The organism is Kitasatospora sp. NPDC033851 (assembly GCF_055576085.1).
This window is the reverse complement of the sequence record NZ_JBVIRL010000005.1, coordinates 56,047-170,388: the sequence shown is the minus strand read 5'-3', so window position 1 is coordinate 170,388 and position 114,342 is coordinate 56,047. Positions and strand designations below refer to the sequence as shown.

General features: G+C 74.2%; 99 protein-coding genes and 2 pseudogenes (2 of these 101 cut by a window edge). 45 read left to right on the top strand and 56 right to left on the bottom strand.

Annotated features, from left to right (window positions below; genetic code table 11):
• The 4 genes in view from hppD to fahA are tightly spaced (at most 42 nt apart) and all read left to right on the top strand, a layout consistent with a single transcriptional unit that may run on beyond the window.
• Positions 1-1,037, top strand: the 3' portion of a protein-coding gene (gene hppD, locus ACZ51D_RS12480; RefSeq protein WP_360490287.1) for a 4-hydroxyphenylpyruvate dioxygenase. Its footprint begins 178 nt before the window's first position; only the last 1,037 of its 1,215 coding nucleotides appear in the window; the start codon falls outside the window, past its left edge; the stop codon is at positions 1,035-1,037.
• 42 nt (positions 1,038-1,079) lie between these two features.
• Entirely contained in the window at positions 1,080-2,282 is a 1,203-nt protein-coding gene (locus tag ACZ51D_RS12475; RefSeq protein ID WP_360490289.1) for a homogentisate 1,2-dioxygenase, read from the top strand.
• Positions 2,279-3,232 (top strand): hypothetical protein, encoded by a 954-nt coding sequence (locus tag ACZ51D_RS12470; protein WP_465620761.1) that lies wholly within the window; start codon positions 2,279-2,281, stop codon positions 3,230-3,232. Before ACZ51D_RS12475 ends, ACZ51D_RS12470 begins: the two co-directional genes overlap by 4 nt.
• Positions 3,229-4,449 carry a fumarylacetoacetase gene (gene fahA, locus ACZ51D_RS12465; protein ID WP_465620763.1) on the top strand — a complete coding sequence of 407 codons (1,221 nt, stop codon included), beginning with the start codon at positions 3,229-3,231 and terminating at the stop codon, positions 4,447-4,449. The genes ACZ51D_RS12470 and fahA overlap by 4 nt, the downstream gene beginning before the upstream one ends.
• A gap of 160 nt (positions 4,450-4,609) precedes the next feature.
• On the opposite strand, the pseudogene ACZ51D_RS12460 reads toward fahA, so the two are convergent.
• Positions 4,610-4,936, bottom strand: a pseudogene (locus ACZ51D_RS12460) (SDR family NAD(P)-dependent oxidoreductase); the annotation flags it as partial.
• Between the two features lie 30 nt (positions 4,937-4,966).
• On the opposite strand from ACZ51D_RS12460, the gene ACZ51D_RS12455 reads away from it, so the two are divergent.
• From ACZ51D_RS12455 to ACZ51D_RS12445, 3 genes are all read left to right on the top strand, one after another.
• The gene (locus ACZ51D_RS12455; protein ID WP_465662185.1) at positions 4,967-5,437 is read left to right on the top strand and encodes a TetR family transcriptional regulator C-terminal domain-containing protein; all 471 of its coding nucleotides are present in this window, start codon (positions 4,967-4,969) and stop codon (positions 5,435-5,437) included.
• 193 nt (positions 5,438-5,630) lie between these two features.
• On the top strand, positions 5,631-6,710 hold the full coding sequence (locus tag ACZ51D_RS12450) for an enoyl-CoA hydratase/isomerase family protein (protein ID WP_465620767.1): 1,080 nt from the start codon (positions 5,631-5,633) through the stop codon (positions 6,708-6,710).
• Between the two features lie 133 nt (positions 6,711-6,843).
• On the top strand, positions 6,844-7,635 hold the full coding sequence (locus ACZ51D_RS12445) for an enoyl-CoA hydratase (protein ID WP_465662183.1): 792 nt from the start codon (positions 6,844-6,846) through the stop codon (positions 7,633-7,635).
• Between the two features lie 124 nt (positions 7,636-7,759).
• Here the strand turns inward: ACZ51D_RS12445 and ACZ51D_RS12440 are convergent, their stop codons facing one another.
• Positions 7,760-9,631 carry an NAD-binding protein gene (locus ACZ51D_RS12440; protein ID WP_465662181.1) on the bottom strand — a complete coding sequence of 624 codons (1,872 nt, stop codon included), beginning with the start codon at positions 9,629-9,631 and terminating at the stop codon, positions 7,760-7,762.
• A 237-nt stretch (positions 9,632-9,868) separates the two neighbouring features.
• On the opposite strand from ACZ51D_RS12440, the gene ACZ51D_RS12435 reads away from it, so the two are divergent.
• Positions 9,869-10,468 carry an HdeD family acid-resistance protein gene (locus ACZ51D_RS12435; protein WP_360490301.1) on the top strand — a complete coding sequence of 200 codons (600 nt, stop codon included), beginning with the start codon at positions 9,869-9,871 and terminating at the stop codon, positions 10,466-10,468.
• Positions 10,469-10,626: 158 nt separating this feature from the next.
• Here the strand turns inward: ACZ51D_RS12435 and ACZ51D_RS12430 are convergent, their stop codons facing one another.
• Positions 10,627-11,265, bottom strand: a complete 639-nt coding sequence (locus tag ACZ51D_RS12430) for a DUF6461 domain-containing protein (RefSeq protein WP_465620772.1) — start codon at positions 11,263-11,265, stop codon at positions 10,627-10,629.
• A gap of 79 nt (positions 11,266-11,344) precedes the next feature.
• Entirely contained in the window at positions 11,345-12,820 is a 1,476-nt protein-coding gene (locus ACZ51D_RS12425) for a CoA transferase (RefSeq protein WP_465620774.1), read from the bottom strand.
• 161 nt (positions 12,821-12,981) lie between these two features.
• Between ACZ51D_RS12425 and ACZ51D_RS12420 the strand changes: the two genes are divergently transcribed.
• Positions 12,982-13,668, top strand: a complete 687-nt coding sequence (locus tag ACZ51D_RS12420) for an N-acyl homoserine lactonase family protein (RefSeq protein WP_360490727.1) — start codon at positions 12,982-12,984, stop codon at positions 13,666-13,668.
• A 92-nt stretch (positions 13,669-13,760) separates the two neighbouring features.
• On the opposite strand, the gene ACZ51D_RS12415 is transcribed toward ACZ51D_RS12420, so the two are convergent.
• Entirely contained in the window at positions 13,761-14,948 is a 1,188-nt protein-coding gene (locus ACZ51D_RS12415; protein WP_465620895.1) for a cytochrome P450, read from the bottom strand.
• 477 nt (positions 14,949-15,425) lie between these two features.
• Here ACZ51D_RS12415 and ACZ51D_RS12410 point away from each other — a divergent pair, with 477 nt between their 5' ends.
• Positions 15,426-16,334 carry a hypothetical protein gene (locus ACZ51D_RS12410; RefSeq protein ID WP_465662179.1) on the top strand — a complete coding sequence of 303 codons (909 nt, stop codon included), beginning with the start codon at positions 15,426-15,428 and terminating at the stop codon, positions 16,332-16,334.
• Positions 16,335-16,613: 279 nt separating this feature from the next.
• On the opposite strand, the gene ACZ51D_RS12405 is transcribed toward ACZ51D_RS12410, so the two are convergent.
• Positions 16,614-16,922 carry a zf-HC2 domain-containing protein gene (locus ACZ51D_RS12405; RefSeq protein ID WP_465620778.1) on the bottom strand — a complete coding sequence of 103 codons (309 nt, stop codon included), beginning with the start codon at positions 16,920-16,922 and terminating at the stop codon, positions 16,614-16,616.
• A 55-nt stretch (positions 16,923-16,977) separates the two neighbouring features.
• Here ACZ51D_RS12405 and ACZ51D_RS12400 point away from each other — a divergent pair, with 55 nt between their 5' ends.
• The 4 genes from ACZ51D_RS12400 to ACZ51D_RS12385 all read left to right on the top strand — a co-directional run bounded on the left by ACZ51D_RS12400 (position 16,978) and on the right by ACZ51D_RS12385 (position 21,761).
• Complete coding sequence (locus ACZ51D_RS12400) at positions 16,978-17,541, top strand: sigma-70 family RNA polymerase sigma factor (protein ID WP_465620779.1); 564 nt, start codon at positions 16,978-16,980, stop codon at positions 17,539-17,541.
• Between the two features lie 231 nt (positions 17,542-17,772).
• Entirely contained in the window at positions 17,773-19,149 is a 1,377-nt protein-coding gene (locus ACZ51D_RS12395) for an MFS transporter (protein ID WP_465662178.1), read from the top strand.
• A gap of 33 nt (positions 19,150-19,182) precedes the next feature.
• A complete protein-coding gene (locus ACZ51D_RS12390; RefSeq protein WP_465662176.1) occupies positions 19,183-20,574 on the top strand; it encodes a cytochrome P450 family protein in 1,392 nt (463 codons plus the stop codon).
• Between the two features lie 116 nt (positions 20,575-20,690).
• Positions 20,691-21,761, top strand: coding sequence for an L-tyrosine/L-tryptophan isonitrile synthase family protein (locus ACZ51D_RS12385; RefSeq protein ID WP_465662350.1), 1,071 nt, complete (start codon positions 20,691-20,693; stop codon positions 21,759-21,761).
• A gap of 8 nt (positions 21,762-21,769) precedes the next feature.
• On the opposite strand, the gene ACZ51D_RS12380 is transcribed toward ACZ51D_RS12385, so the two are convergent.
• The 3 genes from ACZ51D_RS12380 to ACZ51D_RS12370 form a co-directional block, all read right to left on the bottom strand.
• Positions 21,770-22,570 carry an ABC transporter ATP-binding protein gene (locus ACZ51D_RS12380; protein WP_465620785.1) on the bottom strand — a complete coding sequence of 267 codons (801 nt, stop codon included), beginning with the start codon at positions 22,568-22,570 and terminating at the stop codon, positions 21,770-21,772.
• A complete protein-coding gene (locus ACZ51D_RS12375) occupies positions 22,567-23,601 on the bottom strand; it encodes a FecCD family ABC transporter permease (RefSeq protein ID WP_465662348.1) in 1,035 nt (344 codons plus the stop codon). The genes ACZ51D_RS12380 and ACZ51D_RS12375 overlap by 4 nt, the downstream gene beginning before the upstream one ends.
• A gap of 87 nt (positions 23,602-23,688) precedes the next feature.
• On the bottom strand, positions 23,689-24,771 hold the full coding sequence (locus ACZ51D_RS12370; RefSeq protein ID WP_465662175.1) for an ABC transporter substrate-binding protein: 1,083 nt from the start codon (positions 24,769-24,771) through the stop codon (positions 23,689-23,691).
• Positions 24,772-24,994: 223 nt separating this feature from the next.
• Between ACZ51D_RS12370 and ACZ51D_RS12365 the strand changes: the two genes are divergently transcribed.
• Together ACZ51D_RS12365 and ACZ51D_RS12360 are read left to right on the top strand one after the other, a co-directional pair.
• Positions 24,995-25,888, top strand: a complete 894-nt coding sequence (locus ACZ51D_RS12365; RefSeq protein WP_465662173.1) for a helical backbone metal receptor — start codon at positions 24,995-24,997, stop codon at positions 25,886-25,888.
• A 55-nt stretch (positions 25,889-25,943) separates the two neighbouring features.
• Positions 25,944-26,993: a transglycosylase SLT domain-containing protein gene (locus ACZ51D_RS12360; RefSeq protein ID WP_465620790.1), complete on the top strand. Its 1,050-nt coding sequence runs from the start codon at positions 25,944-25,946 to the stop codon at positions 26,991-26,993.
• Between the two features lie 78 nt (positions 26,994-27,071).
• Here the strand turns inward: ACZ51D_RS12360 and ACZ51D_RS12355 are convergent, their stop codons facing one another.
• The 3 genes from ACZ51D_RS12355 to ACZ51D_RS12345 form a co-directional block, all read right to left on the bottom strand.
• Entirely contained in the window at positions 27,072-29,318 is a 2,247-nt protein-coding gene (locus tag ACZ51D_RS12355) for a hypothetical protein (RefSeq protein ID WP_465662172.1), read from the bottom strand.
• 206 nt (positions 29,319-29,524) lie between these two features.
• Positions 29,525-31,111: a lipase maturation factor family protein gene (locus ACZ51D_RS12350; protein ID WP_465620899.1), complete on the bottom strand. Its 1,587-nt coding sequence runs from the start codon at positions 31,109-31,111 to the stop codon at positions 29,525-29,527.
• Positions 31,112-31,626: 515 nt separating this feature from the next.
• Positions 31,627-32,703: a GAF domain-containing protein gene (locus tag ACZ51D_RS12345; RefSeq protein WP_360490331.1), complete on the bottom strand. Its 1,077-nt coding sequence runs from the start codon at positions 32,701-32,703 to the stop codon at positions 31,627-31,629.
• Positions 32,704-33,126: 423 nt separating this feature from the next.
• Here ACZ51D_RS12345 and ACZ51D_RS12340 point away from each other — a divergent pair, with 423 nt between their 5' ends.
• The 5 genes from ACZ51D_RS12340 (at position 33,127) to ACZ51D_RS12320 (ending at position 38,450) form a co-directional block, all read left to right on the top strand.
• A complete protein-coding gene (locus tag ACZ51D_RS12340; protein WP_396287660.1) occupies positions 33,127-34,395 on the top strand; it encodes an acyl-CoA dehydrogenase family protein in 1,269 nt (422 codons plus the stop codon).
• Between the two features lie 502 nt (positions 34,396-34,897).
• The gene (locus tag ACZ51D_RS12335) at positions 34,898-37,000 is read left to right on the top strand and encodes a sensor histidine kinase (protein ID WP_465662170.1); all 2,103 of its coding nucleotides are present in this window, start codon (positions 34,898-34,900) and stop codon (positions 36,998-37,000) included.
• Positions 37,000-37,431: a roadblock/LC7 domain-containing protein gene (locus ACZ51D_RS12330; protein ID WP_360490335.1), complete on the top strand. Its 432-nt coding sequence runs from the start codon at positions 37,000-37,002 to the stop codon at positions 37,429-37,431. Before ACZ51D_RS12335 ends, ACZ51D_RS12330 begins: the two co-directional genes overlap by 1 nt.
• Entirely contained in the window at positions 37,428-37,811 is a 384-nt protein-coding gene (locus ACZ51D_RS12325) for a DUF742 domain-containing protein (protein WP_350629240.1), read from the top strand. The genes ACZ51D_RS12330 and ACZ51D_RS12325 overlap by 4 nt, the downstream gene beginning before the upstream one ends.
• Before the next feature lie 63 nt (positions 37,812-37,874).
• Positions 37,875-38,450 carry a GTP-binding protein gene (locus tag ACZ51D_RS12320; RefSeq protein WP_360490337.1) on the top strand — a complete coding sequence of 192 codons (576 nt, stop codon included), beginning with the start codon at positions 37,875-37,877 and terminating at the stop codon, positions 38,448-38,450.
• Between the two features lie 137 nt (positions 38,451-38,587).
• Here the strand turns inward: ACZ51D_RS12320 and ACZ51D_RS12315 are convergent, their stop codons facing one another.
• From ACZ51D_RS12315 to ACZ51D_RS12250, 14 genes and pseudogenes are all read right to left on the bottom strand, one after another.
• The gene (locus ACZ51D_RS12315) at positions 38,588-39,040 is read right to left on the bottom strand and encodes a MarR family winged helix-turn-helix transcriptional regulator (protein WP_360490339.1); all 453 of its coding nucleotides are present in this window, start codon (positions 39,038-39,040) and stop codon (positions 38,588-38,590) included.
• A gap of 103 nt (positions 39,041-39,143) precedes the next feature.
• The gene (locus tag ACZ51D_RS12310) at positions 39,144-41,072 is read right to left on the bottom strand and encodes a hypothetical protein (protein ID WP_465662168.1); all 1,929 of its coding nucleotides are present in this window, start codon (positions 41,070-41,072) and stop codon (positions 39,144-39,146) included.
• Positions 41,069-44,764, bottom strand: a complete 3,696-nt coding sequence (locus ACZ51D_RS12305) for a DUF5682 family protein (protein WP_465662167.1) — start codon at positions 44,762-44,764, stop codon at positions 41,069-41,071. The genes ACZ51D_RS12310 and ACZ51D_RS12305 overlap by 4 nt, the downstream gene beginning before the upstream one ends.
• A 4-nt stretch (positions 44,765-44,768) precedes the next feature.
• Complete coding sequence (locus ACZ51D_RS12300) at positions 44,769-45,917, bottom strand: ATP-binding protein (RefSeq protein WP_465620801.1); 1,149 nt, start codon at positions 45,915-45,917, stop codon at positions 44,769-44,771.
• Positions 45,914-51,064, bottom strand: a complete 5,151-nt coding sequence (locus ACZ51D_RS12295; protein WP_465662165.1) for a hypothetical protein — start codon at positions 51,062-51,064, stop codon at positions 45,914-45,916. The genes ACZ51D_RS12300 and ACZ51D_RS12295 overlap by 4 nt, the downstream gene beginning before the upstream one ends.
• On the bottom strand, positions 51,061-51,918 hold the full coding sequence (locus ACZ51D_RS12290) for a DUF4132 domain-containing protein (protein WP_465662163.1): 858 nt from the start codon (positions 51,916-51,918) through the stop codon (positions 51,061-51,063). Before ACZ51D_RS12290 ends, ACZ51D_RS12295 begins: the two co-directional genes overlap by 4 nt.
• Before the next feature lie 293 nt (positions 51,919-52,211).
• Entirely contained in the window at positions 52,212-52,985 is a 774-nt protein-coding gene (locus ACZ51D_RS12285) for an AMP-binding protein (protein ID WP_465662162.1), read from the bottom strand.
• A 59-nt stretch (positions 52,986-53,044) separates the two neighbouring features.
• A complete protein-coding gene (locus tag ACZ51D_RS12280) occupies positions 53,045-53,278 on the bottom strand; it encodes a phosphopantetheine-binding protein (RefSeq protein ID WP_465620821.1) in 234 nt (77 codons plus the stop codon).
• Between the two features lie 128 nt (positions 53,279-53,406).
• A pseudogene (locus tag ACZ51D_RS12275) lies at positions 53,407-54,024 on the bottom strand (isochorismatase family protein); the annotation flags it as partial.
• A 41-nt stretch (positions 54,025-54,065) separates the two neighbouring features.
• Positions 54,066-55,724, bottom strand: coding sequence for a (2,3-dihydroxybenzoyl)adenylate synthase (locus ACZ51D_RS12270; RefSeq protein WP_465662160.1), 1,659 nt, complete (start codon positions 55,722-55,724; stop codon positions 54,066-54,068).
• Entirely contained in the window at positions 55,721-56,932 is a 1,212-nt protein-coding gene (gene dhbC / locus ACZ51D_RS12265; RefSeq protein WP_465662158.1) for an isochorismate synthase DhbC, read from the bottom strand. The genes ACZ51D_RS12270 and dhbC overlap by 4 nt, the downstream gene beginning before the upstream one ends.
• Positions 56,933-57,127: 195 nt before the next feature.
• Positions 57,128-57,910, bottom strand: a complete 783-nt coding sequence (locus tag ACZ51D_RS12260) for a 2,3-dihydro-2,3-dihydroxybenzoate dehydrogenase (protein ID WP_465662156.1) — start codon at positions 57,908-57,910, stop codon at positions 57,128-57,130.
• A gap of 194 nt (positions 57,911-58,104) precedes the next feature.
• A complete protein-coding gene (locus ACZ51D_RS12255; RefSeq protein ID WP_465662154.1) occupies positions 58,105-58,632 on the bottom strand; it encodes a GNAT family N-acetyltransferase in 528 nt (175 codons plus the stop codon).
• A gap of 19 nt (positions 58,633-58,651) precedes the next feature.
• On the bottom strand, positions 58,652-59,803 hold the full coding sequence (locus ACZ51D_RS12250; RefSeq protein WP_465662152.1) for a CapA family protein: 1,152 nt from the start codon (positions 59,801-59,803) through the stop codon (positions 58,652-58,654).
• 244 nt (positions 59,804-60,047) lie between these two features.
• On the opposite strand from ACZ51D_RS12250, the gene ACZ51D_RS12245 reads away from it, so the two are divergent.
• From ACZ51D_RS12245 to ACZ51D_RS12230, 4 genes are all read left to right on the top strand, one after another.
• Entirely contained in the window at positions 60,048-60,533 is a 486-nt protein-coding gene (locus tag ACZ51D_RS12245; protein ID WP_465662150.1) for a dsRBD fold-containing protein, read from the top strand.
• Positions 60,534-60,712: 179 nt separating this feature from the next.
• Entirely contained in the window at positions 60,713-61,972 is a 1,260-nt protein-coding gene (locus ACZ51D_RS12240; RefSeq protein WP_465662148.1) for a M48 family metalloprotease, read from the top strand.
• Positions 61,973-62,002: 30 nt separating this feature from the next.
• Complete coding sequence (locus ACZ51D_RS12235) at positions 62,003-62,425, top strand: MarR family winged helix-turn-helix transcriptional regulator (protein WP_030238344.1); 423 nt, start codon at positions 62,003-62,005, stop codon at positions 62,423-62,425.
• Positions 62,426-62,630: 205 nt separating this feature from the next.
• Positions 62,631-63,902, top strand: a complete 1,272-nt coding sequence (locus ACZ51D_RS12230; RefSeq protein ID WP_465620837.1) for a PP2C family protein-serine/threonine phosphatase — start codon at positions 62,631-62,633, stop codon at positions 63,900-63,902.
• A 75-nt stretch (positions 63,903-63,977) separates the two neighbouring features.
• Here ACZ51D_RS12230 and ACZ51D_RS12225 read toward each other — a convergent pair whose 3' ends face one another.
• Positions 63,978-65,393: an ABC transporter substrate-binding protein gene (locus ACZ51D_RS12225; protein WP_465662146.1), complete on the bottom strand. Its 1,416-nt coding sequence runs from the start codon at positions 65,391-65,393 to the stop codon at positions 63,978-63,980.
• Positions 65,384-65,962: an MTB12 C-terminal domain-containing protein gene (locus tag ACZ51D_RS12220; RefSeq protein WP_465620841.1), complete on the bottom strand. Its 579-nt coding sequence runs from the start codon at positions 65,960-65,962 to the stop codon at positions 65,384-65,386. Before ACZ51D_RS12220 ends, ACZ51D_RS12225 begins: the two co-directional genes overlap by 10 nt.
• A 105-nt stretch (positions 65,963-66,067) precedes the next feature.
• Between ACZ51D_RS12220 and ACZ51D_RS12215 the strand changes: the two genes are divergently transcribed.
• The 6 genes from ACZ51D_RS12215 to ACZ51D_RS12190 all read left to right on the top strand — a co-directional run bounded on the left by ACZ51D_RS12215 (position 66,068) and on the right by ACZ51D_RS12190 (position 72,190).
• Positions 66,068-66,772 (top strand): hypothetical protein, encoded by a 705-nt coding sequence (locus tag ACZ51D_RS12215; RefSeq protein WP_465620843.1) that lies wholly within the window; start codon positions 66,068-66,070, stop codon positions 66,770-66,772.
• A 6-nt stretch (positions 66,773-66,778) separates the two neighbouring features.
• Positions 66,779-68,746, top strand: a complete 1,968-nt coding sequence (locus ACZ51D_RS12210; RefSeq protein ID WP_465662144.1) for a branched-chain amino acid ABC transporter permease — start codon at positions 66,779-66,781, stop codon at positions 68,744-68,746.
• A gap of 311 nt (positions 68,747-69,057) precedes the next feature.
• Complete coding sequence (locus tag ACZ51D_RS12205) at positions 69,058-69,843, top strand: ABC transporter ATP-binding protein (protein WP_465620846.1); 786 nt, start codon at positions 69,058-69,060, stop codon at positions 69,841-69,843.
• Entirely contained in the window at positions 69,843-70,520 is a 678-nt protein-coding gene (locus tag ACZ51D_RS12200; RefSeq protein ID WP_465620848.1) for an ABC transporter ATP-binding protein, read from the top strand. The genes ACZ51D_RS12205 and ACZ51D_RS12200 overlap by 1 nt, the downstream gene beginning before the upstream one ends.
• A 311-nt stretch (positions 70,521-70,831) precedes the next feature.
• Entirely contained in the window at positions 70,832-71,290 is a 459-nt protein-coding gene (locus ACZ51D_RS12195) for a hypothetical protein (RefSeq protein WP_465662142.1), read from the top strand.
• Between the two features lie 363 nt (positions 71,291-71,653).
• Positions 71,654-72,190, top strand: a complete 537-nt coding sequence (locus ACZ51D_RS12190) for an SCO4402 family protein (RefSeq protein ID WP_465662140.1) — start codon at positions 71,654-71,656, stop codon at positions 72,188-72,190.
• Positions 72,191-72,239: 49 nt separating this feature from the next.
• Here ACZ51D_RS12190 and ACZ51D_RS12185 read toward each other — a convergent pair whose 3' ends face one another.
• Positions 72,240-73,016, bottom strand: coding sequence for a GNAT family N-acetyltransferase (locus ACZ51D_RS12185; RefSeq protein WP_465620854.1), 777 nt, complete (start codon positions 73,014-73,016; stop codon positions 72,240-72,242).
• 4 nt (positions 73,017-73,020) lie between these two features.
• Positions 73,021-73,467, bottom strand: coding sequence for a MerR family transcriptional regulator (locus ACZ51D_RS12180; protein WP_465620856.1), 447 nt, complete (start codon positions 73,465-73,467; stop codon positions 73,021-73,023).
• 121 nt (positions 73,468-73,588) lie between these two features.
• On the opposite strand from ACZ51D_RS12180, the gene ACZ51D_RS12175 reads away from it, so the two are divergent.
• Positions 73,589-74,431 (top strand): imine reductase family protein, encoded by an 843-nt coding sequence (locus ACZ51D_RS12175; protein WP_465662137.1) that lies wholly within the window; start codon positions 73,589-73,591, stop codon positions 74,429-74,431.
• A 114-nt stretch (positions 74,432-74,545) separates the two neighbouring features.
• Here the strand turns inward: ACZ51D_RS12175 and ACZ51D_RS12170 are convergent, their stop codons facing one another.
• Both ACZ51D_RS12170 and ACZ51D_RS12165 read right to left on the bottom strand, forming a co-directional pair.
• The gene (locus ACZ51D_RS12170) at positions 74,546-75,337 is read right to left on the bottom strand and encodes an SDR family NAD(P)-dependent oxidoreductase (protein WP_360490379.1); all 792 of its coding nucleotides are present in this window, start codon (positions 75,335-75,337) and stop codon (positions 74,546-74,548) included.
• Positions 75,338-75,668: 331 nt separating this feature from the next.
• On the bottom strand, positions 75,669-76,595 hold the full coding sequence (locus ACZ51D_RS12165) for an NADP-dependent oxidoreductase (RefSeq protein WP_465662135.1): 927 nt from the start codon (positions 76,593-76,595) through the stop codon (positions 75,669-75,671).
• Between the two features lie 148 nt (positions 76,596-76,743).
• Between ACZ51D_RS12165 and ACZ51D_RS12160 the strand changes: the two genes are divergently transcribed.
• A complete protein-coding gene (locus ACZ51D_RS12160; RefSeq protein WP_465662133.1) occupies positions 76,744-78,258 on the top strand; it encodes a helix-turn-helix transcriptional regulator in 1,515 nt (504 codons plus the stop codon).
• Between the two features lie 122 nt (positions 78,259-78,380).
• Positions 78,381-78,827: a protein-tyrosine phosphatase family protein gene (locus ACZ51D_RS12155; RefSeq protein WP_465662131.1), complete on the top strand. Its 447-nt coding sequence runs from the start codon at positions 78,381-78,383 to the stop codon at positions 78,825-78,827.
• Positions 78,828-79,060: 233 nt separating this feature from the next.
• On the opposite strand, the gene ACZ51D_RS12150 is transcribed toward ACZ51D_RS12155, so the two are convergent.
• The 10 genes from ACZ51D_RS12150 to ACZ51D_RS12105 form a co-directional block, all read right to left on the bottom strand.
• Entirely contained in the window at positions 79,061-79,432 is a 372-nt protein-coding gene (locus tag ACZ51D_RS12150) for a hypothetical protein (RefSeq protein WP_465620868.1), read from the bottom strand.
• A gap of 15 nt (positions 79,433-79,447) precedes the next feature.
• Positions 79,448-80,437, bottom strand: a complete 990-nt coding sequence (locus ACZ51D_RS12145; RefSeq protein ID WP_465620903.1) for an urease accessory protein UreD — start codon at positions 80,435-80,437, stop codon at positions 79,448-79,450.
• A 62-nt stretch (positions 80,438-80,499) separates the two neighbouring features.
• On the bottom strand, positions 80,500-81,120 hold the full coding sequence (gene ureG, locus ACZ51D_RS12140; protein WP_360490389.1) for an urease accessory protein UreG: 621 nt from the start codon (positions 81,118-81,120) through the stop codon (positions 80,500-80,502).
• Between the two features lie 42 nt (positions 81,121-81,162).
• On the bottom strand, positions 81,163-81,867 hold the full coding sequence (locus ACZ51D_RS12135; protein ID WP_465662129.1) for an urease accessory protein UreF: 705 nt from the start codon (positions 81,865-81,867) through the stop codon (positions 81,163-81,165).
• 68 nt (positions 81,868-81,935) lie between these two features.
• Positions 81,936-83,660, bottom strand: a complete 1,725-nt coding sequence (gene ureC, locus ACZ51D_RS12130; protein ID WP_360490393.1) for an urease subunit alpha — start codon at positions 83,658-83,660, stop codon at positions 81,936-81,938.
• On the bottom strand, positions 83,660-84,097 hold the full coding sequence (locus ACZ51D_RS12125; protein WP_360490395.1) for an urease subunit beta: 438 nt from the start codon (positions 84,095-84,097) through the stop codon (positions 83,660-83,662). The genes ureC and ACZ51D_RS12125 overlap by 1 nt, the downstream gene beginning before the upstream one ends.
• A gap of 23 nt (positions 84,098-84,120) precedes the next feature.
• Complete coding sequence (locus ACZ51D_RS12120; protein WP_465662127.1) at positions 84,121-85,047, bottom strand: sirohydrochlorin chelatase; 927 nt, start codon at positions 85,045-85,047, stop codon at positions 84,121-84,123.
• Between the two features lie 3 nt (positions 85,048-85,050).
• Positions 85,051-85,356 carry an urease subunit gamma gene (locus ACZ51D_RS12115; RefSeq protein WP_360490399.1) on the bottom strand — a complete coding sequence of 102 codons (306 nt, stop codon included), beginning with the start codon at positions 85,354-85,356 and terminating at the stop codon, positions 85,051-85,053.
• Between the two features lie 56 nt (positions 85,357-85,412).
• Positions 85,413-86,384 carry an urea transporter gene (locus ACZ51D_RS12110; protein ID WP_465620875.1) on the bottom strand — a complete coding sequence of 324 codons (972 nt, stop codon included), beginning with the start codon at positions 86,382-86,384 and terminating at the stop codon, positions 85,413-85,415.
• A gap of 210 nt (positions 86,385-86,594) precedes the next feature.
• Positions 86,595-87,338, bottom strand: coding sequence for a dienelactone hydrolase family protein (locus ACZ51D_RS12105; protein ID WP_465662125.1), 744 nt, complete (start codon positions 87,336-87,338; stop codon positions 86,595-86,597).
• A 148-nt stretch (positions 87,339-87,486) separates the two neighbouring features.
• On the opposite strand from ACZ51D_RS12105, the gene ACZ51D_RS12100 reads away from it, so the two are divergent.
• Positions 87,487-89,664: a HEAT repeat domain-containing protein gene (locus ACZ51D_RS12100; protein ID WP_465662123.1), complete on the top strand. Its 2,178-nt coding sequence runs from the start codon at positions 87,487-87,489 to the stop codon at positions 89,662-89,664.
• Positions 89,665-89,829: 165 nt separating this feature from the next.
• Here the strand turns inward: ACZ51D_RS12100 and ACZ51D_RS12095 are convergent, their stop codons facing one another.
• Positions 89,830-90,588 (bottom strand): alpha/beta fold hydrolase, encoded by a 759-nt coding sequence (locus tag ACZ51D_RS12095; RefSeq protein WP_465621956.1) that lies wholly within the window; start codon positions 90,586-90,588, stop codon positions 89,830-89,832.
• Between the two features lie 275 nt (positions 90,589-90,863).
• Between ACZ51D_RS12095 and ACZ51D_RS12090 the strand changes: the two genes are divergently transcribed.
• Together ACZ51D_RS12090 and ACZ51D_RS12085 are read left to right on the top strand one after the other, a co-directional pair.
• Complete coding sequence (locus ACZ51D_RS12090; RefSeq protein ID WP_465621958.1) at positions 90,864-91,397, top strand: SigE family RNA polymerase sigma factor; 534 nt, start codon at positions 90,864-90,866, stop codon at positions 91,395-91,397.
• On the top strand, positions 91,394-92,344 hold the full coding sequence (locus tag ACZ51D_RS12085) for a hypothetical protein (protein WP_465662121.1): 951 nt from the start codon (positions 91,394-91,396) through the stop codon (positions 92,342-92,344). Before ACZ51D_RS12090 ends, ACZ51D_RS12085 begins: the two co-directional genes overlap by 4 nt.
• A gap of 58 nt (positions 92,345-92,402) precedes the next feature.
• Here ACZ51D_RS12085 and ACZ51D_RS12080 read toward each other — a convergent pair whose 3' ends face one another.
• A complete protein-coding gene (locus tag ACZ51D_RS12080; RefSeq protein ID WP_465662119.1) occupies positions 92,403-93,617 on the bottom strand; it encodes a glycosyltransferase in 1,215 nt (404 codons plus the stop codon).
• 202 nt (positions 93,618-93,819) lie between these two features.
• On the opposite strand from ACZ51D_RS12080, the gene ACZ51D_RS12075 reads away from it, so the two are divergent.
• On the top strand, positions 93,820-94,623 hold the full coding sequence (locus ACZ51D_RS12075; RefSeq protein ID WP_465662117.1) for a DUF4037 domain-containing protein: 804 nt from the start codon (positions 93,820-93,822) through the stop codon (positions 94,621-94,623).
• Positions 94,624-94,821: 198 nt separating this feature from the next.
• Here the strand turns inward: ACZ51D_RS12075 and ACZ51D_RS12070 are convergent, their stop codons facing one another.
• Positions 94,822-96,561: a 2-isopropylmalate synthase gene (locus ACZ51D_RS12070; RefSeq protein ID WP_465662115.1), complete on the bottom strand. Its 1,740-nt coding sequence runs from the start codon at positions 96,559-96,561 to the stop codon at positions 94,822-94,824.
• Positions 96,562-96,741: 180 nt separating this feature from the next.
• On the opposite strand from ACZ51D_RS12070, the gene ACZ51D_RS12065 reads away from it, so the two are divergent.
• From ACZ51D_RS12065 to ACZ51D_RS12040, 6 genes are all read left to right on the top strand, one after another.
• Positions 96,742-97,425: a FadR/GntR family transcriptional regulator gene (locus tag ACZ51D_RS12065; RefSeq protein ID WP_465662113.1), complete on the top strand. Its 684-nt coding sequence runs from the start codon at positions 96,742-96,744 to the stop codon at positions 97,423-97,425.
• A 546-nt stretch (positions 97,426-97,971) separates the two neighbouring features.
• On the top strand, positions 97,972-100,911 hold the full coding sequence (locus ACZ51D_RS12060; RefSeq protein ID WP_465662346.1) for a sensor histidine kinase: 2,940 nt from the start codon (positions 97,972-97,974) through the stop codon (positions 100,909-100,911).
• The gene (locus tag ACZ51D_RS12055) at positions 100,911-101,366 is read left to right on the top strand and encodes a roadblock/LC7 domain-containing protein (RefSeq protein ID WP_360490420.1); all 456 of its coding nucleotides are present in this window, start codon (positions 100,911-100,913) and stop codon (positions 101,364-101,366) included. Before ACZ51D_RS12060 ends, ACZ51D_RS12055 begins: the two co-directional genes overlap by 1 nt.
• A 5-nt stretch (positions 101,367-101,371) precedes the next feature.
• Complete coding sequence (locus tag ACZ51D_RS12050; protein WP_465621970.1) at positions 101,372-101,842, top strand: DUF742 domain-containing protein; 471 nt, start codon at positions 101,372-101,374, stop codon at positions 101,840-101,842.
• A gap of 2 nt (positions 101,843-101,844) precedes the next feature.
• Positions 101,845-102,492 (top strand): GTP-binding protein, encoded by a 648-nt coding sequence (locus ACZ51D_RS12045; RefSeq protein WP_465662111.1) that lies wholly within the window; start codon positions 101,845-101,847, stop codon positions 102,490-102,492.
• 138 nt (positions 102,493-102,630) lie between these two features.
• Positions 102,631-103,848, top strand: a complete 1,218-nt coding sequence (locus ACZ51D_RS12040; RefSeq protein WP_465662109.1) for an FAD-dependent monooxygenase — start codon at positions 102,631-102,633, stop codon at positions 103,846-103,848.
• Between the two features lie 58 nt (positions 103,849-103,906).
• On the opposite strand, the gene ACZ51D_RS12035 is transcribed toward ACZ51D_RS12040, so the two are convergent.
• The 7 genes from ACZ51D_RS12035 to ACZ51D_RS12005 form a co-directional block, all read right to left on the bottom strand.
• Positions 103,907-104,509 (bottom strand): DUF4328 domain-containing protein, encoded by a 603-nt coding sequence (locus ACZ51D_RS12035; protein WP_465662107.1) that lies wholly within the window; start codon positions 104,507-104,509, stop codon positions 103,907-103,909.
• Positions 104,510-104,619: 110 nt separating this feature from the next.
• Positions 104,620-105,834 (bottom strand): transferase, encoded by a 1,215-nt coding sequence (locus tag ACZ51D_RS12030; RefSeq protein ID WP_465662105.1) that lies wholly within the window; start codon positions 105,832-105,834, stop codon positions 104,620-104,622.
• 270 nt (positions 105,835-106,104) lie between these two features.
• The gene (locus ACZ51D_RS12025; RefSeq protein WP_465662103.1) at positions 106,105-106,956 is read right to left on the bottom strand and encodes a serine hydrolase; all 852 of its coding nucleotides are present in this window, start codon (positions 106,954-106,956) and stop codon (positions 106,105-106,107) included.
• Positions 106,957-107,081: 125 nt separating this feature from the next.
• Positions 107,082-107,888 (bottom strand): hypothetical protein, encoded by an 807-nt coding sequence (locus tag ACZ51D_RS12020; RefSeq protein WP_465621981.1) that lies wholly within the window; start codon positions 107,886-107,888, stop codon positions 107,082-107,084.
• 114 nt (positions 107,889-108,002) lie between these two features.
• Entirely contained in the window at positions 108,003-108,509 is a 507-nt protein-coding gene (locus ACZ51D_RS12015) for a SigE family RNA polymerase sigma factor (RefSeq protein ID WP_360490434.1), read from the bottom strand.
• A gap of 276 nt (positions 108,510-108,785) precedes the next feature.
• Entirely contained in the window at positions 108,786-109,193 is a 408-nt protein-coding gene (locus ACZ51D_RS12010) for a VOC family protein (protein ID WP_360490436.1), read from the bottom strand.
• Between the two features lie 110 nt (positions 109,194-109,303).
• Entirely contained in the window at positions 109,304-110,110 is an 807-nt protein-coding gene (locus ACZ51D_RS12005) for a flavodoxin family protein (RefSeq protein ID WP_465621983.1), read from the bottom strand.
• A gap of 139 nt (positions 110,111-110,249) precedes the next feature.
• On the opposite strand from ACZ51D_RS12005, the gene ACZ51D_RS12000 reads away from it, so the two are divergent.
• Positions 110,250-111,155: a LysR family transcriptional regulator gene (locus ACZ51D_RS12000; protein WP_465621985.1), complete on the top strand. Its 906-nt coding sequence runs from the start codon at positions 110,250-110,252 to the stop codon at positions 111,153-111,155.
• Positions 111,156-111,227: 72 nt separating this feature from the next.
• On the opposite strand, the gene ACZ51D_RS11995 is transcribed toward ACZ51D_RS12000, so the two are convergent.
• From ACZ51D_RS11995 to ACZ51D_RS11980, 4 genes are all read right to left on the bottom strand, one after another.
• Positions 111,228-111,773, bottom strand: coding sequence for a hypothetical protein (locus ACZ51D_RS11995; RefSeq protein WP_465662101.1), 546 nt, complete (start codon positions 111,771-111,773; stop codon positions 111,228-111,230).
• A 78-nt stretch (positions 111,774-111,851) separates the two neighbouring features.
• Positions 111,852-112,235, bottom strand: coding sequence for a hypothetical protein (locus tag ACZ51D_RS11990; RefSeq protein ID WP_465621988.1), 384 nt, complete (start codon positions 112,233-112,235; stop codon positions 111,852-111,854).
• A gap of 333 nt (positions 112,236-112,568) precedes the next feature.
• Complete coding sequence (locus tag ACZ51D_RS11985; protein WP_465662099.1) at positions 112,569-114,131, bottom strand: hypothetical protein; 1,563 nt, start codon at positions 114,129-114,131, stop codon at positions 112,569-112,571.
• 78 nt (positions 114,132-114,209) lie between these two features.
• On the bottom strand, positions 114,210-114,342 hold the end of the coding sequence (locus ACZ51D_RS11980) for a leucyl/phenylalanyl-tRNA--protein transferase (protein WP_465621992.1). Its footprint extends 731 nt past the window's final position; 133 of the gene's 864 nt are visible here — the last part of the coding sequence; its start codon lies beyond the right edge, outside the window — the gene reads right to left on this strand; the stop codon is at positions 114,210-114,212.

Genomic DNA, 114,342 nt, shown 5'->3' with positions numbered 1-114,342 from the left:
AGTTCTACCAGGTCGTGTTCGGCATGGAGCTGGTCGCCTACTCCGGCCCGGAGACCGGCCGCCGCGACCGCAAGGCGTACGTACTGCGCTCCGGCTCGTGCCGCTTCGTGATCAAGGGCGGTGTCCAGCCGGGCAGCCCGCTGCTGGACCACCACCGCCGCCACGGCGACGGCGTCGTCGACCTCGCCCTGGAGGTCCCGGACGTCGACAAGTGCATCGAGCACGCCCGCGCGTCCGGTGCCACCGTCCTCGAGGAGCCGAACGACGTCTCGGACGAGAACGGCACCGTGCGCCGCGCGGCCATCGCCACCTACGGCGAGACCCGCCACACCCTGATCGACCGCTCCCGCTACCACGGCCCGTACCTGCCGGGCTACGTCGTCGCGGAGAGCAAGGTGAAGCACCCGGAGGGCTCGCCCAAGCGCCTCTTCCAGGCCCTCGACCACGCCGTCGGCAACGTCGAGCTGGGCCGGATGGACGAGTGGGTGTCGTTCTACAACCGCGTCATGGGCTTCGTGAACATGGCCGAGTTCGTCGGCGACGACATCGCCACCGAGTACTCCGCGCTGATGTCCAAGGTCGTCGCCAGCGGCAACCACCGGGTGAAGTTCCCGCTGAACGAGCCGGCCATCGCCAAGAAGAAGTCCCAGATCGACGAGTACCTCGAGTTCTACACCGGCCCCGGCTGCCAGCACATGGCGCTCGCCACCAACGACATCCTCACCACCGTGGACGTGCTGCGGGCGCGCGGCGTGGAGTTCCTCAACACGCCGGACGCCTACTACGACGACCCGGAGCTGCGCGAGCGGATCGGCAAGGTCCGCGTGCCGATCGAGGAGCTGAAGAAGCGCGGCATCCTGGTCGACCGCGACGAGGACGGCTACCTGCTGCAGATCTTCACCAAGCCGATCGGCGACCGCCCGACCGTCTTCTACGAGTTCATCGAGCGGCACGGTTCGCTGGGCTTCGGCAAGGGCAACTTCAAGGCGCTCTTCGAGTCCATCGAGCGCGAGCAGGACCGCCGCGGCAACCTGTGAGCGTCGGAGAGCTCTGACGACCGGTCGAGGAGGACCACGGAGATGGCGTACTACCGGCAGCTTGGCAGCATCCCGCCCAAGCGGCACACCCAGCACCGCACCCCCGAAGGGGGGCTCTACTACGAGGAGTTGATGGGCGAGGAGGGGTTCTCCTCGGACTCCTCGCTGCTCTACCACCGGGGCATCCCCTCGGCGGTGGTCAACGCGGTGCCCTGGGAGCTGCCGGACCAGTCCACGGTGCCCAACCACCCGCTGCTCCCCCGCCACCTCAAGCTGCACGAGCTGTTCGCGGGCCAGGAGTGGAAGTCCGCGGACGTCGTCGGCAGCCGTCGGCTGGTCCTCGGCAACGGCGACGTGCGGATCTCGTACGTCGCCGCCGGGGCCCCCAGCGAGCTGTACCGCAACGGGCTCGGCGACGAGTGCGTGTACGTGGAGTCCGGCTCCGGCACGGTCGAGACGGTGTTCGGCTCGATCGAGGTCGGCCAGGGCGACTACGTGATCATCCCGCGCGCCACCACCCACCGCTGGGTGCCGGCCGGCGACGAGCCGCTGCGCGCGTACTGCATCGAGGCGAACAGCCACATCACCCCGGTCAAGCGGTACCTGTCCAAGTACGGGCAGCTGCTCGAGCACGCGCCGTACTGCGAGCGGGACTTCCGCGGGCCGGTCGGCCCGCTGCTGGCGGACGCCCCCGGGGACGTCGACGTACTGGTCAAGCACCGTGGGCCGAACGGGATTTCGGGCACCCGCTACACCGTGCCGCACCACCCCTTCGACGTGGTCGGCTGGGACGGCTGCCTGTACCCGTACGCCTTCAACATCAGCGACTTCGAGCCGATCACCGGGCGGATCCACCAGCCGCCGCCGGCTCACCAGGTGTTCGAGGGCAACAACTTCGTGATCTGCAACTTCGTCCCGCGCAAGGTGGACTACCACCCGCTGTCGATCCCGGTGCCCTACTACCACGCCAACGTGGACAGCGACGAGGTCATGTTCTACTGCGGGGGCGACTACGCGGCCCGCAAGGGCTCGGGCATCGGCCAGGGCTCGATCTCGCTGCACCCCGGCGGGCACACCCACGGGCCGCAGCCGGGCGCCTACGAGCGCAGCATCGGCGCGGAGTTCTTCGACGAGCTCGCGGTCATGGTGGACACCTTCCGCCCGCTGGAGCTCGGCGAGGGCGGCCGGGCCGGCGAGGACCCCAACTACGCCTGGACCTGGTCCGGTCGGGGGCCCGGTCGATGAGCGCGCTGCCTTCGGGGGGCGTCATCCCCGAGCTGTTCCACGGACTCTTCGACGACGCGGCGGTGTTTCCCCCGGGGAACCTGCCGCTCGTCGAGGCGGTGCCCGCGCATCGCGCCCACCGCGCGGCCTGGTACGCCGAGGCGGTCGGCCCGCTCCTCTGCGGGGCGGGCCGGCTGGGCGAGTTGGCCGAGGCGGTGGCGTCCGACCCGGCGGGGGCGTCAGACGCAGCGGTGGCGTCCGACTCGGCCGGGGCTTCCGACACGGCGAGGGCGGGCGGCTCGGCAAGGGCGGGCGGCGCGCCGCTCAGGGTCGGGCTGGTGCTGCCGGGGGGCAGCGCGGAGCTCGCCCAGGCGCTCGCCGCCGCCGCGCCGTTCGAACTGGCCGGCGTCGAACTGGCCACCCGGGACGCCGCCGAGGCGGTCGCCGAGTTGGACCGGCTGCTACCGCCGCACGTCCCGGCCGCCGTCGAGCTGCCGCGCGAACTCCTGCACGGGGACGAGCTGGACGCCGTCCTGGACGTGCTGGTCGACAGCCCGTACCGGGCGAAGTTCCGCACCGGCGGACTGGTCGCCGAAGCGTTCCCGGACGAGGCGGAGCTGGCCGCCTTCCTCACCGGCTGCGCGCGGCGCGGACTGCCGTACAAGTGCACCGCCGGGCTGCACAACGCCGTCCGGCACACCGACCCGGAGACCGGCTTCGAGCACCACGGCTTTCTGAACGTCCTGCTGGCCGCGCAGGAGACCGACCGGGCCGCGGCCGCGGCGGTGCTGGCGGAGCGCGACGGCGAGGTCCTGGCCAAGGCGGTACGTGCACTGACGGATCGTCAGGTTACGGTGATCCGCAACTCGTTCACCGCGTTCGGCACCTGCAGCATCGCCGAACCCCTGGGCGACCTGGCCGCGCTCGGCCTGCTGTCGTCGCCCATTCCACCGCACCAGGAGGACCGTTGACCACCCCCCGCAGCTGGCTCGCCGGCGCCCAGGACTCGCCGTTCGGCCTGCACAACCTGCCGTACGGCGTCTTCACCGCCGCCGACCAGCCCGGCCGGCGCCGGATCGGCGTGCGCGTCGGGGACTTCGTGCTGGACGCCGGGGCGGCCGCCCGCGCCGCCGGTGCGCCGTCCGTGCTGCTGGACGCCGACTCGCTCAACCCGCTGATGGCGGCCGGGCGTCCGGTCTGGACCCGGGTGCGGGCGGACCTCACCACGTGGCTCACGGACGAGTCCTTCCGCGAGGCGCTGTCGCCGTCGCTGCTGCCGGTCGACGAGGTCGAGCTGCACCTGCCGTTCGAGGTCGCCGACTACGTCGACTTCTACGCCTCCGAACACCACGCCACCAACCTGGGCCGGATCTTCCGCCCGGGTTCGGAGCCGCTCACGCCGAACTGGAAGCACCTGCCGATCGGTTACCACGGGCGGGCGGGCACGGTCGTCGTCTCCGGCACGCCGGTAGTGCGGCCGCACGGGCAGCGCAAGGCGCCCGCCGACCCCGCGCCGAGCTTCGGGCCGACGCGCCGGCTGGACATCGAGGCCGAGGTCGGCTTTGTCGTCGGCACGCCGTCAGAGCTCGGCAAGCCGGTCGTGCTGGACGACTTCCGCGAGCACGTGTTCGGCGTCTGCCTGCTCAACGACTGGTCGGCGCGCGACATCCAGGCCTGGGAGTACGTGCCGCTCGGCCCGTTCCTCGGCAAGTCCTTCGCCACCTCGATCTCGCCGTGGATCGTCCCGCTGGACGCACTGCAGCACGCCCGGGTCACGCCGCCGGAGCGCGACGTCGAGCCGCTGGCGTACCTGGACGACCGGGGCGGCGAGCCGTGGGGCCTGGACCTGGCGATGGAGGTCCGGCTGAACGGGCACCTGGTCTCCCGCCCGCCGTTCGCCACCATGTACTGGACGGCGCAGCAGCAGCTCACCCACATGACCGTCAACGGCGCCTCGCTGCGCACCGGCGACCTGTTCGCCTCAGGGACGGTCAGCGGGCCGGAGGCGGACACCCGGGGCGCGCTGATCGAGCTGACCTGGAACGGCGAGGAGCCGCTGAAGCTCCCGGACGGCACGACCCGGACGTTCCTGGAGGACGGCGACGAGGTCACCATCACCGCCACCGCGCCCGGCCCGCACGGGATCGCGGTCGGGTTCGGCGAGGTGACCGGGCGGGTGCGGGGGTAGCGGCGGGCGCCCTCCCCGGCAGGGATCGGGCGACAGATGACACGTAACGGATGACAGACAACGGATGACAGCTGACAGATTTCATCATCTGTCAGCTGTCATCCGTTTCCGGACCCGCTTCCGTCCCCGCGCCCGCTTCCGTCCTCGCGCCCGCTTCCGCCTACAGTCCCGCGCCGCCGGTGGCGTCGATGACCCGGCCGGTCACCCAGCGCGCGCCGTCGGAAGCGAGGAAGGCGACGATGTCCGCGATGTCCTCCGGCTGCCCGACCCTGCCGAGCGCGGCCACCGAGGCCGCATGGGCCTCCGCCTCCGCGTTGCCGCGCAGCCAGCCGGCGTTGAGGTCGGTGTCCACGATGCCGGGCGCGACCGAGTTCACGGTGACCCCGCGCGGGCCGAGCTGCTTGGCGAGGTTGAGGGTGAAGGTGTCCAGGGCCCCCTTGGTCGCGCCGTAGGCGATGATCTCCGGCATCGCCAGCCGGGCGGCGCCGCCGTCGCCGACCTGACCACGGCCATGGGCATGCGCCCCGGCAGCCTGTACGCCGCGTTCGGCGACAAGCGCTCGCTGTTCGAGGAGGTGGTCCAGCAGCACGGCCACTCCCCCGTCGGCGAGTTCGCGGCCGTCGCACTGGAGGAGGAACCCACCGCCTACGGCGCCTTCGCCCGCATCCTGCGCGAGGCCGCCGCCATCTACCCCGACCCGTCCCACCCGGCAGGCTGTCTGGTGATCTCCGCCGCCACCAACGTCTCCGCGCAGGACGCCGGGATCCAGGACCGCCTGCGCGACCTGCCCAACGAGAACACGCGGGTCTTCGAGGCACGGCTGTGCCGGGCCCGGGAGGACGGCGAACTGCCGCCCGAGGCCGACCCGAAGGAACTGGCCGGCTACCTCGCCACCGTCATCCAGGGCATGTCGCAGCAGGCCCGGGACGGCGCCACCGCCGCCGAGCTGGCCCGCACCGCCGAACTCGCCCTGCGCGCCTGGCCGTGAGGGGACCGGCCCCGCACTCCCGGTCCAGTCCGGCCCAGTCCGGCCCAGTCCGGCTCAGACCAACTCGGCCCGGCCCGGTGATCACAACTCCGCACCGCCCCCGGTACGGTGGACGGCGAAGCGAACAGCGGAAGGCGGCACCCGTCGCGGGACGGCGGACGTCGACATCACCGAAGGGACGGGAGCGAGCCCGATGAGCACAGCGGTGGCGGAGGTCCAGACGTTCCTGGACAGCAGGGTCGGACGGATCGTGCTGAACCGGCCGCGGGCGCTCAACTCGCTGACCCACGACATGATCACCGCCCTTCGGGCAACGCTCGACGAGTGGGCCGCGGACGACCGGGTGCGCACCGTCGTGCTGACCGGCGCGGGCGAACGCGGCCTCTGCGCGGGCGCCGACATCCGCGCCATGCACGACGACGCGAAGACGGGCGGCGCCGGCACCCGGGCGTTCTTCCGCGACGAGTACCGGCTGAACGCGCTCATCGCCCGGTACCCGAAGCCGTTCGTCGCGGTGATGGACGGCATCACGATGGGCGGTGGCGTCGGCCTGTCCGCCCACGGCGCGATCCGGATCGTCACCGAGCGCTCCACGGTCGCGATGCCCGAGACTCGGATCGGACTCGTGCCGGACGTCGGCGGCAGCCGCCTGCTCGCCCACGCCCCGGGCGAGTTGGGCATCCACCTCGGGCTCACCTCGGCCTCGATGGGCCCGGGCGACGCGCTGCTGTGCGGGTTCGCGGACCACTACGTGCCCTCGGCGCGGATCCCGGAACTGCTCGACGCCCTCACCCGCGGCACCGACCCGGCCACCGTGCCCGACCCCACGACCGCCGACGTCAACGCCGTCGTCGCCGCGCACGCCGAGCCCGCGCCGCCCGCCGCCCTGGCCGGGCAGCGCGCCTGGATCGACGCCTGCTACGCGGCCGACACCGCCGAGGAGATCGTCGAACTCCTGCTGAACTCCGGCGAGCCGCAGGCGAAGGAGGCCGCCGAGCTGGTTGTGGCGAACTCCCCCACCGCCGTCAAGGCCACCCTGGCCGCGCTGCGCAGCGCCCGTACGCTCCCGTCCCTGGAAGCCGTGCTCGACCAGGAGTACCGCGCCTCCTGCGCCGCGCTGGACGGCCACGACCTGGTCGAAGGCATCCGCGCCCAGGTGATCGACAAGGACCGCAACCCCCGCTGGGAGCCCGCCACCCTGGCCGGGGTGACGGAGGTGGACGTCGCCCGCTTCCTCGCCCCGCGCGAGGGCGACGAGCTGGGCCTGGCCTGATCTCCGCGTCCGCACCGCCCGTGACCGGCGTCTCGCATGTCAAGACTGGCGCGAAACAGGGCGCGTCGTAGATCGTTGGGTGGTCAGGGCGCGCCCGCGCGGCGCCGAGCAGCGGACATGGGAGTCGACGGCGATGACCGAGACCGAGACCGAGACCTACGAGACGATCCTGGTCGAGCGCAAGGGCCGGGTGGGGCTGATCACGCTCAACCGGCCCAAGGCGCTCAACGCGCTGAACACCCAGCTGATGAACGAGGTGGTCGCGGCTGCCACCGCCTTCGACCGGGACCCGGAGATCGGCTGCCTGGTGATCACCGGTTCGGAGAAGGCCTTCGCGGCCGGCGCCGACATCAAGGAGATGCAGGGCAACGCCTTCCCGGACGTCTACCTGGACGACTGGCTGGGCCCGTGGGACCGGCTCGGCGCGCTGCGCAAGCCGGTGGTGGCGGCGGTGGCCGGGTTCGCGCTGGGCGGCGGCTGCGAGCTGGCGATGATGTGCGACATCCTGCTGGCGGCAGACACCGCGAAGTTCGGGCAGCCGGAGATCAAGCTCGGCGTCCTGCCCGGCATCGGCGGCTCGCAGCGGCTGACCCGGGCGGTCGGCAAGGCGAAGGCGATGGAGCTGTGCCTGACCGGCCGGATGATGGGCGCCGAGGAGGCCGAGCGAGCCGGCCTGGTCTCCCGCATCGTCCCCGCCGACCAGCTGATGGCCGAGGCCCTGGCCACCGCCGAGACCGTCGCGGCGATGTCCACCCCGGCGGCCATCATGCTCAAGGAGAGCGTCAACCGCTCCTTCGAGACCACCCTCGCCGAGGGCGTCCGCTTCGAACGCCGCCTCTTCCACGCGGTCTTCGCCACGGCGGACCAGAAGGAGGGCATGGCGGCCTTCGCCGAGAAGCGCCCGCCGTCCTTCATCAACCGCTGACGGGCGACGCCTGACGGACGGCGGACGACGGACGACGTTTGGCAGCTGACAGCTGACAGATTTCAGATGATGAAATCTGTCAGCTGAAATCTGTCGGCTGTCGGCTGTCACCTGTTGGCCGTGCTCACTCCTCCGCCCCTGCCTCCGCTTCTGCCTCCAGTTCCTCCTCCAGCGCCACCGTGTTCAGCCGGGCGAGCCCGCTGCGGGTGGCGGCGACCACGATCCGGTCGCCCGGGGAGAGCCGCCGGGTGCGGTCGGGTAGGCCCCACTGCAGCTGCGAGCCGCGGGCGAAGCGGACGGCGATCACCCGGACCCCGCCCTCGTCCTCCAGGTCGTGCCGGTTCAGGCCGATCAGCCCGCTGCCGTCCTCCACCGTCAGCTCGGCGATCAGCAGCACGTGCCGGAACACGGACAGCGTCCCGCGCACCTCGCGCCCCATCAGCGCCGCCGCGAAGGCGGGCGCGGCCAGGTAGGAGACCGACCGCGAGGCCGCGTTGTCCAGCGTCTTGTAGAAGTGCCCGGCGAAGTTGTCGTCGAACAGCCGCACCACCACCCGGACTTCGGGATTGCCGTGCCGGGCCTCCAGGGCCGCCTCCAGGTTGGTGGCGTCGTCGCCGCTGACCGCGACCAGCGCCCGGCTGTGTTTCAGCCGGGCCCGGCGCAGTTGCTCCTCGAACGGGCCGTCGCCCATCACGACCGGGATCCCGAGGGCCCGGACGGCGGCGACGCCGCGCGCCTGCGGGTCCCGTTCCATGCAGACCACCGGCACGCCCAGGTCGTGCAGCTGGGTCGCGACCCGGGTGCCGACGTTGCCGAGCCCGACGACGATCACGTGGTCCCGGGTGCCCGCCCCCGGGTTGCGTGGCTGGCCGCGCCGTCCGGATCCCAGCACCTCGACCGCGATGGCGGTGGCGACCGGCGCGAAGGTGATCCCGCAGATGGTGATCACCACCTGCGCGGACCGCTGCCAGAACCCGCCGGTGCCCGTCCCGGCGGCGATGTCGGCGAGCTGGTCGGGCTGAGCGGCGCCGGCCAGGTCGAGCAGCGAGATGTAGACGGTCCAGCCGAAGTCCCGGTTGAGGTACCAGAGCACGCCGAAGGACATCAGCACCGCGGCGAGGGCGGTGAGCAGCACCAGCCGCATCCGGGCGCTGGTGAAGAAGCGCATGGTGTCGAGCAGCCGCCAGCGCAACCGCCGCCGCCAGCCGATCGGCTCCCGGGGCTCGATCGGCAGTACCTGCAGTGCGGCGCTGCCGCCCGGCTCCTCCTCCTGTCCGGGACCAGCCGCAGGTCCGGGATCGGCTGCGGGTGCCGGTTCGCGCCGTACGCCGCCGGGGCGGATCGGCCCGTCGTCGCCGAACTCGCGGGCGAGCCGGACGAATTCGGCCGAATCGCCCTGCTGCTCGGGCAGCAGCCGGATCTTGCCGAGGTCCTGCCGGTCGATCTGGTCGGCGACCACGCAGACCCGGTCGGAGGTGATGGCATCGTCGAAGGCGATGTGCAGGTAACGTCCGTCGATCTCGACCGAGTTGGGCCGCCCGAGCGCGGCGGCGGCGAAGGCCGGGGCGGCGGTGGCCGATCCGGAGAGCGCGGTGCCGTTCTTGAGCAGCCGTTCGATGTTCTCGCCGAGCCGTTGGTTGAACATCCGGAACACGATGCGGATGTCCGGGTTGTGGTTCTGGGCGCTGAGCGCGGCGTGGATGTTCTCCTGGTCGCTTCCCTCGACCAGGGCGAGCCCACGGGCGGTGCCGATGGACACCGCGCGCAGGGCCTCGTCGGTGATGCCGGCGTACTCCACGACCGCGGCGACACCGTCGAGTTGCTCGATCTGCGGCGCGTGGTCACGGGTCCGGTCGGCGACCAGGACGACGACCGGGACCTCGTAGTGCTCGACGAGTTCCAGGATCAGTCGGTGTGCCAGCGCGTTGCCCCCGCAGACGATGTAGTGCTGGCTGATCGGCTCGACCGGAGGGGTCCCCCACCCTTCAGAAGTCATACCGCCAGATGGTATCGACAGCGAGTGTCCGGAGGATGTCGTTCCGGTGATCGGGGCGGATCCTCCGAACGGCCGTATCCGGCGCGCGGACCGGTGGCGGCGCGGAAAGGCTGGGGTTCGTCTTCTGCCCGTCAACCCGCCCAGTCCGCAAGCCCGCAAGCCCGCAAGCCCGCAAGCCCGCCCAGTCTGCCCGACCCACTCAGCCCGCAGACCATTCAGCCCGAGGAGTACGCCACCGTGGTCTCTCCGATCATCACCCCCGACGGTTCCCCGGTCCAGGGTCCGCTCGGCATGCTCGCCAAGGCCGCCTGGCAGATCCTGCTGGCCGCCGGACTCGTCTCGCTCGCCCTCGGGATCGTGGTCTTCGCCTGGCCCCAGGAGACACTGCTGGTGGTGGGCGTGCTGTTCGGTCTCTACCTGCTGGTGATCGGCGTCGTGCAGCTGGTCGCCGCGTTCGGCACCCACGCCACCACCGCGCTGCGGGTGCTGGCCTTCATCAGCGGCGCGATCTGCGTGCTGCTGGGACTGCTCTGCTTCCGCAGCGCGGTGCAGTCGCTGCTGCTGCTCGCGCTCTGGATCGGAATCGGCTGGCTCTTCCGCGGCATCACCCAGCTGGCCGCCGCGATCTCCGACCCGCTGATGCCGGCCCGCAGCTGGCAGGCCTTCGCGGGCGTGGCCAACACGCTGGCCGGCGTGCTGCTGATGGTCTGGCCGGTCGGGTCGATCACCGCGCTGGCCGTGCTGGCCGGCTGCTGGCTGGTGATCCTGGGCGTGGTCGAGATCGTGACGGCGATCCAGGTGCGCAGCCGCGCCAAGCAGCTCCCGTCCGGGGTCTGAGCAACGCAGCTCCGACCGGCGAACCCTTGCGCAGCTGGTCCCTGACCGGCTTGTCCCCGGCCGGCGAAGCCCTTGAGCAGCTGGTCCCTGACCAGCCGCTCTCCAGCAAGCGGCCCCGGAGGCCGCCGCCTCCGGCCGGAGCCGTCCCCCCGCCCCCGTTACGGGCGAGGGGCGTAGCCGAGCCGGAAGGTGGCGGCCTCCAGCCGTTCCGGGGTGAGCCGGACATCGGTCAGCCGCTCGGCCAGCGCGAACGCGGCCTCGGTGTGCAGCTCGTACCGCTCGCCGTCGAGCTGGAAGCCGCAGGCGGCCATCAGCTCGACGGTGCCCGGGGCGTCGGCGTCCGAGCCGTCCCGCTGGTCGGCGAAGAGCGGCTCGAACCGGAGCCGGCAGCCGCTCTGCTCCCACCAGTTGAAGTGGTCCTCCGCCATGGCGCCCCGGTAGTGCGAGACCAGCCGGGTGCCGTCGGTGAGGGCGGGGATGACCTCGTGCAGGCTGCCGAGGTAGCCGTACGGCTCCACCGCTAGGGCCCAGCCGTCCAGTTCGGTGACGGCGACGAGCAGCCGGTCGTCGTCCTCGCCGAGGAGGGCCTTGGCCTCCTCGTCCTCGCCGTCGTCGAAGGTCTCCCAGGCCTCGACCACCGTGTCCAGCCCGGTGACCTCGCGGCCGGGCACGGCGTCGAAGCGGCGCAGCAGTTCGTCGGCGGCGATCCCCTGGACGTGAGTGAGGCAGTAGGCCTTGCCCAGGACGGGGTAGCGCTGGTCGAACCAGGTGTAGTCGGTGGCGTGTGCGGCGGTCATGCGCAGATGCTGTCAGACGGCTCTGACAGCGACCCCGCCACCCCGGCTGAGAGCCGGCCCTGGGCAGTGCCGCCCCGGCTCAGAGCCAGGCCGGTGCGTCCGTCCCCCAACGCCCGGGCGGGCGCGACCAGTCGGCGGGCGCACCCTCGTAGCCGATCGGCGGCAGGGCGTGGCGCAGCCGCCCGTACGCGGAGTCCGTCTCGGCGAGCCACCGGGACGGGTCGTACGGCTCGGCGGTCCCACCCGGTACGGCGGCCTCCCGTTCGATGCCGTGCAGCAGCCAGGCGGCGGTGCCGGCCAGGGAGAAGCGCAGGTGGCGGCCGCCGGGGCGGCGGGTGCGCTGCTCGGTGAGGGCGCGCAGGACGGCGGCGGCGACGAGGTAGCCGGTGCCGTGGTCGAGGGCTTGGGCGGGCAGGACGCCGGGGTGGCCGTCGGGGGCGGCCTCGTGGGCGGCGATGCCGACGCCGGCCTGGACCAGGCTGTCGAAGCCGCGCCGCCCGGCCCACGGGCCGGTCCAGCCCCAGGCGCAGAGCTGGGCGACGATCAGGTCGGGGCGGCGGGCGAACAGCGCGTCGGGGGCAAGACCGTGGGCGTCCAGGGCGCCGGGGCGGTAGCCGGTGACGACGACGTCGGCGGTGGCGAGCAGTTCCTCGAAGACGGCCCGGTCGGTGGGCTCGGCGAGATCGAGGCGGGCCGAGCGCTTGCCGAAGCCGGTGTCGGCGTGGGCGTCCTCGGCCTCGGGCAGCCGGGGCGAGTCGATGCGCAGGACGTCGGCGCCGAGCAGGGCGAGGGTGCGGGTGGCGACCGGTCCGGCGATCACCCGGGTGAGGTCGAGGACCCGGACCCCGGCGGCGGGCCGGTCGACCGGGGCGTCGCCGAGCGCGCGGGCGGGCGCACCGCCGGCACCGGCGGTGGCGGTGGCACCGACTTCCCGGTACTCCACCAGGGGGTGCACGGCCGAACTCACCGGCGCGACGGCCACCGCGAGCGCCCCCGCCGCGTACGCGCGCTCCTGGACCTGCTCGGCCGGCAGTTTGCCGAGCACCTCCGCGAGCTGCTCGGGCCCGGCGTCCACGGCGAGGCCGAGGGCGGCCAGCAGCCGGGTGCGGTGGTGCGGGTAGTTGGCGTGGGTGCGCACCCAGCCGTCGGCGGTGCGCCAGAAGCCGGAGTGCGGGGCGAAGCTGACGGGCGTCCGGCCGTCGATCGTCAGGTGCCGCTCGCTGACGAAGGCGGTGGCGACCGCGCCCTGGTCCACCCGGACGGCGGGGACCGGACCGCCGCTGCGGAGGGCGGCGAGCTCGGCGGCGGCGAGCGAGCAGACGGCCACGGTGGCCCGGGCCAGGCGCCGCACCGGCAGGCCGGAGGGCAGGACGTCGTCCGGGCCGTGGAAGCGCACCCGCGCCGGCAGGTCGGCCGGTCCGCCGAGGGCCGTCCAGGCGTCGACGGTGGGACGGTCGGCGGGCTCACCCCCGGCGTTCACCGCGTTCACGGCCTTCACGCCCTTCACGGCGTTCACGGAACGGACAGGTCCTGCGGGCAGCGGACGATCAGTCATGCCCGGCATTGTGCTCCCTTTCCCGGGTGCCCGCCGTGACGCCCGCCACCAGCACCCGGCAGCGCCGCGGAGGCCGGGTAGGGTGCGAACCGGGGGCCGCGGCGGCCACCCGTACGGGGGCAGAGCGACGCACCACGACACGGGGGGATGAAGTGAATGTGATCCGCCGCCTCGAACTGGGGTATTTCGTCCGGCCGGCCTCCGAGGTGGGCGGCCCGGAGCCACGGGTGGAGCCGGTGCTCGCGTACCTGGTCCGGCGCCCGGAGGGGCTGCTGCTGTTCGACACCGGGATCGGCGGCGGCGCGCCGGAGACCGAGGCGCACTACCGCCCGGTCCGCCGTCCGCTGCCGGAGGCGCTCGCCACGGCCGGGGTCTCCGTCGCCGACATCGACCTGGTGGTCAACTGCCACCTGCACTTCGACCACTGCGGCGGCAACCCGCTGCTCGCCGGCACGACCGTCCTGGTCCAGGCGAGTGAGCTGGCCACCGCCCGGCGCGGCGACTACACCATCGACGCGCTGGTCGACTTCCCCGGCGTCGAGTACCGCGAGCTCGACGGCGAGGCGGAGGTCTGGCCCGGCGTCCGGGTGCTGCCCACCCCCGGCCACACCGAGGGCCACCAGTCGCTGCTGGTCGAGCGCCCGGGCGGCGGCCCGGTCCTGCTCGCCGGGCAGGCGTACGACTTCGCCACCGAGTACGGTCAGGCGCTGCTCGCCCGGCGGGCGGCGCGCGAGGGCGTGGCGGCGCCGCTGCCCGGCTACCGCGCCTGGCTCGACCGCGTGGCGGAGTACGGGCCGCGCCGGGTGCTGTTCGCGCACGACCACGCGGTGTGGGAGCCGGGCGAGTAGCCGTACCCGATGCCTCGGCACCCGGGATGTCGAACCCCGCGGACCGCTCAGAAGGTGATCAGAAGACGGTCAGAAGACGGTCAGAAGTCGGTTCAGAAGGCGAAGCCCAGCGAGCGGACCCGGTGGTCGAAACTGGACGGGACGAGCTCCGGCTCGCCGACCGAGCGCGCCTCGGGCAGGCGGGTGAACAGCTCCCGGAACAGTGCCGTCATCTCCTGCCGGGCCAGGTGCGCGCCAAGGCAGTAGTGCGGGCCGCCGCCGCCGTAGCCGAGGTGGGGGTTGGGCGTGCGGGTGATGTCGAAGGCGTCCGGGTCGGGGAAGACCGCGTCGTCGCGGTTGGCCGAACCGTAGAACAGGGCGACCTTCTCGCCCGCGCGCAGCAGGGGACCGCCGGGGCCGCCGAGCTCGTGGTCGACGGCGACGGTCCGGTTGAACTGGATGATCGGTGTGGCGTGGCGGACCATCTCGTCCACCGCGCCGCCGAGCCGCCCGTCCAGGTCGGAGAGGAGCAGGGCCCGCTGCTCGGGGTGGACGGTCAGCAGGTGCAGGCCGTGGGCGAGCGCGTTGCGGGTGGTCTCGACCCCGGCGACCAGCAGCAGGGTGAAGAAGGCGCCGAGCTCGCGGCCGGTGAGCCGGCGGCCGTCCACGTCGGCGGTGACCAGCGCGGAGATCAGGTCCTCGGCCGGTCGGCGCCGCCGCTCCCGGCCGATCCCGGCCACGATGCCCTGCATGCGGGCGAGCGCCCGCAGCCCGCGCCCGGGCGCCCGCAGCCGGTGGCGCAGCGAACGGGCCACGCCGATGTCCGCGGAGGTGCGGTTGACCAGGTCGAGGATGGCGCGGCGCGGCTGCTCGGGGATGCCCATCATGGTGCAGATCACCCGGAACGGGAGTTCGGCGGCGACCGCGGTCACGAAGTCCTCCGGCCGGTCCCGCTCGACCCGGTCGACCAGGGCAGCACTGATGCGCCGGACGTCCTCCTCGACCCGGCCGAGCAGCCGCGGCGTGAACGCCCGCGAGACGATCCGGCGCAGCTGGGCGTGGCGGGGGTCGTCCAGGTTGACCATCGAGTCGCCGAACAGCAGCCGCACCCAGCGGGCGGGGGCGGGGGTGGTGACGCCGGGGCCACTGAGGAAGACGGCGGGGGTGCGGCTGGCCTCGACCACGTCGGCGTGGCGGACCAGGGCGTGGAAGCCCTTGCCGGTGGCGCGGTCGCCGAAGAACACCGGGCCGGGGCGGCGGCGCAGCTCGGCGAAGGCGGCGGCGCGGGCGGGGGCGGGCAGCCGCCAGAAGCGGGGGTCCGCGAGGTCGGCGAGGTCGGCGGTTCCGGCTGCTTCGGGGGTCCCGGCTGCGTCGGGCGTACCGCTCGCGTCGGGGGTCCTGGCTTCCTCGGTGGGCGCGCCCGAGTCGGCGGGCTTGGCAAAGTCGGCAAAGGACTCCGCGGGTTCCCTCGCGGCTCCCGTCGGGGCTTCGGCTGGGGCTTCCGTCGGGGTCGTCGGGGTCTCCAAGGCCGGACCTCCCTGCTCTGGACGTCGTCGCTCCGACACCTACGGAACGCACCGGCTCGTGCACATCTAGTGAGCAAGCGGTGAGTTCTTGTCAAACCGCACCGATGGTCGTACGAGCGGCTGTTCGGGTCGGCGCGCCGGGGAGGACGGCGGCCGAGCGGGCCGCCGGGCGGGCGGCCGCGCATGGTCTCACGGGCCGGAACCGGCCATGACCGGAGGGTGCGGTACGGACCGGGCGGGGTGGGTGCGACGATGAGTGCCATCGTGATGACCGACCGGATCCGCCTGCTGCGCGCCGCGGTCTTCGCCGCGCTGTGCGTGGCGATGGCCGCCACCGCGCACGTCGCCATGGCCGGATCCGGGGTCTCCCCGACGGTGCTGGCCGGCGCGTTCGGGGCGGTCCTGGGGCTGACCTGGCTGCTCGCCGGCAAGCGGCGCGGGCTCGGTGCGATCAGCGTCTGGATGATCGCCGCGCAGACCGCACTGCACCAGCTGTTCGAACAGGCCGGGGCGCTCGGCCGAGGGGGCGGCGGCCTCGGCCGCCTCGCCACCACGGACTGGGCCGCCCTGCTGCTCTGCAACCCGGACCGCGCGCCCGGCGGTCTCTCGCCGGTCGAGCTGGCCCGGATGGCGGGCATCGACCCGGACGTGCCGCCGACCGCCGGCAGCCTGCGCCCGATGGCCGGAATGCACCACGGTGCCGCGGGGGCAGGGGCCTCCGCCGACGGGACGGCCATGGGCATGGGCCTGCCCGGGATGGCGGGGATGCCCGGCATGTCCCACCCGATGCCCGGAGGCATGTCCGACCCGACGACGGGCGGCCTGACGCACGACATGGCGGGCGGCATGTCCCACGGCATGTCCCACGGCATGTCGCTGGGGATGGCCGCCGCCCACGTGCTGGCCGCGCTGGCCTGCGCGCTACTGCTCTGGCGTGGTGACGCGGCACTGGTGCGGCTCTTCGACCTGCTCGGCGCGTTCGGCGCCGTCGTCGCGGGCGCCTTGCTGCTCCCACTGCTGGCGCTCTTCGCGCGCCCCTTCGACTACCGGGCCCCGGCGCCGCCCAGGCCCGCCGACGACCGAGCCCGGCCGCCCCGGTCGGTGCTGCTCACGCATGCCGTGGTCCGGCGCGGGCCGCCGGCGTTCGCCCTCGCCTGCTGACGCGCCCGCCGCCGCAGTCCCCCGGCCGCCTCCGGCCCCCGGAACCCCGCGACGGGCAGGTCGCCCTGCCGCACGGCCGTGCCTTCCACCGCCGTACCGCCAGGGCGCGGGCCCGCGTCCACCGCCGCGCATCCCGGCTCTCCGGGAGGCACGGCATGCCGCGCGGCCGCCCACGGACGCCGACGGTGCCGCCCTGAGCGGCACCGTTCCCAGCCTTCCCCTCGGGACCTTTCCATGCCTGACTACGACGGCGCACCGGCCCCGGCCGGCGCCACCGTCCTACCGCTCCGTGGCCTGTGGGCCTTCCGGAGCGCGACCGCCCGGCCCCTCGGCCGGCCCGATCTCCGTCAGCCCGATCTCCTTCAGTCCGGCGTCCTTCAGCCCGGCGAGCAGGCGGGCCGACCACTCCGGCGGCGGCCCGTCGGCGGCGCCCGCCCGGACGTGGCCGCGCAGCAGCTCCGCCCGGTCCAGCCACTCCCGGCAGCCGGTGCAGCGCGCAACGTGCTTGTCGAGCCGTGCCTGCGCCAGACCGCTCGGTTCGCCGTCGAGCCGGGCGGACAGAGCGGTACGGAACTGCGCGCATCTCATATGCCCATCGTCCCGCACGACCACCGAGGCGGGACCGGCCGGGTCGGAGGCCGCCGTGGATGACGAGCAGCTCACCGCACTCGCACTGACCGCCCGCTCCGGCCGGGCGGCAGACGTCGAGGCCTTCGTCCGCGCGACCCAGCGCGACGTCTGGCGCTTCGTCGCCCACCTGACCGACGTGCAGTCCGCCGACGACCTCGCACAGGAGACCTTCTTGCGCGCACTACGCAGCCTGCCCGCGTTCGCGGGGCGCTCCTCGGCCCGCACCTGGCTGCTCTCGATCGCCCGGCGCACGGTGATCGACCGCTACCGGATGGCCGCCGCCCGGCCACGCCTCGCGGCACTGCCGGACTGGCAGGAGGCGGCGGAGCGACAGAGCGGCGTGCCGGGGGCCGGATTCGAGGACGGCATCGCACTCGACGACCTGCTCGACCGGGTGCCCGCCCAGCGGCGGGAGGCCTTCGTCCTGACCCAGGTCGTCGGGCTGAGCTACGCCGAGGCGGCCGAGGTCGCCGGCTGCCCCGTCGGCACCGTCCGCTCCCGGGTCGCCCGGGCACGGGAGGAACTGATCGCGCGCCTGCGGGCGGCCGAGGCCGTGGAGCTCGTGGCCGCCTGCTGAGCGGCGACGGCGAAACAGCCGACAGATGACAGATGACAGATGACAGATTTCGAAATCTGTCGGCTGTCGGCTGTCGGCTGTCGGCTGAAATCTGTCACTCGTTCGCTGAACACCGCCACCGAAAAATTCCCCCAAGCGTTCGGAACCGGAGCCGTCGCGCCCCCGACTGCTGTACCGGACCCCGCCGCCGGGGCGGTGTCCGGTACGGCAGAACGGGAACGGAGGGACTCCATGGCAGCGCAACAGCCGACGGCCGCCGACTCACTGACGGGCAGTCAGCCACAACCTGTCGACCGCTGGAGCCTGGTCGTGGCCGCGGGCCTGCTCTCGTTCGTCGCGATGCTCGACATGAACGTGGTCAACCTCGCGCTCACCGACATCTCGGCCGGCCTGCACGTCTCCCCCGGGGTCGCCCAGTGGGCCGTTCTCGGCTACCAACTCCCGCTCGTCGCACTCCTCCTGCCCGCCGGACGGTGGCTGGACCAGGTCGGCACCCGGTCCGCGCTGCTGCTCGCGGTCGGCTGCTTCGCCGGTTGCAGCGTGCTGGCGGCCGCGGCCCCGTGGGCGGGCTGGCTGATCGCGGCCCGGCTGCTGCAGGGCGCCTTCGGGGCCGTCCTCTTCGTCCTGATGCCGGTGCTCGCCGCGACGTCCGTCCGATCCGAGTTGCGCGGGCGGGCGATGAGCGTGCCCGCGACCCTCGGACCGCTCGGCGCCGTGACCGGTCCGGTCGTCGGCGGCCTGCTGCTGGACCACCTCGGCTGGCGGGCGATCTTCCTGGTCAAGCTGCCGGTCTGCCTGGCCGCCGTGCTGATCGTGCGGCGGCACGCCCCGCGGCGCGGCGGGCTGCGCCTGCCCGACCGGGGCTCACTCGGCGACGCCGCCCTGATCGGTGGTGCCATGGCCGCCGTCCTGCTCGGGCTCACCCTGGCCCCGGAGGCGCCGCAGTGGCTCCTGCTGGCGCTGCCCGCCGCGCCGCTGGTGCTGCTGTGGCTGCGCCGCCCCGGCGGCCGGCCGGTGGCCGAGGTACTGCGGGCCGCCGGGACCGCCGGGGTCAACGCCTCGGTGCTGGCGCTCGCCGCCGGCTTCGCGGCCTGCCACTACCTGCTCGCCCAGCACCTGCGCGGCCCTCGGGGCGAGAGCGCCACGGCCACCGCGCTGACCATGCTGGCGTTCCCGCTCGGCATGGTGCTGGCCGGGCGGGTCGGCGGCCGACTGGCCGACCGTTGGGGCGCCCGACCGACCGCGCTCACCGGCGCCGCCGTCACCACTCTCGGCCTGGCCCTGCTCGTCCCGCTGGACGCCGGCTGGTCCGCCCTCGACATCGCCGCCCGGCTCGCCCTCGCCGGTGCCGGGATGGGCCTCAACGGCGGCCCCACCCAGGCCCTGGTGATGACCGCCTCCCCGCCCGGAAGGCTCGCCACCGCCGGGTCCGCCGTCCAACTCGCCCGCAGCCTCGGCTTCGCCCTCGGACCGGCCCTCGCCACCGCCGCCGCGTCGGCCGGGAGCCGCGACACCACCGGGACCCGCGCCGGGATCGCCCTGGCCGCCGCGGTCGCGGCGACCGCCGTCGCCCTGCTCGCCCTGCACCGCCGCCGCCCCACGACCTGACAGTCCGCGCACCGTACCGAAGGACCACCCCAGATGACCGACACGATCCCCGACACCGCCCCCGACCCGATACCCGGCCCCGCCCCCGACCCGATCGCCGACCCTGTCCCCGGCTCGGCCGCGACCGACGACACCCCGCGTTGCCCGTACGGGCACGACCGGCTTCCCTCCCCCGTCCCGCTGTACGGTCCGGCGTACAAGAGCGACCCGTACCCGCTGTACCGGCGGATGCGCGAGGCCGGGCCGGTGCACCGGGTGGAGTTCCCGAGCGGCATCCACGCCTGGCTGGTCACCGGCTACCAGGCCGCCCACGCGGCCCTCAACGACCCGCGCCTCGGCAAGAACCACGCGCTGGGCAACGACGATTGGCGCCGACTCGCGTCGATCATGCCCGAGCCGCAGCACTCGCAGCTCCAGGTCCACCTGCTCCACCAGGACCCGCCCAAGCACACCTCGATGCGCCGGCTCGTCCTGGACGCCTTCGCGCCGCGCCGGGTGGAGTCCCTGCGCCCCCGGCTGCAGGAGCTGGCCGACGCCCTGGTGGACGAGCTGCCCGAGGCCGGCGGCGCCGACCTGGTGGCCGGTTTCGCGGCCCACTACCCCTTCCGGGTGCTCGCCGAAGTCATCGGCCTCCCAGCCGAGTTGGCGGACCGCTTCGACCGTGACTGGGGCAAGGTGGTCCAGCCCGTCGGCCCGCAGGACCCCGGCCGCCCGGCGTACGAGGCGCGGCTGCGCGGCCTGCAGCGGTACATCGCCGACGTGGTCGCCCGCAAGCGCGCCGACTGCCGGGAGCCCGGCTGGACGGAGTCCGAGGACCTGCTCGGCCGGCTCGTCGCCGCCCACGACGCGGGCGAGTTGAGCCGCGAGGAGCTGGACTCCATGGTGTTCCAACTGCTGGTCGCCGGGCAGGAGCCGGTCACCAACCAGATCACCACCATGCTGATCACCCTGCTGCGCCACCCCGAGCAGCTCGACCGGTTGCGCGACGGCATCGACGAGCCCGGCCTGCTCGACCGTGCGGTGGAGGAACTGCTCCGCCACGACGCCGCGTTCGAGCTCACCACCTGGCGGTTCTTCGCCGAGGACAGCGACCTGTTCGGCACCACCGTGCCGGCCGGCGACTCGGTGATCGTCTCGCTCTGCGCCGCCAACCGCGACGAATCCCGGTTCCCCGAGGCCGACCGCCTCGACCTCGACCGCTCCCCCAACGCCCACCTCGCCTTCGGCCACGGCATCCACTACTGCCCCGGCGCCGCCCTGGCCCGGGCCGAACTCCGGATCGCCATCGGCACCCTGCTCACCCGCCTGCCCGGGCTGCGCCCGGCGAAGGCCCCCGGGGACGACCTGGCCGACCTCACCTGGATCCCCGCCGTCCTGGCCCGCGGGGTCAACCGCCTCCCCGTCGCCTACGACCGGCGCCGCTGACCGCCGCTGACCCGGGGCCCCCGCATCCGATACCCGGCTCCGCCTGCCCGAGCCCGCCCCACACCACCATCCGTGGAGGACCCACCATGCCGCCCGCCGGCACCGCCACCACTCCGATGCCCGTCACCGACACCAGCACCAACACCGTCACCGGCACCGGCACCGGATCAGGACCCACGGCCGAGGCCGAGCGCCTCGCCGCCCGCATCCTCGATCTCCTGCTGCCGCACCGCCGCGCCGCCGACCCGGAGTTCGACGCCCGACCGGGGCACTTCCCGCTGCAGCTCGCGCAGTTGGCGGACTTCATCGCCGCCGGCGAACCGATCGTGTTCACCCTGCCCGGGTTCCCCTGCAAGTCGCCGAACCCGGCGAAGGTGCTCGGCCACCTGCCCGACGAGGGCGAACGACTGTCGCTGACCTTCCTCGACCGGCTCTGCGCCGAGATCGGCCGCCTCCACGAGCCCGGCGCCCGGATGCTGATCTGCTCCGACGGGCACATATTCGGCGACCTGATCAACGTCCCGGACGACCACATCGACGCCTATTCCGACGAGTTGACCGCCATGATCGCCCGCGAGGGTCTCGGCCACCTCGCCACCTTCGACCTGCGGGCCGTCCTCGGCGACCTCCCGTACGACGAGAAGAGAGCCCGGGTGCACGAGCGCTACGCCCCCACCGTCGAGGAGTTGCGCGAGCAGGTGCTGGCCGAGGAGGAGACCCTTCGGCTCTACCGCGGCATCACCCGCTTCCTCACCGAGGACTCCATCGGCTTCACCGGCACCCGCTCGGCCCTGCAGCGGGAGTGCCGCCGCCGCGCCTACGGGGTGATCCAGCGCAGCCGTGCCTGGGGCGAGTTGATCGCCGAGCAGCACCCCCGGGCCGTCCGGCTCTCCATCCACCCGCAGCCGGCCGGCGTCTCCAAGTTCGGCATCCGGCTGCTGGCAGCGGCCGACGTCTGGACCACGCCCTGGCATTCCTCGGCACTCCACCGAGCGGACGGTGGATGGGAGTTGCTACGCAGCGAGGAGGCCGCACGGCTCGGCCGGCTGGTGCTGCGCGACGGCCGACCGAGCCACTACGAGGGCCACGTCGAAGGCCATGTCGAGGGCCATGGCCAGAGCGACGACCGGGGCCACGACCCGGGCCACGACCCGGGCCACGGCCAGAGCCACGACGCGAGCCGCTGAAAGGCGGACTACGTCCCGATCACGGAGGCCACCGCACCGGCCGGGGTGCGGTGGTCGAAGGCGATCAGCGGGTCGCCGGTGAGCGGGTGCTCGATCACCGCCGCCCGTACCCCGAAGACCTCCGCCAGCAGCTCGGGGGTCAGTACCTCGCGCGGCGCCCCCGAGGCCACCAGGGCGCCGCGGTGCAGGACGTGCAGCCGGTCGCAGACCGAGGCGGCGGCGTTGAGGTCGTGCAGGGCGACCAGCGTGGTGCGGCGCTGCTCGCGCAGCAGGGCGAGGAGTTCGACCTGGTGCCGGACGTCCAGGTGGTTGGTCGGCTCGTCCAGCACCAGGACGTCCGGCTGCTGCGCGAGCGCGCGGGCCAGCAGCACTCGTTGCCGTTCCCCGCCGGACAGTTGGGTGAAGCGGCGGTCGCCGGCGGTCGCCATGCCGACCCGGGCCAGGGCCTCGGCGGTGATCCGGTGGTCCTCGGCGTCGTCGGCGGCGAAGGCCCGCTTGTACGGGGTGCGGCCCATCGCGACCACCTCGCGGACGCTCAACTCGAAGTCCCCGCCGCGCTCCTGGGGCAGCGCGCCGATGTGCCGGGCGGACTGGGCCGGCCGCAGCTCCGCCAGGTCCCGCCCGGCCAGCAGCACCCGCCCGGTGCTCGGCCGCAGGTGCCGGTAGACGGTGCGCAGCAGGCTGGACTTGCCGCTCCCGTTGGGCCCGACCAGTCCGGCGATCTCCCCCTCCTCGGCGACCAGGTGGACCCCGGCCACCACCGTCCGCCCGGCCAGGGCGACACTCAAGTCCTCGACAGCGATCCTCAATTGCGCTCCAGTCGTCGGTCCAGCAGGTAGAGCAGGGTGGGGGCACCGAGGACGGCGGTGACCACGCCGATCGGCAGTTCCTGGCCGTCCAGGGCGGTGCGGGCCACGGTGTCGACGACGACCAGCAGCAGCGCCCCGGTGAGCGCGGACAGCGGCAGCAGGCGCCGGTGGTCGCCGCCGAGGAGCAGGCGGCAGACGTGCGGCACCATCAGGCCGACGAAGCCGATCGCGCCGGAGACGGCGACCAGCACCCCGGTGAGCACGCTGGTGACGACGAAGACCTCGCGGCGCAGTCGGGCGACGTCCACGCCGAGCCCGGCGGCCGTCTCGTCACCCATCAGCATCGCGTTGAGCCCCCGGGCACGGGCCTGCAGCAGGGCCAGGCCGAGCGCCACGGCTACGGCGGGGACGGTGAGTTGGGACCAGACGGTGCCGCCGAGGCTGCCCATGAGCCAGAACAGCACGCCCCGGGTCTGCTGCTCGTCGCGGGTCTGCAGGACGAGGTAGCTGGTGACGCCGCCGAGGAACTGGGCGATGCCGATGCCCGCGAGGACCAGGCGCAGCGGGGAGAAGCCGCCGCCGCGCCGGGCCATCAGCCAGACCAGGGAGAAGGCGGCGAGCGCGCCGGCGAACGCCGCCAGGGAGACGGTGAGGCCGAGCGCGCTGCCGAAGGAGAGCTGGAGCCCGAAGGTGGTGCCGAGGACGATGGCGGCGACCGCCCCGAGGGAGGCGCCGGAGGAGATGCCGAGGAGGTACGGGTCGGCGAGCGGGTTGCGGACCAGCGCCTGGACGGCGGTGCCGACCAGGCCGAGACCGGCGCCCACCACGGCCGCCAACAGGGCGCGCGGGACGCGAAGTTGCCAGACGATGAGGTCGCGAGTGCCGGGTTCGGCGGCCCGCCCGGTGAGCCGGCGGGCGACCACCGACCACACCTCGCCGGGCGGGATGTCCACCGCGCCGAGCGAGACGGCTGCGGTCAGCGCGAGCACCAGGGCGACGGTGAGGACGGCGGCCAGCGGCCCGGCCCGCAGCGTGCGGGCCGGGCGGCCGGTGCCGGCTGCCTCGTTCGCGGTCTCGGCCTCGGCCCCGGCCTCGGCGTGAACGGCCGACGTCACCTTCTACTGCCCGTTCTTGACGAGGTCGGGGTGGACGGTCGCCGCGATCTGCCGGACGGCGTCGGCGTTGCGCACACCCGCGATGGTGGTCGCCTCGGAGCCGAGCCGGACGAAGTGCCCCTCCTGGACGGCCTTCAGGCCCTGGGTCGCCGGGAAGCTCTTCAGGAACGCCTCGGCGTCGTCGAAGGCCTTGCGGGTGGCCTCCTCGCTGCCCCGGTTGCGGACGGCGAGCTGGATCCAGTCCGGGTTCTTGGCGACGACGTCCTCCCAGGAGCCGGGCTTGAAGTCGGCGTCGCAGTCGGCGAACACGTTGCGCGCCCCAGCCTGGGTGATCACCGCGTTGGCGACCTGCCGGCCGCAGACCGCCACCGGCTGCTTGGTACCGGCGTCGAAGTCGAAGACGAAGTAGCTCGGCCGCTGCCCCTCCGGCACGGCGGCGAGCGCGGTGCGCACCTCGCCGACCTGCTTCTCCATCCCGGCCACCAGCTCCTCCGCGCGGGCGGCGGTGCCGGTGACGGCGCCGAGCCGGCGGATGTCGTCCTCGACGCCCCCGAGGTCGGTGCGCGGCGCCTTGGCGGCCTTCGGGGTCCCGGCGCAGGCGGTGGAGAGCAGGTAGACGTGCTGGATGCCGGCCGCCGCGAACTCCTCCTCGCTCGGTCCGATGGCGCCGCCGCCCATCATCGGCATCGCACTGAAGGTGTCGACGTACAGGTCGGCGCCGGAGCCGAGCAGCTTCTCCTTGGGAATGGCCTTGTCCCCCAACACCGGGACCTTGCCGCCCTGTTCGGCGAGGTCGGCCGGCAGGGTGCCCTTGCCGGGCGGGAAGCCGGTGCCGACCACCCGGTCGCCGGCGCCGAGCCGGAGCAGCATCTCCAGGCTCGACGCGTTGCTGGTGACGATCTTCGTCGGTGCCTTGGCGATGGTGGTCTCCTTGCCCGCGCAGTCGGCGACCTTCACCGGGTAGGCGCCGCTCGGGGCGGCCTGGGCGGTGACGGAGTCGCCCCGTCCACCCCCGCCACCGCTCCCGCAGGCCGTGGCGAACAGGGCGACGGCGGCCGCGATTCCGCAGACAACGCGTGGGCGCATGACAACTCTCCTGGTCGGTGGTCCGTGCTCGGGCCCGTGCTGCGGACCCGGACCAGGTAGTCGGACGACCCGGGCGGCGGGTTCCCGCAGGATTCACGGACCGCTCGCACAGGCCGACGCCATCCCGACCGGCCCGCAGGACCCGGCCTGGATCCGGCCTGGACCCGGCCTGCAGGATCCGGGACGCAGGATCCGTGACGCAGGCCTGGCCTAGGCTGGCCCGATGGCCGACCCCACCGCGCTGCGCGACGACCTCGACCTCCCCGTCCGGCTCGGGCCGCGCCCGCCCCGCCGGGTGGTCTCGCTGGTGCCCTCGCTGACCGAGGCGGTCGCCGCCACCGCGCCCGGGCTGCTGGTCGGCGCCACCGACTGGTGCAGCCACCCCGCCGACCTGGCCGTCACCCGGATCGGCGGCACCAAGAACCCGGACGTCCCGGGCATCCTCGCGCTCGAACCCGACCTCGTCATCGCCAACGACGAGGAGAACCGGCGCCCCGACCTGGACGCGCTGCGGGCGGCCGGCGCCCCGGTCTGGGTCACCGACATCCGCACCCTGGACGACGCCTTCCGCTCACTGGACCGGCTGCTGACCACCGCCTGCCGACTGACGCGCCCCGCCTGGCTGGACGAGGCGGAAGCGGCCTGGGCGCCGGTCGGACCGGTCAGGCCTGTCGGACCAGTCGGGTCAGTCCGGCCGGTCGGGCCGGTCGGGCCGGTCGGGCCGGTCGGGCCGAGCCGAGCGGTCCAGGAGCCCGACGGCCCGAGGGCGATCGTGCCGATCTGGCGCCGCCCGTGGATGGTCCTCGGCCGCGACACCTTCGCCGGGGACCTGCTGCGCCGTCTGGGCCTCCGACTCGTCCACGCCGACCACCCCGAGCGCTACCCGGCCATCCCGCTGCCCGAACTGCTGGCCTGCCGACCGGAGTTGGTGGTGCTGCCGGACGAGCCGTACCGCTTCACCGCCGAGGACGGCCCGGAGGCGTTCCCCGGAACACCGGTCGCACTGGTCAGCGGACGGCACCTGACCTGGTACGGACCGTCCCTCGTCACGGCACCGGCCGTCCTGCGGCAGGCGCTCGGCCACCCGTTCACACAAGGCCGGAGCGGCACCTCATAGGATGACCGCCACGCGCCGGGACCACCGGTGACCAGTGGGGGGACCACAGATGAGAGTGAGCACCACACGGCGGACCCTGGTCCTGGTGTCGGCAGTCGCCGTGGCGACCGCCGTCCTGGCGGGCTGCGGCACCGAGCACGCCGACAAGCACCAGGACGCGGCGGGCGGCAGCACCGTGGTGACCGCGAGCGACGGGCCCAGCGGGCCCTCCAGCACGAGCCCGTCCGCGAGCGAGGCCCCCAGCCCGACCGCCCCGGCGACCGCGACGCCGACCGCAGGCGCGGGCGCCGGTGCCTCGCCGAGCCCGAGCCCGAGCGCCCCCGCCGGCAAGGCCGGGAAGGCCGCGCCGAGCACGCCGCCGGGCACCGCCGCCAAGGCCGGCGGCGGCAACCTGCCCGCCGGGGTGACCACCCAGCCGCCGGTCGCCAAGCCCGTCGTCGCGGCCCCGGTACCGACCGCCAAGCCCGGCCCGGTCGCGCCCCCGCCACCACCCGCGCCGCCGACCCCGCACGTGCCGCCGCTGCAGAGCAGCTGCAAGCCCAGCAAGCCCCGGCCGGACGACCCCAAGGAAGCCGTCTCGGCCGCCCTCACCGCCGCCGCCGGCCAGTCCCGGACGCTCAAGCTGAGCACCGGCGGCACCGACCAGCTCCCACCCCTGCCCGTCAACCTGGTCAAGGCGATCGCCTGGCAGGAGAGCGGCTGGCAGTCCGGCATCCTCGCCTGCGACGGCGGGATCGGCACCATGCAGGTCATGCCGAACACCATCAGCTGGATGAACGGCAAGTTCGGCACCACCTCGGACGCCAACACGCTCACCGGGAACGTCCAGCTCGGCACCCAACTGCTCGGCTGGCTCGCCGCCTACTACGGTGACTCCTCCTTCGGCGGCACGTACGACCTCTCCCCCGACCCGGCCACCGGCAAGACACCGCTGCTCGACCTGGTCGTCTCCGCGTACAACGCGGGCGCGGGCAACGTGCACTACAACGCCGTCACCGACCCGACCACGGGCGAGGTCGTCGGCAGCCTGGTCATCCCCAACCCCGGGTACGTCGCCAGCGTGAAGGCACTGATGTCCAGCCAGCCGTGGAACAAGGCGGGCTGACGCAGTCCCCCGGGACATGGCAGGGCCCGGGACGCACGATCGCGTCCCGGGCCCTGTCCGTCCGGCGGTTTCCCCTCGTCAGCCGCGCGCGGCGGTGACGGCGGCGCCCAGCGCCTCCTTGATCCTGGGGCCGAGCCGGCCGAAGCCCAGCTCCTTCATGGCCGCCCGCAGCAGCTCCTCGTCGCTCCGCTCCACACCGTCGCCGTCCACCCACCGCACGACGGCAAGCAACTCGTCGGCCGAGTAGGCGGTCACGGGGCGACCGGGCGTGAAGTCCGGCTTCGCAGCACGGGCAGCGTCCTCGTCGGCGACGGGGGCATCCGCCTCGGCGGCTGCCTCCTCGGCGACGGGCTCCTCGGCGGGCTCCACGACGGCGGGCTCCACGACGGCGGGCTCCTCGACGGCGGGCTCCTCGACGGCGGCCTCAGGCTCGGCCTCGGCAGCAGGCTCCTCCACCTCGGCGGCCGGCTCCTCCACCTCTACGGCAACAGCCTCGGTCTCGGGCTCGGCCACTGGGGCCTCGGCCTCGGCGACGGGCTCCTCGGCCACGACCTCGGCCACCGGCTCGACATCGGCAGCTTCCTCAGCAGCCACCGTCACCTCGGCAACGGGCTCCTCAGCGACAACCTCGGCCACCGCCACGTCGCCGGCAGCCTCGTCAACCTCGGCGGTGGGCTCCTCGTTGACGACCTCGGTCTCCTGGTCGGTCGTCTCCACCTCGGCAGCAGGCTCGTCCGATTCGACTACCGGCTCCTCCGCGACGACCTCGGTCTCCGTCACCTCGGCTTCAGCCTCGACCGCAGTCTCAGCAGCGGGCTCCTCGACCTCGGCGGCCGACTCGGCCTCCTCCGCCGCAGCCTTCTCCACCGCTGCGGCCTCGGCCAGGGCGGCGGTCGCGGCGGCGACCAGGTCGTCGGCGGCCGGGGAGGGCGCCGGCAGGGAGACCACGGCAGCCGGGGCCTCCTCCTCCGTCAGCTCCTCCGCCACGGTCGGCTCGACGTCGGCGGCGTCCGTGTCGACATCCGAACCCGACACCGCCTCGGCGTCGACCGCGTCCTCGGTCACGGTCACGGTCACGGTCACGGTCTCGGTCTCCGTCTCGACCGCGTCCTCGACTTCGGCGTCGGCCTCCAGCTCGGCAACAGCCTCGGCGGCCTCCTCAGCAGGAGCCTGGGCCGGGACCTCCTCCACGAGCCCGTCCCGCTGCCCACCGGCCAGCGCCTGACGCGCTACCGCTTCAGCGTCGACCTCGACGTCGACCTCCAGCTCGGCCTCCACCTCGGCCTCGACCTCGGCCTCGACCTCGGTCTCGACCTCCGCGACCGGCTCCGAGACCGGCTCCTCGACCGCTGTCTCCTCGGCAGCAGCCTCCTCCGCCAGCCCGTCCCGCTGCCCGCCCGCCAGCGCCTGGCGGGCCGAGTACGCGGCCTCGGCGGCGCGGCGGTCGGCCTTGGCGGCGGCGAGTTCGGTGAGCAGGTCCCCGAGGCCGGCCTCCTCCAGAGCGGCGCGCAGGCCGCGAATGGTGGGGAGACGGTAGAGGGTGCCCTCGTCGACTGCGAGCCGTTCGACCAGGTCGATGAGGTCCGCGAAGGGCAGTCCGTCCAGGTCGTGGTCGGGCAGCAGGCGGTCGAGGTCGCGCAGGCCGGCGTTGATCGCCTCGAAGGCCTGGGCGGTGCGCTCGACCAGGGCGCCGTCGGCGGGCGCCGCCGGGAGGGTGCCGGCCGGGGCGAGGGCGGCCCAGGCGCGGCGCTCGATCTCGGCGGAGGTGAGGGCCTCGTGCAGGTCCTCGCGGCGGACGCGGCGGTCGTTGGCGAGGGCGGTGGCCTGCTTGCGCAGTGAGCGGCCGCGCAGCCAGGAGAGCTTGACGCCGTTCTCGCGGCGCCAGGCGCTGTCGGCGGTGGCGGCGACGAGGGCGCCGAGGTCGGCGTCGTACGCGGCGGTGGTGAGGGTGGCGGCGGTGCGGTGGACCCGCTGGAGCATCTCGACCAGGAGCGCGGTCTTGGCGACGGTGTCCGGCTCGTCCAGCTTGACCTCGGCGGCCAGGGCGGTGACGGCCTCCCAGGTCTGCTGCAGGTCGCGGCCGCGCAGTTCGGCGAGCGCGGTGGAGGCGGCGCGGGCATCCTCCGGGGTGGCGACGGTGTCGACGGCCGCGTACCAGGCGTGGGTGTCGGCGGTGAGGGTGAAGGCCCCGAGTTCGGCGTAGCGGCCGAGGTCTTCGCGGAGGTCGGGCTCCGCGACGGCGTCCTGGGGGTCCTTGACGTCTGCGGCGTCGGCGACGTCCACCGGGTCGGCTGCGTCGGCGTTGCGCGAGTGAAGCACTGTCATGTGAGGTCCGGTTCTGGGCGACGGCGGCGGGGCTGGCGACGAGGGGCGGCGGACCGGTTGCGCGGGGGCTGCCCCTGGCGCGGGGCGAGGGGCGCGCGGTCGGGCTGCCGCTTGTGGAGGCCCAGAATACGGGTGCCCGTTCGAGCCTTGCACGCACCCACCGCCCCGACGGGCCGGTGTCGTATGCCATACCCCCCACCTGGCCGCTACTCGGGGGATCCGCCCGGGTGGTCCGGCCCTGGTCCGGACGGGTGTCCGGGCCGCCGAACGGTGGACGGACCGGGGGTGCGGCGGGGCCGCCGCGGCCGCTCCAGCGGGACCTCGCGGACGCTGGGGCGTGGTCGGCCGAGCGGTGGTCGGTACCCGGCCCGACCGAGGGTGGGCAGGTCGACCGGCGCGAGGTACTCGTGCAGCGCGGTGCGGTGCCACCACGCGCCGGTTTCCCGCAGTTCGCGCCAATCGGTGAACCGGTAAAGGTAGAGGGTCGCCCGGACGTGGGTCGGCGGGGTGTCCGGGAAGGGGTTGTGGCGCAGCAGCCGCAGGGTGGGCGGGTCGCCGGCCAGCAGGCGGGCGACGAGGGGCAGGAACCAGGGGCGGGCGTAGCCGGGCGAGATGCCGGCGAACCACATCAGCCAGTCGAGCCGCAGGTGGTAGGGGGCGTACTGGCGCGGCAGGCGGCGCACGTCGCCGGGTTTGCCCTTGAAGCCGTACTCGCGCCAGACGGTGCGCGGGGTGAGGACCGCCTCGTCGGTGCCCTCGACCACGACCTCCTGACGGAGGCGGTTGACGCTGCCGAAGGCGCCGTAGGTGTTGACGAGGTGGAGGCGGTTGAAGGAGCGGTTCATGACCTGGCCGCGGGAGACCATGTTCCGCACCGGCCAGTAGCTGAGGACGACGACGGCCGCGGTCAGCGCGATCACCAACGCCTCGTACCAGAGCGGGGTGCCGGGGTAGGCACGGGCGTGGACGGGCAGGCCGATGCGGGCCGGGTCGACGGCGGCGAGGGCCAGGGTCACGGTGAGCCAGTTGAGCCAGGCGAAGTTGCCGGAGGCGATCAGCCACAGCTGGGTGGCGACGACGGCGCAGGCCGCGTAGCTCGCGACCGGTTGTGGGAGCAGCAGGCAGACCGGTACGACGAGTTGGACGACATGATTGGCCGCGACCTCGACCCGGTGCAGCGGGTCGGGCAGGTGGTGGAAGAACCAGCTGAGCGGCCCGGGCATCGGCTGGGTCTCGTGGTGGTAGCGGAGGCAGGTCAGGTCGCGCCAGCAGCTGTCGCCGCGCAGTTTGATCAGTCCGGCGCCGAACTCGACCCGGAGGACCAGCCAGCGCATCAACCACAGCACCAGGGTGGGCGGGGCGGTGTCGGCGTTGCCCAGGAACGCGCCGAGGAAGCCGGCCTCGAGGAGCAGGGACTCCCAGCCGAAGGAGTACCAGGTCTGCCCGACGTTGACGATGGAGAGGTAGAGGGCCCAGAGCACCGCCCAGAGCAGGATCGAGACCCAGAGCGGGACAGCGTCGCCGAGCCCGGCCGTGACGGCGGCGGCGAGGGCGGCCCCGCCCCAGGCGACGGCGGCGAAGAACCGGTCGCTGTAGTGGAGGTGGAAGAGGCCGGGTGCCTGGCGGAACGGGACGCGGGCGGTGAAGCGGGGCACCGGCAGCATGCCGTCCGTGCCGATGAGCGCGCGGAACTGCGCGGCGGCGTTGAGGAATCCGATCAGGTACAGGGCAGCGAGCAGGCGTTGGACGAGCAGCCGGCTCAGCCAGTAGTCGGGGGCGGCGAACCAGTCCATGCGGCCCATGCCTACCACCGCCGCCCGGCGGGTGGGCCCGGCCGGGACGCGGACGGCGGACGGTTCACCCGCTCGGCCCGGCCGAACTGCGCCGCGCCGCACGGCCGGCCCCGCGCCGGGGGCCCCGAGCCGGACCTGAGCCGAACCTCGAGCCGGAGCACCGTAGGGCCCCGGACGGCACCGTGGCGGGGAGCCTCTCCTCGGGGGTGAGAGGCGCCCCGCCACGGCGGTGGGCGGTACGGGTCGTACAAGCAGTGCGAGTGGTGCACGTGGTGCCGGTCGGACGGATGGTGCGGGTCGTACGGATGGTGCGAGGTTGTACAGGTGGTGCGGGTCGTACGGATGGTGCGAGGTTGTACAGGTGGTGCGGGTCGTACAGGTGGTGCAAGTCGGGCGAGCAATGCGGGTAATACGGGCCATACCGGTGGAGCGAGCGGTTCGGGCAGTGCGAGCCGGGCGGAACGGACGGTACGGACGCGGGCCGCGGTGCCGCGGGTGGGCGGCCGGTCTGCGGTTCAGCTCGGCAGGACGAGTCCGGTCCCGCCGGCGATGCCCGGGCGGCCGGTGGGGGTCGCAGCGCCGCTCTGCTGCAGCCGGTCGACCAGCAGCGCGGCCAGCGTGCCGAGTTCCTCCTCCGTGCGGGACTGCGCGGTGACGTCCATGCCGACGGTAAGGACGCCGTTGACCTGGCCGGTGCGCGCGGTCCGCAGCGGGGTGCAGGTGAAGCTGAAGACCTGCTGGATGCGCTGGGCCTCGGGGCGGGTCGACTGCACCCGGACCTCGTTGAGGACGGTGGTGCGGCCGGTGCGGTAGGCCTCGGAGACGGCCTGCTGGAGGCCGGCCACGCCGAGTTGCGGGTAGGCCTGCCCGATCGCGCCGTACGCCACCGGGGCACCGAAGGTGTCGGCGTGCTGGGCGTTGGCGTAGCGGATCTCCTGGCCGGGGCCGTCGGTGAGCATGATGGGGAACGGGGAGCCGTCGAAGGCGGCGAACATCTCGTGCTGCTGGGCGAGCAGGTTGTCGCGCAGGCGGATCTCGGAGAGCAGCGCCTCGGCGAGGTGCTGGATGTCGCGCAGGCGCTCGCGTCCCCACTGCCGGGGTTCCCGGTCGAGGACGCAGACGGTGCCGATGACGGTGCTGGTGTCGTCGACGAGCGGGGCGCCGAGGTAGGCCCGGACGCCGAGTTCGTCCACGACCGGGTTACCGGCGAACCGGGGGTAGGCGAGGATGTCGTCCAGCGCGAGGGGCGAGCGCTGGGCGACCACGTGCGGGCAGAAGCCGTGGCTGAGCGGCATCTGGCGGGTGGGGAGGTCGAAGGCGATGCCCCGGTCCGCCCAGGAAGCGCCGTCCTCGTGCGCGATTTCGGTCGAAGTTGGCGGAATGTAGAGCCCTCGGAACATCTGGCGCTCGTCGTTGATGAAGTTGACCATCGCGATGGGAGCGCGGGTGATGCTGGCTGCCAGGTGGGCGAAGCGGTCGAAGGCCTCGTCCGCTGAAGGGTCGTTGAGACCCAGGCTACGCAGTCTGCGGGTTCGCTCGGACTCCCCGGCGGCACCCGGGAACTGGCCTTGAGTGCTCATCACATCAGTCATGGCGAACATGTAATCAGACATCCGGGCGCTTCGGTGGAACCGGGACCGGCCGCCACCCGCTGCTGATGAACAGTCAAAACCGCACGTGAGCGGCGGACCGCAGGCTGTGGCGCGGGCCAAGATCACTTCCCAGTCGGTATCGCGTCGAAACTCGTCCGAAGAAGGACGCGCCGAATCCCGCCAATCCAAGATCAGATCTGTGTAAGCCCGCACGGACATATGACAATGAGCCCTGCCGAAGACACGGACGGTAATCCCCGCTCCTCGGGGACGCCCGCCCCAGGGTCCGCATGCACCGGTTGCGAAGGAGCGATCGGCCCCCACCCCCTCCGCACCCCCACCGGTCCCCTCGGGGGAGCGACCGGAGCGGCATCGACGGCATGAACGGAGGCACGACACCCACCGGGACGAGAGGACTAGAGCATGACGATGGACTACTTCACCGATGAGCGGCACGAGAACCTCCGGGCAGAGGTCCGTGAGTTCGCGGAGAAGGAGGTGCGTCCTCAGGTGGCCCGGATGGAGAGCGACCGGGAGATCGAGTTCGACCTCGCCCGTGAGATAGCCCGTCGCGGCTGGATCGGCGTCACCATTCCCCAGGAGTTCGGCGGCCTGGGCCTGGGGCACCTCGCCAAGACCATCATCGTGGAGGAGCTGGCCCGGGTCAGCGGCGCGATGGGCGCGATGGCTCAGGCCTCGCAGCTCGGCGTCGCCAAGGTCATCCACTTCGGCTCGAACGTCCAGCGGCGCAAGTGGCTGCCCAAGTTCGCCTCCGGCGAGTGCCTGCCGACCATCGCGGTCACCGAGCCGGAGTCCGGCGGCCACGTGCTCGGCATGGCCGGCACCGCCCGCCGCGAGGGCAACGAGTACGTGCTGAACGGCCGCAAGTGGTTCGTCGGCAACTCCCACATCGGCGACGTGCACGGCGTGGTGTTCCGCACCGGCAAGGGCAGCGGGGGCCTCTCCGCCTTCCTGGTCGAGAGCGACCGCCCCGGCTTCCGCACCGGCGCCGTCGGCACCCAGGGCGGCCTGCACGGCTTCAGCTTCGGCGAGTTGGTCTTCGAGAACTGCCGCATACCGGCCGGCAACCGGCTCGGCAAGGAGGGCCAGGGGCTGGACGTCGCCTACTCCTCCTCCACCCTGTACGGCCGCCTCAACCTGGGCGCCGTCGCGCTCGGCATCCACGTCGCGATCGTCGAGGACGTGGTGCGCTACGCCGAGGAGCGTGTGCTGTACGGCAAGCCGCTCAACGAGCTGAACAGCGTCGCACTGAAGCTCGGTGAGCTGCAGTCCAAGCTGATGACCGCCAAGCTGGCTGCCTACCACGCCTCGCACCTGCTCGACCACGGCAAGCCCTGCGACGCCGAGCTGATGAACGCCAAGCTCATCAACACCGAGTACGCGATGGACTCGGCCCGCAGCGCGATGGAGATCCTCGCCGCCCGCGGCACCCAGGAGGAGTTCAACATCATCCGCTACCTGCGGGACGCCACCCACATCTACGCCCCGGCCGGCACCTCCGACGTCCAGCGGCTACGACTCGGCCAGGTCGCCTCGGGCACCTACGGCAGGCAGTGGTCGGCCGAGCTGTCCGACCTGGCCAGCTGGGCGTGGACCGAGCTGAACCAGCTGGAGGCCGAGGGCCGGAACGAGCGGGCCGGACAGGTGGTACAGATCCCGCTGGCGAGCTGATCGTCGGCACCCGACGTCCGGTCGGGACCCGAACGGACCGGCCGACGTCGGACCTGACGGACCCGGCGGACGTCGGACCTGGCAAACCTCGGACCGGGCGGGCCGGGCGGGCCGAACGGTGGCGACCCTTCAGCATACGACCGTTTGACCTGTTCCTGACGACAATCCGGGAGGCGCACCCCGCCTCCCGGAGAGCCGTCCGCACGCCGCAGCCACAGCCCTGAGCTGCTGCGATACGTCAGCGAACACTTCCGTCCACAGGGCCGGTCGAGCCCATCAGCCCTTCACATATCGTCAGTTGATGTTGCGATGAGGGCACCTGGGACTGATAGGTTTCCTGCCGTCGGCGGCCGTGGCCGTACTCCGCCCGGACGATGACACCGCGTCACCTCGTCCGGCGACCCCGGCCTCGGCGCCCTGAAGCCCGCCCGGGCCACACGGGCCGACCCGCCGTTCGGACCCGCGACCCGGCCTGCAACTCGGCCCTGCAACAAGGAATCAGATGCCAGGCATATCGGCCCCCCGCACGGGCCACCGCGCCGGCCGGTCCGGCTCCCTCCGAAGCTCGCTCCTCGCCCTCGTACTGGTCCCCAGCCTGGGCCTCGCCGCCGCCTGGGGGTACGCCGCCTACCAGCTGCGCGACGCCGAGCACCGCACCGCGGTGCTGATCGGCACCATCGTCGTCGCCGTGGTCCTGCTGTTCAGCCTGGTCCGCGGCATCCGCGCCGCCCGGGCCCTGTCCGGCCGCCTGTCCGGACTGCGCGCCGACACCCTCTCGCTCGCCCAGCAGGAGATCCCCGACGTGGTCGGGCGGCTGCGCGCCGGGGAGCCGGTGCCCACCCCGCCCGCCTGGGCGCCCTCCCGCCGGATCGGCGACGAGGTCCAGCAGACCGCCGACGGCCTCGCCGCCGTCCGCCAGGCCGCCGTCGCCGCCATCGTCCACCAGGCCCAGGGCCGCGAGGGGACGAAGAAGGTCTTCCTCAACATCGCTCGCCGCACCCAGATCCTGATCCACCGCCAGATCAGCATGCTGGACGCGCTGGAGCGCGAGCACGAGGAACCCGAGCTGCTGCGCGAACTGTTCGCGGTCGACCACCTGGCCACCCGGATGCGGCGCAACGCCGAGAACCTGGTCATCCTCGGCGGCGCGCTGCCCGCCCGCCGGTGGCGCAACGCCGTGCCCATGGTCAACGTGCTGCGCAGCGCCGTCTCCGAGACCGAGAACTACGCCCGCGTCGTCGTCCAGGGCGTGCCGCGCGCCTCGCTCAGCGGGCAGGCCGTCGCCGACCTCATCCACCTGATCGCCGAACTGATCGAGAACGGCACCACGTTCTCCCCGCCGTACACCCAGGTGCAGGTCTCCGCGCAGGAGGTGCCCAAGGGCCTGGCGGTCGAGGTCGAGGACCGTGGCCTCGGCATGAGCGAGGAGGAGTACGAGCGGCTCAACGAATACCTGGCCAACCCGCCCGAGCTGGACGTCTCCGCGCTCGGCGACGACCTGCGGCTCGGCCTGTTCGTGGTCGCGCGGCTCGCCGCCCGGCACGACATCCAGGTCACCCTGCGGCCCTCGCCGTACGGCGGCACCCGGGCCGTGGTGCTGGTGCCCTCGGCACTGCTGGAGCAGGCGGAGCAGCCGGCCTCGGTGCCTGGACTGCCGTCCGGCGCGCGGGTCACCCGCACCCCGGTGCCGGAGGCCCAGCCCTCGGCGGACGGCGACCTCGGGGACGCCGACGAGGGGTTGTCGGGCGCGCTCGCCGGAGTGCTCAGCGGGCTGCTGGGCAACGGCCCGGCGGGGCCGGGCGATGCCGGGAACGCGGGGGCCGCTCCGGCCGACGGAGCTCCGGGGCCGGTTTCCGGACAGGTCGCTCCCGCGGGGCCCGCCAACGGCGGTCTGCCCGTCGGTGCCCAGATCCCCGGACTGCCTGGTGCCGTGGTCGTTCCCCGGCCCGCCATGCCTCGCCGGTACGAACTTCCGGGCGACATCGCTGGTGACCTCCCGGGTGACGTCCCGGCCGACCTCTCGGGTGACGTCCCGGCGGACGCGCTCGTGGACGGTCCGCCGACGGGCCGCCACGACGCGGACCTCCCGGCCGAGCCGGCCGCGGTGCTCTTCGACGGGGTCCCCGCCGACCGCGTCGCGCCCACCCACGAACGCCCGCAGGAGGACCACGTGGCGCACGGCCCGGACGGCGAACTGCGCACCCCGCGGGTCCTCCCGCAGCGGGTCCGCAACGCCAGCCTCGCCGAGCAGCTCCGCGAGGCCAACGCGCCCAGCACCCTGCTGCCGCCGTCCGTCCGCCGCTCCGGCCCCGTCGGCCCTGTCGGCGCCGCCGCGCCGACCCACCCGACCATGCCGACCGCCCCGGCCTCCCCGCTCGCGCCCCGGTACGGCGGTGCCGATGGCGACGCCGAAGCCGAGGACCCGACGCCGCAGCGCTCCCGCGCCACGATGGCCGCCATCCAGCGCGGCACCCGGACCGCCCGAGCGGCCGGCACCGAACCGGGCGCCCCGGCCTCCCCCGCGCCCGCCGCACCCCACACCCCGGCCGCACCTTCCGCCGCCCAGGAAGCCTCCGCCGCCCAGGAAGCCAAGGAACAGCAGTGATGACGCAGCACACCGAACCCCAGCGCGACCTCAACTGGCTGCTGGACCAGCTGGTGGCGCGGGTACCCGAGACCCAGCACGCCATCGTCCTCTCGGAGGACGGCCTGCTGGTCGGCATGGACCAGGGCCTCGACCGGGCCGACGCCGAGCACCTGTCCGCCGTCGCCTCCGGCCTGCAGAGCCTGGCCCGCGGCGCCGGGCACCGCTTCAACGGCGGGCGGGTCCGGCAGACCGTGGTCGAGATGGACCAGCTGTTCCTGTTCGTCACCACCGCCGGGCAGGGCGCCCGGCTCGCCGTCCTGACCAGCGAGCAGGTGGACGCCGGACTGATGGCGTACGAGATCAACATGCTGGTCAAGCAGGTCGGCCAGTACCTCACCGCGGCGCCGCGCAGCGACGCCGGCCAGGTCGGCGTGGGTGGCGGTGCGTGACCACCGCCGACGCCGACGAGGGCTGGTTCTACGACAAGGACGCCGGCCATCTGGTCCGCCCTTACGCGATCACCAACGGGCGCACCGGACCGGTCCGTGACGGCTTCGCGCTGATCACCCTGGTGGTCACCGCCGACCCGCGCACCGACACCACCCGGCTCTCGCCCGAACCGGCCGCGATCATCGACCTGTGCCGCGAACGTCCGCTGGCCGTGGCCGAGATCGCGGCCACTCTCGACCTGCCGGTCAGCGTGGTCAAGGTGCTGCTGGACGACCTGGCCGAGGCCCGGCTGATCCTCACCCGCGCCCCGGTCCAGCTCGCCGAGGCACCGGACATCTCGCTGATCCAGGCCGTGATCGAGGGCGTCCGCCGCCTCTGACCGGAGGGCACCCCCGCCACCCCGGTTGCCTCGTGCTCCCAGTTCCCTTTCAGGAGACCCGAATTGACGACCCAGAGCCTGGTGCCGGGCGCGGTCAAGATCCTCGTCGCCGGCGGATTCGGCGTCGGGAAGACCACCATGGTCGGCTCGGTCAGCGAGATCGAACCGCTGCAGACCGAGGAACGGATGACCCGCGCCAGCATCGGGGTCGACAGCCTCGAAGGCGTCCAGGACAAGTCCACCACCACGGTGGCCATGGACTTCGGGCGGATCACCGTCCGCGAGGACCTGGTGCTCTACCTCTTCGGCACGCCGGGGCAGTTCCGGTTCTGGTTCATGTGGGACGACCTCGCGCTCGGCGCCCTCGGGGCGATCATCCTCGCCGACACCCGGCGGCTCGAATCCAGCTTCGCCGCCGTGGACTTCTTCGAGCAGCGCGGCATCCCGTTCGCGATCGGCGTCAACTGCTTCCACGGTCGCCGGGAGGCCACCCCCGAGGAGGTCCGCCGCGCCCTCGACCTCGGCCCGGAGGTCCCGGTCCTGCTGTGCGACGTCCGGGAGCGGGCGTCCAGCAAGGAGCTGCTGCTCGCCCTGCTCGACCGGGTGCACCGGAACGCCCTGGCCACCGGGCGGCGGTGAGGGCAGGCCCCGGCTCGACTGGCAGACGCGGCTCGGCGGGCAGCCGTAGCTCGGTCGGCAGTCGCGGCTGTGCGGACAGCTGTAGCTCGGCCGGCAGGCGCGGCTGACCGTCGAGCCGGCCGGGCCAAGCTACGCGGTCAGGCGTGCGCCGGGTCGAGCTCGGCGAGCGAGTCGACCAGCGGGGCCAGCTCGGGGATCTCGGTGGCCTGGGCCAGCGTCGCCTCCAGGGCGGCGTCGTGCACCGGCCGGGCGGTCGCCAGTAGGTCGCGGCCGTCCTGCGTCAGCTCCGTGTAGATGCCGCGCCGGTCGTCCGCGCAGAGGTAGCGGCTCAGCAGGCCCCGGTCCTCCAGGCGGCTCACCAGCCGGGTGGTCGCGCTGCTGCTCAGTGCCGCCGCCCGGGCCAGCTGCTGCATCCGCATGTGCCAGCCGTCCTGGCGCGAAAGCGCGTCCAGCACCGTGTACTCGACCACCGAGAGCTTGCACTCGGCCTGGAGTGCCTTCTCCAGTGCGGCGTCGATCATTCCGTGCAGCGCGGCGAGCGTGCGCCAGCCACGGGCCCGGACCTCGGCCGCGTCGTCGCGGATCCCCATGGCGCGCCGTCCTTTCCGCTGCACCGCGTGTTCGGTGCCTCCTCACGACAAGTATGCCAGTCGGCGCGGATTACCGGTCCTTGCAAATAGTTCGACTTATGGCTCACCCCTCCCCGGTCCAGGCCGCCGAGCAGAACGCCGTGGCCAGCTCCTCGGTGTACCAGGCGGCCGCCAGCCAGGCCCCGGCGAAGGCGTCGTGGTCGTCCGCCACGATCCGGCCGAACACGTCGCGCCGCTGGGCCGTCGCGGCGGCCCGCAGGCCGTCCAGCAGCCCGGCGGCGGTGGCCAGCCCGGCGGCGCGCAGCAGGCCCCGGTCGGCCGCCGCCGTGGCCCCGCTCGGCGCGAGGGCGTGCCGGCCGGTGGTGACCGTCTGCTCCACCCGGCGGCCGAGCACGTGCACCGGCGGACCGTACGGCGTGCGGAGCTCCGAGCTTTCGGCCGGTTCTTCGGGCGCCGCTTCCGGGGGCGTGAGGTCGGCGGTCTGGAGGCGTTCGAGGCCGAGGTTGACCCGGCCCGCCCGGTCGGCTTGAACCAGCGGGTCCGGGGCCAGCGGGCCGGTGGCCTGCGGGGGCGTGCCGATCGCGAGCAGGCGCAGCTCCGGGCGGTCCGCGCGCTCCAGTCGGCCGACCATGCGCAGCCGCAGGCCGGGCACGGTGGCGAGCAGCGCGAGGTTCGCCCGGAAGGGCAGGTCGGGGTGCTCGTGCGGCGCGCGCAGGGCGATCACCGGGCCGCCCGCCGTGCACCGCGCCAGCAGCTGCGGCGCCCCGCCCGGGCCGGTGGGGGCCGTGCCCAGCAGTGTGACGTCCAGGAAGAGCAGGTCGCTCCCGGCGGGTCGGCTCTCGTACGGCAGGTCCTGGGCCGCGAGCGCCCGCGCCACCTGGACGGCCACCGGTTCGGCCCAGAGCCGGGCCGCCGGCTCCGCCGTCCACGCGGCGCCCGCCGCGCGGACTGCCCGGACGGTGGCACCGGCCCCCAGCCGCCCGGCGGCGGACCGGGTCGCTCCCTGGACGGCCAGCCCGGCGCGGCTGAACTCGCGGAGGCTGAGCGCGGTGTCGCCCAGCCGGACCGTCCGGTTGCCCGCCCCGACCGCCTGCGGAGCGGCGGCCGCCGCGTCGTCGTACGGCATGACCTCGGCGATCGTGCTGAGACGCCCGTCGGCGTCCACCGCCCAGCTGACCGCGCCCGCGTGGGTCGCCGTCAGCACCGGTTCGGCGAACAGCCCGTAGAGCCGCAGGCCGCCCTCCTCCCGGTAGCTCTGGCGCGCGGTGCCGCGCAGCTCGGCGACCGGGCCGGTGCCGGCGGCCAGGGCGGTGGTGAGGCCGAGCAGCTCGCGCAGGCCGGCCACCAGGTCCGCCAGCCGGTGGTCGGGCGCACCGGACCGGGCCGACCGGACCCGGGTCACGACGGCGACGGCCACCGCGGCCGGGCGGTGCAGGCCCGCGAGCCGGGCCCGGTGGGCGGCGCGCAGGAGTTCGGCCTGGGAGACGGCGCCCGCGCCGCTCACCCCGGCGGCGAGGACGGCGGCCGCGGCCCGGTGGAGGTGGCGGGCGGCATCGAGTTCGGGGGCGGTGAGAGCGGTGGGGGGTGTGGGACCGGTGGCGGGCGTGGTGGCCGCCGGTCCCGTCGGCGCCTGGGGTGTCCCCGGCGGCGCCTCGGCCGCTGCCGCCCGCGATGCCGTTTCGGCCGGCTCCGTCGCGCCGGTCGGCTCCGGCGGCTCCGGCTCCGTGGCCTCGGTGAGCGGGCAGAGGCTGACGGCCGCCGCCCGGTGCACGCAGGCCGGGGCAAGGAGGCAGCCGCAGCGGACGCCCGTCTGGTCGGCGACCGTCCCGCCCGGGGCGTGCAGGACGAGCACCGTCTCCTCGTCCACCTCCACCCGCCACTCGTCACCCGCGCGCGCCACCGGACGCTCCGCCAGCTTCGCAGCCGCGCCGTCCAGCCGCTTCTGCAGCCGGGCGCTCAGCCCGGCCACCACCTCGGCGACCACCTCGGGCCGCACGCCCGGCCACTCGTTCGTCCGCACCGTCACACTCATCGCACCTTCTCCCCCACCCAGCGGGCCAGTTCCAGCGGGCTCAACGCCGCCACGGGCATACCGGCCGCGACCAGTCGGCCCGCGACCGCCTTCGAGTAGCGGGCCGTCCCGGTGTCGTCCAGCGCCGCGCAGCCCAGCAGGTGCACGCCGGAGTCCACCAACGCCCGGGTCTGGGCCAGCAGCCCGGAGACCGGCCCGCCCTCCTCGAAGTCGCTGACCACCGCGACCAGCGTGCGGGACGGCACCGTCACCAGCTCCCGCGCGTAGCGCAGGCCGCTCGCGATGCTGGTGCCGCCGCCGATCCGCACTTCCAGCAGCAGGCTCAGCGGGTCCTCCACGCGCTCCGTGAGGTCGACGACCTCGGTGGAGAACGCGACGAAGTGGGTGCTCAGCGAGGGCACCCCGGCCAGGATCGAGGCTGTGAGCGCCGCCCAGACCGTGGAGGCCTCCATCGACCCGGAGACGTCCACGACCAGGATCAGCCGCCAGTCGTTGGCCTGCCGCGCCCTGGTCCGGAACACCGGGCGCTCGGGCACGATCAGGGTGCCGCCCCCCGGCGCGGGACGGGCGGTGGCCAGGTTGGCCCGGATGGTCCGGTCCAGGTCCAGCCCGCCACCCGGACGGCGGGACGGGCGCGGCACCGCGATCCCGGTCAGCGCCGGGCGCAGCCTGGTCGCCAGCTCCCGGGTCAGCTCGTCCACCAGGCGCCGCACCAGCGGGCGCAGCCGCGCCAGCCGGGCCTCGGGCAGGCCGCCCGCGTGCTCCAGGACGGTGCGCAGCAGGTCGACGGACGGGCGGACGGCGGACGGGTCGATCGCCGCCAGGACGTCTGTGCGGCCCTGCGCGACGGCGGCGGCCAGCACCTCCTCCCGCAGGCCCGGGCCGAACAGCGACTCCAGCTCCTCGGCCCACTCCCGCACCCCGGGGTAGGGGGCCTCGCGGCCGCCCCGGCTGCCCCGGCTCCCCACGCCGGGACCGGAGCCCTCGCCGTGCCCGCTGCCGTACAACTCGTCCAGGGCGGTGGCGAGTCGGGCGCCGCGGCCGCTCAGGCCGCCGTTGCCGGGGCGGCCGAGGAGCAGCCGCCAGCGCTCGGCGGGCGCGAGGGTGTGGTGGGCCCGGTCCGCCGCGGCGACGTGCTCGGGGGCAAGCTGTGACGCCGGGGCCGGATCAGGGGCCGGATCGGGGGCTGCCGGTGCCGGTGCCGGTGCCGGTGGCAGCAGGCCGCGGCGGGCCAGCGCGGCGCGGGCCGCGAGGTCCGCCCGCACCCAGCCGGCGAGCACGGCGGGGCCGGCCTCCTCGGGCAGCGCGGTGAGCCGGGTGCCCAGGTGTTCCTCGACCAGGGCCAGCAATCGGTCACGGGCGGCCGGACTGAGCGTGTCGAAGCCGCCGCGCAGCGCGGGCAGCCGGTCCAGGAAGGCATCGTCGGGCAGCGAGGTGACCCGCTCCAGCACCGGCGCGAGCGCCTCCGGGGCGGAGTCGAACAGCCCCTCCGCCGCCGTCAGCAACCCGACCAGCGCCCGCCCGAGCGCGTGCCGCGCCTCCGGACCGGTCGCCCCGTCCACCCACGAGGCCGCCCGAGCGCCCAGCACCCCGGCCGCCTCCTGCCCGAGCAGCACCCGCACCGCCCCGGCCGCACCCCGCACCAACGGACTCCCCCGCTCGGCGAGTTCGGCCAGCGCGTATGACGGCCGCACCCCACCCAGCCGATCCGCGCGCCGCGCCAACTCCACCAGCGCCCGGGCGTCCTGCGGATCGTCCGACCCGCCCAGCCCCTCCAACTGCCGCACGGCGGCAACCGTCAGGACCTCCCCGGCGGCCGCCAACGGCCCGGCGGAGGAGGAGGGAGAAGAAGAGAAGGGGGAGGAGGAGCCGGACGCCGGAGCGCCTGAGGTAGGCGAGGCAGATGAGGCAGGTGAGGCAATGTCCTGACCACCGGGCGCGGCTGGCGCCCCCTCCTCGCTGGGCGCCGTGTTGTCCCCGCTCTGGGGGCAGCCCGGGAAGTGGCCGGCGGCGAGGCGGTCGAGAAGGGAGAGGGCGTCGAGGAGGTCGGGGAGGGTGGCTGAGGCAGGGAGGGTGGTGGTGAGTTGGGCGAGGCGGATGTCGGTGAGGGCGGGGAGGGCGCAGGAGGCGGCGGCGGTGAGGCCGTCGATGATCTCGCGCGGGGTGGGGTCGGCGGTGAGGCGGGTGCGCAGGGCGCCCTCGGCGGCCTGGGCGGGGGTGACGCCTCGGGTGCCGGCGACCGTGAGCATGGCGGCGGTGGCGGGTGTCCAGTGGAGGCGCCAGCGGGTGCCGAGGGTTTCGGTGCCGCCGGCGCCGGTGGTGGGGACGGGGTCGGCGTAGGGGACGTCGCAGGCGGTGAGGCGGTGGAGGAGGATCTCGCGGCGGCGGTCGAGAGGGCTGCGCAGCGGGTCGAGGCGCAGGTCGCGGGGGCCGGGGTCGGCGGGGCCGGGGAGGCCGAGGTCGGCGAGGAGGGTCTCGACGGCCGGGGCGAGTCCGCTGCGCGGGGCGGCGGGGCTGGGGCGGCCGGTGCGGGTGCCGATCAGGACCTGTTCGAGGGCGCGGGCGACGGCCCGGCCGCGGCCGAGGGGTTCGCCCTGGGCGAGGACGGTCTGGACGGCTTCGACCAGTTCACCGCGGCCGGGGACGGCGTGGCCGCGCAGCCGGGCGAGGTCGCCGGCCAGGCGGACGATCTCGCGGGCGTCGGCCGGGCCGCTGGGGTGGTCCTGGCTGCGCAGGGCGGCGCAGATCCGGACGGCGGTGGTGGTGAGCGCCTCGGCGAGCCGTTCGGGGTCGCCGCCGGCATCGAGGACGGTGTGCTGCCACTCCGGGTCGCGGATGCCCGCCGGGTAGCCGGAGCGGGCGTCGAGCAGCGGGTAGGTGTACGGGATCAGGGAGAGGACATGGCCGGGGTCGTCCGGGTGCGGCGGCTCCTCGGTGGCGATCGGGCCGTCCAGCAGGGCGGAGGCGTGGAAGGCGCCGACCACGGCGGCGATCCGGCGCCCGCCGGCCGAGGCGGCCCGGATGCGGGCGCGCATCCAGGCCTCGCGGCGCAGGTCGTACGGGTCGACGCCGGGGCCGGTCTCGGCGTCGTGGCGCAGTGCCCAGCCGACGAGCAGGGCGGCGCGCCGGACGGCTTCCGGGGTGGAGCCGGGGGCGGCGGTCTCGACCAGCCGGTCCCACAGGTCCTCGTCGGTGTCCCGGCCGGTGAGGCGGTGGCGCAGCGCGTCGGCGACGCCGGGGGCGTCCGGCGCCCCGCCGATGCGCCGTCCTTCGCCGGCCCGGGTGGTGCGGTGGGCGAGCGGGAGGTCGCAGGCGATGGCCTCCACGCCGTTGCGCCGGGCCCACCGCAGGGCGGCGAGCTCCGGGGAGAAGTCGGCGAACGGGTAGAAGGCGGGGCCGCCCGCCTCGTCGGGTCCGGCCGGGGCGGCGGCGAGGGCGACCGGGGCTTCGGTCGCCTCGTCCGCGAGCGGGCCGAGCCAGGGCTGGAACTCGGCGGGCAGTTCGACCAGCACCGCCTCCGGTCGGGCGGCGTCGAGCAGCGCGGGGACGACCGCGCTGAGGGACGGCGCGTGGTGGCGCACGCCGATCAGGTAGGGCCCGGGGCGGCCGGCGCCGGAGGCGGCCAGCCGGTCGGCCTCGGTCCGGACCGTACGGTCCGCGTCGTCCGGGACGGGGGTCACCGCGCTGCTCATCGGCTCAGGCCTCCAGCGCCGAGCGGAGGTCCCACAGGGTGCGCCAGGTGGCGGCACCCTGTTCGGCGCGGCGGCGGACCGGGCCGTCCCAGTAGCCGAGCAGGCGGGCCGCGTCGGCGGGATCGTCCTTGCGGACCACGCCGAGGAGCTGGCCGGGGAGGCGGCCGAGCAGGTCGCCGCCGTCGGGCAGGTAGGCGGCGGTGACGCCGAGCGCGGTGGCGACGGAGACCGCCTCGGCGGTGCTCATCACGGTGGACGGGCGTTCGACGTCCCAGCCCTCGGTGGAGCGGCCGGTGCGCAGGTCACGGAAGGCGGTGATCAGGGCTTCCAGGACGGCGTCGTCGACCGCGTAGGCGGCGCCGGCCCGGGCGACGGCGACGGTGGACTGGCGGCGGACCAGGTCGACCTCGGCGGCGAGGCTGCCGATCGGGCCGACCGTCTCGAAGTTGAACCGCCGTTTGAGGGCCGCGGACATCTCGCTGACGCCCTTGTCCCGCAGGTTGGCAGTGGCGATCAGGGTGAAGCCGGCGGCGGCGTGCAGCTGCCCGTCCGGGGTGCCCGCCAACTCGGGTACGGCGACGCGCCGTTCGGAGAGCAGGGAGACCAGGGCGTCCTGCACCTCGGGCAGGCAGCGGGTCACCTCCTCGACCCGGGCGACCGCCCCGGTGGTCATCGCGGTGAGCACCGGGGAGGGGACGAGGGCCTCGCGGCTGGGGCCCTGGGCGAGCAGCAGGGCGTAGTTCCAGCCGTACTTGAGCTGGTCCTCGGTGGTGCCGGCGGTGCCCTGGACGGTGAGCGCGCTGGTGCCGCAGACGGCGGCGGCGAGCAGTTCGGAGAGCATCGACTTGGCGGTGCCGGGCTCGCCGACGAGCAGCAGGCCGCGCTCCCCGGCGAGGGTGACGACGCAGCGTTCGACCAGGGCGCGCTCGCCGACGAACTTGGGCTCGATGACCAGGCTCCTGCGCCCGGCCTTGAGCTTCTCGCCGTCGCTGCCCATCACGAAGGTGACGACGGCGCGCGGGGTGAGGTGCCAGCCGGGCGGGCGCGGGCCGCTGTCGTGTGCGGCGAGGAACTCCAGTTCGGCGGCGTACTTCTCCTCGGGCGGGACGATCTGCCGCTCCGCGGGCATGGGTACGGAGGTGGTGGTACTCATCGGCGGGCCTTCCTGCGCTTGCTGGTCTGGAGCTCTTCGTAACCGGGGGCGTCGCCGTCGAGGGTGCGCTGCCAGGCCCGGGCGAACAGCTCGGGGACGGGCAGGTGCGCCAGCACGGGCCGGTGGGTGGGCAGTTCGTACAGGGCGGCCTTCCAGGTCTCGGCCGGCAGGGCCGGGGACTTGGCCTCCTGCCAGCCGCCGGGCAGGAAGAGGCCGCGGCCGGCCCGGGACCGCTTGGCCTCCAGCACCAGGTCGGTGGCGGCGAGTTCGGCGCGGGCCCGCTTCAGCCGGGCGGGCTTCCAGCCCGTCCAGCGGGCGACGTTGCGGTCGGTCGGGTCGGGCAGGGCGAGCAGTTGGAGGTAGAGCGCGGCTGCGTCCTCGCCGAGGCCGTGGGTGCGGGACACCTCGGCGACCAGCTCGGGGGCGGACAGCTGCGGGTTCTGCAGCCAGGCCGGGCCGTCGCCGACGGCCGTCACGGCGGAGGCGGCGGAATCAGCACAGGCGGCGGAGCAGGCGGCGGCGGAGGCGGCCAGGCGCTCCGGTTCGCCGCGCAGCACGGCCGCGATGGCGGCCCGCTCGGTGCCGAACCAGTAGCTGCTGGAGAGGCCGTCGAGCAGTTCGAGCAGCGGGTCGTCCGGGCCGGCCAGGGCGGCCGGGCGCAGCCAGACCCGCTCGTACTCCTCGTGGTACGGGGTGAGGACCAGCGCCGGGCCGCAGCGGACCAGACCGTCCGGGTCGGCGCCGCCCTCGGCGGGCAGGCCGAAATGGGTGCGCAGGACGGCGGCCAGCGAGGTGCCCTTGGGGGTGCGGACGAGGTCGAGGTCGAGGAGCAGCTCGGGGTCGGCCAGGCGCTCGCGCAGCGCGGTGGCGGCCCGGGGCAGCAGCGCGCGCAGCGGGCTGTCGGCGGGCAGGTGGTAGGCGAGCCAGCGGACGGCGTCGATGGTGGAGTCCAGCGCGCCGGATCCGGGCACGGCGGACGGGTCCTCGGGGACCAGCTGGGAGGTGCCCTGGTCGTTGTCGTTGCGCCGGAAGCCGGTGGTGCGGGTCAGCCACGGGGTGTGGGCGGGGTTGAGCACCGCCTCGATGGTGCCGATGGACACGCCCTGGACGGTGGCCTGGGCCTCCTCGGGGAGGGTGACGAGCCGTCCGAAGCGGCGGATCCAGGCCTCGGCCCCGGCGGCGAGGTCGGGGCCGTCGGTCCACAGCGTCTTCGGGTCGGCGGGCAGCAGGGCGCTCCACACGTCGGCGATGCCGGCGTGGTCGTGTCCGCGCAGCCAGCTCTGGGCGGCCCTGACCTCGGCGGGCTTGAAGCCGTACTCGGCGGGCACCTCGGCGTTGCCCCAGTGGAGCAGGCCCGGGGGCGGGCTGAGCAGCAGGGTGGCGCGGGTGGTGCCGATGCCGGTGAGTTCGGAGAAGGCGGTGGCGCGGGCGGCGTCCCAGGGGACGCTGCGGCCCAGGGCGGCGACCCGCCGGAACGTGGCGGTCCAGGCGGCGGAGACCCGTTCCTCGGTGCCGCGCTCCTCGACGGTGGTGAAGTGCGCGACGGGGCCGAACTCCCCGCTCGGGTCGTGGTCGACGGCGAGCCAGTGCACCGTGCCGTCGGAGAACTGGCGCCGGTGGCCGAGGATGACGACGGTGCGGTCGCCGTGCCGTAGCACCTCGCCCTGGCGGTGGCTGGTGGGCCGGTCGCTCGTGGTGCGCTGCGCCGGCTCGGCGAGGACGATCTCGCGCAGGGTGGCGCCGCGGTCGGCGAGCGGGCCCTTGGTGAGTTCGCCGAGCAGCAGGACCAGCGTGGAGCGGTGGGCCGGCTTGGTGAGTGGGGCGGCCACGGCGTGGGCCAGGGCGTCGACCCGGCCGAGCAGGTGCAGCCAGCCGTGGTTGGCGTCGCCGCCGTGCAGGGTGACGCTCGCCGGGGTGGTCCAGCCCTCGCCACTCGCGCCGTTCGCGGCAGGCGGGGCGGGTGCGGCGGGCGGGGCGGCGAGGACGGCGCTGACGGTGCGCAGGTTGTTGAGCACCCAGCAGCGGTCGGAGGTGCCCCAGCCGTTGCCGAAGCCGCCGATCTCGGGCAGGACGGCGCGGACGGCGTCGCGCAGTTCGTCGTCCCGGCCGTGCTCGGGCCGCCATTCGGCGGCCTCCGCCTTGCCGGGGCGCTCGGCCTCCGGCTGCGGGACGAACCGGGCGACCCGGTCCAGCAGGTCGGCGGCGGCGCGGGCGAATCCGGCGACGCCGGCGAGCAGCAGCGGATGGGCGATCCCGGGCAGGGCGGCGCCGACCGCCTCGACCGGCAGGGTGGTGCGGGCCTCGCCCCGCTGGGCGAGCGGGCGCCGGACGCCCTGGACGGTCAGCCAGCTCTGTTCGTCCGCCGGGACGGGCTCGGCGTCGACGGGCCAGGCGAGGTCGATCAGGTGGGCGGCCTGCTCCGTGGTCAGGCCGCGCAGGGTGCGGGATCCGGCCTCGTCGCGGGGCCGCAGGGCGTGCCAGTGGTCGTACGGCGGGACGAGGACGGTGCCGGCGGCGGAGAGCTCGCCCGACCGGCAGCTGCGCAGGTCGGCAGTGCGGTCCGCGCGGTCGGCGAGGTCGGGCAGGTTGAGGGAGAGGTGTTCGCCGCCCGGGCGGCTGACCACCGGGCGGCCCTCGCCGGGCAGGGCGAGCCGGCCGACCGGGACGATGTCCGGCTCACGCCGCCCGTCCAGCGGCAGGACGATGCGCTGCCCGTCGGCCGTGAAGGTGGTGACGACGCGGCCGGGCTCGCTGCGGACCCAGCTGCCGAGCACGGTGCCGTCGGTGCCGAGCGGGGTCTGCTCCAGGCCGGGCTGCAGCGGCAGCAGCCGGGTACTGCCTTCGGCGAGCCGGCCGGCCGCGGCGGTGGCGGCGATCACGGGCGGCTCGGCGGCGCGGCCCAGGGTGCCGGTGGCCGGGTCGAGTTCGCGCAGGACGGGGCCGTCGGCGCCGTGGCGCAGCGTCCAGTAGCCGGTGCCGTCGCCGAGGACGGGGTGTTCGTTGGGCATCCGGGTGTCGCCGGGGTGCAGCGGGCGCTCGCCGGTGGTGCGGCCGCCGCCGGGCAGCGGCAGGGACGGCACTTCCGGGAACCGCTCGCCGTAGTGGTAGCCGGCGATGGTGCTGCCTTCGAGTCCGAAGGTCTGCTCCGGGCGGCCGGACCAGTACGCCGTCTGCTTTCCGTCCTCGTACCAGACGACGAGGAGTTCGCCGTCGACCAGGCGCAGCCGGGGGCGGTTCCAGTTCTCCGGCAGCTTGGGCAGGCGCAGGGTGTGGTCCAGCAGGATGCCCTGCGGGCCGACCACGACGGCGCGGTCGAGGCGGGCAAGGATCAGGTACGGCCAGGCGTCCTCGACGATCAGGCCGCTCAGGCCCCGGGTGCGCAGGCCGGGGGCCGTGGTCGGCGGGGCGTCGGCGGCGGGCGGGTCGGCCAGCTTGGCGAGCGCCTCCTCCAGGGCGGGCCAGCCGAGTTCGTCCAGGATGCCGGCGCCGAGGGCCCGGGCGAGCAGGCCGGTGACGTCGAGTGCGGCGATCTTCTCGGCGGCGGCCGGGGCGACCGTGCGGATGGCGGTGCGGTGCTGGCTCAGCGAGCGGACCAGGTCGGCGGCGCCGGCCAGGCCGCGGGCGGCCGTCACCTCCTCGGCGCAAGCCTCGGCCCACTCCGCGAACAGCTCGTTCAGCAGCGGCAGCACGGCCGCCTGGCGCTTGACGGCCGTCTCCCAGGCGGCCGGGGTGGCGCGGCGCAGCATCGGCCGGAAGCGGGCGTCGGCGGCGAGGGCGGTGAGGCCGGCGCTGTCGGGGCCGGCCTGCCCGACCCAGTCGCGCAGGTCGAAGCCGCGGTCGGCCGGCGGGTCGGCCACGGGGACGCCCGCGGCCAGCAGGAGGTCCAGCAGGTCGAGTCGGGTGTGGCTCGCCTGGACGCCGGTGAAGAGGTCGACCGGGACGGCGTCGGCGCGCAGCCGCTCGACCATCCGGCCGGCCAGGGCGAGGGTGGCCGGGCAGCTGGGCCGGGTGCGCCAGCCGCGGCCGAGGTGGTGGCACCAGCGCTGGAGCCAGGCGGCGGCGGGCTCGGCGCCCTCGGGGCGGGGGCCGGTGAGCTGTTCCTCGGCGCCGGTCGCGGCGAGGACCGCCAGCCAGGCGGTGTCGTGCGGGGCGGAGTCGGCGGCGGCCGGGTCGGGCAGCAGCTCCAGCAGGCGGACCCGGATCCGCGCGTCGGCCTTGCCCAGCTCGACCAGCGCGCCGTGCCAGGACTTCCAGAACGCGGCGGGCGCCCGGTTGACCGCCGGGGAGGCCAACAGCTCGGCGAGCAGCGCCCGTTCGTGCTCGGCACGGTCGAGCCCGGCGGCCCGGATCAGCGCGCGGGCGTCCTCGGCGACCCCGGCGTACGGGGCCATGCCGGCCGCGGAGCGCTCGGTACACAGCTGGCGGAAGCGCTGCCAGGCGGTCAGCGGGTCGAGCCGCCGGGCGAGCTCCTTGACGTACTGGCGCAGGGACTTGACGGTGAGCGCGCCGGCCAGCGCGAACTCCAGGAAGACGGCGCGCAGCCGCTCCTCGTCCACCGTCAGGCCGTGGGTGCGCTCGGCGTCGCGGGCCTTGCCGAACCAGGCGGCGGCGTAGGTCTGGTTGCCGTGGCCGAGGAAGATCCGGCCGACCTCCTCGCAGAAGGTGGGCAGGAAGTGCGGGACGGCGCGGCCGAGGCGGGTGGCGAGCTCGTCGAAGCCGTCCTTGGCGGCGCCGGGCTTGGAGGTGGCCTGGCGGGCCAGCCGCTCCATCTCCTTGACCAGGGCGAGCGCGTGGTGGCCGTTGGCCGGGTCGTGGACCAGTGCCCAGGCGGGGAAGCCGAGCGCCTCCTGGCGGACCTGGCCGACCTCGGCGGGCTCGGCGTCGGGCGTCAGGCCGAGGAAGTCGAGGGCGAGGTCCTCGGCCTGCCCGAGCGCGCCGGGGACCAGCCGGACGATCCGGCGGCCGTCGAGCGCGGGGTGGGTGTAGGCGCGGGCGGTGAGCACGTCGGCGGCGCTGTCGGGGCGGCCGGCGTCGGCCAGGGTGCCGGGCGGCAGCACGGCGCCGGCGTCGAGCAGGGCTTCGGGACGTCCCTCGTGCGAGGCGGTCGTGGCCGAGCCGGTGGTGGTGTTCGGGCCGGTGGCGGTCATGCGGCGTCCTCCCCTTCGATCGTGCGGCCGGCGTACAGGGCGGCGGCCATCCGCATGCCCTCGGACCAGGCGACCGGCCCGACCTCGGTGAGCGGCAGGGCCCGGCCGTCGGGGCCCGCCCAGCTGAGCGCTCCGGTCTCGCAGGCGTCGTACTCGTAGTAGTCGCCGACCCAGACCCGGGCCTCGACGGTGCGCCCGCCCTCGGTGACCGGCTGGACGGCGGAGCCGCCACGGATCCGGCAGCCGAGCCGGGTGCAGCGGCCGGCCAGCTCGCGCAGCTCGCGGTAGCGGCCGCCGGCGTAGGTGGTGACCTCGGTGCCGCCCGGGAGCTCCGTCGGCCGGTGCCAGACCTCGCGGTAGAGCTGCTGGACGCGCTGGGAGACGCCGAGCTCGACGGCGAACTCGCGCAGCTCGTCGAGGTCCTCGAGGAGGACGGGGTGGGGTATCAGGACCTCGCCGTCGGTGAGGCGGACGGTGTCGCCGTCCAGGTCGACCAGGCCGAGGCCGCGCTCGGCGTCCGCGCCGCGCAGGAAGCCGGCGACCGTGCCGTCCGCGCCGGTGACCACCAGGTCGCGCAGCACGGCCTGCCAGGCCTCGTCCGGCCACACGGCGGTGATCACCGCGGCGGGCACCGGCAGCGAGCGCACCATCCAGCGCTCGACGTCGTCCCGGCAGCTGCGCTCGTGCGCGGACAGCCACTCGGCGAGCTGCTTGAGCTGGGTGACCACCGGGTCGTCACCGAGCTTCGACGGAACGGACTTGAGATCGCGGCCCGCCGCGTTGCGGCACACCACCCGGCCCTCCCCGTCGAGCGCGACGCGGTACCCTCCCGCGCCCGTCTCCACCCATGCCACGGCCGTACTCCTCCCACCCGGGGACCACCCGGGAACCACGTCTCGATCGCCCTGCTGACCAGCGATGGGAGGAACGTAGCGAGGCCCACTGACAACGGGACGGGCGGGGTGGAGACGGCCGGGGCGCAGGGATTCGAAACCGCTCGAACGGGTGATCGATCAGGCGAAGGGGACGAGCCCGTTGACGAAAAGCAGTGCCGTCAACCCAGCGGCGCCCGGGGCACGATGACCGGCGCGCCGTCGCCCGGCGCCGCGAGCACATGGCTGTCCGTCCGCAGTCCGCCATCCGCCCGTCAGGCACCCAGCAGAGCCGCCGGCGCCACCCGCACCGCCGTCACGCCCAGCTCCCGGACCAGCGCCCCGACCTCCCCCTCCCCCTGCGGATCGGCGAGCACCACGGCGGCGCCCGTCCGCAGCGGCCAGAGGAACTCCCAAAGCGGCAGCCCCAGTTGCAGCACCCGGTCGCCCGGGCCGAGCGGGTGCTGCGCCTGCAGCTCGCGCACCCGGCGGTCCGCCTCGGCATGGGTGAGCCGCACAGCCGTCGGGCGCCCGCCCGGGCCGTACCCGACGCAGAGCAGGTGCCGCGGGGTGAGCGCCCGAGGCGGGTCGGTGGGCAGCTCGCCGTCCGTCTCCAGCCCGGCGAGCGCTCCCGCCACCCCCTCCCCCAGCACGCACACCGGCCCGGTCTCCGCGAGCAGCCGCGCCCTGCGCCCGGGCGCGTCGGCCGGGTCCAGCGGGAGGTACGCCGCGCCCGACTTCACCACCGCCAGCAGCGCCGTCAGCAGCTCGGCCGGACTCCGAACGGCCGCCAGGCCGACCACCGCGCCCGGGCGGGCCCCGCGGGCGGCCAAGGCGCGCGCCAACCGGTTGGCCGAGGCGTTCAGTTCCCTGTAGCTGACGGTCTCCCCGCCTGCGAGCACCAGCGCCGACGCGTCCGGTGTCCGGGCCGCCTGGGCCTCGACCGGCCCCACCACGGTGGTCGCCGGGTACGTCACCGTGCGCCGGGGCAGGGACGGCGCCGAGGGCAGCGCCCCCTCCCGCTCCAACTCCCGGACGGACTCTCGCATGACCTCCCACACGGACTCCCGGACCGCTGTCCGGGCGGCCTCCCGTACGACCGCCGCCATCAGGCCGCGCCCAGCAGCTCGGCCCAGGCCTCGATCACCGGACGCTCCGCGAGCCGGACGAACGCCACCTCGACGCCCTCCGCCCGCCAGCGCTCGGCGAGCGTCATCAGGCGGATGGAGTCCAGCCCCCAGTCGACCAGGTTCTCGTCCAGCGGGATGTCCGCCGGGTCCTCGCCGAGGAGGTCGGCGACCTCGGCCCGGATCCGAACCACCGTGAAGCCCACGCCTGTCACTTCCCGTCCACCTCTTCCGTCTCGCCCGAACCCCCCGCGCCCGCCGCCTCGTCCACGCTGTTCGCGCCGTTGGCACCGTCCACGCCGTCCACGCCGTCCACGCCATGCACGCCGTTCAACGTCCCGAGCACGGCCGCCGTCGTGGTGACCACTCCGCAGCGCCCGGCCACCCAGGCCAGCGCGGCACGGTGCTCCGCCGGGCCGAAGTCGGCGACGGCGTCGGCCACCACGAAGGCCTGGATGTCCCGCATCCAGGCGTCGCAGGCGGTGGCCTGCACGCCGATGTGCGCGTACACGCCGGTGATCACCAGCTGGTCCCGGCCCTGCTCGCGCAGCAGGTGCTCCAACTCGGTGCGCACGAAGGCGCTGTACTTCCACTTGGTCAGCACGGTGTCGCCCGGCCTCGGCGAGACGGCGTCGGCGATCGCGGTGGCGCGCGGGCCGTCCGGGATGCCGGGCCCCCAGAAGTCCTGCTGCAGTCCGCGCTCGGCCGGGCTCTGTCCGCCCGGCTGCGCCGAGTAGACGACCGGGACGCCGGTGGCGCCCGCCGCCTCGGCCAACCCCGCGACGTTGCCGAGCAGTTCGGGAACCGGCGCGGCCCCGGTGTCGTAGGCGCCCAGGAAATGGTTCTGCAGGTCGTGGACCAGCAGGACGGCGCGCGCCGGGTCCACCGTCCAGGCGACCCGGTCGGCGGGCAGCTCCCCGGCGGCGGGCATCGGATAGGAGGGTATGCGGGGCAGGCCCACGATGGTCGTTCCTTAGCAGCTAGACAGCAACGGGACGGAAATCAACTGGCGGTCAGGGAGGCCGCGATGGCCGCGCGCAGGTCCTTCTTGCTGACCTTCCCGATGCCGGTGGCCGGGAAGGCCTCGACGAACTCCACCCGGTCCGGCACCTTGTAGTCGGCCAGCCCGCGCTGCCGCACGTACCGCTTCAACTCAACGCCCTTCGGCGGCTGTTCGCGGTGTTCGGAGCGGAGCACCACGTACGCGCAGGTGCGCTCGCCCAGATAGGGGTCGGGCATCGACACCACCGCGGCGTCGTGCACGGCGGGGTGCGCGAGCAGGTGGTTCTCGATCTCCTCGGCGGCGACCTTCTCGCCGCCCCGGTTGATCTGGTCCTTGGCCCGCCCCTCGACCACCAGGTGGCCGGTCGGGGTCCGCCGGACCAGGTCGCCGGTGCGGTAGAAGCCGTCGGCCGTGAAGGAGTTCGCGTTGTGCTCGGGCGCGTTCCAGTAGCCGCGGATGGTGTACGGGCCGCGCGTCAGCAGGTGGCCGGTGGCGCCCTCGGGCAGGTCCCGGTCGTGGTCGTCGACCACCCGGACCTCGTCGTCGGGGGAGATCGGACGGCCCTGGGTGGTGGTGATCAGCTCCTCCGGGTCGTCCAGCCGGGTGTAGTTGACCAGCCCCTCGGCCATCCCGAACACCTGCTGGAGCGTGCATCCCAGCACCGGCCGCACCCTGCGGGCCGCCTCCGTGCTGAACTTGGCGCCGCCGACCAGCAGCACCTCCAGGCTCTCGTACCCCCGGGCGCCGCGCTCGGCGGCGTCCAGCCAGAGCAGCGCGAGCGGCGGCACCAGCCCGGTGATGGTCACGCCCTCGCGTTCGATCAGCGGGAAGGCGGTCTCCGGACCGGGCTGCGGGCAGAGCACCACCCGCCCGCCCGCGTACAGCGTGCCGAGGGAACCCGGCGAGCTGAGCGGGAAGTTGTGGGCGGCGGGCAGCGCGCACAGGTACACGCTGTCCGCGTCGAGCGCGCACAGCTCGACCGAGCCGCGCAGCGAGTAGATGTAGTCGTCGTGGGTGCGCGGGATCAGCTTCGGCACGCCGGTGCTGCCGCCGGAGAGCTGCAGGAAGGCGACGTCCGCCGGCTCGGGTTCACTCGAGGGCCCGGGCCCGTCGCAGGGCACGTCCGCCAGCCGGACGTGTTCCCCCGCGTCCTCGCCGGCCACCAGCACCAGCCGCAGCGCGGGGTTCTCCGCCCGTACCCGGGAGGCGAGTTCACGGTAGTCGAAGCCGCCTTCGACGGCCGGGACGACGTACGCCGCCGCGCCGGTGAAGGAGCAGAAGTACCCGATCTCGGTGTACCGGTGCGCGGGCAGCGCGAACACCGGCAGCGCGCCGATCCGGAACAGCGCGAAGACCACCTCGAAGAACTCGGCGGCGTTGGGCAGTTGGACCACCACGCGGTCCCCGGCCCGGATCCCCCGGGCGAGCAGCCCGGCGGCCATCCGGTCGGCCCGGCGGTCGAGTTCGGCGTACGTCCAGCGCCGCTCCGTCGCCGCCGTCGGGTGTCCGCCCGGGTCGACGACGGCGATCCGCTCGCCGTGCGCGGCGGCGCGCTCGCGCAGCATCCGCCCGAAGGTCTCGCCGCGCCAGTACCCGGCCGCCCGGTAGCGCTCGGCGAACTCGGCGGGGTACGGGGTGCCCCCCTCCGGCGGCGTCACCGGGACACCCCCGCGGCGTCCAGGAAGGTCCGGAACTTGGCGCTGGTCTCGGCGAGTTCGGCCTCCGGGCGGGACCGGTCGACCACCCCGGCACCGGCGTACACCCGCAGCGTCCGCTCGTCCGCCTCCGCGCACCGGATGGTGACCACCCACTCGCCGTCGCCCGTCGCGTCGCCCCAGCCGACCATGCCGGTGTACAGGCCGCGATCGAAGGGCTCGACCTCGCCGATCACCCGGCGCGCGACGTCCGTCGGGGTGCCGCAGACGGCCGGGGTCGGGTGCAGCGCGCAGGCCAGCTCCAGGGCGGAGACCGCCGGGTCGGCCAGCTCGCCGCGGATCGTGGTCGCCAGGTGCCACATCGCGGCCGTCCGCACCAGGGTGGGCCGTTCGGGCACCTCCAGGGTGCGGCAGTACGGCGCCAGCGCCTCACGGATGGCGTCCACCACCACGGCGTGCTCGTGCAGGTCCTTGGGCGACTCCAGCAGCGCGGCGGCGCGCCGGACGTCCTCGCCGAGGTCCCCGCTGCGCGGCACCGAGCCGGCCAGCGGGTTGGCCAGCACGGCCGTTCCCCGCCGGGAGAGCAGGAGTTCGGGGCTGGCGCCGATCAGGGTACGCCCACCGCCGGCCGGGACGGCGAAGGTGTAGCCGCCCGGGTCGCGGCGGGCCAGCCGCTGCAGGACGGCGGGCAGGTCGAGCGGCTCGGCGGCGCTCAGCTCCAGCGTCCGGGCCAGCACCACCTTGCTCAACCCCCCGCCGCGCAGCCGCTCGACGGCCGCCGCGACACCCGCGCCGTACGCCTCCGGCTCGGGCACCGGGCGGATCCGCCAGTCGACCCGCTCGGCCGGCGGCGCGGGCAGCGCGATCAGCGGGTCGTCACGCAGCGCCCCGGCGGTCCGAACCCGCTCGGGCACGGCGAGCTCGACCCGGCTGTCCCGGTCGAACGCCACCGCGCCGACCACCAGCGGCCGTTCACCCCCGGCGCGCCCGGCCTCGGCCAGCGTCTCGGCGACCCGCACGGGCAGCGGCCGCCCGTCCTGCGGCACCCGGGCGCGCACGCCGGAGGTGAGCAGGGTGCGCGTCGGCGAGGCGAAGAACGCCTCGTCGGAGGCGGCCCGGTACTGGCCGAGCAGTCCGCTGGCCGCGCCGATGACGGCATGGTCGGGGCCGTCGGCGCGGGGGGCCGCCGGGGCGTGGGGCACCGTGGTCACGGTGGATTCTCCAGTCTGGGACGGGTGTACGGGGAGATCGCGGGTCTACGGGGAGCCGGGCGGATCCTCGGGAGCCGGCAGGTCTTCAGGGCCGGCGGGTCTTCAGGGGCCGGCAGGTCTGCGGCGAGCAATCGAGGTGCGGAGGGGGAGCGGAACTGCTGGGAGGCGGCGGTTCCGCCGGAACCGGGGGGCGCCTCAGGCGCGCAGGGTCGCGCCGCCGTCGACGTACAGGTCGTGCATGGTGATGTGCCGCGCCCGGTCGGATGCCAGGAACACCACGGCTTCGGCGATGTCGGCGGGGGCGGCGATCCGCCCGAGCGGGATGCCGACCCGCCAGGCACCCAAGTCGCCCTCGATCACCCGCTGTTCGGCTGCGGCGGCGTCCTCGCCCCACAGTGCGCGCTGCATCTCGGTGTCGGTCGACCCGGGCGACACGACGTTGCACCGCACCCCGGACCGGGCGAGTTCCAGTCCCAGGCAGCGGGTGAACATGGTGGCCGCGGCCTTGGACGCCGCATAGGCGGCCATCCCGGCCCTCGGCACCCCGGCGGCGTTGGACCCGACGGTCACAATGCCCCCACACCCCCGCTGCGCCATCCGCCGCCCTACGGCGCGACTGGCATGGAAGACGCCAGTGGTGTTCACGGCGAAGGTGTCCACCCAGTCGGCGTCGGTGAGTTCGACGACCGGCGCGGTACGCAGGATGCCCGCGACGTTCACGAGCGTGGCGATCGGTCCGAGTTGGCGCTCGATCAACTCGACCGCTTCATCGACAGCTTGGGCATCGGACACGTCCAGGACGTACGGTCTGACGGCCGGAAGCTCCGCCGCCAGGGTGCCGAGCGGACCGGCACGGCGATCCAGCGCCGCGACGACGGCCCCCTCGGCGACCAGCGCTCGCACCACGGCCGCGCCGATGCCCTGGCCGGCCCCGGTCACCATCGCGACGGTACCGGCGAATTCGGACTGCTGCTGCACAGGACATCCCCTCCGACCAGCAAGATTAGGTAAGCCTAACCTAACACAACAGTTCGCCTACGCCGAGAGTCTGTGCGACCGTCAAATCGCCCGTCCGCCGCCCGCCGCACACAGCGAGACGAGACGACCCGTCTCGCCATCCGAACGTAGGCCGCCCCGGCGTCCGCGACAGCCGTCGACCCGTGGCGGTGGGACTACCGCTCGGCCGGGCGGTGGTAGATCCAGTCGAAGCCGTCGTACCCCTCCCCGTCCAGGTGCTCGGCGCGCCGCAGGCCGGCCCGCAGGGCCACGCGCTGGGAGGCGAGGTTGGCCGGACGGATGCGGGCGATCAGCGGCAGGTCGGGCACGGCGGCGCCCGACCAGGCCACCACGGCAGTGGCGGCCTCGCTCGCCAGGCCGCGACCCCAGGCGGCGGGGGCGAAGCGGTAGAAGAGGTTGAGGACCGGCAGGCCGGCGAGTTCCATCGGCTTCACTCCGCAGAAGCCGAGCACGGTCGGGGAGTCGAGCTCACGGACCGTCCAGTAACCGAAGCCGCGGTGCTCCCACAGCGCGTCCCAGCGGCCGTACAGTTCCTCGGCCTCGGCCCGGGTGGCGAGCGCGTCCGAGGGGTTGTGGAGGCAGGCGGCCGGGTCGCTGTGGACGGTGAGGATCGCGTCGGTGTCGGCCTCGGACGGGCGCCGCAGCGAAAGCCGAAGGGTCGTCAGTTCCTGGTGTCCGGTCACCAGGCCATCGTAGGCAGCCTCACTGCGACACTGCGGGGTCCGCCGGAGCCTTCGGCGCCGGGGAGAGTCCCGTGCAGCCGCGCAGGCCGTCGCGGCGCTTGAGGGCGGCCTCGGCGGCGGCGCCGGTGACCGGCTCCGGGATGCCCTTGTCGTCGATGGTGGCCGGGACGAAGGCCTCGCCGGTCACCTTGCCGTCGGCGGTGAGGGTGAGGGTGGTGACGCCGGTCTCGTTGGAGTTCGGGTAGTCGGAGGTGCCGTACCAGAGGAAGTTGCCGAAGCCGTACCCGACGTAGGTGTTGCCGAGCATGCCCGAGCCGACCATGGTGTGCGCGTGCGTGCCGACCACGGCGGTGGCGCCGGCGGTGGCGAGCTTCTTCGCGACGGCGGTCTGTGCGGCGGTCGGGCAGGCCTTGCCCTCCTCGCCCCAGTGCAGGTAGACGAGCACGACCGGGGCCTGCTGCTTCGCCCCCTCCACCGCCTTGACCAGCGCCGGGACGTCCAGCGCGGAGGCGATGCCCGGCTTGTTCGCGCCGGCCCGCCACTTCTGGTTGGTGAGGTCCTCGACCTGGCTGGCGGCGACCACGGCGACCTTCACCCCGCGCACGGTGGTGACGTACGGGGCGTACGCCTGCTTGGCGTCGCGGCCGACGCCGACGACCGGGATCGGCGAGGAGTCCTTGGCGGCGAGCGTGTCGGCGAGGCCGTCGGCGCCGAAGTCCACGGCGTGGTTGTTGGCCATCGAGACGACGTCGACGCCCGAGTCCTTGAGCACCGAAAGCGCCTTGGGCGAGGTGCGGAAGGTGTACAGCTTGGGCTCCGGGGCGCCGCGCCCGGTGATCGCGGTCTCCAGGTTGAGGACGGACAGGTCGGCGTCGGCGAGGTTGCGGGAGATCGGGCCGAGCGCCGGCTCGGGCGGCTGGACGGCCAGCCGGGGTTCGGTGCGGCCCTCGAAGTGGACGTCCCCGGCGAAGGCGACCGTGATGGTGCCGTCGGGCCGGGGCGCGGCGCTCTTGCTCGGGGCCGCGCCGGAGGACGGAGTGCCGGGCGTCGGGGTCGTGGCCGCCGGGGCGGGGGCGGCGCCCGTCGGGCCGGGGGCGGGATCGTCCGGCCCACAGGCGGTGACGGCGGTCAGCCCGACGAGCAGCGCGACGGCGGCCGCGACACGGCGCATGAGTGGTTCCCCCCGAGGACGACGCAAGAGCGGTCAGCCTACGCCACCGAATCACCACCGCTTGAGCCCGCACCCGCAACATTCCGGCCACAAAAGGGCACCGGCGGCGCCACTCCTGGCCCGCCCGTCCCCATCACCCCACCCGTCCCGGCCACCGTGTCCCTGGCGCGGCGGCGGGAAGGGCGCGCAGCGTGGTGGTACGGGAGGACCGGTCCCGCGCCGGAGGTCCGGAGGTGTTGACGTGATGGGCAGCAACATGGCCAGTGACATGGGCAGCGGTATGAGCGGTGACCCGGGCAGCAGCATGGGCAGCGGCATGGGCGGTGACCCAGGCGACCCCAGAGGCATCGAGCCGGTCGGCGGCCCCGGCCGCGACCACCCCTCCCCCGGCCGGGAACGCCGGATCGTGGACGCGACGGCCGAGACGGATCCAGCGGCCGAAGCGGATCCTGTGGTCGAAGCGGATCCAGCCGCCGAGCGGGCCGTCCGCACCAAGGACTGGCAGCTCAGCCTGCACCTCGTCGAGGACCGGGACACCACCCGGGTGCACGCCGTCCTGGACGCCGACGGCACCGTCCTGCACAGCGACGCCGCCTCCCGCCGCAACCCCCGCGACACGCCGGCACCGCAGGTCGGCGACGAGTTCGCGGTCGGCCGCGCCCTGGTCGACCTCGGCCACCAGCTGCTGCGCGCCGGCGTCCACGGCGCCACCGGTCCCACGGACGATTGAGCCGCGCCGAAGCCGCCGCACAGCGGAGGAGTGCGCGGCCCCGGAATCGCGCCCGCCGGAGGAGTGCGCCCACGAACCCCACCCGCCGGAGGAGTGCGCACCACCCGTCCGGGTACGCCATGCTGAACCGCGACACCCGACCGGAAGAGCCGGACGACCGGAAGAGCCGCACCCCGCCCATGGACACCACCCCCGACCACCCGCCCGTCCCGGGCCCCGACGCGGACCCGCCGGCCGCCCCCGGCGCATCCCCTGACTCCACCGCCGACTTCACCCCCGCCGAGCGCGCCCGGGGCCGCGCCCTGCGCCGCGCCCAGCTGCCGTGGGCGCTGGGCGGCCGGCTGGCGGGCCTGGCGCTGACCCTGCTGCTCGGCCTCACCCCGGCCGGTGCCGACCTGGTCACCGCCGTCGGCCGCTGGTTCGGCGGCTCCCGGACGGCCACCGTCCTGGCCGGCGCGGCGGCCCTGGTGGTCCTCGGCCAGGTGCTGCAGCTGCCGTTCGGCGCGCTGGTGCGATCCGTCCGGGCCCGGTACGGGCTGGTGACGCAGGGCTGGGCCGGCTGGGCACTGGACACCTTGCGCGGCCTCGCGCTCACCCTTCTCCTGTTCCTTCCGCTCGTTCTCGGGCTGTTCGCGCTGACCGCCTGGTCGCCGCAGCGCTGGTGGCTGCCGGCGGCGGGCGGCGCGGCGCTGCTGACGGCCGTCCTCTCCTTCCTCCACCCGCTGCTGATCGAGCCGGTGTTCAACCGCTTCACCCCGATGCCGCCGGGCGAGCTTCGGACCGCACTGTCGGCGCTGGCCGAGCGGGACGACGTGCGGGTGCGGGACGTCCTGGTGGCGGACGCCTCGCGCCGGACCACCGCGCTCAACGCGTACGTCTCCGGGTTCGGCGCGACCCGCCGGATCGTCGTGTACGACACGCTGCTGACCACCGCCGAGCCGCGGGAGGTGGAGTTGGTGGTCGCGCACGAGCTGGGCCACGTCAGACACCGGGACGTGCCGGTGGGCACGGCGCTGGCCGCCGTCGGGGCGGCCGTCGCGGTCGCCGTCCTCGGTCTGCTGGGTGCCTGGCGGCCGCTGCTGGACGCCGCCGGGGCGAGCGACGCGGCGGACCCCCGGGCGCTGCCGCTGCTGGCGGCGCTGGCGGCACTGCTGGGCGCGCTGTCGGGGCCGGCACAGTGCGCGGTGAGCCGCCGGATCGAGGACCGCGCGGACCGGCACGCGCTCGAACTGACCGGCGATGCCGCGCAGTTCGTGGCGATGCAGCGCAGACTTGCACTGGCGAACGTCTCCGATGTCGACCCGCCGAGGCTGCTTGAGCTACTGTTCGCCACTCACCCGAGTGCGACCCGCCGGATCGCCGCCGCCCGCGCCTGGCAGGCCGCTCGAGAACGGTCGGCACCGGGACGTCGCGCGACCCCAGGCGAATCCGTTGTATAGTGCAACAAATCTCGAGGAGATAGGAACGCCGTGCCCGGCCGCCAGTCGTCCATCGACACCATCCAGCGCGAGCTGACCGCCTTCGCCCGCCGCGCCCGGCACAAGGCCTCCCAGCTGCACCCCGACCTCTCCCTGGTCACGTACAGCATCCTCGACCTGATCACCGAGCGCGGCGGCTGCCGGGCCGCCGACGTGGCCGCGCACTTCATGCTCGACAAGTCCACCGTCAGCCGCCAGGTCACCGCTCTGGAGAAGCTCGGCCTGCTGGCCCGCGAGGCCGACCCGGACGACCAGCGCGGCCAGATCCTGCGCGCCACCGAGGCCGGACTGACCCTGCTGCGGGACGCCAACGAGCAGCGCCGCCTGGCCTTCACCACGCGCTTCACCGACTGGTCCGACGAGGACGTCGCCCGCTTCGCCGCCTACCTGGCCCGCTACGGCGAAGAAGGCTGACGAAGCGGCCTACCGGCCCGCTACGGCGGACCGGGCCGGCGGGGCGACCCACCCGGCCCGCTACGGCGAACCGGGCCGGAGGAGCGCCCGCAGCGGACGACGGAGTGCCCTCAGCGGCCGGACGAGCGCTCCCAGCCGCCGACGGCGGAGGCCCGACAGCCGTCTCGGGGTGCGCCCCGCCGCCCCCACGGTGTACAGAGGAGAGGTGCCCTTCCGGCAGCGTCCCGATGCGCCGCACCCGCCGCGCGCGCCGCATACCCCCGACCGCCGCCGCGCCTGGCGGCCCGACCGCCGGGTGCTGACGGCGCTGACGCTCGCGCTGATCGTGCTGATCACCGTCGTCGACATCCTCTCCCCGCCGGACATCCACCTCGGCCCGCTGCTGATCGTCGCCCCCGCCCTCACCGCCTCCTTCGCCGGCCCCCGGGCCACCGCCGGGGTCGCCCTGCTCGCGCTCGCCGCGCTGACCGCCATCGGCTCCGTCCGCGACAGCCTGACCAGCGCCAACATCGAGACCCAGTTGAGCGCGCAGATCGTCGTCTCCGCGCTGATCGTCGGCCTGCGGGTGCTGCGCGAACGACACGAGCGGGAACTGGCCCGGGTCCGTTCGGTGTCCGAGGCCGCCCAGCGGGTACTGCTGCGCCCGCTCCCGGAGCGGATCGGGCCGCTGCACCTGGCCTCCGTCTACCTGGCCGCCGAGGCCGAGGCGCAGGTCGGCGGCGACCTGTACGCGGCCGCCCGGACCGCCACCGGCACCCGGCTGCTGGTCGGGGACGTGCGCGGCAAGGGGCTGTCCTCGCTCGGCGACGCCGCCCTGCTGCTCGGCGCCTTCCGTGCCGCCGCCCACCTGCACGCCGAGCTGCCCGACCTGGCCGCCTATCTGGACGGCAGCGTCAGCTGGGACCTCGCCCAGCTCGCCGAACAGTCCCGGCAGGCACGGCAGGCGCAGCAGGAGCGACGCGCCCTGCCCCGGGCGTCGCCCCGCGACGTCCCCGAGGAGGGCTACCAGTCCGGCGAGGCCGGCGAGTCCTTCATTACCGCCGTCCTGCTGGACATCCCCGACGACGGCTCCCCGGTCCGCCTGATCGACTGCGGCCACCCGCCCCCACTGCTGCTGCGCCCCGAGGGCATCACCACCCTCGCCGCCCACCACCCCGCCCCGCCCCTGGGCCTCGGCGAACTCGCCCCCGTGCGGTACGAGGTCGAGACCTTCCCGTTCCGCCCCGGCGACCGGCTGCTGATCTACACCGACGGCGTGATCGAGGCCCGCGACGCCCAGCGGCGCTTCTACCCGCTCACCGAGCGCGTCACCGCCTGGCACGCCGACCGCCCCACCGCGCTGCTCCACCGCCTCCGCCGCGACCTGCTCGCCCACGTCGGCGGCCGTCTCGACGACGACGCGGCCATGGTCGTGGTCGAGCGGCTCCCGGACCGCGGTCGTACGGAGCCCGGTTCCGGAGCTCCTACCCCCGGATGACCAGGCCCGGTCCTTCCCGCCGTTCACGTTCTTCAGGTGCCGGCAGCCCGGCGTGATCGCGGTCGGCCGGCAGTCCTACGGATTGTAGGGCAGCTGCGGCACGTCGAAGCAGTTCGTCGTCATCGACGGCACCTGGGTGACCCAGCCGCCCCGCCCGCCCTGTGCCGAGTCCTGCCAGCGGGCGGCGTTCAGGCAGGCCCGGGTCGGGCCGGCGGGCGGCGGCTGCGGGACGAAGGAGGCGGGCAGGATCAGGCCGTGCGCGTCGTACGGCTCGGCGCGGTTCATGAACGCCTCGACGCAGGAGCGGGTCGGCGCGGCGCCGCAGGAGTCCAGCGCGTCGGTCAGCCACTGCGCGCCCGCCCAGCCCTCCAGCTCCCAGGCGGACAACTGCCCCGCCCGGTCCGGGTAGTAGCGGGCCATCGCGGTACGGAAGTCGCGCACCGCCGGGTACTGCTCGTCCTCGTAGTTCAGGCTCGACGAGGTCGCCCAGAGCGCGTTGCGGCAGTTCGGCGAGGACTGGTAGTCGCTTCGCACCGACTCCGACCAGTTCTGCACGTTGGTGACCTTCGCCGCGACCGTCACCCCGGACTCGTCCAGCGCCCGGCACAGCGCCGCGTTGCCCCGGGTGTCCATGGCGTCGAACAGCAGCTGCGAGCCGTCGGCGCGCACGGCCGCGGCCACCGCCTGGAAGTTCGGCAGCGCGAAGTCCACCGTCTGCAGCAGCACCCGGTAGCCCTCCGCCTCCAGCCCGGCCTTCAGCTGTCCGGCGTAGCGGGCCGAGTCGGCCTGGTTGTACGCGACCACGGCTGCGCTGCCCGCGCCCAGGCGCTGCTTGAAGAAACGGAACACCTCGGTGCTCTGGTAGAGCGTCCCGTTCCAGCCGACCGACCGCCCGTCGCGCGGCGCCCCACTGCCGTAGATCCCGTACAGGTGCGGCCAGCGGTCGTACGCGGTGCCGATCGGCTGGCCGCCGACGTCCGGCACCGCCTTGCCGCTCACGTACGGTGCGCCCGCGTAGTCGAGGACGCTGCCGCTGACGAAGGCGAACACGTGCGCCTGGTCGATCAGCCGGTGCACGCAGTCCTGGTTGCCGACACCGCTGCCACCGTCGTCGCAGGTCACCAGCCGGACGGTGCGACCGTGCAGGCCGCCGCGGTCGTTCAGGGCCTGGAAGAACGCCTGAGCGCCGTACCGGGGACCGCTGAACACCTCGCTGCCGACCGGGCTGGTGAGCGAGGTGACGACGCCGATCCGGATCTCGCCGGCCGTGACCCCGGTGTCGGAGGCGGGATTGGTGCTCCCGCTGCCCCCGGTCGCCCCGGGCGTGGCGGTGGCACGGGCGGTGAAGGCGCCGTCGGGCAGCCGGGTGCCGCAGCCGCCCAATGACGCGAACAGGAGGAGGGCGAGGGCCGCCGCCGACACGACACGGCCGGGCCACCGGCGTGCGAACGCGTCGACGGCCCGGCATCGCGAGGGGGTGGTCAGCTGCATCCGGGGATCGGGGTGCCGCTGGCGCCGCCGGCCTGGGTCAGCAGACCGCACAGGGTCGAACGGGACACCTTCCAGGTGCCGTTCTCCAGGACGGCCTGGCCGGACGCGCTCGGCTCGACCACCGTGCCCTGGAGGGACAGCGAGTAGGAGACGGCCGCGTCGGAGGCGTCGGTGAACGCCACGTCAGTGACCTTCGCCTGCACCTGGCCGACCCTCGGGTCCTGCGAGAAGCCCTGCAGCGCCGGGAGCAGCACGTCGCCGCCCTGGAGCAGCTTGGCCTTGTCGGGGATCGGCGTGTTGGGGTCGAAGAACTTCTCCCAGTTGGCGGTGATCTCCGCCTCGGCGGCGGCCGGATCGGCGGGGGCGGTGCCGGTGGCGCTCGCGGAAGCGGTGGCGGTCGCGCTCGGGCTGATGCTCGCGCTCGCGCTCGCCGGGGAGGAGGCCGAGGAGCCGGACTTGCTGCTGCTGCACGCGGCCGCCGTGCCCGCCAGCATCAGGGCGAGCAGCGCGCTCGCCGCCCGCAGGACCCGGCCGCCGCCCGTGGAGGTGCCGCTTCGCGTCACGTGCATGGTGTTCCCTCTCGCCTGCGCCGCCCGGGCCGGCCTCTCGGTGTCCCGGATGCTGTTCCAGGCCGATCCTGGAAACGTCTCAAGTGACACCATGAAGGCGGATCCATGGACGAATCGCAATCCGACGGAGAAATCACCCGTAACGCCCCAAGGAGTTCCCCCTTCCGAGGCGGCGCATTCCAGGGCGGAGCGTTCCGGGGCGGCCCGCCCCGGGGCAGCCCGTTCCGCGGGGCGCGCGAGTGGGCCGGGTGGCTGCTCGTCGCGGCGGGGGCCGTGCTGTGCGTGCTCGGCTGGTACGGGGTCTCCGGCGAGCGCTTCGTCGAACAGCAGATCCCCTACCTGGCCTCGTCCAGCATCCCGGGAGCGGCACTGATCGTGGCCGGAACCCTCCTGGTCGCGCTACGGCCGCCGACCCCGCCGGAGCGTCAGGACCTGACCGACCGCCGGGTGGAACGGCTGTACGAGCTCCTCGTCGAACCGTCCGACGTCGACACGGGCGCGGGACCGAGCGCCGGGCCGGGCGCGGCGCCGGGCGCGGGACCCGGCGTCCGACCGGATGCGCCGGAGGCGCCGGACACGCCGGATCCGGCCGGACGGGACGCCGAAGGATGGCTGGCCGTCCCCGAGGGCACCCGCTACCACCGCCCGGACTGCCCGCTGGTCACCGGCAAGGCGCGGGCCGAACCCGTCGGCCCGGACGCCGTCCGGGACCGGGGCCTGACGCCCTGCCCGCTCTGCTCGCCGCCCGCGCCGGGCCCCGATCCCGGCCCCACCACCCGTCCGGGCGAATCCGCCCCGCCGACCGGCTGAACGCCCATGACCGCCGCCGCCCTGCTCGCCACCGCCCCCGACTCGCTCGGCCTCACCGTCGACCTCGCCCTCGCCGGACTCACCGTCGGCAGCGCGGCCGCCCTCAGCGGCATCGGCCTGGTCGTCTGCCACCGCGCCACCGGCGTGCTCAACATCGCCCAAGGCGCCCAGGCCATGGCCATCGCCTACCTGCTGCGCGACCTCGTCGTCGTGCGGCACTGGCCGGTCTGGCCCGCCGTCGCCTGCTGCCTGCTGGTCGTCGCCCCCGCGCTGGGCGTACTGCTCGACGTCCTGGTCTACCGCCCGCTGCAGCGGCGCGGCGCCGGGCCGGCCGACACCATGGTCGCCGGACTCGGCGTCTTCGTGCTGCTCATCGGCGTGGCCGTCCTCCTGTGGGGCGCGGCACCACTGGCCGGCGCGCCGTCCCCGCTCGGCGGCGCCGCGATCCGCCTGCCCCACGGGCACAGCCTGCGGCCCGACACCGTCGTCCAACTCGCCGCGATCCTCGTCCTCAGCCTCACCGTGTTCGCCACCACCCGGTGGACCCGCTTCGGCCTCCAACTGCGCGCCGTCGTCGACGACCGCAGGCTCGCCGCCCTCGCCGGGGTCGACGCCGACCGGCTCTCCGCCACCGGCTGGGCCTTCGGCACCTTCACCGCCGGGCTCGTCGGCATCACCCTCGCGCCGTACCTGCTGCTCGACCCGTATGGGCTGCCGCTGCTGGTGATGGAGACCATGGCGGTCGCGGTCGCCGCCCGGCTGCGCAGCATCCCGGTCGCCATCGCCACCGGGCTCGGCCTCGGCATCGCCCAGGCCGAGCTCACCCGGCTGCGCCCGTCCGGACAGCTGCTGCCCCTGGTCGAGGCGGTGCAGTCCAACCTGTTCGTGGTCGCGCTGCTCGCCGCCGCCCTGCTCGCCGGACCGCGCATCAGCGGGGAACGCGCCGAGACCACGCCACTGGCCCTGCGGCGCACCGAGGGCAGGAACGGGCGGCTCGCGGGAGCCGTCTGCCTGGTACTGCTCCTGCTGCCGCTCGGCTTCCGGGGCAACGACCTGCGCAGCGCCCTGCTCGTACCGGCGCTCGCGCTCGTACTGCTGTCCATCGTCGTGGTCACCGGCTACAGCGGGCAGATCTCACTCGGCCAGGCCGGGTACGCGGGCCTCGGCGCGCTCGGCACCGCACTGCTGATGTCCGGCCGCATCCCCGGCCTCCCCCCGCTGCCCGCCGCACCCGCACTGCTGATCGCCGTCCTCGCCACCGCACCGCTCGGCCTGCTCACCGGCTGGCCCGCGATCCGCCGACGCGGGCTCGCTCTCGCCCTGGTCACCTTCGCGGTCGGAACGGCGATGAGTCGCTTCGTCTTCCAACAGCCGTACGCCACCACCGGGCTCGTCCTCGACCGCCCTTCCTTCCTCGCCGGCGACCGCGCCTTCTACCTCGCCGAACTCCTGCTCCTCGGCCTCGGCCTGCTCACCGTCCGGGGCCTGCACCGGGGCCGGCTCGGCCGGGCCCTGACCGCCATGCGGGACCACGAACCGGGCGCGGTCGCGGCGGGCGTGGACGTCCCCGGCCTCAAGCTCTTCGCCTTCGTCGCGGGCGCGGCCCTGGCCGCACTCGGCGGCGGCCTGATGGGCCTCGCCGGGCGCGCCTTCGACCCCGCCGCCTTCGACCCGGTACGCGGCCTCCTCTGGTTCGCGGCCGTCGCCGTCGCCGGTGCCGACAGCGCCCTCGCCGCCGTCCTGGCCGCCGCCCTCCTCATCGGCCTCGACGCCGGCACCGTCGCCGGCGTCTCCGCCGTCGCCGTCGGCACCCTCGCCGCCGCCATCGGGCGTCTCCCCGGCGGCCTCGCCGCCCTGCCCCGCCCCCACCACCGCCCGCCCCCGGCCCTCCCCCCGTCCCGCCTCACCCCGGCAGGGCGCCGGGTACGGGCGGCCATCGCGGCGAAGCCGGCCCGAGAGGACGGAACGCCATGAGAACCGCTCATGCCCCACGCCGACCGCCCGATTCGCGCGGCGATTGCGGCAGGAGAGGCAAGGGCAGGGCCGGGCCATGAGCCCCGCTCATGGCACCCACCGGGCAACGCGGCGCGACAGCCATGAGGCTCGCTCATGGCCCTTCCGCCCGCCACCCACCGACCCCGACGTACGCCCCCGCCCCAACGCCACCACCCGACCCGGCCGGACGGAAGCCCCCGGCTCGCAGGAGGAACGGACATGACCGCACTCACCCCCCTCGGCAGCCACCTCCCCGCCTCCACGCCGACGCTCAACGCGGCGGGCCGGCCATGAGAGAGGCTCATGGCCGGCCCGCCGGGCAGCCCGCCTCCCGGCTCACCGCCCGGGGCATCGTGCGGCGGTACGGGGGGATCGAGGCGGTGGGCGGGGTGGACCTGGTGGCGTTGCCCGGGCGGATCACAGCGCTGATCGGGCCGAACGGGGCGGGAAAGAGCACCCTGTTCGACTGCCTCGCCGGCACCGTGCGTCCGGACGCCGGTCGGGTGATGCTCGGCGGGCGGGACGTCACCGGGCTGCCCGCGCATCGTCGGGTGCGACTCGGGTTGGCGCGGACGTTCCAGCAGATCGCCGTCTTCCCCACCCTCTCGGTGGCCGACAACGTCCGGGTGGGGGCCGAGCAGGAGGCCGAGCAGCGGGCCGGGCGGAGCGGGCGGAGCGGGCGGGTCGAGGCCCGGGCCGTGGCGGAACGGACGGCCGGGGCGCTGCGGCTGTTCGGGCTGCAGGACGTCGCCGCCGAGTCCGCCGGGGCGCAGCCCACCGGTGTGCTGCGGCTGGTGGAGCTGGCGCGGGCGCTGGCGGGCGGGCCCCGGGTGCTGCTGCTGGACGAGCCGGCGGCCGGGCTCGACGCCGCGCAGACGGCCCGTCTGGTGGCCGTGTTGCGGGGCCTCGCCGAGCGCGGCATGGCGCTGCTGCTGGTCGAGCACGACGCCGAGTTGGTCGCCGAACTCGCCGACTCCGTCTATGCCATGGCCGAGGGCCATATGGTCGCGGCCGGCCCGACCGCGGCCGTCCTCGCCGACCCTCGCGTCACCCGGGCCTGGGGAGCGGTGACCTGATGCCCGTCGAAGCCGCCCTCAGCTCGGCCCGGGTCCGGTACGGCCCGCTGGAGGCGCTGCACGGCGTCGACCTCGCGTTCCCCTCCGCCGCCGTCACCGTCCTGCTCGGCCGTAACGGCGCCGGGCGGACGAGCGCGCTGCACGCCCTCGCCGGCGTCGTACCGCTGTCGGGCGGGCGGGCGGTGTGGCGGGGCCAGGACATCGGGGGACTGTCGGTACACCAGCGGGTGCGGCGGGGGCTGGCCATCGTCCCGGCCGAGCGCGGGGTGTTCGGGTCGCTGACCGTCGCCGAGAACCTGAGCCTGGGCGGGCCGGGGCGGAACGAAGTACTGGAAGTCTTCCCCGAGTTGACCGCACTGCTGCTCCGCCGGGCGGGCAGCCTCTCCGGCGGCCAGCAGCAACTGGTCGCCATCGGGCGGGCATTGGCGGCGCGGCCGACCCTCCTCCTGCTCGACGAGCCCGAACGCGGCCTGGCCCCCGCCGTCGCCGCCCGGCTGCACGCACGGCTGCTGACCGACGCCACCGCCGGCCGTACGGTCGTGCTCGCGGCGCAGTCCCTGCCACGCACCCTCGCCGGGGCGGCGGTGGTGCACGTACTGCACCGGGGCGAGGTGGTCTTCTCCGGTGAGCCCGCTGAGGCCACCGGCCCGCTGACGACGTTGCGGCGACTCGCCTGAAGGAAGCTTCCAGCCCTTTCCGGCCCTTCCTTCCCCTACCCCTCCCTTCCCGGTCTTCCCTTCCCGGTCTTCCCTTCCCGACCTATCCTTTCCCGACCTATCCCTTCCCGGCCTCTCCCTTCCCGGCCGCCTTCACCTGGCCTCCGGCCGACCCTCCCTTCCGACTCGCCCACTACGATGGCCGCGCCCAGGTCGATCACGGTCGACACACCTGGGCAAGGGGGATGGAACGGTGGATCACGTCCAGCGAAAGCAGCGCAGGCAACGGGAGCCGCAGCTCGTCGGCGCGAACCCGGGCAGGTGCTGGTCGCATGAGTGAGAAGCAGCGCCCGCTTCTGCGGTACCGGCCCGCCGGGCCGCTGGTGCTCGGTGGCCTCGGGTGGGCGTGCAGCGTGCCGACGGTCCTCGCGGACGACGAGATCCACGGACTCGTGAGCCGCTGCCACGACAGTCCCGGTGCCCCGGCCCATGTGCTGCCGCTCGCCTGGGTGGGGCTGGTGCTGGGCATCGGCGCGGTGTGCTGGGGCGGTCGGCAACTCGTCACCGCCGCCGGGCGCAAAGCGCGCCGACTCGGGCCGGGGCTCGGGCTCGGGCACGCTCTGCTGTGCGTACTGCTGCCGGTGGCGGCGATCGGTGTGCCGCTCCAGTGCGCCCTCGCGCAGACCGCCGCGCATGACACCGGGGCGCAGCGCAGCACTTGCTTCGGGCAGGGCCGACTCGCGGGCGCGGCCGGTCCTGCCGCCGTCCGTCAGGTACGCCTCCGGGCCTGACAGACGGCGGCAGGTGCCCGCACGCCCGACCGCGAGCCCGAGCCGGAGCCGGCACGCGAGCCCGAAGAGGACGGGGGCCATGGCGAGCACGCGAAGGACGCCGAGGTGGCGGAGGAGGAACATGGTGCGGCTCCCTTCCCGGGAGCCCGGACGGCCCCCGTTCGCGATGCCTCAACGATGACCCCCGTCACCGCTCCCGCACATGTACCGAACGGCACTGCCTGAACAGCAACACCACCCAATTGCCACCCCACCCCCTGCCGATCGGCAGGGCGCGCAAACCCGCCGCAGGTGTCCGGGGGCGCCAGGGAGGACGGCGGCAAATCCCTGGCCGGGCAATCACGCCGTGGGTACCCTCGGTTCATGATCGACCACGGCATCGCCTACCCCTACTTCCGGCTCCATGTCGTGCCTGCGGTGGTGGCGTTGGCCAGCCCGGCCTGGCAGCGTGAGGTGTGGCTCGACAGGGACCGGTTCGAGGACCTCGACCACACCGTGCACGTGCTCTTCGACGACTTCTGCGATGCGAACGACCCGGCGTCCTCGCTCGGGTACAGCCTTCGAACCGAGGAGGAAGTCGAGCTGATGGCGCGTCTCGGCGCCGCCTACAACGCGGTGCAGGACGCGGTCGGCGCCTCCGCCGCCGACGAGGTCTACCTGGACTCGCCGGGCTGGCCCGCCGTCATCGCTGCCGCGGCCCCGCTGGCCAAGGTCCTGGTGACCAATGACCTCAAGGCTCTGCAGGGGCTGCACGAAGCCGGGCACCGCTGGCCGCCCGGCGCCGGTTCGGCTCCGCACCAGAACGAGGGCCGGGACGGAGGCCGGGACGGAGGCCGGGACGGAGGCCGGGACGAAGGCCGAGCCGCCGACCAAGCCGGCGAGGTCGACGCGGAGGCCTGACGCCCCCGCAGCCGCCCTCGTGCCGCCCCCGCAGCCGCCGTCGTGCCGCCTACGGCCGGTACACGTACGGCGTCGTCGTGCTCAGCCGGGCGAAGCCGAGGCGCTGGAGGATGGGGCGGCTGGCGTCGCTGGCGTCGACCTGAAGGTACTGGTACCCGAGGTCGGCGGCGAGGCGGGCGCGGTGGGCGACGAGGGCGCGGTAGATGCCCCGGCCGCGCCAGTCGGGGGCGGTGCCGCCGCCCCAGAGGCCGGCGAAGCCGGTGCCGGGGTTCAGTTCCATCCGGGCCGCCGACACCGGGCGGTCGCCGGCCAGCGCGACGACCATGCTGACCGTGTCGGTGCCGTGCCGGAGGTGTTCGAGCATCTGGTCGCGGAGGCGCGGGCGGTCGGTGCCGAAGGCCTGGGTGTGGGCCTCCACCATCAGGTCCACCCCGGCCGGGTCGGTCACCGGGTGCAGCCGTACGCCCTCGGGGAGGACGACCTCGGTGGGGAGGTCGGCGATCCGGGCGATCATCAGCGCCTCGTCCGGCTCGGATGTGAAGCCGGCCGCGAGCAGCCGCTCCCCGAGGTCCGCGGGGCGGTCGTGGGAGTAGGCCTTCCACTCGAACTCCAGGCCCAGCGCGGTGAAGTGGCGCACCTGTGCCGCGATCGCCGCGTCCGCCCCGGCCTCGTCCAGGCCGGACCACACCACGCCGTTCCAGCCGCCCTGCCCGCCCACCTGCCGCACCACCGCGCCGTCACGCTCGACGCGGACACCGGGGCCGTCGGGCTGCGCGTTGCGCCGGATCCGGTCGTCGAACAGGGCGAGCACCTCATCATGATCCATCCGCTCACTCCAGCACGGCCCGGGAGCGCGCGCCATCGAGTTTCCGCCCGGCCGGATCCCCGGGGACGGCGGGCCGCGCGGCGAGGATCACCGAGCTCGGCGCGTCCGCGTCCATGATGGTGTCCAACAGGGCTCGTGCTGCTTCGAGTTCGTCCATCTGCCGGGTGATCCGGGCGCGCTCCCGGGCGAGGCCCGCGAGCAGTTCCGGGCAGGTCGAGCCGGTGCGGCGGCGCCCCGGGGACGGCAGGCCCGGGAGGATCTCGGCGATCACTGCGCTGTTGAGGCCGGCGGCGAGGAGGGTGCGGATGCCGTGGACGGCGTGCACGTCCCGGTCGCCGTACTCGCGGTAGCCGCTGGGGCGGCGCTCGGGGGTGAGCAGGCCCTGTTCCTCGTAGTAGCGCAGGGCGCGCGGGGTGACCCCGGTTCGCCGGGCGAGTTCTCCGATCCGCATCGCGGGCACCTCACATGGTCGGACGTCCGCCTTGACTCTGCCGTCGGCGTGAAGGTCTAGCGTAACCGCCATGCCGAACCGACGATCTTCCTCAACCTCCGCTTCCCTTACCGCCGTTGCCGTGCTGGGCCTGGGCCCGATGAGCCGGGCGCTGGTCGGCGCACTGCGGGCCGCCGGCCATCCGACCACGGTGTGGAACCGCACCCCGGGCCGGGACGCCGGACCGCTCGCCATCGGCGCGCGGTCGGCCGCGAGCGCCGCCGAGGCGGTGGCGGACGCCCCCCTCGTCCTGCTCTGCGTCCGCGACCAGGCGGCCGCCCGGGCCGTGCTGGACGCCGCCGGGGCGGCACTGCGCGGCCGGACCGTCGTCAACGCCACCTCGATCGCGCCGGATGACGCCCGGGCCAACGCCGCCGACGCCGAGGCCCGGGGCTACCGCCTCCTCGACGCCGCGATCCTCACCCCCACCCCGACCATCGGCAGCCCCGAGGGCACCGTCCTGCTCAGCGGCGACCCCGAGGCGTTCGCCGCACACGAGGAGACGCTCCGGGCCCTGGGCGCCGTACGCCACGTGGGCGCGGAGCCCGGACGGGCGGCGGCCTTCGACGCGGCACTGCTGGACCTGTTCTGGACCACCGTGCACGGGTGGGTCCACGCCCTGGCGCTCGCCCGCGCCGAGGGCATCAGCGGCATCGAACTCACCCCGTACGCCCAGGGTTTGCCGCGCATGCTGCCCCCGCTGCTGGCGGACTTCGCCCGGCGCGCGGACGACCGCCACCACCCGGGCGACCGCAGCAGCGTGGCCTCCGCCGCAGCCGGCCTGGCGCACGTCGCGCACACCGCCCGGGCCCGCGGCCTGGACACCTCGGTCCTGGACGCCGCCCTCGCCCTCACCCGGCGGGCGGCCGACGCCGGACACGGGCCGGACGGGGTGTCGGCCCTGGTCGAGCTGCTCAGCGCCTGACCACCGCCCCCACCGCCTGACCGGTGCCCGATCGCCTGACGGGCTCCCGACCTCCCGGCCACGGCCCGATCGCCTGACGGGCTCCCGACCTCCCGGCCGGCGGCGCGGAGCGCGCTACTGCGCCAGGTACCCACCGTCGACCGGCAGGACGGCGCCGGTGATGAAGGAGGCGTCGTCGGAGGCGAGGAAGAGGACGGCGGCGGCGACTTCGTCCGGGGCACCGAGACGGCCCATCGGGTGGAGCTTCTCGATGGCCGCGAGATATTCGGGCCCGCCCGGCTCGTCGCGCAGCCGGGCGACGCGTTCGGTGGTGATGGTGCCGGGTGCGACGGCGTTGACCCGGATGCCACGGTCCGCCCACTCGACCGCCAGGTGCTTGGTGAGGCCGGAAGCGACGAACTTGGCGGGCCCGTACACCGCTTGGCCGCGCTGGCCGGCCTCGCCGGAGATGGAGGAGAGGCAGACGATCGAGCCGCCGGGACGCTCCTGGGCGGTCATCGCCTGGATCGCGTACTTGCAGGTGAGGAACATGCCGCGGCCGTCCACGGCCATCACGTGGTCCCAGTCCTCGGCGGTGGCCTCGGTGATCTCCATCAGCGGGAGCACCCCGGCGTTGGCGACCAGGACGTCGAGTCGGCCGTACCGTTCCACGGCGGCTTCGGCCATCCGGCGGGCGTCCTCGTCGCGGGCCACGTCGCCGACCACCGTGCTGACGGCGCCCGGGAGTTGTCCGGCCAGCCGGTCCAGTCCGGCGGCGTCGACGTCGGTGGCGACCACCGACGCGCCCTCCCGGACGAACCGCTCGGCGACGGCCCGTCCGATGCCGCTCGCCGCGCCCGTCACCACGCAGGAGCGACCGGCCAGCCGCCCGGCCGCGGGGCTTCCCGCCGCGTTCACCGTCACCATGGGTCGACTCTACCGACCGGAACGGGCGGAACCCCGGCTTCCCGCCACCATCCCGCGGTCGGCGCGTCGGCAGGGTGGCGCACCCGGGAGATGGACCGACCGTGCGGGCAACAGCCTTACGGGTGGCCGTCGTTGTGGCGGCAGCGTCGCCCGCGCCGTAGGGCCGGGCGGCCGCAGGGCCTACCGCTCGGCCCGATCGCCCGGCCCCACCGCCCAACCCGACCGCCCGCTCGGTGGCCGCCGCCGCCCGTGCGGCCCGACCCCGAACCACGGCGCCGCCGAGGGCGCCGAGGCCGCCGAGGCCGGCGGCGCGGACTCGGCCGGACGCGAGTCAGACCGTGAGGACGATCTTGCCGCGCAGGTGCCCGTGCTCGCTGACCCGCTGCGCCTCGGCCGCCTCCGCCAGCGGGAACACCCGGTGCAGCGGCAGCCGCAGGGTGCCGGCCTCGTGCAGGGCGAGCGCGGCGGCGTAGGCGCGCTGGTGATAGAACTCGACCTCGGCGCCGCCGGTGACGCGGATCCCGTACTGCTGGGCGCCCACGAAGTCGGCGATGGTGAGGACGCGGTCCGCGCTGCCCGCCAGTTCGATGGACAGGGGCAGCACCCCACCCTGCCCGGCCGCGTCCAGCACCCGGTCCACCCCGTCGGGGGCGGCCGCCCGCACCCGCTCGGCCAGGCCCTCGCCGTACGTGACCGGGATCGCGCCGAGCTCGCGCAGGTAGTCGTGGTTGGCCTCGCTCGCGGTGCCGACCACGGTGATCCCGCGCGCCCGGGCGAACTGCAGCAGGACGGTGCCGACACCGCCCGCCGCGCCGTGCACCAGCAGGGTCTCGCCCTCCCGCACGCCGAGGAGGTCGAGCGCCCGCTCGGCGGTCTCGGCGGCCACCGGGATCGCCGCGGCCTCCTCCCAGCCGAGCGAGGCCGGCTTGTGGCCCAGCATCTCGACGGACACCAGCGCCTGCTCGGCGTAGCCGCCGCCCATCACGGCGCCGAACACCTCGTCGCCGGGCGCGAAGCCGCTCACGCCCTCACCGAGGGCCTCCACCACACCGGCCAGCTCGTAGCCGTTCACGGCCGGGAAGGTGACCGGGAAGACCTCGTTCATCGCTCCGCTGCGCACCTTGTGGTCCAGCGGGTTGACGCCCACCGCGCGGACCGCGACCCGCACCTGGCCGGGCCCGGGGGCGGGCAGCTCGATGTCGATCGGGCGCAGGACGTCCGCGCCGCCGTACTCGTGGAAGGCGATCGCCTTGGTCATGGAAGCTCCCTGGGGTCTCGTGGAGTTGGTACATCCGACGGTTCCCATCCTGGTCCGGGGGCCGCGAGCGGGGACCCTGCCGTTCGGACAGTTCAACCTGTCCGAACGGCCAGGTGGACCCGGCCGCCACCGGACTAGGCTCGATGACATGGATGGTGCGGACGGCATGAACGGGACGGGCGGCGCGGGCGGCGCAGGGACTCCAGGCGGCGCGGGAAGTCCAGGCGGCGCGGACGAGAAGTGGCGGGAGTCCTGGGGCCGCCCCGAGGACGCGCTGGCGCGGGCCGTCGAGGTGCTGCGCACGCCCCGGCCGGAGCTCCTGCTCCGCCTCTCCCGGATGCTCGGCACGCTCGTCCCGCACGTGGCGATCGCCCAGCTCAGCGGCGTCTGCACCCACTCCCCCACGCACGCCCACGGCCTGCCCGAGCTGACCGAGGGGGTCAGCAGTCTGGAGCTGTCCCGGCTGGCCGAGCGCACCACCGCAACCACCGCGACCGGCCGCCCCTGGCAGGGCGAGGCCGAACTCGCGGGCCGCATCCGGCCGGTGGTGGTCGTCTCGGCGGCTCCGGGAGGTCACCCCACACCCGGCGGCCGCACACCGGACACCGGCGGGACATCCACCACCGGCAACGGCGGTACATCGACCATCGACACCGGCAGCACACCGACCACCGGCAACGGCGCCGTCCTGGTACTCGTCCGGGCGAACACCGCCCCCGTGGCACCGGGGGCACTCGCCGTGCTGCAGCAGCTGTGGGACCTGGTCATCGCCCACTCCGACCACCGCGCCACCGACGCCGGCCCCAAGCACGCTGCGGCCTCCCGCGCCTCCGCCAACGCCCGCGCCCGGGCGATCGCCGAGGTTACCGGCACCCACAGCGCGGCGCTCAGCGCCATCCTGGCGCCGCTGCGCTCGGCCGACCTGGACGACGCGGCCGCGCGCCGCAGCGCCACCGAACTGGCCGTCACCGCCCTGCTCGACCTGAGCCAGGGCGCCGACCTGGACCGCGCGCTCAGCGAGGAGACCGCCGACGCCGCCTTCGCCCGGCTCGCCCGGGAGCTGCGCCCGCTGCTGCGGCACACCCGGGTACGGCTGGACGCGGCACCCCCGGCGGAGGCCACCCGCTCGGTCCCGGCCGACGCCGCGCACACCGCCCGGGACGCCGTCCGGGCGGCTGTCCTGCTGATGCTGGAGCAGGAGAAGCCGGCCCGCCTGCACGTCAGTTGGCAGTTCACGCCGGACGACGCCCTGCGGGCGGTGGTCCGCGGCGACGGCCTGGGCGTGCTGGCCGTCGACGCCCTCACCGTCCACCGCACCACCGACCGGATCGCCGCCCTCGGCGGCCGCTGCACCGTCGAGGCCGTCCCCGGCTGGGGCACCACGGTAACCGTCGACCTGCCGCTCACCCTCCCCGAGCCGGCGCTCGCCACCGATCCGCTGGACGGCCTCCAGCCACGGGAGTCGGAGGTCCTCGACCAGCTCGCCCAGGGCCGCCGCAACCGCGACATCGCCGCCGCGCTGCACATCAGCGAGTCGACGGTGAAGTTCCACGTCGCCAACATCCTGGCGAAGCTGGGCGTGGCCTCGCGCGGCGAGGCGGCGGCCCTGGCCCACCGCGCAGGGATGCCGGGCGGCGTGGTGGGGCTGCACGTGGCGTCCTGAGCCCCGGATGTACTGACCACGGCGGCCCGTCGCCGGGCGCCTGCCAGGGCGAACATTCGCCGCCACCGTCGGGCATCCTGGCATCCGACCCACTCCGACAACCCCTCGAAAGGAAAGGCGACATGACCGGCGCAACCGAGCAGCCGACCACCTGGGATCCCGCCACCCCCGGCCTCCTGCGGCTGCCCTCCGGCCGCCTCCTGCGCGGCCGCGGCCTGAGCCGCCCCCTGCCGCCGGGCCCCCGACCCACCTTCGGGCTCTACCTGTTGGGCCGCCCACCGAAGGGCATCGCGTGGCAGCACCGCTGGGTCCGCTGGCCCGACTTCCGGCTGCCCGGCGACCGCGCGGACGCGGCCGACGCCTTCCGCGAAGCCTGGGAGCGCGCCGCCACCGACCGCGTCGAGCTCGCCTGCGCCGGAGGACGCGGGCGCACCGGCACCGCGCTCGCCTGCATCGCCGTCCTGGACGGCGTCCCGGCCGCGGAGGCGGTCGCGTACGTGCGAGAGCACTACAGCCGACACGCGGTCGAGACGCCGTGGCAGCGGAAGTTCGTGGAACGGATGGCCTGACCTCACGGGCGGGGCACCTCAGGACAGGACGACCAACCGCCTCACTCCTCCGAGGTCCGTCGCGCCGCCGGAGCAGACCTCTCGGCCGTCGCGCACCTCACGTCCGCCGCCTCCTGAGCCCCGGCACCGCCACCCAGCACCGCCGCCGCCGAGCAGCGGCGATGCCGCGCGTGGTCAGGTTGGCGCGAAGGGGCACGGCTCGTGTGGTGCGTCTCCGGGCGCCCGTTCGCCGTTCACTCCTCCCGGAGGAGTGTGAAGTCGGTCTGGTCGCCTTCCATGGTGTAGCGCTGCGGTGCCCCCGGTTCGTGCGGGTGCCAGCCGGCAGCGCGTCCGGCGCGAATCAGGGCCTCGGCCAAGGAGGGTGTGACGGGGGCGAGTTGGAAGACCTCGGCGATGCGGTCGGCGGGGGCGGTCAGCAGGACGCCGTAGTGGAGCCAGGGGTCGTCGAAGCGGCGGGTGACCTCCAGCGGGCGGCCCGCGCGGCCGGAACGCTCGCCGGTGTCGAGCCAGGCGCGCACCACCACGTGTTCGCTGTCGCGGGAGCGGACGACCCAGTGGTAGTCGCGGCCGTCGACATGGATTCTGCGCGGTGTCCTCGGGGCCATCCCGCCACCGTACGCCTAGGTTTTGCGGAGGTCGGGTGCCGGGGCTCCGATCAGCAGTCGCCGCACCGCGTCCCAGGCCGTTCGCAGGGCGGCCGCGCAGGTGCGGGTGTCGGAGCCGAGCAGGCGCAGCCAGGCGCCGCTGTCCTCGGGGAGCACGCTGACGCCGTACAGCAGGCCGCAGCCGGCCAGCGCCTCGTGCAGGGTGTCGGCGACCTGCGCGGGCGGGGCGAGCGGGCTGAGCACGTAGAGGCTGGACATCACGTCGTGGCCGGCCAGGACGGCCGGACCGGTGACGCCCGTGACGCCCGTGACACCGCCGCCGGCCCCGGCCGGGGCCCCGGCCCGCGCGGGCTCGAGCCGTACGGTGTCCAGGGCCACCAACCGGCCGTCCGGGCGGCGTACTTCGAGGTCCGAGGCGAACACCTGGTAGGCGTTGCGCTCGCCGCGTGCGAGGCGGCCGGCCAGTACGGTCTCGCTCGCCAGCACGGTCGCGCCCGGGTCGACGGTCAGGACGGTGCGCTGGTAGAGGCGGGAGTCGACGAAGGGGATCACCGGCTCGGGCAGGTACTCGACGTAGGCGCCCGGGCCGGCCGTCAGGTTGAGGAGTTGCGTCGCGTAGTCGTACTCCATCCGGTAGACCTTGGTGGCCGCCTGGGTGGTGAGGTGGACGGCGGTGTCGGCGCCGCAGCGCACGTCCGTCCGTAGCCGGTCGGCCTGCAGGATGCCGCCGCCGGTGGACATCAGGAAGGTGACGGCGAGGTCGGGGCGGGCCGGGTCGAAGTACAGCGGGCGCATGATCTGCAGCGGTGACTTCTGGTAGTGGCCGGTGAGTTCGGTGCGTCCGCAGATCTTCTCGAAGGCCAGTTCCAGCAGCCCGACCTTGCCGGGGCGCCCGACCGCGAGGGTGTCGGGCGTCCCGGCGTGGCGGCGGACCTCGTACGGGACGCGGACCGGCTCGTAGTGGCGGGGGTCGAGCCGGGGTACCGCCTCCGCCGCGCCCGTCACGCCCGTCACGCCCGTCACGCCCGTCACGCCCGTCGCCCCGTCGGTCACGACACCCGCAGCGGTCACGCCGGCACCTTCCGGAAGGTCTCCAGGAACGCGGCGATCTCCTCCAGCCCTTCCCCCGTCAGGCAGTTGGTGAGCACCACGGGACCGCCCTCGCGTACCCGGTGGGCGTCGGACTCCATGATGCCGAGGTCGGCGCGGACGTACTGGGCGATGTCGATCTTGTTGATGACCAGCAGGTCCGACTCGGTGATGCCCGGGCCACGCTTGCGGGGCATCTTCTCGCCCTCGGCGGTGTCGAGGACGAAGAGGAAGAGGTCGACCAGTACCGGGCTGAAGGTCAGCGTGAGGTTGTCGCCGCCGGACTCGAACAGCAGGGTGTCGACGTCCGGGAAGCGTTCCAGGAGTTCGGCGCCGGCCGCGAGGTTCATCGTCGGGTCGTCCCGGACGGCGGTGTGCGGGCAGGCGCCGGTCTCCACTCCGACCACCCGTTCGGGGTCCAGCATCCCGGCCAGGGTGCGGCGTACGTGCTGGGCGTCCTCCTGGGTGTAGATGTCGTTGGTGATGACGGCGGGGCGGTGGCCGCCCGCGATCAGCACCGGGACGAGCGCCTCGATCAGCGCCGTCTTCCCGGAGCCCACCGGGCCGCCGATGCCCACACGGAGCACGTTCTCGGTCAACTTTCCTCCTCTGGTGCGAAATGACGTACGAAAAAGGCGGGTTCAGCTCGCGAACAGTCGGGCCTCGGCCCGCTCGTGCTGTCCGGACATCGCGTCGGCGACCGGCACGCAGCCGCCCAGGTCGGCCAACTCCCGTTCCAGTGCCGCCGATACGACCTCACGGATGACCGGCGCGGCCGCCCGCAGCACCACCTGCGCCCTGCGGTGGTCGGTCAGCCGCAGGCGCAGGGCCGCGCCGACGAAGCTGGTGCAGAACGCGAACAGGTCGCCGGTGACGGCCTGTTCGACGGGGACGGCAGCCGAGGCGTAGGCCACCCCGGCGGCCACCGCCTGGCAGCCGGGGGCGCGCTTGTCCGCGACCAGCGCCGCGTACCGTTCCAGCGGCTCGCCGCCCACCGATTCCCGGGCGATGTCCAGGAGTTGGCGTCCGGTTCGGGTGGCGGCCAGCCGTAGCTCACGGTTGAGCTTGGTGGCGTGCAGCCGTTGGTCGGTCTCGGCGAGCAGCTCCCAGTCGCCCGCCGTGGCGGCCCGGTGGGCGAGGGCGAGCGCGGTGGCGTCGGACGGTCCGACGCCGTGGCGCAGCAGGTCGGCGAGCAGGTCGGGCACGGTGTCGGGGGTGACCGCCTTGGCCTGGGCGTAGCCCTCCAGGCCGTGCGAGAGGGTGTAGAAGCCGCTGGGGAAGGCGGAGTCGGTCAGCTGGAGGCAGACCAGCAGGGCGTCCAGCCGCTCCTCGGAGGCTGCGCTCACGCCGGAGGTCCCGCTCGCGCGAGGAGTCCCGCTCGCGCCGGAAGTCCCGCTCACGCCGGAAGTCCCGCTCACGCGAGGTAGAACAGGTGGTTGAGCGGCAGTTCGCGGGCCGGTTCGATGGTCGCGGGCTCGCCGTCCAGGGTGACCTTGTACGTCTCCGGGTCGACCACGATCTTCGGCAGCGCGTCGTTGCGCACCATGTGCTGCTTGCCGATCGACCGGCAGCGCCGCACCGGCAGGACCCGGCTGTCCAGCCCGAGTCGGGCGGGGACGCCGAGGTCCACTGCGGCCTGCGACATGAAGGAGACCCGGGTGGCCTGCCTGGCCCGACCCGACGCGCCGAACATCGGCCGGTAGTAGACCGGTTGCGGGGTGGGCAGCGAGGCGTTCGGGTCGCCCATCAGCGCCCAGTTGATCATCCCGCCCTTGATCACCATCTTGGGCTTGGCGGCGAAGGAGTTGATCGGCCACAGCACGATGTCGGCGAGCTTGCCGGGCTCCAGTGAGCCGATGTGGTCGGCGGTGCCGGAGGCGAGGGCCGGGTTGATGGTGAGCTTGGCGAGGTAGCGCAGTACCCGGACGTTGTCGTGGCGTTCGCTGTCGCCGGCCAGTTTGCCGCGCTGGTCCTTGCAGTGGTGGGCGGTCTGGAAGGCGCGGGTGAAGGACTCGCCGATCCGGCCCATCGCCTGCGAGTCGGAGGAGAAGATCGAGATGACGCCCTCGTCGTGCAGGACGGTTTCGGCGGCGATGGTCTCGGCGCGCACCCGGGAGTCGGCGAAGGAGACGTCCTCGGGGATGTCGTGGCTGAGGTGGTGGCAGACCATCACCATGTCCAGCAGTTCGTCGACCGAGTTGACGGTGTAGGGCAGCGTCGGGTTGGTGGAGGACGGCAGGACGTTGGGCTCGCCGGCGATCCGCATGATGTCGGGGGCGTGGCCGCCGCCCGCGCCCTCGGTGTGGAAGGTGTGGATGGTGCGGCCGTCGATCGCGGACAGGGTGTCCTCGAAGTAGCCGGACTCGTTGAGGGTGTCCGTGTGGATGGCCACCTGGACGTCGTACTCGTCGGCGACGCTCAGCGCGGTGTCGATCGCGGCCGGGGTGCTACCCCAGTCCTCGTGCACCTTGAGGCCGCACACGCCCGCCTCGACCTGCTCGCGCAGCGCTCCGGGCAGCGAACCGTTGCCCTTGCCGAGCAGCCCCACGTTGACCGGCAGGTCCTCGACGGCCTGGTACATCCGGCCGATGTTCCACGGGCCGGGGGTGCAGGTGGTGCCCTTGGTGCCGTCGGACGGGCCGGTGCCGCCGCCGATGAGGGTGGTGATGCCGTTGCTGAGCGCCTCCTGCACCTGCTGCGGGGAGATGAAGTGGATGTGGGTGTCGATGCCGCCGGCGGTGGCGATCAGGTGCTCGCCGGAGATCACCTCGGTGCCCGGGCCGATCACCAGCTCGGGGTGCACGCCGCTCTGGGTGTGCGGGTTGCCGGCCTTGCCGACGGCGGTGATGAAGCCGTCCTTGACGCCGATGTCGCCCTTGACGACGCCGAGCAGCGGGTCCATGACGACGACGTTGGTGATGACCAGGTCGAGCGCGCCCTGGACGGAGGTCGCGGCCGGGTCCTGCGCCATGCCGTCGCGGATGCCCTTGCCGCCGCCGTAGACGGCCTCGTCGCCGTAGTGGCCCTGGTTGAAGTCCTGTTCGACCTCGACCACCAGATTGGTGTCGGCGAGGTGGAAGCGGTCGCCGACGGTGGGGCCGAACAGGTCGGTGTACTGCTTGCGGGAGAGGATGGCCATCAGCGGGCACCTTCCTGGCGGGTCTCCCTGGGGAAGTCCCGGGGCCGGCCTTCCTTGTGGTCGAGGTTGGTGCCCTTGAAGCCGAGGGCGATCGCCCGGTCGATGGCGCGGGCTCGGGTGGCGGGCGCGGTGATGCCGCCGTCCACCAGGTTGCTGAAGCCGACCAGGCGGCGGTGGCCGCCGAACTCGGCGAGCGTGACGTCCTTGGTGTCCCCGGGCTCGAAGCGGACGGCGGTGCCGGCCGGGATGTCCAGGCGCTTGCCGAAGGCGGCGTTGCGGTCGAAGTCGAGGGCGCGGTTGGCCTCGAAGAAGTGGTAGTGGGAACCGATCTGGATTGCCCGGTCACCGGTGTTGCTGACCGTGACGGTGGCCTTGGCGCGGCCGGCGTTGATCTCCACCGGGTCGTCGCCGTACAGGTATGCGGCGCCACCGGACATGGCTGGCCTTCCTCTCTGCCGGTTCAGTGGGGGGTGTGCGCGTGGGGGCGTACGTGGGGGTGCGCGGGGGGCTGGTGGTGAACGTGTTGCGCTTCGCCCGGCCCGTGGCTGTGCGCATGTGCTTCGCCCGGCCCGTGGCTGTGCGCGTAGCCGTGCCCGTGCTCCGCGTCGAGGCCGGCCAGGATGCCGTCCTCCCCGTGCCCGAGGAGGTGCAGCGCCGCCGCGGTCCGGGCCGCGACCACGCCGGCGATCGCCGACGGCCGCAGCAGCGGACCGCCGTCGCGCACGTCGAGGGGCGCGCCGGGGGACGTGCCGTCCCGCAAGCCTTCCCGCACCTCGGCCCGCGCGCCGTCCCGCGCGGTGCGCAGGGCCGGGCCGAAGGAGGCCGGAACGGCCGTCACCTCGCGGGCGCCGAGCAGGCGGCAGCGTTCGGCGCCCTCGGCCGGGTCGGGGTCGCCGCCGTCGAAGGCGACTTCCACCCAGCGGTGCCGCCCGTACTGGCGGACCAGCCGGGCGATCCGGAACAGCTCGGCGTCCTCGAAGGGGCCGGCCGCCGGGGCGGTGACGAGCACGGCGCCGTCGGGGGCCGTGGCGGCGGCGGCGCGCAGCCAGCCGACGAGGTGCTCGGTGGCGCCGAAGGGCGCGGTCAGGGCGAGCCGGCCGCGACCGTCCCCGGCGGCGAGCCGGCGCAGTGCCCGGGCGGTGTCGGCCACGAGTCGGGGGTCGCGGCCGAGCGTCATCGGTACGACGCACACCGGCCGGTCGGTCGCGGCGAGCGCCGACCGTACGGCCTCGGCGAGCGGCCGGCCGGCGGGGGCGACGGCGTGGACGGTGGCGTGACTGGGGGCGTGGACGGCGGGCTCGTGCGCCGTCAGGGTGGCCAGGTCGCGTCCGCCGTCGCTCTCGTGTCCGCCGGCCAGCACGACGGTGGCGGGCTGCGGTCGTGCCATGTCTCAGGCACCCACCGGGTCGTGGCAGGAGACGAGCTTGGTGCCGTCGAGGAACGCGGCCTCGACCTGGAGCAGCGGCAGCATCTCGCGCACGCCGGGCATGACGTCCGCGTTGCCGACGGCCTGCTTGCCGATCTCCATGCACTCGGCGACGGTGCGGCCGTCCCGGGCGCCTTCCATGATGGCCTCGCTGATCAGCGCGCAGGCTTCGCTGTAGTTCAGTTTGACGCCGCGGTCCCGGCGTTTGCGGGCCAGATCGGCGACGACGTAGATGTACAGCTTGTCCATCTCACGCGGCGAGAGATTCACAGGAATCACTCTTCCTTTCCGAGGATCCGATGAAATGCAAGGAGTTGGACGGGAAATCAGACCCGGCGCAGACGGGGAACGGCCGGCACGGCCGCCAGGAACAGCATCGTGGTCAGCACGAACGGCCAGGTGAAGGCGTGGCCGCCGAAGGGCGCGGAGATCGCGGAGATCGCCGGCGTCAGGACGGTGGCGGCGGCCGCGCCGAGCAGGGCGTAGCCCGCGCTCCAGCCGCTCGGGGCGACGAACACCCCGCACAGCGCCAGTGCCACCAGCACCCCGCTGTAGCCGAGCAGCCCCTGCCCGACGGCTTCGGCGGGCGCGCCGAACGCCCAGGCGGTGAGCAGTCCGGTGGCGCTGCCCGCGCAGGCCATCAGGCCCGCGAGGTGGCTCGCCGCGAACAGGCCGGCCAGGAACAGCAGGCCGACGTACCACTGGGGCATGAGGAAGATCTGACCGATGTTCGCGAAGAAGCCGCGCCAGAGCTGGTCCCAGGTCAGCCCGGTCTCGCCGGCGGCCGCCACGGACAGGGCGGCGGGTGCCTCCGCGCCGCGCCACAGCCGCCGGAAGCCGGGAGCGGCGACCGTGACGGCCGTCGCGACCAGGCAGAACGGCGCGGTCAGCGCCGGGAGCCGCCACGTCTCCAGGACCACCCCGAGCCCCGCCGTGACCACCACGGCGACGGCCGACCCGAGCACCGCCACCGCGACCGTGGCCGGATGCCCGGCCCCGAGGAAGACCGCGCAACCGAGCGCCACCAGGCACCCGTTGTACCCGTGCAGCCCGGCCTCCACGGCGCGCCGGTCGAGCCCCAGCCCGTGCGCGACGGCGGTGGAGACGGCGCTGCCGAGCAGACCGTAGAGGCCGTACCGCGGGTCGGCCGCGAACAGTGCGGCCAGGAAGAGGAGCCCGCACATGACGGACGGCATGAAATCGACCTGTGCGACGCCGCGCAGGACTTCGGCGACCAACCTGACGGATATCGGACGAGCCGCGGCGGCCGTGCTCTCCCCACCCTTTTGCTGACCCATGCTTCGCACCAATTCCCGGTACGGCCGGTGGGTTTGGAGGCAGCCCCCGGCGATTCCTCCGGAACCGTACTCCTACGGATTGAGGAGTTGAATGCACACGGGGAGCTACGTCAAATCGACGAAGGGTGACCGCGAGGCCACTGAGCTGCAACATTCTGTTGAAATCGGCACGCGTCGGGATCGTTGAAGAGAGAAATTCTTTGCGAAGTTTTACTTACCCACACCCAAGTGCCGGACCAGGAAGCGCTCCGAGGCCGCCACCTCGAAGTCCGGCACCTCCAGGTGGCCGCCGGGGTTGGCGTGCAGCGTCTTCTCCCGCGAACCGAACGCGCCGAACAATGCCAGCGCCCCCTCGCGCGGAACCAGCTCGTCGTCCCACTGCAGGACGAACTCCAACGGCACGCCCACCCGCGCCGCCGCCTCCGCCTGCGCCGCGTGCCCCGCCAGCCCGAACACCGCCGCGACGATGCGCGGTTCGGCCGCCGCGAGCGGAATGCCGACCGCACTCCCCAACGACAGCCCCCAGAACCCGACCGGGCCGAGGCCCTCCCCCACCGTGCCGAGCGCATCCAGCACGGCCACCCACTCCGGCACCGCCCGCTCCGCGAGCGCCGCCGTGTACCGCGCCACCCACGCGCTGATCGGCCGGCGGGCCGCCAGCAACTCCCCGATCTCCGTCACGAACCGCTCGTCCTGCGCGGTGCGCGACCGCTCCCCGTGCCCCGGCGCGTCCAGTGACACCGCGCCGAAGCCGTACCGCGCGACACACCTCCGGGCCCGCTCCGCCACCGCCAGCTTGTCGCCGCCACCCCCGTGCCCGAGCAGCACCAGCGGCCGCCCGTCGAGCGGCCGCCCGTCCGGCCACCAGAGCACACCGGGCACACCGGGCACACCGTCGAGGGTGAAGCCGCGCTGCGTGACGCCGTCCGAGTTGATCTCCGAGGTGAAGTGCACCCAGCCATGATGGCGCCCGACACACGTTCGAGTCGCGGGTTTCCCCGCCCTGGCCGATTGTCGCCCCCGCCCTCGGGCGGCGGGGGCGGGCCGGGCCCTGGCTGCCGGACCGGTCCCGCTGTCAGACCGGTCCGGCAGAGTGCCGATCATGTTCAACGGACTGCACGACATCGACTGGGAGCGGCTGTCGCACGCCTACGGGAGCGCCGAGGAGGTGCCGGACCTGCTGGCGGCCCTGGCCTCGCCGGACGAGCAGGAGCGGGCCGCCGCACTCGACCACTACTACAGCGCCGTCCTCCACCAGGGCAGCATCTACTCTGCCACCACGGCCACCCTGCCGTTCCTTTTCGAGCTGGTGGACGACCCCGCCGTGCCCGGGCGGGCCGCGATCGTCGAGCTGCTGGTGAGCATCGGCCGCGAGGCGGCGGACCACGAGGCGTACGGGTTCGCCGGTGGGGACGTTTCCGACTCGCTGGCCCTCCTGCGCCGGCGCGCGGACGTGTTCGTGCGGTTCGCCTCGGACCACGACGCCGACCGCTTGCTGCGGCAGGCCGCCATCCCCGCGCTCGGGCTGCTCGTCGACGACGTCCCGCGCGCGGTGGCGGTGCTGCGCGAGCGGCTGAGCGCCGAACCCGGGGTGGTCGAACGGCTGCTGCTGGTCGAGGCGATGGCCACGCTGGCCCTGCGCCGCCCCGAGGCGGTGGGCGAGGCGACGGCGTGGCTCACCGCCCTGGCCGACGACGAGGCCCTGGACACCACCACCCGGCTCGCCGCCCTCGTCCACCGCACCCGCTGCGCGACGGAGCCGGGCGGGGGCGAGGTCACGGCCGCGATCGGGCTGCTGCGGCGGGAGGCGGAGCCGGCCGACGGCTGGTGGGTTTCGCCCCGGCCCGTCCAGGAGAAGCCGCCGATCGAGCCGGGCAGCGCTCCGGGGTACGTCATCGCCGCATTCGAGGAGTTGGAGCGCCACTCGGTGGTCCACTCGCCGACCACCCGGCTGCTGCGCACCTTCCACCAGGTGCTGGACGCCCGGGTGGTCGACCGCACCGCACTGCTCGCGGAGCAGCTGCGCAGCCCGGATCCCGGCGCCCGCCTCGACGCCCTGCGGATGACCGCCGAGCTCGTCACGTCCTGGCGGGGCGACCACGGTTCGCTCATCGGCATGGTCGCCGAGCGGCTGGCCGACCCGCATCCCGAGGTGGTTGCCGAGGCCGCGGCCGTCCTCGGCACCTGCCACGCCGTCGCCGGCCCCGCCCGCGAGGCCCTCGCCGCCCTCGTCGCGGCCCAGCGCGCGGAGTTCGGGCCCGAGGTGTGGTCCTCGCCCCAGCCGCACCGGCGCCGGGCCCACCAGGAGGCGGTACTGGCGCTGGCCCACCTCGGCGACGAACGGGCCCGGCCGGGACTGCTGACGGCGCTGGACAGCGGAGCCGACGCCTGGCGGGCGGTCGGTGTCGCGCGCCATCTCCCCTCCGCTGCAGGGACCTTGGCGCCACGCCTGGCCAAGATGCTGCGGGGCTTCGACCTGGCTGCGCAGTGGAGCGACACGGAGGTCGGATCGGTCCTCGCCGCCCTCGGGGCGCTCGGGGACACGGCGGCGCTGCCGGCCGTCACGGAGGTGCTCGACGCGGCGGTGCGGGAGAAACAGTGGCGTACCGCCTCCACCGCGCTGCAGAACCTGCGGCGCTTCGGCCCGGCGGCCGCAGGTGCGGGCACGGGTACGGGTGCCGACTCGGGCTCGGGCTCGGGCTCGGGCACGTTGGCGCGGATCCGGGCGCTGACGACGGCCGCCGAGGCGGATCCGAGCGTGGTGGCCGCCGCCCTCGCCGCGCTGTGGGCGGTCGGAGGCGATCCGGCGGAGGTCCTGCCGCTGCTGCTCCCCGCGCTCGACGCCACCGGCCCCTTCCGGGTGAACGAGGCCGCCGACGTCCTCGGCGGGATCGGTCCCGCCGCGGCGGCCGCCCTGCCCCGGCTGCGCGCGTTGCTGGCCGACGACTACGACTGGGTGCGCGTCCACTGCGCCGCCGCGCTGTGGGAGATCGGCGGCGAGCCCGAGGCCCCGGCCGTCCTCGGCGCGCTGCTCCCGGCCTGGGAGAGGAACTCCGCGACCGGCGGCCACGTCGCCGCCTGCCTGGAGCGGATGGGTGCCGCCGCCGCGCCGGCCGTCCCGCTGCTGCGGGCGCAGCTCGAACTGCCGCGCCGGGGCGGCCGGTTCGGGACGATCGAGGAGGACGAGAAGCTGCAACGCCAGTGCCGCGCACTCCTCGCCCGCCTCGACGCGGCCGGCGTGACGTCAGCCGGTGTGACGCCGACCGGTCTGCCGGTGTGACACCGGCCGGTGTGCCGGCGGCCGGCGTGCAGGCGGCCGGCGTGCAGGCATGACGTCGGCCGGGCGGCGCCACTCTCCGGGGCGCTGAAACGGGCGGGAAGCAGGGAGCGGAAAGTCGGCCGATCCGACGTCCCGCTCCTCCGCCGTGGCCCGGCAACCGGGCCGCTACCGCGCGTCCGCGGCCTCCCGCAGGAAGTCCAGCACCAGGGCGGTCGTCTCCTCCGGCCGCTCCAGGCTCGGCAGGTGGCCGGACCAGGACAGTTCGAGGTATCGGGCGTTCGGGAGCAAGCCGGGGAGGGCGGCGGCGATCTCGCGGAAGTCCGGCACGTCGTGGGCGCCGCCGACGGCCAGGGTGGGGGCCTTGATCAGGGAGAGGTCGACGTCCTCCCGGTCCGGGCCGGTCGTCGCCTCCGCCTGCACGTCGAAGGCGTGCCGCTGCATCCGCCGGACGTTCGCGCGGACCGTCTCGTCCGCCTCCGGCCCCAGCCAGGTCTCGACGTTCAGCTCGACGGCCCCGTCGATGTCCCCGGCCTCGATCAGCTCGTCCTCGCGGCCCCCGAAGGCACGCAGCGTCTCGCTGGGCTGGTGCCCGGGCATGCCCGGGGCCAGCAGCACCAGCGCCGTCACCGCGTCCGGGCGCAGCGCGGCCGCCGTCAGGGCGATCCGGCCGCCGTGCGAGGAGCCGACCAGCGCCGCGGACTCGATGCCCAGGTGGTCCAGCAGGGCCAGGACATCCCCGGCGTCGCTGTAGGGGCCGTCCGCGAGCGGCGAGTCACCGAAGCCCCGGAAGTCGCACCGCACCGCCCGGTACCCGGCGTCGACCAGCCGCTGCCACTGCGCGTCCCACATCCGCCGGTCGCATACCGAGGAGTGCAGCAGCACCACGGCGGGCCCGCTGCCTGATACGTCATGAGAAAGGATCATCGGCTGGATGGTAGCGACCCGGCCCACGGATTCCCAAGCGGATTTACGCGCGGCCTTCAGGCCTCCTGCCAGGCTTTTTGCCCCGCCTTGTGCCCGGCCACCCGCCAGGCCTTCCGCCAGGCCTTCGGTCAGGCCGCTGCCCGCGCCGGCCCCCAGCCCCTCCGCACCTCGCGTCGATCCCCGGCGGCCCTTCCGGCCGTGGCTCTGCAGGAGGGCCCGCACGGGAGTAAGCGCTTCCGTCCGCACCTGGGCTCTGGGTGGGTGAGGAGGTGCTCATGGGAGAAGCGAAGAGCGGGCCGAACGACGAGTTCCAGGCGTTCATCGTCGCGGTCTGGCCGCGCCTGGTACGGACGGCGTACCTGCTGGCCGGCGAGCAGTACGCGGCGGAGGACCTGGTGCAGTCCGCGGCGGAGAAGGCCTGCGCGGCCTGGTCGAAGGTACGGCGGGCGGACGATCCGTACGCCTACGTGCGGCGGATCCTGGTCAACCAGCACGCCCGCCGGTGGCGGCGCCGGCTGCCGGAGCTGCTGGTGGACGCGGTGCCGGACGCGGCGGGACCGGAGGACGGGTTCGCCCGGTCCGACCAGCGCGGGGCGCTGCTCACCGCGCTGGCGACGCTGCCGCCGCGCCAGCGGGAGGCGGTGGTGCTGCGGCACTGGGAGGACCTGAGCGACAGCCAGACGGCGACGGCCATGGGGTGCTCGGTCGGCGCGGTGCGCAGCCACGCGGCGAAGGGCATCGCGCGGCTGCGGCAGGTCACGGAGCTGGTGGGACTCAAGGACACGACACACATCGGAGGAGCGGTATGAGCGCGGACGTGGACGCCGGCAAGGACCTGTGGATCGGGCTCGGCCTGGCCGAGGCGGCGGCGGAGGCGAAGGTCGGCCCGGCACCGGTCGCGGACATCGTGGCGGGCGGCCACCGGCGGCGGAACCGCCGCCGTACGGTGGTCGGCGCGGTGGCGCTGGCCTCGGTGGTGGCCCTGACGGGCGGGGTGCTGGCGCAGTTGCACCCCGGCCCGGCGGCCACCCAGCATGTCGCCCCCGCCGGGATCGGAGCCCCCGCCGGCGCCGGAGCTGTCGGGACCGGAGCCGCCGGAACCGGAGCGGTCGGCGAGTCCGCCACCGTCCCGACGGCCGGAGCCGCCACCCCCGGCGCGCGCGACCCGTTCACCCCGGTCCGGGTCCGGCTCGGGCAGGGTGTCGCCAACGGCAAGGCCTGGGAGATCTGGCAGGCGCTCTGGCCGGCGGCGCCGAAGGAGCGGGCGTACGAACAGGCGCTGGCGGTGTGGCAGGAGCGCACGCCCTTCGACTCCACCGTCCCCAAGCCCACTCCGGAGTACGTCGCCCAGTACTGGGACCCCGACTCCGATGTCATCAACACCTACTTCACCGTGGACGGGGTGCGCCTGGGCCACGACGCGGAGGGCAGCACCCCGTCCCCGGGCAAGCTCGACCCGCGCGAACGGACCGTCCACGGCGGCGGCCTGTTCGGCCGCAGTAGCAAGGACGGCATCGTGCCGCCGGCGGACGTGGTGACGCTCTCCATCGGCCCCGACGTCGGCCGGGTGCTGGTGACCTGGGCGGACGGCACGACCACCGAGCCCCAGCCCGTCACCGTCGGCGACTCCCCGACCCGCCGCATGGTGGTCGCCCGCCCGGGGACGATGCGGGCGACGTCCTGGCAGTTCTTCGACAAGAACGGCAACAAGCTCCCGGACGAGGGCGCCAAGTACCTCACCGAGCCGGCCTCCTGACCTGCTCGGGAGTGGGAAGTCGGCCCCGCCGACTTCCCACTCCGCCCGGGGAACGGTTTCAGCCCACCGCGTCCAGCAGCAGCCTCGCCGCCACCGCGGTGCCGTCCGTGCGGATCTCGCCCGCGACGGCGGCGGCCCGCCGGGTGGTCTCCGGGGTCAGGGCCTGCCGGAGGGCGGTGGCCAGGGAGTCGGCCGTCGGGGTGGGGCCGTCGTGGGCGACGCCGATGCCCAACTCGGCCACCCGCGACGCCCAGTACGGCTGGTCGACGATCTGCGGGACCAGGACCTGGGGCACACCGGCGCGGGCGGCCGTGGTGGTGGTGCCCGCGCCGCCGTGGTGGACGACGGCCGCGACCCGACGGAACAGCGCCTGCTGGTTGACCTCCCCGACGGCGAAGCAGTCGTCCGCGCCGTCGACCTCGGCCAGCTGGGCCCAGCCGCGTCCCAGCAGCACCCGGCGGCCCTGCGCGCGGACGGCGTCGACCGCCGCCCGGGCCGCGCCCGGCGCGTCGCGCAGCGGCATGCTGCCGAAGCCGACGTACACCGGTGCCTCGCCGGCCGCCAGGAAGGCCTCCAGGTCGGCGGGCATCGGGCGCTCGTCCGGCAGGATCCACGCGCCGGTCTGCTCCACCTCGAGGTCGGCCGGCAGCCGCCACGGGTCGAGCGTCGGGTCGGTGGCCAGCCACGGGCGGTCGGTGAGGACGTGGTCGCGGACGTTCTCGACCACCGGCAGCCCGACGGCCGCCCGGTGGTCGTTGACCGGCCCGCCGAACAGCGCGTTCATGGCCCCGATGTTGAGTTCCCACAGCTCCCGGTGGTCGGTCACCTCCGCCGGGTACGGCTGTATCGGGTACTCGAACGGCCGGTGGTGCGGGGAGGGAAGGACGGTCGGCTGCAGCGCGAGGTACGCGAAGCGCGCGCCCAGCTTCTCGGCTGCCGCCTGCGCCCCGGCCACGGCCGGGAACAGCCCGGTCGCCACCACCGCGCCACCCGGCTCGGCCGCCCCGAGCACCGCCTCGTAGAACTGCTCGACCAGCGCGGCCGCCCGCTTCGGCAGGTCCGACGGCGCCGGCGGCGGCCCGCTCACCAGCGAACGCACCGACTGGCCGACCGGCACCAGGTCCACCCCGACCTCGGCCAGCCGCGCCGCGAACTCCTCGTCCGGCGGCGCGCACACCCGCACCTGCACGCCGAGCTCCCGCAGCCGCAGCGCCAACCCGGCCAGCGGCTCGACATCCCCGCGCGACCCGTACGCCGACAACACCACTCGCATTTCGTGACTCTCCCGTTTTCGCCGGTCCTTGGGCTTGAGTTGGTGATTCTGCGGCATGACGGGGGCCTTGCGGCAAGGCCCCCGTGGCTCTATACCTTGAGAGTGGCGAGGAGTGAGTTCACCTCCTCTGCTTCCCTCACCTCGTCCTCCACTCCCCTCGGCCGTTCGACCCTTCCGCCTTTCGCTCTGTCAGACTCTGTCCATGCGAACGATCATCGAGGGCATGGCCGATCAACTGACCACCGTGCCGGGCGTGGTGGGCGTGATGCTCGGGGGCAGCCGGGCACGGGGCGAGCACAGTGCGGGCTCGGACTGGGATCTCGGGGTGTACTACCGGGGCGACCTCGACCTGGAAGCGCTGCGGGCACTGGCCGGCCCCGGCGTGGAGGTCGCCGGGCCGGGCGGCTGGGGGCCGTGGGTGAACGGCGGCGCGTGGCTGCGGGTCGACGGCGTCGCCGTGGACTGGATCCTGCGGGACCTGGACCGCGTCGAGCAGGTGTGGGCGGACTGCCGCGAGGGCCGCTACGAGGTAGGGGTGCAACCGGGCCATCCGCTCGGATTCTGGTCGCCCTGCTACCCCGGCGAGGTGGCGTGCGGGCAGGTACTTGCCGACCCTGCCGGCGAGTTGACGGCTCTGAAGCGGCAGACCGCACGCTACCCCGAGCCGCTCCGCGAGGCCCTGACGGCGGCCGCCTGGGAGGCCGGGTTCCTGCTCGACGTCGCCGAGAAGGGAGCCGCCCGCGCGGACGCGCTGTACGTCTCGCTCTGCCTGTCCCGGGCGTTCGGCGTCCTGGCGCAGGCCCTGCACGCCCACGACCGCCGCTGGTGCCTCAACGAGAAGGGTGCCCTGGCCGTCGCCGAGCAACTCACCGCCGCACCCGAGGACTTCGGCCGGCGAGTCTGCTCCATCCTCGCGGCACCCGGCGGATCGGCGCACGACCTGACCGCGACGGTCTCCCGGGCACAGGAGCTGACCCGGGAGACCGTCGTGGAGCTCGGACGCTGACCGACCATCAGGCGGAGCGGCCCTCAGGCCGAGCGGCCTCAGGCAGATCGGACGGACTGCCGTCCGGACGGTGTTCCGCTCGGTTCGGCGTCACGGCGGACGGGGCTCCATGAGTCCCTCTCATGACCCCGGCCTATGAGTTCCTCGCATGACCCCGACCCATGAGCCCCGCTCATGACCCCGACCCATGAACCCCCCTCATGACCCCGACCCATGAGTCCCCCTCATGACCTTCCCGGTAGCGCCGCCGGCGGCGGCCCGGCCCGCCGCGCTCAGCACCGCCCGTACGCCGGCTGTGAGGACGGAGGTGTCCCGTCCGGCGCCCCAGACGACCCGGCCTCCGATCCGTGCCTCGACGTAGGCGACCGCTTCGGGCCCGGAGCCCACCGCGTGTTCGCTGAAGGAGAGGATCTCTGCCCCGACCGCGTCCGCGACGGCGTCCAGCGGTCCGACGCCGGTGCCGCGCCGTCCGTCGACCTCGGCCCAGTCGTCACCCACCTGCCAGGCCCATGAGGAACTCTCATCGAGGTACTCCGCCCGGAACAGCCGGTACAGCTCCTCGCCCGTCACTTCCCTGCCGCTGTCGTCGGTCGCCTGCTGTACGGTCCGCGCGAACTCGATCTGCAGTCGTCGGGGCAGCTCGAGCCCTTCGCCGGCGCGCAGCAGATAGGCGATGCCGCCCTTGCCGGACTGGCTGTTGACGCGGATCACCGCCTCGTAGTCGCGGCCCAGGTCGGCCGGGTCGATCGGCAGGTAGGGCACCGACCAGGGTGCCTCCCGTTCGGGGACGCCCAGTTCGGCGGCGGTTTTGGCGTGTTGTGCGAACCCCTTCTTGATGGCGTCCTGGTGGGTGCCGGAGAAGGCGGTGTGCACCAGGTCGCCGGCGTACGGGTGTCGTTCGTGGACGGGCAGCCGGTTGCAGTGTTCGACGGTGCGCCGGATCTCGTCGATGTCGGACAGGTCGAGCATCGGGTCGACGCCCTGGGTGTGCAGATTGAGTGCCAGGGTGACCAGGTCGACGTTCCCGGTGCGCTCGCCGTTGCCGAACAGGCAGCCTTCGATCCGCTGTGCGCCGGCCAGCACCGCGAGTTCGGCGCAGGCGACGCCCGTGCCCCGGTCGTTGTGCGGGTGGACGGAGAGGATCACCGCGTCGCGCCGTTCCAGGTGCCGGTCCATGTACTCGATCTGGTCGGCGTAGACGTTGGGTGTGGCGATCTCGACGGTCGCCGGCAGGTTGTGGATGACCGGACGGTCGGGACTCGCGTCCCACAGCCGGGTCAGCCCGTTGCACACCTCCAGCACGTAGTCGGGTTCGGTCAGGTTGAACACCTCGGGCGAGAACTGGAACCGCAGGCCGTCCCGGCCCTCCCCGAGCCGGGCCGTGTGGGTGGCGGCTTCGGTGATGAGCGCCCGCAGCTCCGCCCGTTCCTTGCCGAGGACGACGTCCCGCCACAGCGGCGCGGTCGCGGTGTAGAGGTGGACGACGACGTGCGGCAGGCCGGCGACGGCCTCGAAGGTGCGCTCGATCAGGTCCGCCCGGGCGGCGGTGAAGACGACGACCGTGACGTCTTCGGGGACGGCGCCGGGGGTGGTGGCGAGTTGGCGGACGAAGTCGAAGTCGGCGCGGCTGGCGGAGGGGTAGCCGACTTCGATCTCCTTGAAGCCCATGGCCAGGAAGAGGTCGAACATCCGTTGCTTGCGCGTCGGGTCCATCGGTTCGGCGAGGGCCTGGTTGCCGTCCCGCAGGTCGACGGGCACCCACAGCGGCGCCCGCTCGATGCGCCGGCCGGGCCAGCGCCGCATCAGGGCGGGGACGTGGACCCGGTCGTGGGCGGGGCGGTAGCGGTGGGAGGGCATGGCGCCACCGCGTTGCGGGTTCCAGGCGGGGGTGTCGGCCGGGACGGGCCCGGCGGGGGCGTGCAGGGTCGGGAAGATCATGCGAGTTCCTCATGACGCATACCGGTGACCGGCAGGTCGGCGCCCCGCAGCGGGGTGCCGGTCCGGTCACGCCCCGCTGCGGCCACCAAGAAGAAGGCCCCCCACGGGGAGGATCCACGGCTGCATGTTGGGTAGAGTACCCACGACACAAGTCCTCAGACAACCTGACAGGTGAGCCCGATGATCCCGCTCCGCCCCTCCCCCCTCGCCGAGCAGGCCGCCGCGCGGATCGAGGAGCAGATCCGGTCCGGCCAGTGGCCGGTGGGCGGGAAGCTGCCGGGCGAGGTCGCACTGGCCAAGGAGTTGGGTGTCGGCCGCTCGACGATCCGGGAGGCGCTGCGCACGCTCGCCGCGGCCGCAATGGTGCAGAGCCGCCAGGGCTCCGGGGTGTTCGTCACCGCCGACCGCCCCGCCGAGGACTGGCCTGCCCGGCTGCGCCGCGCCGAACTGGCGCACGTCTACGAGGTGCGGACGATGGTCGAGGTGCAGGCCGCCCGCCTCGCGGCCACCCGGCGCACGGAGGCGGACCTCGCCGCCCTCGACGCCGCACTGGCGGCCCGCCGCGCGGCGGGCGGGGCCGACGACACCGCCTTCGTGGACGCCGACATCGCCCTGCACACCGCCCTCGTGACCGCTGCCCACAATCCCGTCCTGGACGACCTCTTCGCCCAGTTCGCCCCGGTTCTGCGGGAGCAACTGGTCACCCTGATCGGCCTGTTCGACCTTCGGGCCGAGGACCCGAACCAGGGCTACGACTCGCACGCCGCTCTCGTCCGCGCCGTTCACGAGGGCGACCCGGAGGCCGCCGGTCGGGTCCTGGCGGCCGAGCTGGAGGCCACCCGCTCCCGCCTCCTGGCGGACTGAGCCTTCCGACGGACCGCACCGGCGAACGTGCCCGGTGAACCCGCCGAGGCCCGGTCCCGTTGAGTCCGGTGGAGCACCTGCCACGGGCGCTCCCGATGCGGCGTCACACAGTTTTCACACGGCGGCCACCCGCCGGCCGCGCGACGCGTTGACACTGTGTCAAGCGAGTCCGGAACAGCCTGCTCCGCATGCATACAGTCAACGACTGAATGACATTGTGTCCCATGTGTGTGCAAGCACCGCCCAGGTGGCGAACGGGCTTTCACTCCAATCACACGGTATGACTAGTATCGCTTCGTCAAAAACCCGTGCCCGGACGGCCCGGCCCCTTACCGGCCGGCCGCCAGCCCCAAGGAGTCTGCTCTGCGCGCGCGTGCGAATCGGCGGCCCCCGACGCCGAAGGGCCCCCGCAGGCGTCCACGCCTGTCCCTGCGGACGGCGCTGCTCGTCCTGGCCGTCGTCCCCAGCATCGCCCTCGTCGTCCTCTGGGCGGTCACCAGCGGCGAGACCGTCTTCGACTTCCAGCGGCAGGCCGCCCAGGGCCTCCTGGCCCAGAAGGCCGGCCAGCCGTCGAACATCGTCTACTACAACCTCCAGGAGGAGCGCCGGCTCAGCGCCGAGGCACTCGCCCGGCCCGGCGCCAACACCGACCAGCTACGCCGCCAGCGGCAGTCGACCGACGACGCGGTGCGCCAGTTCCAGAGCCTGTCCGGCGAGACCGCCGACAGCGCGCCCGGGGAGGTGCGCAGCGCCGTCGCCGAGGCCCGCCAGGCCATGGGCAAGCTGGCCGAGCAGCGCGCCGCCGTGGACCGCGGATCGGTCGACCAGCAGACCGTCTACGCCTACTACACCGACCTGATCGCGGTGGACCTGCGGCTGTTCACCGCGCTCAGCCACGTGGACACCGGCGAGGTCACCTGGATCTCCAAGACCCTGGTCAACGCCTTCTGGGCGAAGGAGATGCTGGCCCGCGAGGACGCCGTCCTGGCTCGCGGCTGGCCCACCGGCCGGCTGAGCACCGCCGACTACCAGGCCGTCCAACAGGCCATCGGCGCGCAGGACCACCTGCTCACCGTCCAGGTCCTCCCGTACATCCCGGACGGCGAGGCCCCCGCCTGGCACGACCTGATGAACAGCCCGGCCTGGCAGGCCAAGGCCGCCGTCGAACAGCAGCTGACCAAGCCCACCGCCGCCGACGCGGCCGGCACCGTCAAGCTGCCCGCCGCCCAGGACCAGTGGCGCCAGGCCCTCGACCAGCTCAACCCCCCGCTGGTCAAGGCGATCGAGACCCGCACCAGCGGCATCGTCGAGGTCGGCAAGGGCACCATCCTGAGCCTGCTGACCCGGGTCGTGCTGACCACCGTCATCGGCCTGATCACGGTCGTCGCGGTGGTCATCGCCTCCTGGCGGATCAGCCGCTCGCTGCGCCGCCGCATCAAGGAACTGCACACCCAGGCCGAGGAGATGCGGCGCACCCTGCCCGAGGTGGTCGAGCGCCTCGGGCGCGGCGAGCAGGTGGACGTCGAGGCCGAGACCCGCACCATCACCGCCGGCCCGCACGGCAACGGCACCGACGAGCTGGCCCGCCTCGGCCTGGCCCTCAACCTGGCCCGCGCCTCCGCCCTGGAGGCCGCCGTCGGCCAGGCCGAGCAGCACCGCGGCTTCGAACGGCTGCTGCAGCGCATCGCCCGCCGCACCCAGCTGCTGATCGGCCGCCAGCTGCGCAAGCTGGACGAGCTGGAGCGCAAGCACGAGGACCCGGAGGTCCTGGAGGGCCTGTTCGACCTCGACCACCTCACCGCCCGTCTGCGCCGCTACGAGGAGAACCTCGTGATCATGGCCGGCGGCCAGCCGCAGCGGCGCTGGCGCAAGCCCGTCCCGCTGCTCGACGTGCTGCGCGCCGCGCAGGGCGAGGTGCAGGACTACCGCCGGATCATGCTCGACGTCGAGGGCCACCCGTGGCTGTCCGAGCGGGCCGTCGGACCGGTCGCGCACGTGCTCGCCGAGCTGATGGAGAACGCCACCACCTTCTCCAAGCCGCCCACGCCGGTCGAGGTCCGGGCCGCCCTGGTCGGCCGCGGGCTCGCGATCGAGATCGAGGACCGCGGCCTGGGCATGGACCCGGCGCAGTACGACGCGGCCAACGAGCTGATGAGCCGTCCGCCGCGCACCGACGTGCTGGCCCGGGCCGACGACATCCGCCTCGGCTTCCACGTGGTCGCCCGCCTCGCCACGCTGCACGGGCTGAAGATCGAGTTCCGCCCGTCGGCCTTCGGCGGTACCCGGGTGGTCGTGCTCGTCCCGGACGAGCTGGTCATCGACGGCGACACCGGGCTGCCGGACGGCTCCCCCGGCGCGCCCGCCGAGCCCATCCCGCTGGTCCGGCGCTCGCGCCGGGCGGTGCGCTCGGCCTCCGACGAGGTGCCCGCCCAAGAACCGGCCGGACCGCCGGTCGCACCGGTGGAGTCCTTCGGACAGGGCCACTTCGTGCCGCAGGCCGCGCCCGTGCCACTGGCGGTGGCGGCGGCTCCCTACCCGGCGGGCCCCTACCCGGCGGGCCCCTACCCAGCGGGCCCCTACCAGGCTGCGCCCGAGCAGGAGGTGCCCCACCCGGCAGCCCCCGCGCACGAGGGTCCCGTACCGGCGGATCCGGTCCAGGAGGCACCCGTACAGGAGGCAGCCGTACAGGAGGCCTTCCCACCGGTGCCGGCGGCCCCCGCCCTGGAGGCGCCGTACCCGTCGGTTCCCGTCCAGGAGCCGTTCCCGCAGGGGCCCTCCTCGCAGCCGCCCTTCCAGGAGCAGCCCCTCCCGCAATCCGCCCTCCCGCAATCCGCCCTCCCGCTGTCCCCGCTCCCGCCCGAGCATCCGATCGAGCACAGCTCCCCCGGCGACCCCGCGCCCGCGGGGGACACCCCGGCCTACCCGGACATCGCCTACGCCCGGGTCACCGAGGCCGAGGCCCCGTACGCCGACGAGCAGTACCGCCCGGCCGACCACTACCGGCTGGCCGAGCGGCGCAGCACCCGCGAGTACCCCACCTCGGTGCCGTACAGCCCGGCCGAGGGCGGGCAGCCGCCGCTGCCGCAGCGCGTGCGGCAGGCCAGCCTGGCCGCCGAGCTGCGGGTGCCGCCGCCGGCCCCGCAGTGGGTCGAGCGCCCCGCCGATCGCCCCGTCGAGGCCGGATCCGGGGCCGGGTCCCAGGCCGGGACCGGGGTCACCGCCGACGCCGCCGCACCGCCCGCGGGCCCGTTCCAGCGCTCCGACCGCCCGGTGCGGCGCGCGGGTGCGGCAATCGGTGCCTTCCAGCGCCAGTCCCGTGCCGCCCGGGCGCAGGACAGCGGCGAGCACCGGCTGCCCGCGGTCCCCACCCCGGCGGCTCCCCCCGCCCCCGGCGCCCCCGCCGGTCCCCCGGCTCCCGCGCCCGGCCCCTCCCCCTGGGCCCTGCCTGCCGCGGACTCCCGAACCACACGAACGGATGACCAGTGATGAACCGCACGATCGCCACCCACCAGGACCTGGACTGGCTGCTGGACGGACTCGTCGACTCGGTGCCCGGGACCAGGAACGCCGTCCTGCTCTCCGACGACGGTCTCGTGGTGAGCCACTCCCGCACCATCGAGCGGGCCGACGCCGAGCGCCTGGCCGCCGTCGCCACCGGCCAGCAGAGCCTGGCCCGCGGCGTCGGGCAGCTCTTCGACGGCGGGCCGGTGCACCAGGTGATCGTCGAGCTCGCCGAGTGCTGGCTGTTCATCATCGCCGCCGCCCAGGGCACCCACCTGGCCGTGGTCGCCTCCCAGGAGGTGGACGCCGAGGTGATGTCCGTCGCGATGCACACCCTGGTGCAGCAGGTCGGCCAGAAGCTCACCACCCCGGCCCGCAGCGAGAACGCCCCTGGTGCCCCCGCCTCGTTCGACGTGTTCGCCGCCCGGAACCGGGGCTGACCCGGGTGGGCCCGTACGGGAACGACGCCGCGCGGGAGGACCCCCTGCGGCGCGGCGCGGTGCCGCACTGGAGCGAGCTGGAGGAGGACGCGGAGGACGAGACGGGCAGCATGGTCCGCCCGTACACCATCACCCGCGGCCGCACCGCGCCCGAGCGGGACGACCTCACCCTCATCACCGTGCTCACCACGGTCGAGGAGGAGGCCGCCGTGGCCCTGGCGCGGGGCAGCCGCGCCGGTGCCCGCGGCCTCCAGCCCGAGCACCGTCTGATCCTCGACCGCTGCCGGCGCCCGGCAGCCGTCGCCGAGGTGTCGGCCGGCCTGGACCTCCCGGTCTCGGTCACCAAGATCCTGCTGGGCGACCTGGTCGCCCAGGGCCTGCTGAAGGCCCGGGCGCCGCTCTCGGTGGCCCGGGCCGCCGGGGGCGTGGACCTCGGCCTGCTCACGGCCGTACGCGAAGGACTCCGGAGACTCTGAACATGGCAACCCCCCGCTCCGCCATCGGCGACCCCACCGCCACCCACTCCGCCACCCACTCCGCCATCGACAGCCCCGCGGCCGCCCCGGCCGCCCCGGCCGCCGTCAAGATCCTCATCGCCGGCGGCTTCGGCGTCGGCAAGACCACCCTGGTCGGCTCGGTCAGCGAGGTCACCCCGCTGCGCACCGAGGAGTACCTGACCCGGGCCAGCGTCGGCGTGGACGACCTGTCCGGCGTCGACCAGAAGGACACCACCACCGTCGCCCTGGACTTCGGCCGGATCACCGTCAGCCCCGAGCTGGTCGTCTACCTGTTCGGCACGCCCGGGCAGGAACGCTTCTGGTTCATGTGGAACGACCTGGTCAACGGCGCCCTCGGCGGGATCGTCATCGCCGACACCCGCAGGTTGGAGACCAGCTTCGCCTCGATCGACTTCTTCGAGAGCCGGGGCATCCCGTTCGTGGTCGCGATCAACTGCTTCCACAACACCAACACCCGTACCCCCGACGAGATCCGGGCCGCGCTCGACCTCGACCCGCAGGTGCCGATGCTGCTCGGTGACGTACGCGAGCGCGCCTTCGGGCGGGACCTGCTGCTCGCCCTGGTCGACCACCTGATGGAACTCGCCGCCGCCTCCCCCGTCGGCTGAACCGTCCTTCCTCCTCCCCCGGCTATACGTCATCCCAGCTTCACCCGTCATCCCAGCCTCACACGTCGTCCCAGCCTCACACGTCGTCCCAGCCTCACCCGTCCCCCGGCTGAACCGCACTTCCCTGGGAGCACCAGCATGACCACACCCCTGCGCGTCCTCGTCCACGGCGGCGGCATCGGCGGCCTCACCCTCGCCACCGCCCTGGCCAAGCGCGGCCACCACGTCGATGTCGCCGAGCTGCGCGAGCAGTTGGAGGCGCTCGGCGTCGGCATCATCCAGCCGTCCAACGCCCTGCACGTGATGCGCGAGATCGGCGTCCTGGACGCCTGCCTGGCCGCCGGCTTCGAGTGGGAGGTGCTGACCATCTGCGACCCGGCCGGCGCCACCCTCGCCAAGATCCCGCAGCCCCGGATGGGCGACGCCCCGTCCAACAACGGCATACCGCGTCCCGCCCTCGCCCGGGTCCTCGCCGACACGGCCGCCAAGACCGGCGCGACCGTCCGCTTCGGCACCACCATCGCCTCGATCTCGGACCACACCAGCGGCGATGGTGGCGGCGCAGGCGCAGGCGGCGGCGCAGGCGCAGGCGGCGGCGCAGGCGCAGGCGGCGGCGCAGGCGCAGGCGGCGGCGTCGACGTCACCCTCACCGACGGCCACGCCGCCCGCTACGACCTGGTCGTCGGCTTCGACGGCATCGGCTCGCCGCTGCGCAAGCACCTGTACGGCGAGACGTACGCCCCCGAGTACACCGGCTTCGCCAACTGGCGCGTGACGCTGCCGCGTTCCCCCGAGGTGCGAGGCGTGGTGATGTCCGCCGGCAACCTCGAGGCGAAGGCGCTGCTCACCCCGATCAGCGAGGAACTCATGTACCTGGGCTCGGTGTTCGCCGAGGCCGAGAACTTCCGTCCGGACCCGGAGCGCGCCCACGAGCAGCTGCGCGAGCGCCTGGCCGGCTTCGACGGCCCGATCGCCGAGGCGCTGGCGCAGGTCACCGACCCGGCCGCCGTGGTCTACTCGCGGATCTCCCAGGTCACCGTCGAGGACCCGTGGCACGTCGGCCGGATCGTCCTCGCGGGCGACGCCGCCCACGCCTCCACCCCGCACCTGGCCCAGGGCGCCGCGATGGCCGTCGAGGACGCGCTCGTGCTCGCCCAGAGCCTGGACGCCGCCGACACCGTCCCGGCCGCCCTCACCGCCTGGGAGGAGCGCCGCCGCCCGCGCGCCATGTGGGTCCAGGGCCTGTCCCGCGCGATCCTCAAGCAGGAGACCGGCACCCCGACCACCCCGGAGGAGGACGAGCTCCTCAAGGTGGGCATCCCGGGCGCGGCGCACGTCCTCGTCCAGCCGTACTGACGGCTACGCCTGGTCGGCTGCCGGCAGCCGGCAGCCGGCAGCCGGCAGCCGACCAGGCTCAGCGGAGTGCTTCAGCGCGCCGCTGGGTCTGCCAGCTGCCGATCCGGTGGATGGTGTAGATGATCAGCACCCCGGCGAGCACGTCGAGTGCGGCGGCCACGGTGCCCAGGTACACGGCACGGCGCAGATCGTCCTCCGAGAGCGCGTCCTGCATGACCTGGTACGTGTAGGCCCGCCCCACGTAACCCCCGATCACCCACGCTCCCCACCAGGCGGCGAGCAGCGGACCGGGATTCGACCGCCGGGGCGCGCTGGCCTTCCAGATGTCCGTCACGACCTGGTACGGGATCCACAGGTTCGCCACCGGGGTGATCCAGGAACCGACCGTCCAGCCCCGGGCCCGGCGCTGGCTGCTCGGGCCGCCCAGCGACTCCGCGTTGATCCGCGCCCGCCACAGCCAGGCCAGGAACACCACGCCGGCCGCGACGACCAGTACCAGGCCCTTCCAGAAGGTGAAGAAGCTCGAGAAGTCATCGGCCGCCTGGAGCTCCGACTCGGTCGCGTTCCCCGCGAGGGCGTCCTCGACCGCGAGGTAGACGCGCCAGTCTGCCACCGTGAGCAGGACGTCGTACAGCAGCGACAGGAGGATCAGGACCGTCACGACGACACCCCAGCCGGTCACGGCCCGGCGCTGCCCCGTTCCGCCCCCGCCCGTGCTCTCGAACGTGCTGCCTTGCTGCGGATGGTCCACGTTTCCCCCAGAGTTCGTGTTCACCAGAGTCCGATCAACTGCAGTGCCCGATAGCCGAGCCAGCCCGCCAGGACCACCGCGACCACCAGCCCGAAGCCCGTGTGAGCAGCGATGTGCGTCACGAACCAGGCTCTCAAGACCATCGTCCGCCGACGCGGCCCCGAGGACGCCAGCGCTGTCCCCACCGCACGAGCCACCTCGGCTGCGGGCGTTTCCCTCGCGCCGAGACTCGCTCGCTGGTTCCAGCCCCGCCACCCCTTGAGCCGGAGCCCCACCGGGAACACGCGGGGCGTCCAGGAGCCGTCGAAGACGATGACGGCGGAGATCCAGTGCTCGCCGGTGCCCGACCCTTCCGGCGGTACGGGCTCGGGCAGGTACGCGCTCAGCCGGGCGACCAGGTCGGACGGGGCGCCGCCCGGAACCAGCAGGACCAGTTTCTTCGCGGGCTGGGTGGTTCGCGCCTGCTCGACTTCCCACCACAGCCCGTCCCCCTGCCCGAGGCGCAGGACGATGAGCTGGGACAGGTCCATCAGCCGCAGCACGGTGGGCTTCCAGTCGTCCAGCGGCAGGTAGAAGCGGGCCGCGCCGAGATGCGGCAGGCGCTCCTCCGGCCGGCCCACCGCGATCACGGGGCCGACGGCGCCCAGAGCGCCCGCGAGCTGCTCCTCCCGCGTGTGGAGGTTGATCTCCGCTACGTCGTCGACCTGGGCGGCGCTGTCGTCGTCACCGAAACTGCGCAGGTAGAGGACGGGTTGGCGGCCGCTCAGCAGCAGGGCCCGGGCCGCCGGTCGAGCCGCGTACGGGCGGGTGCGTCGCAAGATCAGGAAGCCTGCCGCCAGGGCCGCCAGACCGCCGAACAGCAGCAGGAACTGCGCCTCCAGCGGCATCTTGTGGCCTTGCTTCTCCGACTCGGTGACCGCGTAGAATCCGCCCCCGAACAGCATCAGTCCCAGGCCGTTGGCCAGCCGGAGCGCCCTGTGCCACGGCTGCCGGCGCGGCACGTACCGGCTGACGATCCGCACGAGTTCCGCCGCCCCCGACCGGCGGCGGTGGCGCAGCCACAGGACCGGCCCGAGCAACACCAGGGCGGGCGCCCCGAACCAGAGTGCCAGGGTCGCGTTCCGGCCCACCTGCTGGCCCATGCCCACGCTGACCAGCAGGTGCAACGCGACGTAGGCCGACAGGGCAGTGAGCCCCGTGACCAGTCGGGCGAAATTCCGCAGGCGCGACGACACTTCGGCTCACCCCCAAGCTCTCCCCCGACAGTGTGAGCGGAATGCCCCGAGTCCATACCACTTTTGACTGATCGTCATGCACGCGGAGACCGTCTTGTATCCGTACGGGACGGCGGGGCACGGCAGCACCCCGGCGGACGGCCTGCACGCCGGTCGAGACCGGGTACTTCCGGTTCGCCCGGCCTGCGGCTCCGGGTGATCGGCTGCTCGCGCTCGATCAGCGGCGCTTCGAACTCACCGGGCACGACGGGTTCGTACAGATCAACCTGCTCAACGAAGCGGCGCTGGACGGGCTGACGGCCCTCGCCCGTTCATCTCCCCGCCGAGGGTTCCGCTGACGGCCCCGCCGGTGGCCCCGCCGACGGCCCTGCTGATCTGCCCGCGTCGTGCCCAGACCGCCGCCGAGATGCGGGCCAGGAGGCGGGCGGCCGGATCGGTGCGGTCGGTGCCGGAGGCGAGCGGGCCGGTGTAGCAGACGGCGAGGAGGTACGACGGGCAGTCCCTGGGGTGAATGAGGCCCACGCTGTGGCGGACGCCGGGGAACCAGCCGTTCTTGAACGCGATCCGGGTGCCCGGGGGGAGGCCGGCGGCGAGGTCCACCCGGAAGTCGTTGTCTTCGAGGAGCGCGAGGAGTTCGGGCTCCCCGGCGAGCGAGTGCAGCAGCCGGACCAGGTCGCGGGCGCTGACCCGGTTGTGCACGCCCGCTTCGCGCGCCGCGTAGTCCTCGATCCCGCGCGGGCTGGCGCTGCGGGTCGCCCCCGCGCGGCGCCAGACGTCGGCGACGGCCTGCGGGGTGGTGCGGGCCAGGCAGAGGTTGGTGGCGAGGTTGGAGGAGTGCGTGATCATCCGCTCGGCGAGGAGGCGGAGGGGCACGTGGGTACCCAACAGCTCCCAGGGAAGCGGATCGCTGTCCCAGTCCGGATCGTTGCCGAAGTCCCCGCCCACGACGGACACGAAGCGGTTCACCACCGGAACCTCGGCATCGAGGTTCACCCGGCTACGGGTCAGCGCGGCCAGCACCGCGACCTTCATCGTGCTCGCGGCGTCGTGCAGTTCATCCGGATTACGGACGAATACCGGCTCCGCCACGCCCGCCCAAGGGGCCACCACCACAGAGAGCATGGAGGAAGAGTAGGGGACGGGGAGGCCGCTCCGACCCCCACCGCCACCGCGTGAAGGAAAAGGAGTGGGAAGTCGGCCGACCCGACTTCCCGCTCTCCGCCACGGGCTCTCGGCAAGGCAACGCGTCAGGCGAGGGCGCCGAGGATAGGCGCCCAGGTGGCACCGGTGAGTGCGGCCACCGCCTGCTGCTCGGTGAGCGGGGGCGCGGCCCGGGTCGGCTTCGGCGTCTCGCTGCCGGTGCCGCCGCCGGTGCTGTTCCACTGCACCATCTGGAGCTGCGCGCCGGTCGACTTCAGGGTCACCGTCACCGTCCAGCGGTGGGCGGTGTCGGCACCCGCCGGGTGCTTGGCCGCGTTCTGCTCGGCCATCACCACGGCACCGCCGGGAATCGCGGCACTGCTCGGCAGCTCGCTCAGCGTGCAGATGTCACCCTTGGCGCGCGCGGGCGTCCGATCGCAGCTCAGCCCGTCGCCGTCCCTGAGCGGCAGCTTGAGCCGCACGGCAGAGACGCCGACGAAGGCGGCGCCCTGACCGTCGTCCAGGACCAGTCCACCGTTGGCGACGTACCCGCCGGACGGGTCCGAGGGGTTGTTGCTCTGCCCGGTCTCCTGGCTGAACCGGCCCCCGGGAAACGTCGCCTCCAGGGCCTGGATCATCTGGGTGTCGGTGATCGCGGAACGGGGCGTCGCCAGCGCAGCCACGGTCTCCATGTCGGATCCCGCGGAGCGGCCCCAGGTGAGCGCGCCGGGCATCACCAGGCCGGCGGCCGCGAGCACGGCGCAGGCACCGACCCCGGCGATGACGCCGGCGGTGCGCCGCCGCCGGCGGCTGCGCCCGCGCTCGACGGCTCCGCGCATGAGCGTGGTGAGATCGGGGTCGAGGGAGTCGGTCGTGCGGTCCAGGGCATGTGCGAGGTCTGCTTCGAACGGCATGCTGGCGTCACCTTTTCTGTCGCTGCTGGGGGCTGTGTGGCGGCTTTGACCTGCGTGCACCGGTACTCGGTGCGGCACTCGGTGCGGCACTCAGTGCGGCACTCAGTGCGGCACTCAGTGCGGAACCAGGTCGGACAGGCTGTCGCCGAGCAACGCACGCACCCTGCCGAGCGCGCGGGTGCCCTGGGAGCGGACCGCGCTGCTGCTCAGCTTGAGCATCCGGGCGGTCTCCTCGATGCTGCGGTCCTCCCAGTAGCGCAGCAGCAGCACCGCCCGGTCGCGGGGCGGCAGTTGGCCGAGCGCGTCCAGCAGGGTGAGCCGCAGCGCGGTGTCCGGACCGGACGCCGCACTGTCGGGCATGGTCCCGACGGGGCGCTCCCCGGTGCTCCGCCGACGCCGCAGGCTGAGGAAGGTGCGGACCAGGACCGTCTGCGCATAGGCCTCCGGGCTGTCCGCACCGGCCACCCGCTTCCAGTGCACGTACACCCGGCTGAGGGTTTCCTGGACCAGGTCCTCGGCGAGGTGCGCGTCGCCGGCCGCGAGGACGTACGCCGAGCGGTACAGCGCCTTCGCCCTCGCCGCCACGAACTCCAGGTACTCGGCCTCCTGTGCTGATTTCACGCGGTCCCCGCCCGTTCTCTTGTTCCGTGATCCCCGTGCATACCCCTGATGACTACGTGGGGCGCCAGGATGTCGCGCGGGCGGGAACCCTTTCTTCAGGGAGCCGGAATACGGGTCGGCCCCCGAGCGAAGACCTCCGGCGACAACCGCCAGGTCTCGGCTCAGGGGCCGACGTACGCGAACACGCCTCCGCGAGGGTGTCACATCACCGTGTCACAGCAAGGCGTCACAGCAAGGCGTCACAGCAAGGCGTCGCACCAAGGCGTCGCAGCAAGGTCAGGCGTCGGCGCTGCCGCCCCGGCCGCGCTCGCGCAGCGAGATGCGGTTGCCGTCCGGATCCACGGCCTCGATGGCGATGCCGAACCTGTAGTCCTCCGGCTCCGGGCGGTCGAAGGTCACACCTCGGTCGCGGAAGACCTTGAAGTCCGCCCGCAGATCATCCGATTCGAGGATGACCGGACCGGGCGCGGCGCCCAGCAGCACCTCGGACGGCTGCCCCGCGGCCGCGTCGTCGGCCCACAGGATGATCTCGACCGGGCTGCCGGGGACGCCCACGGTGAGGAAACGCCCACCCGGGTTCGGGAAGTCGATGCGCTTCTCCAGGCCGAGCTGCTCCGTGTAGAACCTCAGCGCGCGGTCCTGATCGGTGACGTAGAGCGTGACGTACATGACGTTGGTGAGCATCACGGTGTCCTTCCATCTGTCGGTCTGCGGTACTTCACCGACGGACCCCGGCAGACGAATGTGACGGACGGACGAGAGAAGGCTCCGCGATCCGCCGGTCCGGTCGGCCGTCAGGCGCCGGTCAGCACGGCCGGCACGCCGTCCGTCTCCCTGAGGGAGGCCGACAGGGCGCGCGCCTCGTGCTCGGTCATCCGGGGAGTGTCGTACGGCACGGCGTTGACCCAGCGCTGGGTCAACCGGGCGATCCGCTCGCCGTAGCGCCGCGCGGTGATCCGGTCGCCGCGCGATCCGGCGTGCTCCGGCCCCAGATCGGCATGACTCTGACTCATCAGACCCAGCCACGAACCCAGCCGGTTCACATCGTCGCGGGTGCCGCCGCTCCAGTTGTTGCCCGGCATGTCGCCCACGCCGATCCACTGCATGCCCAACTGCGCGGCGAAGACCGCCAGCTGCTCCAGGACCGTCAGCTTGTCGCCGCTCTGCGACGCGGACATGGTGAACCCCCCGGCCAGCTTGTCCTTCCACGCCTGCGTGACGAACGGCGTGAACGCCGCCTCCATGAACGCCTTGAACACCGCCGACACGCTGCCCATCAGCGTCGGGCAGCCGAGGACGATCGCATCGGAGCGCTCGAGCAGCGCCAGCACCTCGGCATCGTGCCAGCGGCCCGCGACGACGTCCTCGGGCCGGACCTCGACGAGATACACCCGGGCGCCCGGCACCTGCCGCGCCCCGTCGGCGAGGTGCTCGGCCAGCACCCGGGTGTGCCCGTGCACCGAGTGGAAGACCACCGTCACCGTGACCTCCGGCGGCTCCTGCCCACGGTCAACGCCCGCGCCCTGCGTGCGGTCAGCACCCTCGCCCTGCCCACGGTCAACGCCCTCGCCCTGCGCACGGTCAACACCACTGAATGCCATGTCTCTTCACTACTTCCGGTCGATCGTGGGGAAGCTCCCCGCTTGCCCACCCATCACAGCCCGCGCACGGCACGGCATCAACGCCGAACTCCGGCACACAGCGATCGGCCCCACCGATCGATCGCGTTAGCCTGGTCCCGTGGACAGGATCGAACTGGAAGCATTCGTCGCCGTCGCCGAAGAACTCCACTTCGGCCGCGCCGCCGCCCGCCTGCACCGGGGGCAACCCACCGTCAGCGACGCCGTCAGACGGCTGGAGAACACCCTCGGCGGACGGCTGTTCCACCGCACCAGCCGCCGGGTGGCGCTGACCGACCTCGGCGAAGCACTGCTGCCCGACGCCCACGCCACCCTCGCCCAGCTGCGCCGCTTCCACCAACGCGGACGTTCCCTCGCCGCCGGCGGCCGGACCCGCGCCACCCTCGTCGTCGCCCACGCCGAATACACCGGCCACCAGTTGCTGCTGCACTGTCTGCCGCAACTGCGCGACCGCTTCCCCGACGTGGCGATCGTGCCGGAGGCCATGCCGACCACCGCCCAACTCACCGCCCTGCGGGCCGAGACCATCGGGCTGGGCATCGGCTGGGCGACCGGCGACATCACCGGCGTCCGGGCGAGGGTCCTGTCCACCGAGAGGTTCGTGGCACTCGTCCCCGCGGCCCACCCCTTCGCCGGACACGCCGAGCTCCACGCGTCCGAACTGTCCACCACCGACCTGCTCACCTGGCCCCACCAGATCAACAGCGGCCTCTGCGACCGGCTCCTGTCCGCCTTCCACATCGGCGGGGCCGACCTGCGCATCATCAGGACCGCCGACAGCGTGCACGCCATCGCCGCCCACGTCGCCGCCGGCACGGGCATCGGCATCACCGTCGAATCCGCACTCGACCACCAGCCGCCCGGCCTGCGCGTCATTCCCCTCGCCGGCCCCTCGACCACCGTCGACCAGGTCGTCCTCACCCCCACCGAGCCGTCGGACACCGCCACCGCCCTGCTCGACCTGCTGCTGCGCGCCGCGGCACAGTCACTCCCACGCCCGGCATGAGCAAAGCTCATGGAAGAGCATCCCCCTTCGAACCCATCCGACTGCCGGTCGCCCCCGCAGGTGACCGGCGGGTCAGCGGGCCGGGTCCTCGAACTGCCGGATCTTGTCACCGGCGGAGAAGACCTGCCGCCCGCCGGCGTCGAGGGCCGTGAGGTCGGTGGCGGTACCCGGCTTCACCGCGTAGGCGAAGAACCCCCGCCCGCCGGGTGCGGCCGTGATGGCGACCGGCCGGGGTGCGCCCGCGCTGCTGTGGGCGAGGAGGCCCGCCACGCTGGGGTCGGCGGCGCCGTACACGAGCAGGACGCGGTCGTCCAGGCCGTCGACGGCGACGTTGACCGGGACGGTCTTCGAGACCGGCGGGTCGCAGCCGTGCCCGGTGGCGCGGTGGTCGACCGAGGCCTGGGTGCAGAGTTGCCCGTTCTCGGCCAGGAGGTCCACCTGCCAGGGGATACCGTCCACTTCCCCCTGGGCGATCACCGCGACCCGCGGTGCGTCCGTGCCGGGGAGGGTGGTGGCGGCCGCCGGGGCGGGGGCCGCGGGCGAGCCCGAGCCCGCGGGGCCGCAGGCGGCGAGCGCCGCGGCCAGGGAGAGCAGGATGACGGGGCGGGTCCGGCGCATGACCGTTCCTTCCGGTACCGGAGCGGAGGGCGGGGCCCGCGCCCGACGGCGCGGGCCCCTCGTGCTGGACGTCCTCGGTCAGTTCGTCGCGAACGCCTTCGAGCAGGGCGCCGAGCCGTTCCCGTACCACCGCAGGTAGTACGCCGTGCTGGTGTTGACCCCGATGCCGCGCGGGTCGACGTGGTCCCTGCCGTCCACGTCCCAGCTGTAGCTGGAGAACACCTTCTGGGAGCCGCTGGTCTTGACGAGCGAGACGTAGAAGTTGTGGGCGGAACCGCCCTCGCAGGCCCAGCCGCCGATGTGCACCAGGCCACCGCTGGGAACGAAGTCCGAGCTGGCGTGGTACGACCCCGCGCCCCAGGCCTGCCAGAAGTCGGTGGCCTGCGCCGAGCCGGTGGCGAGTCCGGCCGCCAGAACCGTGGTGGCCGCGATGGTGGCTGTGCTCAGGACCTTTCGGAACATGTGCGTTCTCCTGTCATCAGAGTGATTCACACGCCGGATTGGCAACCTCGCATGAGCTTCGAGCGCGACGGCCTCGACACCATCCGGCCTCGACACCATCCGGCCTCGACACCATCCGGCCTCGACACGATCCGGCCTCGCCCTCGGAGGAAATCCTGCGCGGGCGACCACGACACCGAATTGTAGAAATGCGCATGACAGAAGAGGCTCGAGCGGCGGCCCCATCCCCTCCACCCACCGGCACCCCCTGGGGCCCGGCGCCCGGAGGGCGACAACGACAGCGGGCCCCTCGACCGGTGAACAGGTCGAGGGGCTCGTGGTGATGACGGTTGGTCAGCTCGCGCTGGGCTTCGGCGCCGGCAGGGTCGCCGAGCCGGCGATCAGCGGCCATTCGCGGTGGAACGGGGGCAGCGGCAGCTTGCCCTCGATGATCGGGGTGCCGAAGATCTTCAGGTGGGCGGTCAGCGCGCCGTTCAGGTCGACGCCGCCGAGCAGCGACCAACTGCCCTGCGCCTGCGGCGGGTTGCCTGAGGAGACGGTCAGGGAGCCTTCGGCCTGGGCCTTCAGGTAGGGGGCGACGGTGGTCTCCACGCCGACGGTGTCGTACAGGCCGACACTGATCTCGGCGCCGAGCGCGGCCCGCACGCCGGCCTTGCCGTTGAGCCGCACGTGGACCGGGGTGACCTTGGTCTCGGCGTTGGTGACCGGGGTCCAGCCCTTGCCGCCGGTGTAGTCGGCGCGGACGGCCCAGGTGCCGGTCGCGTCCTGTTCCGCTTCCAGGTGCACCTGGCCGTCGGCGCTGACCTCCAGGTAGCAGGTCAGGCCGAGGTTGACGACCACAGGCAGGCCGGCGACGGTCAGTACGGGGCTGGCCTGCAGCTTGGCGAAGGGCACACGGATGGGCGCCGCACCGGTGTTGCGGGTGACGTCGCCGGTGACCTTCCACTGGGCGTGGGCGCCCAGGTCGAAGCCGATCGACGCGGTGCGCGGGCTGCCTGCGGCGGCGCCGTGGTAGGCGAAGTGGACGGCCGGGTGGAGCTGGAGCGAGCCGGAGGCGTCCAGGCTGGCACCTTCGGGCAGCGGCACAGGGGCCTTGAGGTTCACTTCCAGGGTGCCGGAGGCGTCGGCCTGCACGCCGTTGAGGTCGGCGCCGACGGTCGCCTTGAGGTCCTTGACCAGCGGGGTCACCGTGATGCCGTGCGGGTCGACGGGCACACTGCCGTCGGCCTCGGTGCCGCCGAGGAGTTCGGCGAGGGTGGCGGGGCGGGTGGCCAGGTTGAGGGTGTTGCCCGCGCCGGGGTGGACGGCGGTGACGGCGACCAGCGCGCCCTGCGGCGCGGCGGCGGTGGGCGGGCTGGCGATCAGCTGGCCGGGCTGGACGGCGGCCGCAACGGGAGCGGCTGACGGGGCGGCAGCGGTCGACGGGGCAGCGGGAGACGGCGCGGCGGGAGACGGGACAGCGGCAGCGCTCGGGGAGGCCGCGCCCGTCGGGGCCGGACCGGCGGCCGCCGTCAGGACGGCCGTGCCGCCCGCCGGGTCGTACGCGGTCAGCTGCAGGCTCTTCGTCGCCGCCGTGACCGCGGCGCCGTCCTTGCCGGGGCTGCCGATCGCGGCTTGCCGGTCTCCGGCGGGTGCGGCGGTGACGGCCGCCTGGCCGGCGGTCGGTCGGCTGGTGGCGGGCGGGGCCGCCTTGGCGCGCGGGACGCCGCCTGCGGGCGCGGCCGCGGCCGGGCTGCCCCCGGCGGCGGTCGGACTCGCGTCGGCGACGGTGGCGGCCGCCGGGGCGGCGCCGGTCTGGGAGGTTCCGGGGCTGGTCGGCCCGCACGCGGCGGCCCCGGCGAGGATGACGGTGAGGACGGCGGGGCCCGCGGCCCTGCCTATGGAGCTCTTGAACACGCGGCGTCATGTTACTGACGAGGAATAAGTTTGTCGAAGGCAGGCCAAACGGACGACCAACGCCGGGTGAACCAGTGGTCACCCTAGGCGTGCCGCTCGTCCTGCCGCCGGCCCCGTCGCTCGCCCTGCCCCCGGCCCTGTCGCTCGTCCCGCCACCGGCCGCGCCCCCAGCCGTGCCACCGGCCGCGCCTCGCCGGGCAGTGGGCCCGCC

Coding starts and splice junctions, on each gene's coding strand:
- ACZ51D_RS12225 (WP_465662146.1), bottom strand. CDS start 65,393: ATGCAGCTGACCACCCCCTCGCGATGCCGGGCCGTCGACGCGTTCGCA.
- ACZ51D_RS12250 (WP_465662152.1), bottom strand. CDS start 59,803: ATGCGCCGTGTCGCGGCCGCCGTCGCGCTGCTCGTCGGGCTGACCGCC.
- ACZ51D_RS12045 (WP_465662111.1), top strand. CDS start 101,845: ATGGCAACCCCCCGCTCCGCCATCGGCGACCCCACCGCCACCCACTCC.
- ACZ51D_RS12220 (WP_465620841.1), bottom strand. CDS start 65,962: ATGCACGTGACGCGAAGCGGCACCTCCACGGGCGGCGGCCGGGTCCTG.
- ACZ51D_RS12080 (WP_465662119.1), bottom strand. CDS start 93,617: ATGCGAGTGGTGTTGTCGGCGTACGGGTCGCGCGGGGATGTCGAGCCG.
- ACZ51D_RS12335 (WP_465662170.1), top strand. CDS start 34,898: ATGCCAGGCATATCGGCCCCCCGCACGGGCCACCGCGCCGGCCGGTCC.
- ACZ51D_RS12215 (WP_465620843.1), top strand. CDS start 66,068: ATGGACGAATCGCAATCCGACGGAGAAATCACCCGTAACGCCCCAAGG.
- ACZ51D_RS12285 (WP_465662162.1), bottom strand. CDS start 52,985: ATGCGAGAGTCCGTCCGGGAGTTGGAGCGGGAGGGGGCGCTGCCCTCG.
- ACZ51D_RS12110 (WP_465620875.1), bottom strand. CDS start 86,384: ATGGGTCAGCAAAAGGGTGGGGAGAGCACGGCCGCCGCGGCTCGTCCG.
- ACZ51D_RS12440 (WP_465662181.1), bottom strand. CDS start 9,631: ATGACTTCTGAAGGGTGGGGGACCCCTCCGGTCGAGCCGATCAGCCAG.
- ACZ51D_RS12155 (WP_465662131.1), top strand. CDS start 78,381: ATGACCGGCGCAACCGAGCAGCCGACCACCTGGGATCCCGCCACCCCC.
- ACZ51D_RS12170 (WP_360490379.1), bottom strand. CDS start 75,337: ATGGTGACGGTGAACGCGGCGGGAAGCCCCGCGGCCGGGCGGCTGGCC.
- ACZ51D_RS12195 (WP_465662142.1), top strand. CDS start 70,832: ATGAGTGAGAAGCAGCGCCCGCTTCTGCGGTACCGGCCCGCCGGGCCG.
- ACZ51D_RS12160 (WP_465662133.1), top strand. CDS start 76,744: ATGGATGGTGCGGACGGCATGAACGGGACGGGCGGCGCGGGCGGCGCA.
- ACZ51D_RS12075 (WP_465662117.1), top strand. CDS start 93,820: ATGCGAACGATCATCGAGGGCATGGCCGATCAACTGACCACCGTGCCG.
- ACZ51D_RS12345 (WP_360490331.1), bottom strand. CDS start 32,703: ATGACTGATGTGATGAGCACTCAAGGCCAGTTCCCGGGTGCCGCCGGG.
- ACZ51D_RS12010 (WP_360490436.1), bottom strand. CDS start 109,193: ATGCTCACCAACGTCATGTACGTCACGCTCTACGTCACCGATCAGGAC.
- ACZ51D_RS12330 (WP_360490335.1), top strand. CDS start 37,000: ATGACGCAGCACACCGAACCCCAGCGCGACCTCAACTGGCTGCTGGAC.
- ACZ51D_RS12405 (WP_465620778.1), bottom strand. CDS start 16,922: ATGAGATGCGCGCAGTTCCGTACCGCTCTGTCCGCCCGGCTCGACGGC.
- ACZ51D_RS12450 (WP_465620767.1), top strand. CDS start 5,631: ATGAGCACAGCGGTGGCGGAGGTCCAGACGTTCCTGGACAGCAGGGTC.
- ACZ51D_RS12055 (WP_360490420.1), top strand. CDS start 100,911: ATGAACCGCACGATCGCCACCCACCAGGACCTGGACTGGCTGCTGGAC.
- ACZ51D_RS12315 (WP_360490339.1), bottom strand. CDS start 39,040: ATGGGGATCCGCGACGACGCGGCCGAGGTCCGGGCCCGTGGCTGGCGC.
- ACZ51D_RS12390 (WP_465662176.1), top strand. CDS start 19,183: ATGACCGACACGATCCCCGACACCGCCCCCGACCCGATACCCGGCCCC.
- ACZ51D_RS12070 (WP_465662115.1), bottom strand. CDS start 96,561: ATGATCTTCCCGACCCTGCACGCCCCCGCCGGGCCCGTCCCGGCCGAC.
- ACZ51D_RS12385 (WP_465662350.1), top strand. CDS start 20,691: ATGCCCGTCACCGACACCAGCACCAACACCGTCACCGGCACCGGCACC.
- ACZ51D_RS12200 (WP_465620848.1), top strand. CDS start 69,843: ATGCCCGTCGAAGCCGCCCTCAGCTCGGCCCGGGTCCGGTACGGCCCG.
- ACZ51D_RS12205 (WP_465620846.1), top strand. CDS start 69,058: ATGAGAGAGGCTCATGGCCGGCCCGCCGGGCAGCCCGCCTCCCGGCTC.
- ACZ51D_RS12350 (WP_465620899.1), bottom strand. CDS start 31,111: ATGGACTGGTTCGCCGCCCCCGACTACTGGCTGAGCCGGCTGCTCGTC.
- ACZ51D_RS12125 (WP_360490395.1), bottom strand. CDS start 84,097: ATGTCCGGTGGCGCCGCATACCTGTACGGCGACGACCCGGTGGAGATC.
- ACZ51D_RS12430 (WP_465620772.1), bottom strand. CDS start 11,265: ATGACCGCCGCACACGCCACCGACTACACCTGGTTCGACCAGCGCTAC.
- ACZ51D_RS12090 (WP_465621958.1), top strand. CDS start 90,864: ATGGGAGAAGCGAAGAGCGGGCCGAACGACGAGTTCCAGGCGTTCATC.
- ACZ51D_RS12305 (WP_465662167.1), bottom strand. CDS start 44,764: ATGAGCAGCGCGGTGACCCCCGTCCCGGACGACGCGGACCGTACGGTC.
- ACZ51D_RS12470 (WP_465620761.1), top strand. CDS start 2,279: ATGAGCGCGCTGCCTTCGGGGGGCGTCATCCCCGAGCTGTTCCACGGA.
- ACZ51D_RS12370 (WP_465662175.1), bottom strand. CDS start 24,771: ATGCGCCCACGCGTTGTCTGCGGAATCGCGGCCGCCGTCGCCCTGTTC.
- ACZ51D_RS12475 (WP_360490289.1), top strand. CDS start 1,080: ATGGCGTACTACCGGCAGCTTGGCAGCATCCCGCCCAAGCGGCACACC.
- ACZ51D_RS12005 (WP_465621983.1), bottom strand. CDS start 110,110: ATGGCATTCAGTGGTGTTGACCGTGCGCAGGGCGAGGGCGTTGACCGT.
- ACZ51D_RS12310 (WP_465662168.1), bottom strand. CDS start 41,072: ATGAGTGTGACGGTGCGGACGAACGAGTGGCCGGGCGTGCGGCCCGAG.
- ACZ51D_RS12295 (WP_465662165.1), bottom strand. CDS start 51,064: ATGACCGCCACCGGCCCGAACACCACCACCGGCTCGGCCACGACCGCC.
- ACZ51D_RS12180 (WP_465620856.1), bottom strand. CDS start 73,467: ATGCGGATCGGAGAACTCGCCCGGCGAACCGGGGTCACCCCGCGCGCC.
- ACZ51D_RS12245 (WP_465662150.1), top strand. CDS start 60,048: ATGGGCAGCAACATGGCCAGTGACATGGGCAGCGGTATGAGCGGTGAC.
- ureC (WP_360490393.1), bottom strand. CDS start 83,660: ATGGCCATCCTCTCCCGCAAGCAGTACACCGACCTGTTCGGCCCCACC.
- ACZ51D_RS12425 (WP_465620774.1), bottom strand. CDS start 12,820: ATGACTGATCGTCCGCTGCCCGCAGGACCTGTCCGTTCCGTGAACGCC.
- ACZ51D_RS11995 (WP_465662101.1), bottom strand. CDS start 111,773: ATGCGCCGGACCCGCCCCGTCATCCTGCTCTCCCTGGCCGCGGCGCTC.
- ACZ51D_RS12355 (WP_465662172.1), bottom strand. CDS start 29,318: ATGACAGTGCTTCACTCGCGCAACGCCGACGCAGCCGACCCGGTGGAC.
- ACZ51D_RS12100 (WP_465662123.1), top strand. CDS start 87,487: ATGTTCAACGGACTGCACGACATCGACTGGGAGCGGCTGTCGCACGCC.
- ACZ51D_RS12095 (WP_465621956.1), bottom strand. CDS start 90,588: ATGATCCTTTCTCATGACGTATCAGGCAGCGGGCCCGCCGTGGTGCTG.
- ACZ51D_RS12150 (WP_465620868.1), bottom strand. CDS start 79,432: ATGGCCCCGAGGACACCGCGCAGAATCCATGTCGACGGCCGCGACTAC.
- ACZ51D_RS12120 (WP_465662127.1), bottom strand. CDS start 85,047: ATGGCACGACCGCAGCCCGCCACCGTCGTGCTGGCCGGCGGACACGAG.
- ACZ51D_RS12365 (WP_465662173.1), top strand. CDS start 24,995: ATGGCCGACCCCACCGCGCTGCGCGACGACCTCGACCTCCCCGTCCGG.
- ACZ51D_RS12165 (WP_465662135.1), bottom strand. CDS start 76,595: ATGACCAAGGCGATCGCCTTCCACGAGTACGGCGGCGCGGACGTCCTG.
- ACZ51D_RS12210 (WP_465662144.1), top strand. CDS start 66,779: ATGACCGCCGCCGCCCTGCTCGCCACCGCCCCCGACTCGCTCGGCCTC.
- ACZ51D_RS12395 (WP_465662178.1), top strand. CDS start 17,773: ATGGCAGCGCAACAGCCGACGGCCGCCGACTCACTGACGGGCAGTCAG.
- ACZ51D_RS12340 (WP_396287660.1), top strand. CDS start 33,127: ATGACGATGGACTACTTCACCGATGAGCGGCACGAGAACCTCCGGGCA.
- ACZ51D_RS12040 (WP_465662109.1), top strand. CDS start 102,631: ATGACCACACCCCTGCGCGTCCTCGTCCACGGCGGCGGCATCGGCGGC.
- ACZ51D_RS12025 (WP_465662103.1), bottom strand. CDS start 106,956: ATGCTCTCTGTGGTGGTGGCCCCTTGGGCGGGCGTGGCGGAGCCGGTA.
- ACZ51D_RS12020 (WP_465621981.1), bottom strand. CDS start 107,888: ATGCCGTTCGAAGCAGACCTCGCACATGCCCTGGACCGCACGACCGAC.
- ACZ51D_RS12300 (WP_465620801.1), bottom strand. CDS start 45,917: ATGAGTACCACCACCTCCGTACCCATGCCCGCGGAGCGGCAGATCGTC.
- ACZ51D_RS12085 (WP_465662121.1), top strand. CDS start 91,394: ATGAGCGCGGACGTGGACGCCGGCAAGGACCTGTGGATCGGGCTCGGC.
- ACZ51D_RS12065 (WP_465662113.1), top strand. CDS start 96,742: ATGATCCCGCTCCGCCCCTCCCCCCTCGCCGAGCAGGCCGCCGCGCGG.
- ACZ51D_RS12455 (WP_465662185.1), top strand. CDS start 4,967: ATGCGCCCCGGCAGCCTGTACGCCGCGTTCGGCGACAAGCGCTCGCTG.
- ACZ51D_RS12410 (WP_465662179.1), top strand. CDS start 15,426: ATGAGTGCCATCGTGATGACCGACCGGATCCGCCTGCTGCGCGCCGCG.
- ACZ51D_RS12240 (WP_465662148.1), top strand. CDS start 60,713: ATGGACACCACCCCCGACCACCCGCCCGTCCCGGGCCCCGACGCGGAC.
- ACZ51D_RS12445 (WP_465662183.1), top strand. CDS start 6,844: ATGACCGAGACCGAGACCGAGACCTACGAGACGATCCTGGTCGAGCGC.
- ACZ51D_RS12190 (WP_465662140.1), top strand. CDS start 71,654: ATGATCGACCACGGCATCGCCTACCCCTACTTCCGGCTCCATGTCGTG.
- ACZ51D_RS12185 (WP_465620854.1), bottom strand. CDS start 73,016: ATGGATCATGATGAGGTGCTCGCCCTGTTCGACGACCGGATCCGGCGC.
- ACZ51D_RS11990 (WP_465621988.1), bottom strand. CDS start 112,235: ATGTTCCGAAAGGTCCTGAGCACAGCCACCATCGCGGCCACCACGGTT.